The sequence below is a fragment of the Acinetobacter sp. YH12046 genome (assembly GCF_013419905.1).
GTDB lineage: Bacteria > Pseudomonadota > Gammaproteobacteria > Pseudomonadales > Moraxellaceae > Acinetobacter.
On sequence record NZ_VOZF01000001.1, the window covers coordinates 115344 to 230686 of the forward strand.

101 protein-coding genes and 9 tRNA genes (2 of these 110 cut by a window edge) are annotated in these 115343 nt (G+C 43.8%); 39 read left to right on the top strand and 71 right to left on the bottom strand.

What is annotated here, in order from left to right; translation table 11 throughout:
• The 3 genes from FTU03_RS00510 to FTU03_RS00520 all read left to right on the top strand — a co-directional run.
• Positions 1 to 1157: the 3' portion of an AarF/ABC1/UbiB kinase family protein gene (locus tag FTU03_RS00510; protein ID WP_179991979.1), read on the top strand. The gene continues 463 nt to the left of window position 1, outside the view; the window shows 1157 of its 1620 coding nt (coding positions 464-1620); its start codon lies beyond the left edge, outside the window; it ends in the stop codon at positions 1155 to 1157.
• Between the two features lie 158 nt (positions 1158 to 1315).
• Positions 1316 to 2392 (top strand): patatin-like phospholipase family protein, encoded by a 1077-nt coding sequence (locus FTU03_RS00515; protein WP_179991978.1) that lies wholly within the window; start codon positions 1316 to 1318, stop codon positions 2390 to 2392.
• A 61-nt stretch (positions 2393 to 2453) separates the two neighbouring features.
• Positions 2454 to 2771, top strand: coding sequence for a hypothetical protein (locus FTU03_RS00520; protein WP_004781714.1), 318 nt, complete (start codon positions 2454 to 2456; stop codon positions 2769 to 2771).
• A gap of 36 nt (positions 2772 to 2807) precedes the next feature.
• Here the strand turns inward: FTU03_RS00520 and FTU03_RS00525 are convergent, their stop codons facing one another.
• A complete protein-coding gene (locus FTU03_RS00525) occupies positions 2808 to 4775 on the bottom strand; it encodes a DUF2075 domain-containing protein (protein WP_179991977.1) in 1968 nt (655 codons plus the stop codon).
• Positions 4776 to 4856: 81 nt separating this feature from the next.
• Positions 4857 to 7208 carry a Tex family protein gene (locus FTU03_RS00530; RefSeq protein ID WP_179991976.1) on the bottom strand — a complete coding sequence of 784 codons (2352 nt, stop codon included), beginning with the start codon at positions 7206 to 7208 and terminating at the stop codon, positions 4857 to 4859.
• A 335-nt stretch (positions 7209 to 7543) separates the two neighbouring features.
• Between FTU03_RS00530 and ompR the strand changes: the two genes are divergently transcribed.
• The 4 genes from ompR to FTU03_RS00550 all read left to right on the top strand — a co-directional run bounded on the left by ompR (position 7544) and on the right by FTU03_RS00550 (position 12641).
• A complete protein-coding gene (ompR, locus tag FTU03_RS00535) occupies positions 7544 to 8308 on the top strand; it encodes a two-component system response regulator OmpR (RefSeq protein ID WP_004781707.1) in 765 nt (254 codons plus the stop codon).
• 245 nt (positions 8309 to 8553) lie between these two features.
• A complete protein-coding gene (locus FTU03_RS00540; RefSeq protein WP_166134779.1) occupies positions 8554 to 10014 on the top strand; it encodes an ATP-binding protein in 1461 nt (486 codons plus the stop codon).
• A 205-nt stretch (positions 10015 to 10219) separates the two neighbouring features.
• The gene (locus FTU03_RS00545) at positions 10220 to 11737 is read left to right on the top strand and encodes an acetyl-CoA hydrolase/transferase family protein (protein ID WP_159123434.1); all 1518 of its coding nucleotides are present in this window, start codon (positions 10220 to 10222) and stop codon (positions 11735 to 11737) included.
• A gap of 208 nt (positions 11738 to 11945) precedes the next feature.
• Entirely contained in the window at positions 11946 to 12641 is a 696-nt protein-coding gene (locus tag FTU03_RS00550) for a DsbA family oxidoreductase (RefSeq protein ID WP_179991975.1), read from the top strand.
• A 56-nt stretch (positions 12642 to 12697) separates the two neighbouring features.
• Here the strand turns inward: FTU03_RS00550 and FTU03_RS00555 are convergent, their stop codons facing one another.
• Positions 12698 to 12898, bottom strand: coding sequence for a dodecin family protein (locus tag FTU03_RS00555; RefSeq protein WP_179991974.1), 201 nt, complete (start codon positions 12896 to 12898; stop codon positions 12698 to 12700).
• Positions 12899 to 13316: 418 nt separating this feature from the next.
• Here FTU03_RS00555 and FTU03_RS00560 point away from each other — a divergent pair, with 418 nt between their 5' ends.
• The 4 genes from FTU03_RS00560 to FTU03_RS00575 all read left to right on the top strand — a co-directional run bounded on the left by FTU03_RS00560 (position 13317) and on the right by FTU03_RS00575 (position 16564).
• Positions 13317 to 13484: a hypothetical protein gene (locus FTU03_RS00560; RefSeq protein ID WP_166134776.1), complete on the top strand. Its 168-nt coding sequence runs from the start codon at positions 13317 to 13319 to the stop codon at positions 13482 to 13484.
• 256 nt (positions 13485 to 13740) lie between these two features.
• Positions 13741 to 13920, top strand: a complete 180-nt coding sequence (locus FTU03_RS00565; RefSeq protein WP_004781696.1) for a hypothetical protein — start codon at positions 13741 to 13743, stop codon at positions 13918 to 13920.
• A 9-nt stretch (positions 13921 to 13929) separates the two neighbouring features.
• On the top strand, positions 13930 to 15348 hold the full coding sequence (locus tag FTU03_RS00570) for a hypothetical protein (RefSeq protein ID WP_179991973.1): 1419 nt from the start codon (positions 13930 to 13932) through the stop codon (positions 15346 to 15348).
• A gap of 94 nt (positions 15349 to 15442) precedes the next feature.
• Positions 15443 to 16564: a hypothetical protein gene (locus FTU03_RS00575; protein WP_179991972.1), complete on the top strand. Its 1122-nt coding sequence runs from the start codon at positions 15443 to 15445 to the stop codon at positions 16562 to 16564.
• A gap of 70 nt (positions 16565 to 16634) precedes the next feature.
• Here the strand turns inward: FTU03_RS00575 and FTU03_RS00580 are convergent, their stop codons facing one another.
• The 6 genes from FTU03_RS00580 to FTU03_RS00605 all read right to left on the bottom strand — a co-directional run bounded on the left by FTU03_RS00580 (position 16635) and on the right by FTU03_RS00605 (position 23016).
• A complete protein-coding gene (locus tag FTU03_RS00580; RefSeq protein ID WP_179991971.1) occupies positions 16635 to 16907 on the bottom strand; it encodes a hypothetical protein in 273 nt (90 codons plus the stop codon).
• A gap of 198 nt (positions 16908 to 17105) precedes the next feature.
• On the bottom strand, positions 17106 to 19025 hold the full coding sequence (gene htpG, locus FTU03_RS00585; RefSeq protein ID WP_179991970.1) for a molecular chaperone HtpG: 1920 nt from the start codon (positions 19023 to 19025) through the stop codon (positions 17106 to 17108).
• Positions 19026 to 19179: 154 nt separating this feature from the next.
• Positions 19180 to 19524 carry a lysozyme inhibitor LprI family protein gene (locus FTU03_RS00590; RefSeq protein WP_034170983.1) on the bottom strand — a complete coding sequence of 115 codons (345 nt, stop codon included), beginning with the start codon at positions 19522 to 19524 and terminating at the stop codon, positions 19180 to 19182.
• 175 nt (positions 19525 to 19699) lie between these two features.
• Entirely contained in the window at positions 19700 to 20335 is a 636-nt protein-coding gene (locus tag FTU03_RS00595) for an OmpW family protein (RefSeq protein WP_034706934.1), read from the bottom strand.
• A gap of 333 nt (positions 20336 to 20668) precedes the next feature.
• Positions 20669 to 22036: a Na+/H+ antiporter family protein gene (locus FTU03_RS00600; protein WP_159123440.1), complete on the bottom strand. Its 1368-nt coding sequence runs from the start codon at positions 22034 to 22036 to the stop codon at positions 20669 to 20671.
• Positions 22037 to 22134: 98 nt separating this feature from the next.
• On the bottom strand, positions 22135 to 23016 hold the full coding sequence (locus FTU03_RS00605; RefSeq protein WP_179991969.1) for an alpha/beta fold hydrolase: 882 nt from the start codon (positions 23014 to 23016) through the stop codon (positions 22135 to 22137).
• Positions 23017 to 23133: 117 nt separating this feature from the next.
• On the opposite strand from FTU03_RS00605, the gene FTU03_RS00610 reads away from it, so the two are divergent.
• On the top strand, positions 23134 to 23628 hold the full coding sequence (locus FTU03_RS00610; RefSeq protein ID WP_159123442.1) for a DUF4442 domain-containing protein: 495 nt from the start codon (positions 23134 to 23136) through the stop codon (positions 23626 to 23628).
• A 68-nt stretch (positions 23629 to 23696) separates the two neighbouring features.
• On the opposite strand, the gene FTU03_RS00615 is transcribed toward FTU03_RS00610, so the two are convergent.
• The 3 genes from FTU03_RS00615 to rpoB form a co-directional block, all read right to left on the bottom strand.
• Positions 23697 to 24062, bottom strand: coding sequence for a DNA transfer protein p32 (locus FTU03_RS00615; RefSeq protein ID WP_034170980.1), 366 nt, complete (start codon positions 24060 to 24062; stop codon positions 23697 to 23699).
• 260 nt (positions 24063 to 24322) lie between these two features.
• Positions 24323 to 28522 (bottom strand): DNA-directed RNA polymerase subunit beta', encoded by a 4200-nt coding sequence (gene rpoC / locus FTU03_RS00620; RefSeq protein ID WP_004781676.1) that lies wholly within the window; start codon positions 28520 to 28522, stop codon positions 24323 to 24325.
• A 158-nt stretch (positions 28523 to 28680) separates the two neighbouring features.
• Positions 28681 to 32769 (bottom strand): DNA-directed RNA polymerase subunit beta, encoded by a 4089-nt coding sequence (gene rpoB / locus FTU03_RS00625; RefSeq protein ID WP_004781674.1) that lies wholly within the window; start codon positions 32767 to 32769, stop codon positions 28681 to 28683.
• Here rpoB and FTU03_RS00630 point away from each other — a divergent pair.
• Positions 32763 to 33014 carry a hypothetical protein gene (locus FTU03_RS00630; RefSeq protein ID WP_034170979.1) on the top strand — a complete coding sequence of 84 codons (252 nt, stop codon included), beginning with the start codon at positions 32763 to 32765 and terminating at the stop codon, positions 33012 to 33014. The two genes, rpoB and FTU03_RS00630, sit on opposite strands and share 7 nt — an antisense overlap.
• A gap of 63 nt (positions 33015 to 33077) precedes the next feature.
• Here the strand turns inward: FTU03_RS00630 and rplL are convergent, their stop codons facing one another.
• From rplL to FTU03_RS00760, 26 genes are all read right to left on the bottom strand, one after another.
• Entirely contained in the window at positions 33078 to 33446 is a 369-nt protein-coding gene (gene rplL, locus FTU03_RS00635) for a 50S ribosomal protein L7/L12 (protein ID WP_159123444.1), read from the bottom strand.
• 48 nt (positions 33447 to 33494) lie between these two features.
• A complete protein-coding gene (gene rplJ / locus FTU03_RS00640; RefSeq protein WP_004781671.1) occupies positions 33495 to 34001 on the bottom strand; it encodes a 50S ribosomal protein L10 in 507 nt (168 codons plus the stop codon).
• A gap of 306 nt (positions 34002 to 34307) precedes the next feature.
• On the bottom strand, positions 34308 to 35003 hold the full coding sequence (gene rplA / locus FTU03_RS00645) for a 50S ribosomal protein L1 (protein WP_004781669.1): 696 nt from the start codon (positions 35001 to 35003) through the stop codon (positions 34308 to 34310).
• A 3-nt stretch (positions 35004 to 35006) separates the two neighbouring features.
• On the bottom strand, positions 35007 to 35435 hold the full coding sequence (rplK, locus tag FTU03_RS00650) for a 50S ribosomal protein L11 (protein WP_004781668.1): 429 nt from the start codon (positions 35433 to 35435) through the stop codon (positions 35007 to 35009).
• Positions 35436 to 35552: 117 nt separating this feature from the next.
• Positions 35553 to 36086, bottom strand: coding sequence for a transcription termination/antitermination protein NusG (nusG, locus tag FTU03_RS00655; protein WP_005232530.1), 534 nt, complete (start codon positions 36084 to 36086; stop codon positions 35553 to 35555).
• Between the two features lie 7 nt (positions 36087 to 36093).
• The gene (secE, locus tag FTU03_RS00660) at positions 36094 to 36534 is read right to left on the bottom strand and encodes a preprotein translocase subunit SecE (protein WP_179991968.1); all 441 of its coding nucleotides are present in this window, start codon (positions 36532 to 36534) and stop codon (positions 36094 to 36096) included.
• A gap of 76 nt (positions 36535 to 36610) precedes the next feature.
• Positions 36611 to 36686 (bottom strand) — tRNA-Trp (locus FTU03_RS00665).
• A 46-nt stretch (positions 36687 to 36732) separates the two neighbouring features.
• Positions 36733 to 37923 carry an elongation factor Tu gene (tuf, locus tag FTU03_RS00670; RefSeq protein ID WP_179991967.1) on the bottom strand — a complete coding sequence of 397 codons (1191 nt, stop codon included), beginning with the start codon at positions 37921 to 37923 and terminating at the stop codon, positions 36733 to 36735.
• A 151-nt stretch (positions 37924 to 38074) separates the two neighbouring features.
• Positions 38075 to 38149 (bottom strand) — tRNA-Thr (locus FTU03_RS00675).
• 21 nt (positions 38150 to 38170) lie between these two features.
• Positions 38171 to 38246, bottom strand: a tRNA-Gly gene (locus FTU03_RS00680).
• Positions 38247 to 38282: 36 nt separating this feature from the next.
• Positions 38283 to 38366: transfer RNA gene (locus FTU03_RS00685), tRNA-Tyr, on the bottom strand.
• 55 nt (positions 38367 to 38421) lie between these two features.
• Positions 38422 to 38497, bottom strand: a tRNA-Thr gene (locus FTU03_RS00690).
• Positions 38498 to 38595: 98 nt separating this feature from the next.
• A complete protein-coding gene (gene trpE / locus FTU03_RS00695; protein WP_179991966.1) occupies positions 38596 to 40089 on the bottom strand; it encodes an anthranilate synthase component I in 1494 nt (497 codons plus the stop codon).
• 108 nt (positions 40090 to 40197) lie between these two features.
• The gene (gph, locus tag FTU03_RS00700; protein WP_179991965.1) at positions 40198 to 40866 is read right to left on the bottom strand and encodes a phosphoglycolate phosphatase; all 669 of its coding nucleotides are present in this window, start codon (positions 40864 to 40866) and stop codon (positions 40198 to 40200) included.
• A 78-nt stretch (positions 40867 to 40944) separates the two neighbouring features.
• Positions 40945 to 41604, bottom strand: coding sequence for an FHA domain-containing protein (locus FTU03_RS00705; RefSeq protein WP_179991964.1), 660 nt, complete (start codon positions 41602 to 41604; stop codon positions 40945 to 40947).
• 62 nt (positions 41605 to 41666) lie between these two features.
• Positions 41667 to 43922 carry a type II secretion system secretin GspD gene (gene gspD, locus FTU03_RS00710; protein ID WP_179991963.1) on the bottom strand — a complete coding sequence of 752 codons (2256 nt, stop codon included), beginning with the start codon at positions 43920 to 43922 and terminating at the stop codon, positions 41667 to 41669.
• Positions 43923 to 43960: 38 nt separating this feature from the next.
• Positions 43961 to 44818 carry a type II secretion system protein N gene (locus FTU03_RS00715; RefSeq protein ID WP_179991962.1) on the bottom strand — a complete coding sequence of 286 codons (858 nt, stop codon included), beginning with the start codon at positions 44816 to 44818 and terminating at the stop codon, positions 43961 to 43963.
• Positions 44818 to 45561, bottom strand: coding sequence for a type II secretion system protein N (gspN, locus tag FTU03_RS00720; RefSeq protein WP_179991961.1), 744 nt, complete (start codon positions 45559 to 45561; stop codon positions 44818 to 44820). Before gspN ends, FTU03_RS00715 begins: the two co-directional genes overlap by 1 nt.
• A 187-nt stretch (positions 45562 to 45748) precedes the next feature.
• Entirely contained in the window at positions 45749 to 46075 is a 327-nt protein-coding gene (locus tag FTU03_RS00725) for an H-NS family nucleoid-associated regulatory protein (protein WP_079281036.1), read from the bottom strand.
• Between the two features lie 154 nt (positions 46076 to 46229).
• A complete protein-coding gene (locus FTU03_RS00730) occupies positions 46230 to 46655 on the bottom strand; it encodes a thioesterase family protein (RefSeq protein WP_004781650.1) in 426 nt (141 codons plus the stop codon).
• A 7-nt stretch (positions 46656 to 46662) separates the two neighbouring features.
• Positions 46663 to 47856 carry a heme biosynthesis protein HemY gene (locus FTU03_RS00735; RefSeq protein ID WP_179991960.1) on the bottom strand — a complete coding sequence of 398 codons (1194 nt, stop codon included), beginning with the start codon at positions 47854 to 47856 and terminating at the stop codon, positions 46663 to 46665.
• A 6-nt stretch (positions 47857 to 47862) separates the two neighbouring features.
• Positions 47863 to 48702 (bottom strand): hypothetical protein, encoded by an 840-nt coding sequence (locus tag FTU03_RS00740; protein ID WP_179991959.1) that lies wholly within the window; start codon positions 48700 to 48702, stop codon positions 47863 to 47865.
• A gap of 7 nt (positions 48703 to 48709) precedes the next feature.
• Positions 48710 to 49477: a uroporphyrinogen-III synthase gene (locus FTU03_RS00745; protein ID WP_179991958.1), complete on the bottom strand. Its 768-nt coding sequence runs from the start codon at positions 49475 to 49477 to the stop codon at positions 48710 to 48712.
• Entirely contained in the window at positions 49477 to 50400 is a 924-nt protein-coding gene (gene hemC / locus FTU03_RS00750) for a hydroxymethylbilane synthase (RefSeq protein WP_179991957.1), read from the bottom strand. The genes FTU03_RS00745 and hemC overlap by 1 nt, the downstream gene beginning before the upstream one ends.
• Before the next feature lie 114 nt (positions 50401 to 50514).
• Complete coding sequence (locus FTU03_RS00755; RefSeq protein WP_005232557.1) at positions 50515 to 51255, bottom strand: LytTR family DNA-binding domain-containing protein; 741 nt, start codon at positions 51253 to 51255, stop codon at positions 50515 to 50517.
• 69 nt (positions 51256 to 51324) lie between these two features.
• On the bottom strand, positions 51325 to 52479 hold the full coding sequence (locus tag FTU03_RS00760; protein ID WP_179991956.1) for a sensor histidine kinase: 1155 nt from the start codon (positions 52477 to 52479) through the stop codon (positions 51325 to 51327).
• Between FTU03_RS00760 and argH the strand changes: the two genes are divergently transcribed.
• On the top strand, positions 52470 to 53900 hold the full coding sequence (gene argH / locus FTU03_RS00765) for an argininosuccinate lyase (RefSeq protein WP_051065353.1): 1431 nt from the start codon (positions 52470 to 52472) through the stop codon (positions 53898 to 53900). The two genes, FTU03_RS00760 and argH, sit on opposite strands and share 10 nt — an antisense overlap.
• Before the next feature lie 29 nt (positions 53901 to 53929).
• On the top strand, positions 53930 to 54205 hold the full coding sequence (locus FTU03_RS00770; RefSeq protein ID WP_004781637.1) for an oxidative damage protection protein: 276 nt from the start codon (positions 53930 to 53932) through the stop codon (positions 54203 to 54205).
• A gap of 953 nt (positions 54206 to 55158) precedes the next feature.
• Here the strand turns inward: FTU03_RS00770 and pgsA are convergent.
• From pgsA to uvrC, 3 genes are all read right to left on the bottom strand, one after another.
• On the bottom strand, positions 55159 to 55746 hold the full coding sequence (gene pgsA, locus FTU03_RS00775; RefSeq protein ID WP_004781631.1) for a CDP-diacylglycerol--glycerol-3-phosphate 3-phosphatidyltransferase: 588 nt from the start codon (positions 55744 to 55746) through the stop codon (positions 55159 to 55161).
• A gap of 107 nt (positions 55747 to 55853) precedes the next feature.
• A complete protein-coding gene (locus FTU03_RS00780; RefSeq protein WP_179991955.1) occupies positions 55854 to 56648 on the bottom strand; it encodes a thioesterase family protein in 795 nt (264 codons plus the stop codon).
• Positions 56649 to 56766: 118 nt separating this feature from the next.
• Complete coding sequence (gene uvrC / locus FTU03_RS00785) at positions 56767 to 58566, bottom strand: excinuclease ABC subunit UvrC (RefSeq protein WP_179991954.1); 1800 nt, start codon at positions 58564 to 58566, stop codon at positions 56767 to 56769.
• A gap of 224 nt (positions 58567 to 58790) precedes the next feature.
• On the opposite strand from uvrC, the gene FTU03_RS00790 reads away from it, so the two are divergent.
• Positions 58791 to 59855 (top strand): AAA family ATPase, encoded by a 1065-nt coding sequence (locus FTU03_RS00790; RefSeq protein ID WP_179991953.1) that lies wholly within the window; start codon positions 58791 to 58793, stop codon positions 59853 to 59855.
• Here the strand turns inward: FTU03_RS00790 and FTU03_RS00795 are convergent.
• Both FTU03_RS00795 and lpxO read right to left on the bottom strand, forming a co-directional pair.
• Positions 59852 to 60268, bottom strand: coding sequence for a PH domain-containing protein (locus FTU03_RS00795; RefSeq protein WP_179991994.1), 417 nt, complete (start codon positions 60266 to 60268; stop codon positions 59852 to 59854). The genes FTU03_RS00790 and FTU03_RS00795 overlap by 4 nt on opposite strands.
• 108 nt (positions 60269 to 60376) lie before the next feature.
• Positions 60377 to 61294 (bottom strand): lipid A hydroxylase LpxO, encoded by a 918-nt coding sequence (gene lpxO, locus FTU03_RS00800; RefSeq protein ID WP_166136817.1) that lies wholly within the window; start codon positions 61292 to 61294, stop codon positions 60377 to 60379.
• Positions 61295 to 61783: 489 nt separating this feature from the next.
• On the opposite strand from lpxO, the gene fadB reads away from it, so the two are divergent.
• The 4 genes from fadB (at position 61784) to FTU03_RS00820 (ending at position 66793) form a co-directional block, all read left to right on the top strand.
• Positions 61784 to 63934, top strand: coding sequence for a fatty acid oxidation complex subunit alpha FadB (gene fadB, locus FTU03_RS00805; protein ID WP_159123725.1), 2151 nt, complete (start codon positions 61784 to 61786; stop codon positions 63932 to 63934).
• 12 nt (positions 63935 to 63946) lie between these two features.
• Positions 63947 to 65119 carry an acetyl-CoA C-acyltransferase FadA gene (gene fadA / locus FTU03_RS00810; protein ID WP_179991952.1) on the top strand — a complete coding sequence of 391 codons (1173 nt, stop codon included), beginning with the start codon at positions 63947 to 63949 and terminating at the stop codon, positions 65117 to 65119.
• Between the two features lie 136 nt (positions 65120 to 65255).
• Positions 65256 to 66080, top strand: coding sequence for a hypothetical protein (locus tag FTU03_RS00815; RefSeq protein ID WP_166136827.1), 825 nt, complete (start codon positions 65256 to 65258; stop codon positions 66078 to 66080).
• A 173-nt stretch (positions 66081 to 66253) separates the two neighbouring features.
• Positions 66254 to 66793: a hypothetical protein gene (locus FTU03_RS00820; RefSeq protein WP_179991951.1), complete on the top strand. Its 540-nt coding sequence runs from the start codon at positions 66254 to 66256 to the stop codon at positions 66791 to 66793.
• Between the two features lie 104 nt (positions 66794 to 66897).
• Here the strand turns inward: FTU03_RS00820 and tehB are convergent, their stop codons facing one another.
• The 7 genes from tehB to FTU03_RS00855 form a co-directional block, all read right to left on the bottom strand.
• Entirely contained in the window at positions 66898 to 67761 is an 864-nt protein-coding gene (gene tehB, locus FTU03_RS00825; protein WP_179991950.1) for an SAM-dependent methyltransferase TehB, read from the bottom strand.
• A gap of 189 nt (positions 67762 to 67950) precedes the next feature.
• Positions 67951 to 68700 carry a hypothetical protein gene (locus FTU03_RS00830; protein ID WP_159123719.1) on the bottom strand — a complete coding sequence of 250 codons (750 nt, stop codon included), beginning with the start codon at positions 68698 to 68700 and terminating at the stop codon, positions 67951 to 67953.
• A gap of 242 nt (positions 68701 to 68942) precedes the next feature.
• Positions 68943 to 69443, bottom strand: coding sequence for a hypothetical protein (locus tag FTU03_RS00835; RefSeq protein WP_166136836.1), 501 nt, complete (start codon positions 69441 to 69443; stop codon positions 68943 to 68945).
• A 228-nt stretch (positions 69444 to 69671) separates the two neighbouring features.
• A complete protein-coding gene (locus FTU03_RS00840; protein ID WP_179991949.1) occupies positions 69672 to 70193 on the bottom strand; it encodes a hypothetical protein in 522 nt (173 codons plus the stop codon).
• A 204-nt stretch (positions 70194 to 70397) separates the two neighbouring features.
• Positions 70398 to 70473: transfer RNA gene (locus FTU03_RS00845), tRNA-Phe, on the bottom strand.
• 136 nt (positions 70474 to 70609) lie between these two features.
• Positions 70610 to 70685: transfer RNA gene (locus FTU03_RS00850), tRNA-Phe, on the bottom strand.
• A gap of 202 nt (positions 70686 to 70887) precedes the next feature.
• Positions 70888 to 71265, bottom strand: coding sequence for a GNAT family N-acetyltransferase (locus tag FTU03_RS00855; protein WP_004781604.1), 378 nt, complete (start codon positions 71263 to 71265; stop codon positions 70888 to 70890).
• A gap of 96 nt (positions 71266 to 71361) precedes the next feature.
• On the opposite strand from FTU03_RS00855, the gene hisB reads away from it, so the two are divergent.
• The 5 genes from hisB to FTU03_RS00880 all read left to right on the top strand — a co-directional run bounded on the left by hisB (position 71362) and on the right by FTU03_RS00880 (position 75341).
• Positions 71362 to 71955, top strand: coding sequence for an imidazoleglycerol-phosphate dehydratase HisB (gene hisB, locus FTU03_RS00860; RefSeq protein WP_005232589.1), 594 nt, complete (start codon positions 71362 to 71364; stop codon positions 71953 to 71955).
• Positions 71955 to 72572 (top strand): imidazole glycerol phosphate synthase subunit HisH, encoded by a 618-nt coding sequence (gene hisH, locus FTU03_RS00865; RefSeq protein WP_004781601.1) that lies wholly within the window; start codon positions 71955 to 71957, stop codon positions 72570 to 72572. The genes hisB and hisH overlap by 1 nt, the downstream gene beginning before the upstream one ends.
• A 151-nt stretch (positions 72573 to 72723) precedes the next feature.
• Entirely contained in the window at positions 72724 to 73386 is a 663-nt protein-coding gene (locus tag FTU03_RS00870) for a 3'-5' exonuclease (RefSeq protein WP_179991948.1), read from the top strand.
• A 222-nt stretch (positions 73387 to 73608) separates the two neighbouring features.
• Positions 73609 to 74343 (top strand): 1-(5-phosphoribosyl)-5-[(5-phosphoribosylamino)methylideneamino]imidazole-4-carboxamide isomerase, encoded by a 735-nt coding sequence (gene hisA, locus FTU03_RS00875; protein WP_005232592.1) that lies wholly within the window; start codon positions 73609 to 73611, stop codon positions 74341 to 74343.
• A gap of 68 nt (positions 74344 to 74411) precedes the next feature.
• Positions 74412 to 75341: a DMT family transporter gene (locus FTU03_RS00880; protein ID WP_179991947.1), complete on the top strand. Its 930-nt coding sequence runs from the start codon at positions 74412 to 74414 to the stop codon at positions 75339 to 75341.
• Between the two features lie 66 nt (positions 75342 to 75407).
• Here the strand turns inward: FTU03_RS00880 and FTU03_RS00885 are convergent, their stop codons facing one another.
• The 3 genes from FTU03_RS00885 to FTU03_RS00895 are packed head-to-tail and all read right to left on the bottom strand — an operon-like array spanning position 75408 to position 77424.
• Positions 75408 to 75803 (bottom strand): hypothetical protein, encoded by a 396-nt coding sequence (locus FTU03_RS00885; RefSeq protein ID WP_004781593.1) that lies wholly within the window; start codon positions 75801 to 75803, stop codon positions 75408 to 75410.
• A gap of 20 nt (positions 75804 to 75823) precedes the next feature.
• The gene (locus FTU03_RS00890; protein ID WP_179991946.1) at positions 75824 to 76450 is read right to left on the bottom strand and encodes a DUF1294 domain-containing protein; all 627 of its coding nucleotides are present in this window, start codon (positions 76448 to 76450) and stop codon (positions 75824 to 75826) included.
• Positions 76451 to 76476: 26 nt separating this feature from the next.
• A complete protein-coding gene (locus tag FTU03_RS00895) occupies positions 76477 to 77424 on the bottom strand; it encodes a homoserine kinase (protein WP_034170208.1) in 948 nt (315 codons plus the stop codon).
• 113 nt (positions 77425 to 77537) lie between these two features.
• Between FTU03_RS00895 and hisF the strand changes: the two genes are divergently transcribed.
• Complete coding sequence (gene hisF / locus FTU03_RS00900) at positions 77538 to 78296, top strand: imidazole glycerol phosphate synthase subunit HisF (protein ID WP_004781588.1); 759 nt, start codon at positions 77538 to 77540, stop codon at positions 78294 to 78296.
• A 338-nt stretch (positions 78297 to 78634) separates the two neighbouring features.
• Here hisF and FTU03_RS00905 read toward each other — a convergent pair whose 3' ends face one another.
• On the bottom strand, positions 78635 to 79228 hold the full coding sequence (locus FTU03_RS00905; RefSeq protein ID WP_179991945.1) for a hypothetical protein: 594 nt from the start codon (positions 79226 to 79228) through the stop codon (positions 78635 to 78637).
• Positions 79229 to 79336: 108 nt separating this feature from the next.
• Here FTU03_RS00905 and FTU03_RS00910 point away from each other — a divergent pair, with 108 nt between their 5' ends.
• The gene (locus tag FTU03_RS00910) at positions 79337 to 80407 is read left to right on the top strand and encodes an AraC family transcriptional regulator (RefSeq protein ID WP_179991944.1); all 1071 of its coding nucleotides are present in this window, start codon (positions 79337 to 79339) and stop codon (positions 80405 to 80407) included.
• A gap of 73 nt (positions 80408 to 80480) precedes the next feature.
• Here FTU03_RS00910 and FTU03_RS00915 read toward each other — a convergent pair whose 3' ends face one another.
• Positions 80481 to 80726 carry a hypothetical protein gene (locus FTU03_RS00915; RefSeq protein WP_004781584.1) on the bottom strand — a complete coding sequence of 82 codons (246 nt, stop codon included), beginning with the start codon at positions 80724 to 80726 and terminating at the stop codon, positions 80481 to 80483.
• Positions 80727 to 80811: 85 nt separating this feature from the next.
• Entirely contained in the window at positions 80812 to 81909 is a 1098-nt protein-coding gene (locus FTU03_RS00920) for a DNA/RNA non-specific endonuclease (protein ID WP_179991943.1), read from the bottom strand.
• Positions 81910 to 82175: 266 nt separating this feature from the next.
• Between FTU03_RS00920 and FTU03_RS00925 the strand changes: the two genes are divergently transcribed.
• Positions 82176 to 82733 carry a hypothetical protein gene (locus FTU03_RS00925; RefSeq protein ID WP_179991942.1) on the top strand — a complete coding sequence of 186 codons (558 nt, stop codon included), beginning with the start codon at positions 82176 to 82178 and terminating at the stop codon, positions 82731 to 82733.
• 68 nt (positions 82734 to 82801) lie between these two features.
• On the opposite strand, the gene FTU03_RS00930 is transcribed toward FTU03_RS00925, so the two are convergent.
• On the bottom strand, positions 82802 to 84682 hold the full coding sequence (locus FTU03_RS00930) for a potassium transporter Kup (protein WP_005232606.1): 1881 nt from the start codon (positions 84680 to 84682) through the stop codon (positions 82802 to 82804).
• A 121-nt stretch (positions 84683 to 84803) separates the two neighbouring features.
• On the opposite strand from FTU03_RS00930, the gene FTU03_RS00935 reads away from it, so the two are divergent.
• The 5 genes from FTU03_RS00935 (at position 84804) to FTU03_RS00955 (ending at position 87942) form a co-directional block, all read left to right on the top strand.
• A tRNA-Ser gene (locus tag FTU03_RS00935) sits at positions 84804 to 84894 on the top strand.
• A gap of 346 nt (positions 84895 to 85240) precedes the next feature.
• Entirely contained in the window at positions 85241 to 86377 is a 1137-nt protein-coding gene (locus FTU03_RS00940) for a J domain-containing protein (protein WP_179991941.1), read from the top strand.
• Positions 86378 to 86794: 417 nt separating this feature from the next.
• Complete coding sequence (locus tag FTU03_RS00945) at positions 86795 to 86995, top strand: hypothetical protein (RefSeq protein ID WP_004781578.1); 201 nt, start codon at positions 86795 to 86797, stop codon at positions 86993 to 86995.
• Positions 86996 to 87433: 438 nt separating this feature from the next.
• Entirely contained in the window at positions 87434 to 87661 is a 228-nt protein-coding gene (locus FTU03_RS00950) for a hypothetical protein (RefSeq protein WP_004781576.1), read from the top strand.
• Positions 87662 to 87866: 205 nt separating this feature from the next.
• Positions 87867 to 87942 (top strand) — tRNA-Thr (locus FTU03_RS00955).
• 75 nt (positions 87943 to 88017) lie between these two features.
• On the opposite strand, the gene FTU03_RS00960 is transcribed toward FTU03_RS00955, so the two are convergent.
• The 5 genes from FTU03_RS00960 to FTU03_RS00980 all read right to left on the bottom strand — a co-directional run bounded on the left by FTU03_RS00960 (position 88018) and on the right by FTU03_RS00980 (position 93065).
• Positions 88018 to 88857 carry a cyclopropane-fatty-acyl-phospholipid synthase family protein gene (locus FTU03_RS00960; protein WP_179991993.1) on the bottom strand — a complete coding sequence of 280 codons (840 nt, stop codon included), beginning with the start codon at positions 88855 to 88857 and terminating at the stop codon, positions 88018 to 88020.
• A 3-nt stretch (positions 88858 to 88860) separates the two neighbouring features.
• A complete protein-coding gene (locus FTU03_RS00965; RefSeq protein WP_125279600.1) occupies positions 88861 to 90168 on the bottom strand; it encodes an FAD-dependent oxidoreductase in 1308 nt (435 codons plus the stop codon).
• Positions 90169 to 90581: 413 nt separating this feature from the next.
• Entirely contained in the window at positions 90582 to 91460 is an 879-nt protein-coding gene (locus tag FTU03_RS00970) for a pirin family protein (protein WP_179991940.1), read from the bottom strand.
• A gap of 245 nt (positions 91461 to 91705) precedes the next feature.
• Positions 91706 to 92269, bottom strand: coding sequence for an alkyl hydroperoxide reductase subunit C (ahpC, locus tag FTU03_RS00975; RefSeq protein WP_005232609.1), 564 nt, complete (start codon positions 92267 to 92269; stop codon positions 91706 to 91708).
• 151 nt (positions 92270 to 92420) lie between these two features.
• The gene (locus tag FTU03_RS00980) at positions 92421 to 93065 is read right to left on the bottom strand and encodes a TetR/AcrR family transcriptional regulator (protein WP_179991939.1); all 645 of its coding nucleotides are present in this window, start codon (positions 93063 to 93065) and stop codon (positions 92421 to 92423) included.
• A gap of 137 nt (positions 93066 to 93202) precedes the next feature.
• Here FTU03_RS00980 and FTU03_RS00985 point away from each other — a divergent pair, with 137 nt between their 5' ends.
• Positions 93203 to 93667, top strand: coding sequence for a hotdog fold domain-containing protein (locus FTU03_RS00985; RefSeq protein WP_179991938.1), 465 nt, complete (start codon positions 93203 to 93205; stop codon positions 93665 to 93667).
• Between the two features lie 69 nt (positions 93668 to 93736).
• Here FTU03_RS00985 and ssb read toward each other — a convergent pair whose 3' ends face one another.
• The 3 genes from ssb to FTU03_RS01000 all read right to left on the bottom strand — a co-directional run bounded on the left by ssb (position 93737) and on the right by FTU03_RS01000 (position 96983).
• A complete protein-coding gene (gene ssb / locus FTU03_RS00990; protein ID WP_004781559.1) occupies positions 93737 to 94321 on the bottom strand; it encodes a single-stranded DNA-binding protein in 585 nt (194 codons plus the stop codon).
• Positions 94322 to 94372: 51 nt separating this feature from the next.
• Complete coding sequence (locus tag FTU03_RS00995) at positions 94373 to 95737, bottom strand: MFS transporter (protein WP_034170221.1); 1365 nt, start codon at positions 95735 to 95737, stop codon at positions 94373 to 94375.
• A gap of 154 nt (positions 95738 to 95891) precedes the next feature.
• Complete coding sequence (locus FTU03_RS01000) at positions 95892 to 96983, bottom strand: DUF475 domain-containing protein (RefSeq protein ID WP_004781554.1); 1092 nt, start codon at positions 96981 to 96983, stop codon at positions 95892 to 95894.
• A 222-nt stretch (positions 96984 to 97205) separates the two neighbouring features.
• Between FTU03_RS01000 and tenA the strand changes: the two genes are divergently transcribed.
• The gene (tenA, locus tag FTU03_RS01005; RefSeq protein WP_179991937.1) at positions 97206 to 97877 is read left to right on the top strand and encodes a thiaminase II; all 672 of its coding nucleotides are present in this window, start codon (positions 97206 to 97208) and stop codon (positions 97875 to 97877) included.
• A gap of 290 nt (positions 97878 to 98167) precedes the next feature.
• Positions 98168 to 100999: an excinuclease ABC subunit UvrA gene (gene uvrA / locus FTU03_RS01010; RefSeq protein WP_179991936.1), complete on the top strand. Its 2832-nt coding sequence runs from the start codon at positions 98168 to 98170 to the stop codon at positions 100997 to 100999.
• A gap of 75 nt (positions 101000 to 101074) precedes the next feature.
• Here the strand turns inward: uvrA and FTU03_RS01015 are convergent, their stop codons facing one another.
• Both FTU03_RS01015 and FTU03_RS01020 read right to left on the bottom strand, forming a co-directional pair.
• Positions 101075 to 101542, bottom strand: coding sequence for an HIT family protein (locus FTU03_RS01015; RefSeq protein ID WP_166139514.1), 468 nt, complete (start codon positions 101540 to 101542; stop codon positions 101075 to 101077).
• Positions 101543 to 101668: 126 nt separating this feature from the next.
• Complete coding sequence (locus FTU03_RS01020) at positions 101669 to 103378, bottom strand: GGDEF domain-containing protein (RefSeq protein ID WP_179991935.1); 1710 nt, start codon at positions 103376 to 103378, stop codon at positions 101669 to 101671.
• Positions 103379 to 104519: 1141 nt separating this feature from the next.
• Between FTU03_RS01020 and omp33-36 the strand changes: the two genes are divergently transcribed.
• On the top strand, positions 104520 to 105416 hold the full coding sequence (gene omp33-36 / locus FTU03_RS01025; protein WP_005232638.1) for a porin Omp33-36: 897 nt from the start codon (positions 104520 to 104522) through the stop codon (positions 105414 to 105416).
• Between the two features lie 64 nt (positions 105417 to 105480).
• Here the strand turns inward: omp33-36 and FTU03_RS01030 are convergent, their stop codons facing one another.
• The 4 genes from FTU03_RS01030 to FTU03_RS01045 all read right to left on the bottom strand — a co-directional run bounded on the left by FTU03_RS01030 (position 105481) and on the right by FTU03_RS01045 (position 110622).
• A complete protein-coding gene (locus tag FTU03_RS01030) occupies positions 105481 to 107445 on the bottom strand; it encodes a choline BCCT transporter BetT (RefSeq protein WP_166139507.1) in 1965 nt (654 codons plus the stop codon).
• Between the two features lie 179 nt (positions 107446 to 107624).
• Entirely contained in the window at positions 107625 to 108341 is a 717-nt protein-coding gene (locus tag FTU03_RS01035; protein ID WP_159123809.1) for an ion channel, read from the bottom strand.
• Positions 108342 to 108572: 231 nt separating this feature from the next.
• Positions 108573 to 110288, bottom strand: coding sequence for a cation acetate symporter (locus tag FTU03_RS01040; protein ID WP_159123808.1), 1716 nt, complete (start codon positions 110286 to 110288; stop codon positions 108573 to 108575).
• A gap of 1 nt (position 110289) precedes the next feature.
• Entirely contained in the window at positions 110290 to 110622 is a 333-nt protein-coding gene (locus tag FTU03_RS01045) for a DUF485 domain-containing protein (RefSeq protein ID WP_004781535.1), read from the bottom strand.
• Between the two features lie 182 nt (positions 110623 to 110804).
• Here FTU03_RS01045 and FTU03_RS01050 point away from each other — a divergent pair, with 182 nt between their 5' ends.
• Both FTU03_RS01050 and FTU03_RS01055 read left to right on the top strand, forming a co-directional pair.
• Entirely contained in the window at positions 110805 to 114296 is a 3492-nt protein-coding gene (locus FTU03_RS01050; protein ID WP_159123807.1) for a PAS domain-containing hybrid sensor histidine kinase/response regulator, read from the top strand.
• A gap of 417 nt (positions 114297 to 114713) precedes the next feature.
• Positions 114714 to 115343, top strand: partial view of a hypothetical protein gene (locus tag FTU03_RS01055; RefSeq protein ID WP_179991934.1) — the 5' portion only. The gene runs 138 nt beyond the window's last position; the window shows 630 of its 768 coding nt (coding positions 1-630); its start codon is at positions 114714 to 114716; the stop codon falls past the right edge of the window.

A 115343-nucleotide genomic window follows, 5' to 3' on the forward strand; every position in this document is an offset into this window, starting at 1 on the left:
GTCCGAATATTCGACAGCAGATCTTGCAGGATTTTGAAATTCTAAGCTGGCTGGGTGATTTTCTGGAAAAACGTCTGGAAGCAGCGCGTGCCCTACACTTGTCTGAAATTATTCAGGACTATCGCCAGATCATTCTGAATGAGCTGGACCTGACGCTGGAAGCGGACAATACCCGCCGTATGCGTCATTACTTCACTGGCTCCAGCATGATGTATGTGCCTGAAGTTTATATGGACAGTAAGGACGTGCTGGTAGCAGAACGGATTACCGGTGTTCCGATTTCAGATATTGCCACCTTTGATGAACTGGGTATGGACCGTGCTGATCTGGCACGTAAAGGTTTAACTATCTTCTTTACTCAGGTCTTCCGCGACAACTTCTTCCATGCGGACATGCATCCAGGCAATGTCTTTGTCGAAACTATCAATCCGGCCAATCCGCGCTTTATTGCGCTGGACTGCGCGATTATGGGAGAGCTGTCCAAGCATGACCAGATGACCGTAGCACGTATGCTGCTGGCGGTCATGAACAGTGACTTCATGCAGCTGATTCAGATTGTGCATCAGGCCGGCTGGATTCCACCGGGTACCGATCAGGACGCGCTAGCACGCGAAATGAGTCGTACCGTGGGTCCAATGGTCTCCAAGCCGATGCATGAACTGGATTTTGCCGGGATTCTGATTCAGGTCATGGACATCGCCCGTCGTTTCCATCTGGAAATCCCGCCACAACTGATGTTATTACTGAAAACGCTGGTTCATGTAGAAGGTCTGGGAACAGACTTGTATCCTGAACTGGATATCTGGAGTCTGGCGAAACCCATCCTCACCGATTGGGTCAAAGCCCAGATGAATCCGCAAAAGAATATCAAGGAACTCGGACAAAAAATCCCGGATCTGCTTTTGGGCGCGCAGGACCTACCGACCTTGATGATCGACAGCCTGAACGGTCTGAAAAACCAGTCCGCCTGGCATGCCAAGCAGCTCAATGAATTGCAAAGCATGCGCCTGCAAATGGAACATCAGCAAAAGCGTAGCTGGATTTTTGGCAGCATCATGGCTATCCTGCTTTCAATTGCGATCATTTCACCATGGTTTGTGTCAGTGATTCTGATCGTACTGGCAAGCGTACTCGCAGTCTGGCGGATTGCAAAATAACTGAAATAACCTGCTTAAAAGACCTGACATTGTTCAGGTTTTTTTATTTTTCTCCTCCCCTATGACTGCAAAGTCACCTTAGGGTACATCTTGCCATTGGGCTCTGTGACCAGATGCTTAAAATATGTCCTCATTGGTCAAATATGGGTTGAACCTTTATGCAGATTTTACAAAAACATGCACCTGCTCTGAAAATCCGCGCTGGGCATCAGGCTCGTGAGCTGATTCTGAAAGAAGGCTTACAACCCGAACACATTGATATCGTGCCGGGTGCCGCAGGTGGACCCAAAGGCATCGGCATTCAAGGACTGGATCAGGCTATTTTTGGCGAGTTTTTCCCACGTGCTCCTCAGCGTAGAACCTTAGTCGGTTCATCTATTGGTAGCTGGCGTTTTGCCAGTGTCGCGGCATGGGGAGCCAAAGCAGGCACTGAACGTCTTGCCGACTTGTATACCCATCTGTACTTTCACAAGAAAATGACCCGTAAGGAGGTCAGTGACGTTTGTCGTGGCATGCTGCTGGATCTGGTACAAGGCAAAGAAACCGATCTGGTGAATCATCCAGATTATCATCTGACGGTATTATCGATCAAAGCCCAGCACATTTTTCAGAGTGACAAGGCGCTCCCCCTACTCGCCTCTGTAGCCGGCATCGTTGGAACTACCGCTGTGGCACGTAAACACAGCCGCCATTTTATGCAACGTGTGATCAGCCAACCGAATGCAGGTGAACAGTTTAAAATTGCCGATGATGGATTTACTACACACTATCATGCTTTGACTGAGCAAAGTGTTTTGTCCTGGCTGATGGCCTCTGCCTCTATTCCGGGCGTGATGGCAGCAGTCAATAATATTCCGGATGCACCGCAAGGTTATTATCGCGATGGCGGTCTGATTGACTATCATATTGACCTGCCTTTCCAGAGCAAAGGCATCGTGCTGTATCCGCATTTTACTGACAGCATTACTCCCGGCTGGTTCGATAAACTGTTTAAACGCACGGCACGCCCGGAAAATCAGGCACGAACTTTGCTAATTTCACCCTCTCAGGAATATTTGCAAAGTTTGCCTTTGGGTCGTTTACCGGATCGTAAAGACTTCACTTTGAAAGGTTTGGATCAAGCTCAGCGGATTCAGCTCTGGAAGCAATGTATTGCTGAAAGTCAGCGCCTGGGAGATGAATTTCTGGAACTGGTCGAGAAGCAGAATTTTGCCGATGTGATGCAAAGCCTGTAATGGGCGCGGTCTGCTCGAATTGTTTGTATAATTACCTTAATTTTTTGAACTGTTGAGATTTATGCAGAAATTTTTAGTGATCCTGCAATATGCATGTATAGCCTTTGGACTTTATCTGATTTATAGCGTTAGCATGTCGCTGTATACCCAGCAGTTTGAGCTGATGGAACTGGTGGCAGATATTGGCACCATTCTGATCTGTCTGGATTTGGGTGTGTTCTTATATACCAGTAAAGGCAAACAAGGCATCACCATGGAAGAGTATGCCAAACAGCTGGAACAACCACCGTCTAAACTGGTTTATGTGACACGTAAACTGGGACATCTGGGTATTTTATTGATTATTACCAGCTGGATTGTTCCGATTATTAATAGTTAATCCAAAATAAAAAACCTCCCGATTGGGAGGCTTTTTTTAAATTTCTTTGAGATGACAGGCTTTTAAAAATTGATATGTTGAATCATACAATTCACTCGGTCTGGTCCAATCATTATCATCTACATTCGGTAGGTAAATCACCACTCCTTGACGCGCACGAGTCAACAAAACACGATAAGTATTCAGTAGATATTTTTGCTTTTCCATCTGATTGATGTTCTGCCATTTTGTTCCTTTAAATGCTTGATAACACCAACCATCCTTAAAGTAAAAATTAATATCCCACGCAACACAGCAGTAATCTAATTCTAATCCTTGAACATCAAATTCTGTGGCGACATCTTCTAAGTAATATGAAGAACGTACATCAATTGTAGAATTCAAAAACCAATCAGATGGTGTGATTTTATTTTTAACATCAATCCCCTCTGCTTTGAGTCTTCTTGCGCCTGAGCTCGCAACCATGCCGTAACGCTCTGTCCCTTTAGCTTGTTGTTTTAGCCACGACTTGGCTCTTTCCAAGTTCCTTGTTAAAACAATTGGATAGGATTCTATAACTTGGCTATAAATATGTTGTGCTTTCGTCGCATCCCCATCTAAAATTGCTTGGACAAGTTCAGCAACTCTTTCACTTCTAAACGACCTTACTGATACCGCCAAATGTAAATCAGGTTCTTTATTACCATGCTGAATTAAATGATGCTTTCGGCTTTGATCTTGTATATAGACACGATCCTCTAAAATTTTCTCAGAATAATAAATCTGCCATTCAGGATAATGCTGTTGTAAAGCATCTAACCATTCGATAACCCCTGCTTCTCCAGTGTTAATCTCTTGACCGCTACCGATCAAACAAATAATCACACACCAATCCGTGTGCCGATCCATTACCTCAATCAAAAATTGTGGTTCAGATTTATCAAAGTTCTGAATTCCCTTTTTTTGCTTCATAAAGTTAGAAACTTGTTCTTTGCGCCAAGCTCTTTGTGCCTCATCAAATACCACCACCTTTTCAATAGGAGCTTCTAATGACCTTAAGTACTCATCTCGAAAGTGATGGATATTTTGAATAAAAGCTTTTGCTTTTCTTTCAGCACTTGATCTGGTTTCAAGTTGACCTTCAGTTTTTGCTGTTTCAACTGTTTGTCGAATCAGTGCTTCCTTTAGCACATCAACAAGTGGGCCATTGCCCGAGAGAAAAACTGAATGTTCTGATTCATCTTTTTTTAGTCGCTGGTTAGCAATATTCAGCCCTGCTAATGTTTTTCCAGCACCCGGTACTCCTGTAAGAAAACAAATTGCCTTATGTCGTTTTTCTTTTGTTGTTTCAATAATATGTTCAATACGTGCTGAAGTTATTTTTAAATTAATCGCCCCTGCATCACTTCTGGAAATATCTTCAACTTGATGTCCTTGATAAAGTGCTTTCGCTGCTTCAATGATTGTGGGTGTCGGTCTATAGCTGGCTTGATTCCACTCTTGGACATTAATCTCCGCATCCTCATTATAATGCGCAAGAACCTGTAGAATCATTTGGTTTAAATTGTACTGATGACAACAAATGGGCGCTCCAAGATCATCTACATCCTCCCAAATGATCTCTTCTGTATCCGCTTCAGTAGCTACAAGAATTGGAATAATTTTTTTATCATGACTTTGTGAATGAAAATTCTTTAAATCCAAGCAATAATCAATCACCTGATTTTTTGCAGTTGTAGAGTAAAAACTTTCCCCAACCTTAAACTCAATAACAAAGATTAAATTACGAATAATCAGAATATTATCAGCACGCTTCCCCATTCGAGGAATGCTGTACTCAAAGTAAAGATGACCCTTTGCTATACCAACTAAATTTGCTTTTAAAATATCTATTTGTGCTAACCAAGCATTTTTCTGTAAATCTTCAAGTGCAAATTCATGATGCTGTGCCAAATTACCTAAGATTAAGTCATTTGAGCTAGATAAAAAATCTTGGATGGAACTTTGATAATAACTTCTTAGCATTTTTAGATTCTTTGAGATTTTTTAATATTGTCGATACGAAAAACCTCCCTTTTGGGAGGTTTTTCGTTTAGAGCCTAAAGATTATTTCGAACCTTTAATCCCGGCTTGAAGTAATAGTGCTCCTAAACCACCAATTTTATTTTCTTGTGGTTTAGCCGCTTGAGGTTTCTTGCCATGCGGGCGGTCACCTTGCGGACGCGCATGCTGTGGACGTTTGCCTTGTGGCTTGCGCTCACCACGTTGCTCATTGTCACGACGTGGTTGACGTGGCGCTTTCACTGGTGCTTCCGAACCTTCAGGACGCATCGACAGATTGACACGGTTACGTTCAACATCGACGTTCAGTACACGAACTTGTACGATTTGACCTGGTTTTACCACTTTATGCGGATCAGCCACAAATTCATTGGCTAATTCAGAAATATGTACCAAACCATCCTGATGTACACCAACATCCACGAAAGCACCGAAGTTAGTCACATTGGTGACTACGCCTTCCAGCTGCATGCCTTCAGTCAATTGAGCCACTTCAGTAATATCATCACGGAATTTTGCGGTACGGAATTCTGGACGCGGGTCACGACCCGGTTTTTCCAGTTCAGCCAATACGTCTTGAATCGTCGGCAGACCGAATTTATCATCGACAAACTCTTCAGCATTCACCTGACGAATGATTTCAGTATTGCCAATAATGTCTTTGACCGTGGTTGCTTTCGCTTCAACAATTTTGCTGACCAAAGCATATGATTCAGGGTGTACTGCAGAAGCATCTAGTGGCTCGGAGCCATCTAGAATACGCAAGAAGCCCGCAGCCTGTTCAAAAGTACGTTCGCCTAGACGTGGCACTTTTTTCAACGACTGACGGTTATCAAAACGGCCATTTTCCTTACGGAAATCGACAATTTGCTGTGCAATCGATTTGTTCAGACCCGCGATATAACCCAAAATCGCAGAAGATGCCGTGTTGACATCGACACCCACCGAGTTCACACAGTCTTCTACGACTGCTTCAAGCGTTTTCGCCAGACCGGTCTGGTTCACATCATGTTGGTACTGACCCACACCAATCGATTTCGGATCAATTTTTACCAGTTCCGCCAATGGATCCTGTAAACGACGTGCAATTGAAACCGCACCACGAATCGACACATCTAGCTCTGGAAGCTCTTGAGAGGCCAATTCAGAAGCAGAATAAACCGATGCACCCGCTTCAGACACAGAAACGCGGGTCAGTTTTAGATCGCTATTCGTAGCCATCATTTCAGCAACCAACGCTTCTGTTTCACGGCTTGCAGTACCATTACCAATCGCGATCAGGTCAACATTGAACTCACGGCATAAACGCGCCAGCTCAGCCAATGAACCTTCTTTATCATCTTTGGGTGCAAATGGATAAATCGTGCTGTGAGCAAGCACATCGCCAGACTCATTCACCACCGCCAGTTTCACACCGGTACGGATACCCGGGTCAACACCCAGTGTGGTACGTGCGCCTGCAGGTGCAGACAGCAGTAAATGACGCAAGTTTTCAGCGAATACGTTCATCGCTTCTGCTTCAGCCGCCAGACGTTTTTCAGTCAGCAATGAATGTTCGATACTTGGGCGAACTTTACCCAACCAAAACAGTTTGGCAGTCTGCTTCAAGAAGTCCTGACGGGCTTGCGGTTGAATCGCGTCTAGATTGTATTCAGTTTCAATACGCGCTAATGGGGCAGCATCTTCACCATCTACTTTTAAGCCCAGTACATTTTCCTGACGGCCACGCAGCATCGCCAATAAACGATGTGAAGGCACTTTATTTAGGCTTTCAGAGAAATCGAAATAATCACGGAATTTTTTGCCCACTTCTTTTTTCTCTTCGCTAGCGACCAGACTTTTCAGCACGGCAGTTTTAGCAAACATTGCTTTAAGTTCAGTGGTCAACGCAATATTCTGTGCCCAGTCATCAATCAGGATGTGCTGGATCGCATCGAGCTGGCTTTCCTGATCTGGATAATCTTCATGGCTAAAGCCCGCTAAAGCTTCTGCTGGATCCACGGCTTCAGTAAAGATTTTTTCTGCAATCGGACCTAAACCGGCTTCTTTGGCTTTAAACGATTTGCTGGTACGTTTTGGACGGTATGGTGCGTAAATTTCTTCTAGGGCATTTTTAGTTTCTGCCGCATTCACCCGTGCCAATAAATCATCAGATAATTTATTTTGTTCTTTTAGTGATTCGATCACCTTTTCACGGCGTTCATACAAATCACGCAAATACGATAAACGTGTATCGAGCTGGCGTAGTTGCGTATCGTCTAAGCCCTGCGTTACTTCTTTACGGTAACGTGCAATGAAAGGAACGCTGGCACCCTCATCAATCAGTTTGATGGCAGCTTCTACTTGATTTGGACGTACGGCAAGTTCTTTTGCCAACTGCTGAACTAAGTCAGTCATCGTGTTTGATCCCACAAGGATAAGTACTAAATGGCATGATTATAAAGACCAGGTCTATAAAATCCACCATTGTTTTTATTAATTTATATAAGCTTTAGATAACCGTATACGATCGTTTTCCAGTTTTTCCACTAAAGTTTGCATGAACTTTGCATTTTATTCTTGTTCCAGGACGATTTTTTTCGCATATAGATGTATATATTTGGTATCTATGTCTTGATTTTAACTGCAATATTTGATGCTTTAGAGCATAGTCAATAATAGTAATGAATCGTATACTCAAAGCATATTTCATTTTTTGTTTATGACGACAATAAAGAATAAAGGAGCACCTCATGAGTTTAGTGGTACCTGCTGAAAAACCCGATGCTGTACATACCGAAACCGACCGGGTCGAGCGCATCCTGGTTGTCGATGATGATGTGCGTCTGCGTACCCTGTTACAACGTTTCCTTGAAGATAAAGGCTTCGTCGTTAAAACTGCGCACGATGCTACCCAGATGGATCGACTATTACAGCGGGAACTGTTTTCTCTAATTGTGCTCGATTTTATGCTGCCTGTAGAAGATGGCCTCAGTATCTGTCGTCGCCTACGCCAGTCGAATATTGATATTCCAATCATTATGCTCACCGCACGTGGTAGCGATTCAGATCGTATTGCAGGTCTGGAAGCGGGAGCCGATGATTACCTGCCTAAACCATTTAATCCAAATGAATTGCTGGCACGTATTCGTGCAGTTTTGCGTCGTCAAGTCCGTGAAGTTCCAGGTGCTCCTAGCCAGCAAATGGAAGTGGTATCCTTTGGCCCATGGTCACTGGATCTGTCGACACGTACCCTGACTCGTGAAGGACAGGTCGTCACCTTAACTACCGGTGAATTCGCCGTATTGAAAGCCTTAGTCCAACATCCACGTGAACCTTTAACTCGTGACAAGCTGATGAATCTGGCGCGTGGTCGTGAATGGGGTGCGATGGAACGTTCAATTGACGTTCAGGTATCACGTCTACGTCGCCTGATTGAAGAAAACCCGGCTCGTGCACGTTATATTCAAACGGTTTGGGGTGTCGGTTATGTGTTTGTTCCAGATGGTGCTGAATAAAAGAAATATTAAGGGATAAAGATCACTTTCATCTCTTGTCCCTAAACGCCATTCGCTGCTGTCTGAGCCAAACCATTATTGCAGGCTCAAATGGAAATGCGCGAGTTCAGCGAATGGCAAAGTTTTTTGGTTACTTTTTTCAAAAAAAGTAACATAACAAGTTCCTTCTTCTAGAAGATAAAAGCGGTAAGAATCCATCGCGGAAATATCTCTATAAAATTTAAAGACGCCTACAGGATGCTGGTGTGAAACTCGACCCCATCGACCCACAAAAATTTACCGATTTTGTCAGCTACTCAGAAAAAAAACGTACCCCTTGGGAACGCTTTCTGGACAAAATCAAACCGCGCTCTGCAGCAATGCGAACCACTGTACTGGTGGTCTTTGTGGTCTGTTTCAGCCTGTTCATGTCAATCTGGTTTTTCTGGCGCACACTTTATTTACCTGAAATTCAGCAACATGCACGTTATTTGGCTATGGAGCTGGAAATTCTCAATAATCCGGACCTGCGTCTTTATCATAAAGAACAGGAAGTCGATATTGATACCTGGCTCAAAAACCGGATCGGAATCGAATATGTCACCAATCCGGCTGAATATCCGAATGTAAAAGACAAGGTCATTGCCGAATTCTTTACTAACCAGATTGAAACCAAACTGGCCAAAGAATTAAGAATCGAACAGGCAACCGTTTATTTCCAGTTCAAGCCAAGTCCACGCATCTGGATTCAAACTCCAGAAATGAATGGCAACTGGGTACGTGAGCCTCTTAAAACCTATGCCAACTATAGTCCTGAACTGATTCTAGGCTGGCTGTTGGGTACGCCACTCATTGCTGGCATTATTATCCTGACCCTGGTGCGTCAGCTAAACCGTCCTTTACGCCGCTTGCAGAATGCAGCAAACAGCTATAGTAAAAATGGTTCCGCCCCTTATCTGGATACCAATCATGGTCCGCTGGAAATCCGTCAGGTGAATCATGCCTTTAACCAGATGATTTATACCCTGGATCAAACTGAACGTGATCGTCGAATCATGCTCGCAGGGATTTCACATGACCTGCGTACACCGTTGACCCGTATCCGTCTGAGCGCAGAAATGATGCCAGATGAAGACTTTCTCAAGGAGGGTCTGATTTATGACGTCGAGGATATGGATGCGATTTTAAATCAGTTCATTTCCTATATGCGGGATGGCTCCGATGAAGAACTGCAAGAAACCAATGTCAATGTGCTGTTGCAGGAACTGGTCAAGCAGTTTAAGCCACTTGATATTCGCTTTACACCTCAAGAGATACCGCTGGTTGAGGTACGCAGCATGTCGCTGAAACGCCTGATTGGTAACCTGATCAACAACTCAAAACGCTATGGTGCCGAACCGATCGAGCTGGCTGCCTATGTGCAGGACCATAAACTGATGATCAGTGTGGCCGATCATGGTGAAGGGATTCCAGAAGACCAGATTGAAGCACTGATGCAACCCTTTGTTCGTGGAAATTCTGCGCGTACCGTACAAGGCAGTGGTCTGGGTCTGGCAATTGTCAAGCGTATTGTTGATATTCACTCAGGTGAGCTGCATATCCAGAATCGGCCTGAAGGCGGTCTGGAAGCCATTATCGCCTTACCCCTGAAAACAGCAGATTCCGAGGCACCCGCTGCCCCAACCACCTTAGATAAAATTCGTCAAACGCTCACTGATCACTTCTAGTAAGTGATCATAAAAGCAACAAACGACTTTTTAGTATTTCTATATAATTCATTTTAATTTTTAATAATTCAATCATTTAAAAAACATCATTTTTCATTATACCTACATTTAGCTAAAAAATTAGACCTTAGCCTAACACCTATGCAAAATACATTTTTTGATCGGTACAATCCGTATCATTATTTAAGAATTTATGAGAGTTGAAATGTCTTTAGATCGTATCCGTTTAGCCTCCCTACACAACAAAGTCATCAGCCCTGAACAAGCTGCTGAATTCATCGAAGATGGTATGACTGTGGGTATGAGTGGCTTTACTCGCGCTGGTGAAGCGAAGGCGGTTCCTTTAGCTTTGGTACAACGCGCAAAAGCAAATCCACTGAAAATCACGTTGATCACAGGTGCATCACTCGGTAACGATTTGGACAAGCAACTCACTGAAGCAGGCGTATTGGCACGTCGTTTACCCTTCCAGGTAGATAGCACTTTACGTAAAGCGATCAACAAAGGCGAAGTGATGTTCATCGATCAGCATTTGTCTGAAACCGTTGAACAGATGCGTAACCAACAGTTAAAAAAACCTGATGTAGCGGTGATTGAAGCAGTTGCGATCACTGAAGATGGCGGCATCATTCCAACAACTTCTGTAGGTAACTCTGCAAGTTTTGCAATTTTTGCCGAGAAAGTGATTGTTGAAATCAACACGAATTTAAGTCCTGCATTTGAAGGCTTGCACGACATCTACATCCCGACTTACCGTCCAACACGTCAAGCAATTCCATTGACTCAAGTGGATGAGCGTATCGGTACACATGCAATCAATATTGATCCTTCAAAAATCGTGGGTATCGTATTCAACAATGAATTGCATGACTCTCCATCAACTGTAACTGCACCAGATGATGAGACTCAATCAATTGCTAACCACTTGATCGCTTTCTTTGAAAAAGAAGTAGCTGAAGAGCGTTTACCGAAAAACCTTGGCCCTCTTCAAGCAGGGATCGGTTCCATTGCAAACGCCGTATTGACGGGTCTGAAAGATTCAAACTTCGAAGACTTGATCATGTACTCAGAAGTACTACAAGACTGTACCTTTGAATTGATCGATGCCGGTAAAATGAAGTTTGCTTCAGGTTCTTCTATTACACTTTCTGCTAAATATGGCGAAAAAGTATTTAACAACCTTGAGCACTACAAAGACAAACTTGTATTACGTCCACAGGAAATTTCAAACCATCCTGAACTGGTACGCCGTTTAGGTATTATCGGCATCAACACTGCACTTGAGTTTGATATTTACGGTAACGTGAACTCAACTCACGTATGTGGTACCAAAATGATGAACGGTATTGGTGGTTCAGGTGACTTCGCGCGTAATGCCCACTTGGCGATCTTCGTAACCAAATCAATCGCGAAAGGTGGCGACATCTCTTCTGTAGTGCCGTTTGCTTCACATATCGACCATGCAGAACACGATGTTGATATCCTTGTGACTGAACAAGGTCTTGCAGATCTTCGTGGTTTGGCTCCGCGTGAGCGTGCACGTGCGATCATCGACAACTGTGCCCACCCAATGTACCGAGATGCATTGAATGACTACTTCGACCGTGCATGTGCAAAAGGTGGCCATACACCTCACCTGCTTCGTGAAGCATTGTCTTGGCACTCTAACTTTGAAGAAAATGGTCATATGCTTGCAGTAGAAGCTGCAGTCAAAACTGCTTAATTGACCGCTTCAGAAAACGCCCCACGGGGCGTTTTTTTATGGGAAAAATAATAAATAAACAAAGACAAATCTATCCATAAGAATCTGATCAGCTTAACTTCTTAAATATTTTGAATGATTAAAAAACTGCACTTAGTCTGGATGCAGGGCTTTAAATTCCAGTTCTTCACCCTCATACTTCTAACAAGACAAAGATTAGAGACATGACATGCGCGTAGATATTTGGTCAGATGTGGTCTGCCCTTTTTGCTATATTGGTAAAAAACGGCTGGAAGCTGCTGCAAAGGAAAGCGGAATTGAACTTGAAGTCCATTGGCATAGTTTTCAGCTAGATCCTGAAGCGCCAGTCCGTCAGGAAGTTTCCAACTCTGAGCGTTTGGCACAAAAATATGGCCGTTCAGTGGCAGAAGTTGAAGACATGCAGCGCAATATCGCAGCCATGGCCAAACAGGAAGGCATTGAATTTAACTGGGAAGGTGCCAACTCTGGCAATACCTTGAATGCGCATCGCATCATTCACCTGGCACAAAGCAAAGGCTTGGGCAATGAAGCTCAGGAAGCTTTTTTCTACAGCTATATGACGCAAGGCCTGCCAATTGGTGAACGTGAAACGCTGGAAGATGTCGCGGCGCGTATTGGCCTGAACCCGGTTGAAGTAGATGATTTACTCGACTCGGATGAATTTGCGGATTTTGTTAAGTTTGACCAGGAAGTAGCGCATGACCAGCTCAAAGTTACCGGTGTTCCGTTCTTTGTATTTGATCAACGCATTGCTTTGGCGGGTGCTCAGCCGAAGGAAGTTTTCTTGCAAGTTCTTGAAAAAGCTTTAGAGGAACCACAACAACAGCCAGCAGCTGATCAGTGTTCTACAGATGCTTGTGATGTTCCGGCAAAGCCTGAGTAAAAACTAAATCAAAAAATCCCCATTTAAGATGGGGATTTTTTTATGAATGATGTGAATTATTCAACCAGAAAACTGATCTTTAGATTGACACGATATTCGGTAATTTTATTGTCATTAATCACGACTTTCTGTTCATTGATCCAGGCACCTTGAACATTTTTGATCGTCTCTGTGACTTTTGCGATGCCACTTTGAATTGCATCCTCAAAGCTTTTACTACTGCTTGAATTGACTTCTACCACTTTTGCAATTGCCATGATTCAACACTCACTCTGTGAAGATAGAAGCATTCATCTTAGTCGATTTAAATTTCTCTACAGCTCCTAGCAAACAAGTAATAGCAAAAACTTACAGGGAATGAACAAATACTGATCTGCCCTTACTGCTTTAAAAAAAATTTAAATCTGGATCTCTAGTTTTAAATAATCAACAAATAAATGTTTGCTTAAAAGCTTCTAAAACATCTAGAAAATGTATAAAAAACAATCCAAAACCATCTAGAGCAAATATTCTAATATATTGTTTTATAGAGTATTTTATCTAAATTTAGTTGCTTTTCTTGCCGATTTGATCATTTTTTATTAATTGCCATTTGATATTATTTTTCACGTGATTTAGGACTAACTTTTTTTCTTGTTCAAGCTCTTGAACACCCAGATATCAAAAGGTCATGTTATGAAAACTGTTAAATTTTTATGCGCAGCAACTGTGATGGCTTTTTCTCTACAAGCTTCAGCACAAATGGCTCAAGTGGTTTATCTTCCAGATTTCCCTGTGAGCAAAGCTCCAGTTAAAACTGTAGCTACAGATACTGCAACTGCAGAAACTGAAAAAGCGGCTTAAGTCTTTAAGCGAAATCTCCCAGCAGGCTGAATTATTCAGCCTGTTTTTATTTCAGGGCTCCAAAAATCTAACTTGTTCTTCTGTTTAGCGAGTATTAAGAATCTCATTATTTTTTATTTTATTTTGATTTCGTTCACTTTTTATTCAAAAACAACTACCAAATTCGCTTAAAAAATACTCAAAATAATCAAGTATTTTGTCGATCAGATGCTTATAATCAGAACCTGATCTTTTATGGATTTCAGACTTTCTTGTTATGAACCAGCTTCAAGCATTAATACAGGGAAAAATTTCTCCGCAGGCAATTTCTGTGGATTTTTTGATTGAAATGGCTGAGCGTTATCCAGATCCCAACTCTACCGAATATAAACTGGTAGAACTTGCGGTCAATATGATCATGGCCAAGTCACTGGATAAAGCACTCAAATATATCTAGAGAGCTAAAATGAATGCTTTAGAAAAAGCAAAGTTAATTAAAGAATTAAATGAATTGGGGCAGCAACTAGAACATAAATCCCTCAGTTTATATGAAGCCGCCCGAACCAAAAAACGGCTCCAGGATATTTTTCATCTCTGTGATGAACCTGTTTTTAAAAATCAGATTTTAAGTTTTAAATCCCGTGTCCAGCCTGAGCTGGCAGCACATCAGTTTGCGGCGAGCACCGAGTTTCATCACTGTTATCGCGGTTATTTTAAGAATCCTGTCCAGCTGCAACAGGCACTCACTGCACATTCAGAAACAGGCTGGGCCTTTTTGCATCAGCCACAACAAGGCTGGCAAATCTGGCTGGGTCCTGTAGAGCAAACTGATTTTTTACATAGTGAATGGGATGAATTAGCAAATTGCCATCACTGGCTTTTGCAGCAACAGCAACAAGACGCATATTTTCCTCTCGATCCCCAACTGGATATTCCGGCTTTATCTGTTCAGGATGCCGAATTCAATACGCTTACCCTAGAAATCGCGCGTTATCATCAGGGCAGTTTGCAGATCCAGACCAAGATCACTGTACCTCAATTGTCTAAAACAATTAAACCTGATTTAGACAGAGCAACTAGCGAAACAGAAGAAGCTAAAACAGCTGAGCTGTCTATAGAAATAGACAACACGGATAGTTCATCCTCTATTTTGATAATAGATGAAAATATTAATTTTCCTGAATCTATACAGCTAGGTAAATTCTCTGCCCTGCTGCATCCCTTAGAACATGCTGGAGCGACTATACGGCGTCTCTGTGCCCTAGAATTACAACCGACTGTCTCCCAACCGGCCGATCTGGAAATAGCGCTATATTATGCCGAGGAAGAGCACTGGCAGGCACGTCCTGTTTATCTCTCCATGCAGACCGATCAGCAAGGGCAAGGTCTGAAATATCTGATGCTCTTAGGCGCACCGAGCCTCTTGCAGGCCAATTCCTGTATCCAGCACTGGGGCACGCAACATGGACGGCGTTGTATAGAGATAAAATCCATATCATGGGCAGCTTTAGGTGCCTGTCTTGATCAGATAGATCTTTTCAGTGAAATATATCTGCAACAAGCCGAAACGGTCTGGATGCCTGAGGAAAGCTATGCCTATATTCCGGCTCGGTGTATTCATCAAAAGAAATTTATCAATTTTGAGGAAGCGCCCGCTGATTTTTCTACTCCAATTTTATTGCTACAGGAACATCAGAAAATTCGGGTGATTCATGGAGAACGTCGCCTGGCATTGTCCAATCAGGAAATCGCTTATCCTTATTTAATGCTCAAACGTGATAAGGATTTGAATTGGCAAAAAATTCATCAAATTGTTTTAGGATTGTCACAGCCGGTACGGGTTTTAGATCTTTATATGGCAATTCAGGCACAAATCATTAAATAATTGATGTAGTTATGTAGTTTATCCTTGCTTTTTTTCCTTATTTTTTAGAAAACTAGCGCAGTAAATAAAATACGATAAGAGCAAGAATCAACTCATGCGAATAAACCAAATTACTCGAATCTTATTGCTATCACTTGGCGTGGGATTAAGTAGTAGCCCAGTTTGGGCAGAAGCATCTCCTACAGAACCTGCAGAAACAGAACAGCCTACAGGTACAGGTACAGGTACAGGTACAGGTATTTTAGATCAGATTCCACGCTTGATCGATGCCACGCCTACGATTTTACCTGAACAGTCAGATGAAGCGATGGTGCCCACCACCGAAGAAACAGAAGATAAATCTTGGGCCGACAAAAAGCAGAAAAGAATCCGTGAATGGGCAGACCGCACCGCACATAAGATTGATAACTGGTTTGGCCAGACCAACCCGGATGAGCCAGCGACTGCGACCTTGCGAATTATCCTGGATAATAGCTGGGACAAATATGAAAACTATGAAATCAAGCCGAGGATTCGAGGAAAAATCAAGCTTCCCACCTTGGAACAAAAGTTAAGTCTGGTCTTTGGTGATGACAGTCTGGATAACGAACTGGACACCAATGTCGCGATTACCAATGAAAATCCTGGCAATTCCCGGGATAAAAATCTGGATATTCGCCGTACCCGCGAAAACAACAGCTCACTTGCACTCCGCTGGTCAGAATTTTCAAATGGCCTACCTTTCGACAGCGATCTGGATCTGGGGGTACGTTCTGGGGATGATATCTATGTACGAGCCAAAATCAGTAAAGACTGGGCGATGCAGAATGATTTCTCTTTTCATGCTGAACAGATTTATCGCTATGGATTGCAGAGCGAAAACTATTTGCGAACTAACCTGGAACTGATTCATGCCCGTCCCAATGAGGCCTTTTTTTCCAATCAGTTAAATCTGACCTATGCAGATGAGCAAGAAGACGATCTGACTTGGGACAACTATACCTTCAGACAGCATCAATTTTTCCAGGGCAACCGCTTTAACTATGGCATCTATACGGGCGGCTATCTGGATGATAAAGATTTACGCTTAAATCGCTGGGGACCTTATATGTCCTGGAGACAGCCTTTCTTACGTGAATGGTTCTTTGTGCAAGGCGACCTGAACTATCTGAATGATGACCGACTGGACCGAAGCCATTATCTGGGTGCGATGGTACGTCTTGAGGCCATTTTCTAAATTTGAACAAATCCGAAACTATAAAAGCCCATAAAATATGGGCTTTTTAATGTCTGAATCCAATAAGTTTTTATTGGCGGTGCTCAACCGTTGTAAAGGCAATTCGATCACTACGAATCACACGTTTTTGCTGCAAAGAAGGCTGTTCCATCTGTGGCATATTCCATACTGCGCGGTCGGTACGCTGCATTCGTTTTACTTTTGGCGCTTCTTTTTTCATGGGTGCCTGAAAACTAATACGATCGCTACGAGTCACTTTTTTGGACTCAGTATCGGCCATTGTGGCTGCGCTCATTGACATCAGAATGACTGTACTCAGACTCATCATCAGTGATTTTTTCATGGGAGAATTCTCTAAACTTAATAATCGTTATTATAAATTAATATATAAAATATTATCTATTTTTCAGATTTAAAACTTAAAGGTATTTTTTTATTCTGGCTATCGTTTTTTTAAATTATTAAAAGAAAATTAAAGTTTTAATAGCTAATTTCAGAACATAAAAAATCCCTCCGTAGAGGGATTTTTGAAATATAAAAATTAACCCAACAATAGGCTGTTAATACGTTTTACATACTCAGCCGGATTTTCTGGTAGACCACCTTCTGCAATCATCGCCTGATCAAAGATAACATTGGCCAGATCATCAAACTGGGCAGAACCTTCCAGTTTTTTCACCAGTGGATGTTCCGGGTTGATCTCCAGAATCGGCTTCACATCAGGTACAGGCTGACCTGCATCTTTCAGCATACGGATCAGTTGTGGAGAAAGCTCCCCTTCCCCTGTGACCAGACACGCTGGAGAGTCGACCAGACGAGTTGTTACACGCACCTCTTTCGTTTTATCTTTCAGAGAATCAGTCAACTTTTCAACCACAGGTTTGAACTGTTCAGCAGCAGCTTCGAGTGCTTTCTTCTCTTCCGCATCTTGCAGATCACCTAGATCGACTGCACCCTTAGATACGTTTTGCAATGGCGTACCATCAAACTCATGCACGAAGTTCATTGCCCATTCATCGACGCGCTCTGACATCAGCAATACTTCAATGCCTTTTTTCTTGAATACTTCCAGTTGCGGTGAGTTTTTCGCAGCATTCAGGCTTTCAGCGGTAATGTAGTAAATCGCTTTCTGGCCTTCTTTCATGCGTGCTTTATAGTCTGCCAATGAAGTGCTCACCTCATCATTGGTCGAAGTTGCATAGCGCAGCAGTTTCAAGATACGTTCGCGGTTACCGAAATCTTCACCCAGACCTTCTTTCAGCACCGCACCAAATTCGCGGTAGAAAGTTTTGAAGTTTTCCTGATCTTTTTCATCTTCAGATTTTGCCAGATTATCCAAAGTGGTCAGAATACGGCGAGTGTTACCTTCACGGATGGTTTTCACATCACGGCTTTCCTGCAGCAATTCACGGCTCACATTTAATGGCAGATCGGCACTGTCTACCACGCCCTGTACAAAGCGCAGATAGTTTGGAATCAGGTTATCCGCATCATCCATAATGAAGACACGTTTCACATAGAGTTTGATGCCGGCCTTGGCTTCACGAGTGAAAATATCCTGTGGCGCTTTGCTTGGGATATAAAGCAGTTGGGTATATTCAGTACTACCTTCAACACGGTTATGCGCCCAAGCCAATGGTGCAGCAAAATCATGGGTTAGGTTTTTATAGAATTCGGTATATTGCTCTTCAGTAATCTCAGATTTATTCCGAGTCCACAGTGCGCTGGCCGAGTTAATCGCTTCCCACTCATCGGTCTTCACATATTGACCGCCTTTTGGTGTTTCACCTTCAGCAGCTTCTTCTTCCTGACAGACTTCTTTTTGCATCTGGATTGGCAGGCTGATGTGATCTGAGTATTTATTGATGATCTGTTTGACTTTATAGCTTTGCAGATAATCCAGTGCATCTTCACGCAGATGCAGGATAATATCGGTACCACGACCTTCTTTAGTGATCTGTTCAACTTCGAATTCACCAGTACCGCCACTGATCCAGCGCACCCCTTCTGAGGTATCCGTACCGGCACGACGTGATTCTACAGTAATCTTATCAGCCACAATAAAGCCTGAGTAGAAACCGACACCAAACTGGCCAATCAGCTGCGCATCAGCTTTCTGATCACCCGTCAGTTTTGACATAAAGTCTTTGGTCCCTGATTTGGCAATCGTCCCCAGATTTTCAATGGCTTCTTGCTGACTTAAACCGATCCCGTTATCTGAAATGGTAATAGTTTTATTTTCTGGATCGAGGCTGACACGAACGCGAAGGTCAGGATCATTTTCATAATATTCAGGATGGTTGATCCCTTCAAAACGTAATTTGTCACACGCATCTGAAGCATTAGAAATTAATTCACGCAGGAAAATTTCAGGATTTGAATAAAGCGAATGGGTCACGAGGTGCAGTAACTGCGCTACCTCAGCCTGGAAACTGTGTTTTTGTACGCTTAAATCGCTCATGAATCACTCCTATTATTTTAGATACAGATGTTAACTGCTGCCTATATGAATGGAGTGAGTTCAATAATTTTCAATAGCCTCAAAATAATTTTTTCGCAAAAAATATTTTTATGGCTTTCATTTTTATCAGTTTAATTGATGGGATGGACAAGACTTAATAAGGCCCCATTTTATAGATACGATCAAAATGCAGATCCAGCTGCTGCTGACGCATGTTATAGACCTGACTCAAGCAGGATACGGATTCCTGGCAACGGTCACGAAACTGCAGCCATTTCACCTGATCGCGTTGAATCACCGAACGTGTTCCCATCGGCACCATACGGCGCAAGATGTTATAGCTGGTACTCATTTTGACATCAGCATCATTCAGCAAACGATGTTCACAAATTGTTTTCTCAGTCGCGGTTGTCGCTTTCTGACAATTAAAACTGGCAGCATAACTCTGTGAAATAAACAGCGTGCTGAAGATCAAAAGACTCTTCGACAAAAAACTCATGCTTTGATCTTCCTTATTATTAAGTCGTATTCAATTAATATTTACTTTATTCGTTTTAATATATTTGAGTATTGCCAATCTGCTCAATTTCAATACGTTATAAATCGTTGTTATTTTGAAAAAAAGCCCCATGCAGGATGAGGCTTTTGGAAAAAATGAACCAAAAAATTGGAGCTTAGAATTTATAGCTATAACCGATCGTATAAACCCAAGGATCGATTCCAAATTCACCTAAATTAATTTTTGTCCCATCAGCAGTCTTTGCTTCCAGATCTGTATCTAAGTCTGCATAACGTGCATCAACAAATACACCCCAGTTTTTTGCATCCGCTGGCTGGAAGTTAAAGCCGACTTGGCCAGCTACCCCATAAGCAACATCTGCATCAAGCTTTGCTACACCTAATGCGTCTTTTGCAGTTTGGCTAAATTCTTCATCCCATGGAATGAATACTGTAGCACCTACACCGATATATGGAGTAAAGCGGCTTGAATTTTTAAAATTATATTTGGCTGTAATCGTTGGTGGTAGATGTTTTAATGATGCAATTTTCACATCACCCGCCATCTCAACATCATGTTTAAATGGGGTAGCCAATAATAATTCGGCTGAAATATTGTCATTGAAGAAATATTCGACTGAAGGAGTAAAATTGAGTTCGCTACTTGCTTTAGCATCTTCAACTACACCAGGAATCAGGTCAGTTTCCTGAGTAGGCGCTAATACAGAAGCCCCCACTTTCACTTGCCATTGCCCTGCCATCGCAGATGCTGAAAGACCCATTAATGCAATTAGAGCTACTTGCTTTAACATTTTAAAATACCCCCAAGGGAAGAATAATTATTAAGAAAATATTTCTTAATTAATAATAAACACGGCTTAAATTAATATGCAATAGAGATTATAAAACTAATTTTTATTTATTATTTAAGTATATGTAATTATTAAATATTTATTTTAAATTGACTATATTGGTTGGCTTTAAATACCCAGTAAATTAATCAGATTAAAATAATAATATTCAGAGTAAAATAATCAGGTTTATATTAATTTTTTATTTAAATATATATTTTAAATACATCTTATAGTTTATTTTAAATCTAGGCAAATCTGCTCCGATTTATATCAGAGCAGATTAAAATGAACTTACAGAACCATGGCTGCAATCCAGCCAAAAATGATAAGCGGAATATTAAAATGAATGAAGGTTGGAACCACACTATCCTTCATATGGTCATGCTGACCATCCATATTCAGACCGGATGTTGGGCCTAAAGTTGAATCTGATGCTGGAGAACCGGCATCGCCCAAAGCAGCCGCAGTCCCAATGATCGCAATAGTTGCTGCAGGACTAAAACCAAATTGAATACAGAGCGGTACATAAATAATCGCCAGAATCGGAATGGTAGAGAATGATGAACCGATACCCAGAGTAATCAGCAGACCAATCAACAACATTAAAAAGGCGGCAAGTGCCTGGCTATTACCAATCCAGTCAACCGACGCTTCAACCAGCGCAGGAACCTGTCCTGTTGCCTCAATCACGGCAGCAAAACCTTGCGCGGCAATCATGATAAAGCCAACCAGGGCCATCATACGCATACCGGTGATGATCACATCATCTGCTTCTTTCCATTTAAAGATTCCGGCACAACTCAAGATTGCGACACCGACCAGACCGGCAAGAATCATGGAATCTGAATAGAGCTGTACCACAAGAGTTGCAATCACCGCGATCGCTGCCATCCAGATGGTCAGTTTGGCAATTTGCGGTTTCGCTGATTTTTGTTCTACACCCAGTTCAGCAGAGATACTTTGCTGCTGTTCCACATGGATATCTTTATAGAGACGCGGCTTACGGTAGCTGATAAACATGGCCACCAGCAAACCCACGAACATACCTGAGACCGGAATCGCCATCGCAGCGGGAATCTGGTCATAAGTAATCTCAAAGCCATAAGGTTTACCAAAGGTATTGATGTTATGGCCCAGAATATCATTCAGGAAGATGGCACCAAAACCGACTGGAACCAGCATATATGTTCCCACCAGACCAAAGGTCAGCAGACAGGCCACCAAACGGCGATCCAGCTTCAGATGGTTAAATACCAGCAATAATGGTGGAATCAGAACCGGAATAAAGGCAATGTGTACCGGAATCACGTTTTGTGAGAAAACGGCAGCCAATGCGACGGTACAGAAGATCAGATATTTAACCTTGTTCTGTGCCTTTTCTGATGCCTCACCTTTTAAGGTGGTAATCATTTTATAGGCCAGCAAGTCAGGCAAACCGGAACGTGCCAAGGCCAAAGCAAAAGCACCCAAGATGCCATAAGCCAAGGCAATTTTAGCGCCGCCGCCCAGACCATTGTTAAATGCATCTAAAGTTCCCTGGAGGCCAAGACCTGCCAGCAAACCACCCGTAACAGCACCAATGACCAGGGCAAAAACCACAGGTACACGTGCCAATGAGAGTCCAAACATGACTCCAATAGCAGCAAGAATTGCGAACATAATGAATTGGGAATGAGAGAAAACGGCTATTTTATCAGAAAATCCGGATAAAAATTCTTCCACTTATCCCTTGCCGAGTCACGTTCCCAATCTCCGTATCAGATGGTCGCTGTTAATTTCTGCTGAATAAAATTATGAATCAGATGAGCCACCTGTTCCGGCTTGCTTAGGATAGCCCAGTGATTGGCATTCAGTTCTACCCGGGAAAAATCTTCCACCCATTTTGGCATTTCATCAATCAGATCCGGGCCAACAAACTGGTCCTTTTTGAGCACAATTGCCTGTACCGGACAGATCGCAAAACGCTGTCTAGGTCGAGATAAACGTGGTAGAAAGTTCGCCCGATACAGATTGACGCCATATTTGCCGTCTTTGACAATATTCTGGTTTAGCGGCAGATTATCCTGCTGTTCCAGCTGACTGATCATTTTGCCCCAACGTTCTGCATTAAAGAAATTCCATGCTGTAGGTGCTATAAAAGGCAGCTGGAATACCGCGATATACCAAGACTTGGTCATCTGTTTAAAAAACTTGGCCTTATACTGTTTAAACTGTTCACGCATCCAGAAAGCAGCATGATCCAGACATGGACCTGACATGGTGCTAAAAGACAAAATCCGGCCTTTAAATTTAGGTTCGGTGACTGCTTCCCAAGCCTGGATTGACCCCCAGTCATGAGCCGCAAGGTGGAAAGCTCGTCCTGGCAAGACCTGATCGACCACTTGCTCTAAATCTGCACACAGACGTTCCAGACGATAATCCCGAATTTTCTTGGGAACGCTGGAGTCTCCTGCTCCGCGCACATCATAGGTCACCACAAAATAATCCTGAACGAGGTGAGAAATTACCGCTTCCCAAACATCCTGATGGTCAGGATAACCATGAACCAGCACCAAAGCCGGTCGCTCAGGCTCACCCCAGGTTTTCACATAGAGACGTTGATGATCGCTGGTATCTACCCACTGGCTATGTCTTTGCATAGATGTATCCTTATTCGCTGATTGACTCTTTTATTGTTGAAATAGGCACGATTTATCAATGCCAGCTTATTTTTGTTGTTCTAGTATGCATACAAGACCAGAAAAAAGAATATCCGCATGAGCCTATTACGAAAAATTCAGCAACTGCCTTTATTATCCAAATTTATCCTGAATCGCTATGCCCCTTATCGTGGAGCAGGCATTGTCATTGATGAAATGGACTTTGCCAATTATCACGTTCGCGTGAAAATGCCACTGACTCGCAAGAATCAGAATATTGTGGGAGTACATTTTGGTGGCAGCCTGTATTCCATGGTCGACCCTTTTTATATGTTATTGCTGATGCATCATCTTGGTCCGAAATACATTGTTTGGGATAAAAGCTCTACCATTCAGTTTCTGGCGCCAGGACGCGGAACAGTCTATGCTGACATCCGGATTTCCAAGCAGGAAGTACAAACAGTAAAAGAACTGGCAGCTAACCATAGTCCGGTTTATCGCCAGTATCAGCTTAATATTTATGATGATTCCGGTGTGCGTATCGCTGAGGTACAAAAAACCGTTTATATCCGCCTTAAACAGAGCAAAGGCAAGCCTCGAGAGGCTAAATAACAAAATATGAATAAACTAAAAGCGCCATGGAGGCGCTTTTAAATCGATCTGGAAGATAGTTCTGTCGATTAACGACGACGGTTATTCTGTTCGATCGCTGCACCAGCACCACCACCGATGGCACCACCAATTGCAGCCCCACCTGTACCGCCAAAGATGCTTTTACCCACTGCAGAACCTACAGCACCACCGACACCACTATAGGTCGCATTACGGTTTGAACCACCTTGAGCTTTACTACCGACTGCTGCACCGGCACCACCGCCAACTGCTGCACCAACACCACCACCTACTCTGTTACCTACACCACCACCCACTGCACCACCGAGCGCAGCTGCGCCAATACGCTGATCTTTAGCAGACATATTTTCACAGCCTGCCAACATAAAAGTGGAGATAGTTGCAACAGCCATTACGCTCATTAACTTTTTCATGATCTTGGCCTTCCTTCGTGCTTTGACTTAAGATTAACCTGATTTTAAGGAGCGATTCATAACAAGATGTTAAATCTTGAAACCCTCATGATTTATTTTGTAAAGAGCGCATGAAAGATCATGTTTTATTGATGATTTCTCCATATTTAGGACAAGTAACCACCAGATAATCTGATCTTTTCTAGCGATATAAATATGAATAATTTTAGGAAATAAAAAAGCCACCCGAAGGTGGCTTTTTAAAATGATTTAGCGGCTAATTACAGACCGTTAAATTCATCGCTGAATGCTTGGCTCAACGCCTGGTCTACATCAGAGAAGTCATTGTGCAATTCAAATTCTGCAGCTTCTGCTTCCTGACGACGACGCTCTAAGTGATAAGCCAGGCCTGTACCCGCTGGGATCAGACGACCTACAACTACGTTTTCTTTCAGACCGCGTAAATCATCTTCTTTACCTGTTACAGCCGCTTCAGTTAACACACGAGTGGTTTCCTGGAACGATGCAGCAGAGATGAACGAGTCAGTAGAAAGCGACGCTTTGGTAATACCCATCAATTGACGTTCAAACTTCGCAGGGAACTTGTTCTGCGCAAGAACAGCTTGGTTCTCTTGCATCACACGGATGTAATCCACTTGTTCACCTTTGATAAAGCTTGTATCGCCACCGTCAGTGATGTCCACTTTACGCAGCATTTGACGTACGATCACTTCAATATGCTTGTCGTTGATTTTTACACCTTGCAGACGGTAAACGTCCTGAACTTCGTTCACGATGTAGTTAGTCAACGCCACTTCACCTTTCAAACGTAAGATGTCATGCGGGTTCTGTGGACCATCAGAAATAGTTTCACCACGGTTCACATGTTCGCCTTCGAACACGTTAATGGTACGCCATTTCGGAATCAGCTCTTCGTAGATCTCAGAACCATCATCCGGAGTAATCACCAGACGGTTTTTACCTTTGGTCTCTTTACCGAAACTTACAACACCTGAAACTTCTGCAAGGATTGCATGTTCTTTCGGTTTACGCGCTTCGAACAAGTCAGCAACACGTGGCAGACCACCGGTAATATCACGAGTACGTGAAGATTCTTGTGGTACACGACCAATTACGTCACCCACACCAATTGTTTCGCCATCACGGACAGAAAGAATGGTGTTTTGTGGCAAGAAGTAGAACTGTTCACCGCCGTCTACTGTGTCAAGCACAACAGCTGGACGTAAATCTTTACCAGAAGCAGGACGTGCTGTTACAGGCAAAATTTCAACAGTGGTCATACCAGTTGCATCATCAGTTTTCGATGTTGCAGTTACACCATCAGCAATCTGGCTGAAGCGAACTTTACCAGCTACTTCTGTAACCAGTGGATGTGTATGCGGATCCCAAGTCGCTACGATACCGCCTGCTTCTACAGCTTCACCATCTTTCAGCAAGATAGACGCACCATATGGCAGTTTGTAACGTTCACGTTCACGGCCTAAGTCATCTGCAATACCGATTTCACCTGAACGTGAAGTTGATACCAAGTGACCTTTGGCATGTTGTACAGTTTTTACGTTATGGAAACGTACAGTACCTTTATTACGAACTTGTACGCTGTTTGCAGCAGAAGTTCGGCTCGCAGCACCACCTACGTGGAAGGTACGCATGGTTAACTGTGTACCCGGCTCACCAATTGACTGAGCAGCCATAACACCCACAGATTCACCTGGGTTTACCAAGTGACCGCGTGCAAGGTCACGACCGTAACATTTCGCACAAACACCGAAAGTAGATTCACAAGATACGACTGAACGTACTTTAACTTCATCGACACCTTGCTCTTCCAGGTAGTTTGCAAGTTTTTCATCGATCAATGTGTTACGCGGCAGAATAACTTCTTCAGTACCCGCACGTTTCACATCTTCAGCAACTACACGACCCAGTACTCGAGTACCCAGGTTCTCGATCACGTCGCCGCCTTGAATGAACGGAGTCATGACAAGACCAGACAACGTACCACAATCCGGCTCAGTGATAACCAAGTCTTGCGCAACGTCTACCAAACGACGAGTCAGGTAACCAGAGTTCGCTGTTTTCAGTGCTGTATCGGCCAAACCTTTACGCGCACCGTGTGTTGAAATGAAGTACTGAAGTACGGTCAGACCTTCACGGAAGTTCGCTTTAATTGGTGTCTCAATGATCGAACCATCCGGTTTCGCCATCAGACCACGCATACCAGCCAACTGACGAATCTGAGCTGCGGAACCACGGGCACCAGAGTCAGACATCATGTAGATGCTGTTGAATGATTTCTGTTTCTCGTCTTCACCCTGTTTGTTCTTAACAGTTGTGAATGACAAGTTGTCCATCATCGCTTTCGCTACCTGGTCGTTAGTACGCGCCCAGATATCGACCACTTTGTTATAACGTTCGCCGGCAGTTACGAAACCTTGTTCGAACTGTTGTTCAATTTCACGAACTTCAGCTTCGGCTTTCCCGATAATCGCTTGTTTTTGTGGTGGAATGACCATGTCTTCCATACCTACAGAAACACCAGAACGAGTCGCTTGACGGAAGCCAAGGTACATCAATTGGTCAGCGAAGATAACAGTGTCTTTCAGACCCAGTTTACGGTAGCAAGAGTTGATTAACTTAGAGATGTTCTTTTTAGTCATCTCAACGTTAATTTGCTGGAAGTCCATACCTTCAGGCACAACTTCCCAAAGCAGACAGCGACCAGGAGTTGTATCTACGATAATCGTTTGCTGTTCACGTTCGCCGTTTTCGTTGATCACGGTTTGGTGTACACGTGCTTTCACGCGAGCGTGCATATCTACCTGACCAGTCGCAAGCGCACGGTTCACTTCGTCAGTATCCGCGAACACCATGCCTTCACCTTTGGCATTTACTGCATCACGAGTGATGTAGTAAAGACCCAAGACAACGTCCTGAGACGGTACGATGATTGGCTCACCGTTCGCTGGAGACAGAATGTTGTTAGTCGACATCATTAACGCACGAGCTTCTAACTGAGCTTCAAGTGTTAATGGTACGTGTACCGCCATTTGGTCACCGTCGAAGTCGGCGTTGAACGCAGCACATACGAGTGGGTGAAGACGGATCGCTTTACCTTCAATCAGAATAGGTTCAAATGCTTGAAGACCTAGACGGTGAAGGGTCGGCGCACGGTTCAACATTACTGGATGCTGACGAATCACAGAGGCAAGAACATCCCAAACTTCTGGAGTTTCACGTTCAACCATTTTCTTCGCAGCTTTAATGGTTGTTGCTTGACCAGATGCTTGCAGCTTCGCAAAGATGAATGGCTTGAACAGTTCAAGCGCCATTTTCTTAGGAAGACCACATTGGTGTAAACGCAGGCTTGGACCTACGGTAATTACCGAACGACCAGAGTAATCGACACGTTTACCCAACAAGTTCTGACGGAAACGACCTTGTTTACCTTTGATCATATCTGCCAAAGATTTAAGCGGACGTTTGTTCGAACCTGTAATTGCACGACCACGACGACCGTTATCCAGCAATGCATCTACAGATTCTTGCAACATACGTTTTTCGTTACGTACGATGATATCTGGAGCCGCAAGGTCAAGAAGACGTTTTAAACGGTTGTTACGGTTGATCACACGACGGTAAAGGTCGTTCAGGTCAGAAGTCGCGAAACGACCACCTTCAAGTGGTACAAGCGGACGAAGATCTGGTGGAAGTACAGGAAGTACGTTCATCACCATCCATTCTGGCTTGTTGTTCGAATCGTTGAATGCTTCCATCAATTTCAGACGTTTAGAGGCTTTTTTAAGCTTAGTTTCTGAAGTTGTATTTGGAATTTCTTCACGAAGACGCGCAATTTCAGCTTCAAGATCGATATCTTTAAGCAAGTCTTGAACCGCTTCTGCACCCATTTTCGCAGTGAATTCATCACCGTGTTCTTCTAACGCATTGAAGTATTCTTCATCGTTCAGAAGTTGGTATTTCTCAAATGGAGTCATACCTGGGTCAGTTACAACATAAGATTCGAAATACAATACGCGTTCGATATCACGTAGCGTCATATCTAATAAAAGACCAATACGGCTAGGCAGTGATTTCAGGAACCAGATGTGTGCAACTGGAGAAGCCAGTTCGATGTGACCCATACGCTCACGACGAACTTTCGCAGTTGTTACTTCAACGCCACATTTTTCACAAATGACGCCTTTGTATTTCATACGCTTGTATTTACCACACAAACATTCGTAATCTTTTACTGGACCAAAGATTTTGGCACAGAACAAACCGTCACGCTCAGGCTTGAACGTACGGTAGTTAATGGTTTCTGGCTTTTTAACTTCACCATGAGACCACGACTTAATCATTTCTGGTGACGCAAGACCAATACGGATGCGATCAAACTCTACAGGAGCATGACCGTCGGAATCCGTCTTTTTGCGCATGATATCGAGCAAGTCTTTCAATTTTTTTCTCCGTGTGTCGAGGAGATTTTCACTTCCCGACTGGGTCACAAATATTGTTTTTTACTGAAATTCGGGAATCTCAAGAATCCCCCTAAATCCCCCTTTATAAAGGGGGGACTTTCTCCCCTCTTTCTTAAAGAGGGGTCGGGGGAGATTTCTTAGTCACCATTTTTCAGTTCAATGTTGATACCTAAAGAACGGATCTCTTTGGTCAATACGTTGAACGATTCAGGCATACCTGGGTCCATATAATGGTTACCATCTACAATGTTCTTATAGATACGGGTACGGCCTTCAACGTCATCCGACTTCACAGTAAGCATTTCTTGAAGCGTATATGCTGCACCGTATGCTTCCAGTGCCCAGACTTCCATCTCACCGAAACGCTGACCACCGAATTGTGCTTTACCACCCAGCGGCTGTTGCGTTACTAGAGAGTAAGAACCAGTAGAACGCGCATGCATCTTGTCGTCAACCAAGTGGTTTAGTTTCAGCATGTACATGTAACCTACAGTTACAGGACGGTCGAAACGTTCACCAGTACGGCCATCATACAATACAGTTTGACCCGTACGTGACAAGCCAGCAAGCTCAAGTAATTCTTTGATCTGACCTTCTTCAGCACCATCAAATACTGGAGTTGCCAGAGGAACACCTTTACGCAAGTTACCAGACAGTTTCAAGATTTCTTCATCAGTCAGGCTGTCAAGATCTTCTTGCTGACCGCCAACCTTATTATAAATCTTGTCTAGGAAATCACGCAGTTCAAGAACTGTACGCTGTTCTTTCAGCATCTTATCGATTTGATCGCCAAGACCTTTAGCAGCCATACCCAAGTGAGTTTCCAGAATCTGACCGACGTTCATACGTGATGGTACACCGAGCGGGTTCAGTACGATATCTACTGGTACACCATTGGCATCGTGCGGCATGTCTTCAACAGGCAGGATGTTAGAAACTACACCCTTGTTACCGTGACGACCCGCCATCTTATCACCAGGCTGGATACGACGTTTAACGGCCAGGTAAACCTTAACAACTTTCAATACGCCAGTTGTCAGTTCGTCACCTGTAGAAAGTTTGCGTTTTTTCTCAGCAAATTTCTCATCAATTTCAAGGCTCTTCTCTTTTAAGAACACTTGAATTTGAGTTAAACGTTCAGCAATTGCTTCATCACTTGGTTGGATATCAAGCAGATCAACCAGCTCTAAACCAGATAACAATTCTTCAGACAGTTTGTCACCGCGTTTAGTAGTACCGCCACCGTTAGATTCCTGACCTTTCAACAGACGGACAATACGTTCGCGTGCTGCTTCTTCGAAGATTTTGTATTCTTCTTTCAAGTCTTTACGGTAAGCATCCAGCTGAGCTTTTTCAATTGCCTGAGCACGTTCGTCTTTCTCAAGACCGTCACGTGTAAACACTTGAACGTCGATCACAGTACCTTTAGTACCCGATGGAACACGTAAAGAAGAGTCTTTTACGTCAGCCGCTTTTTCACCGAAGATTGCACGAAGCAGTTTTTCTTCAGGAGTTAACTGAGTTTCACCTTTAGGCGTTACTTTACCTACCAGGATGTCACCCGCGGTCACTTCAGCACCGATGTAAACGATACCTGACTCGTCCAGTTTAGAAAGCGCTGCTTCACCCACGTTCGGGATATCGGCAGTAATTTCTTCAGCACCCAGTTTGGTATCACGTGCAACACATGAAAGTTCCTGGATGTGAATAGACGTTAAACGGTCTTCTTGAAGAACACGCTCAGATAACAAGATCGAGTCTTCGTAGTTGTAACCGTTCCAAGTCATGAACGCTACACGCATGTTTTGACCCAATGCTAGCTCACCACCATCAGTTGATGGACCGTCAGCCAGAACGTCGCCACGACCTACTTTATCGCCCAGGTTCACAAGAACTTTCTGGTTGATACAAGTGTTCTGGTTAGAACGTGTGTATTTGATCAGGTTATAGATATCTACACCTGCTTCGCCCGCAACCATTTCGTCTTCGTTGACACGAATTACAACACGCGAAGCGTCAACAAATTCAATACGACCACCACGTTTCGCGATTACACATACACCAGAGTCATGTGCTACGTTCGCTTCCATACCGGTACCAACCAGTGGTTTGTCAGCGATTAACGTAGGAACAGCCTGACGTTGCATGTTCGAACCCATCAATGCACGGTTGGCGTCATCGTGCTCAAGGAACGGAATCAGTGATGCTGCTACAGATACAACCTGTTGAGCAGATACGTCCATATGCGTCACTTTTTCAGGAGGCATACGTACGAATTCACCTTGGTGACGTACAGAAACGAATTCTTCAGACAGGTTGCCGTCTTTATCTACTGCAGAGTCGGCCTGTGCAATCACAGTACCTACTTCTTCAATCGCAGACAGGTATTCAACGTCATCAGTTACGCGGCCATCAACCACTTTACGGTATGGAGTTTCCAGGAAACCGAAGTTGTTACATTTGGCGTAAACAGACAGAGAGTTGATCAAACCAATGTTTGGACCCTCAGGAGTCTCAATTGGACATACACGACCATAGTGAGTTTGATGTACGTCACGTACTTCGAAGCCCGCACGTTCACGAGTCAAACCACCAGGCCCAAGTGCTGATACACGACGTTTGTGGGTAATTTCAGATAACGGGTTGTTTTGGTCCATGAACTGAGACAACTGGCTTGAACCAAAGAATTCTTTGATTGCAGCAGCCACTGGCTTCGCATTGATCAGGTCTTGCGGAGACAGATTATCAGTTTCAGCTTGAGACAAACGTTCTTTAACAGCACGTTCTACACGAACCAGACCGACACGGAATTGGTTCTCAGTCATTTCACCCACAGAACGAACACGACGGTTACCCAAGTGGTCGATATCGTCGACTTCACCTTTACCGTTACGGATTTCTACTAATGTTTTTAATACATCAGTGATATCTTCATTCGAGAGAATGCCTTCAACTTCGCGTGACTTCTGATCAGTACCCACTTCGTAAGGACGACCCAAACGACGGTTGAACTTCATACGGCCGACTGGAGACAGATCATAACGCTCAGAAGAGAAGAACAGGTTGTTGAACAGGTTCTCAGCAGCTTCTTTTGTTGGTGGCTCACCTGGACGCATGACTTTGTAGATTTCTACAAGTGCTTCATCACGGCTTACTGTGGTATCAGCACGTAATGTATCCGCAATGAATGGACCACGGTCGATATCGTTAGTGAACAGGATGTTGAACTGTTTCACGCCGCCTTCTGCAATTTTCACCATAATTTCATGGCTTAGAACAGTATTGGCTGCAATCACATCACCATCTTTCAGTGGGATGTCTTCAGCAGTGATACGTTCGTACAGGTATTCATCAGGAACAGAAAGCTTCTCAAGACCAGATGCTTCCATTTGACGTACATGACGTGCGTTAATACGTTTACCTTGTTCAACAATGACTTTGCCGTCTTTGTCAGCAATGTCGAACTGTGCCATTTCGCCGCGCAGGCGCTCTGGAACAAGGTCAATCTGGTAGCTACCCATGTCCAGATACACAGGTACTTTCTCGTAGAACATGTCGAGAATTTGTTCGTTGGCATAACCCAGCGCACGAAGCACCACAGTCGCAAGCAATTTACGACGACGGTCAATACGTACGTAGACCAGGTCTTTGGCATCGAATTCAAAGTCTAACCATGAACCACGGTAAGGAATGATACGAGCTGAATAAAGGACTTTACCGCTTGAGTGAGTTTTGCCTTTATCGTGGTCAAAGAATACGCCCGGTGAACGGTGCAATTGCGATACGATTACACGCTCGGTACCGTTAATGACGAAAGTACCGTTGTCTGTCATAAGCGGCATTTCGCCCATGTAGACTTCTTGTTCACGTACGTCTTTGATTGATTTAGTTTCGCGATCTTTCAGGATCAAACGAATTTTTACGCGCATTGGTGCTGCATAAGTTGAGCCACGAAGGATACATTCGCGTACATCAAACTCAGGCTTACCAAGACTATACTCAACGAATTCTAAAGCAGCATTGCCAGAATAACTTTCAATAGGAAAAACTGAACGAAATGCGGCTTGGAGACCGATATCTTCGCGGTTTTTTGGTGATTTGCCATCTTGTAAGAATGTTCTGTACGAGTCGACTTGAATCGCGAGCAGGTACGGAGCATCCATGACGCTAGGCAATTTACCAAAATTCTTACGGATCCGTTTCTTTTCGGTATATGAGTATGCCATCTGGAGTCCTCGGAAAGTGTAAACCAAGCCCGCCTGCAGAACGGGCTCAGAAGGAATTACGCTGGCCGATATGGCCACCACTCTTTACAAATGCTGCAATTTTTAGTGGTATTAAAACGCTTAACAATATTTTTTTAATGAAAAATATTGGTAAGCGTTTGTTCATTATGTTTATTTTTAATTTGTATGAATTTTATATCATGCAAACAAAAATCGAGCCGATTATTGTAACGCAAAAAGGCTGATGACCCAAGAGCCATCAGCCAATTTTTGGAGCCGATTATAAAAAAACCGGCTCCTTTAAGAAATTACTTAAGAGTAACTGTAGCACCAGCTTCTTCAAGTTTTTTCTTAAGCTCTTCGCCTTCTTCTTTAGAAACGCCTTCTTTAAGAACTGTAGGTGCGCCTTCAACCATGTCTTTAGCTTCTTTCAAGCCAAGACCAGTAGCTTCACGAACTGCTTTAATTACAGCAACTTTGTTACCACCGAAAGAAGTCAACTCAACGTTGAATTCTGATTGTTCTTCAGCAGCAGCAGCAGCGCCAGGAGCAGCAGCAACAGCAACAGCAGCAGCAGATACGTTGAATTTCTCTTCGAAAGCAGAGATTAGTTCAACAAGTTCAAGAACAGTTTTTTCTGCAACTGCGTTTAGGATTTCTTCGTTAGTTAAAGCCATGAGAATAACTCCAAATGGAAATTGAATGGTGTGGAAATAAATTTAAGCTTATGCAGCTTCTGACTCGTTTTTCTCTTTGAGCGCAGTAATAAGGCGACCCAATTTCGAAATAGGAGCTTGAAGAACGTTTGCAAGCATAGTAAGCGCTTTTTCTTGGTTCGGAAGGTTCGCGATTACGCTAACTTCAGCACCTTCGTAAACTTTGCCATCAAATGCAGCAGCTTTAAGTTCGAATGCTTTGTTAGTTTTTGCGAATTCTTCGAACAAGCGTGCAGCTGCACCCATGTCGTCTTCAGAAGTCGAGAAAGCTAAGATTGTTGGGCCAACAAGGCTGTCGTTCAAGATATTGAATTGAGTATCTTGAAGAGCGCGTTTAGCCAGAGTGTTACGCACGATACGTGTTTTAACACCTAGTTTACGAGCTTCAACACGAAGAGCAGTTAATTGCTCAACTGTTAAACCTTGGTAGTCAGCAACAACAGCGGCAAATGCAGTAGAAGCAATTTCACTTACTTCAGCTACGATCTGTTTTTTGCCTTCAATAAGAAGAGCCATTGTAAAACCTCCTAACGGTGATTTATGTGCCTGATCACAAGCACACTCCCAATTCGTGAATTCATCTCTGAAATCACACGCGGAGGATGAACAAATCACACCACCGCGTCTACGCAGGCTGGAGTATTAAGAGGAAAGCATAAAACTCCCCTCGCCTGAGGTCTTTGACGCTGATAAATTTACATTTATCAATTCAAAGTCTGCCTAAGTTCGCAAGTAGTCCGAAACCGGTTTCTTCTTGCGTAAGTTTTAAAGCAGTGCTTTAAAACTTACTCAGGGCTTTAAAATTCTGTATAAGTTTATAACTTATTTAGAAACGTTTGCTACATCAACGATCAGACCAGGACCCATAGTAGAGCTTAGAGTGATCTTTTGAATGTAAACACCTTTAGAAGTAGCAGGTTTTGCTTTCTTAAGGTCAGCTACAAGAGCTTCAACGTTTTGACGAACAGCTTCAGCAGAGAAACCTACTTGACCGATCGCAGCGTGGATAATACCTGCTTTGTCTACACGGTAACGCGCTTGACCAGCTTTTGCATTTTTAACTGCAGTTGCTACGTCAGGAGTTACAGTACCTACTTTAGGGTTTGGCATTAAGCCACGTGGACCAAGAATCGTACCCAGTTTACCAACAACGCGCATTGCATCAGGAGCAGCAATCACTACGTCGAAGTCAAGGTTTCCGCCTTGGATGCTTTCAGCAAGATCGTCGAAACCAACAACGTCTGCACCAGCTTCTTTCGCAGCTTCAGCAGCAGCGCCTTGAGCAAATACAGCTACGCGTACAGTTTTACCAGTACCTGCAGGAAGAGTAGTCGCGCCACGAACAACCTGATCAGATTTACGAGGGTCAACACCCAGGTTTACAGCGATGTCCAAAGATTCTTTGAATTTCGCAGCTGGAAGGCTAGTAAGAACTTCTACAGCTTCTTCTAAAGTGTAAACTTTCTGTGCTTCTACAGCAGCAGCAATGGCTTTTTGACGTTTAGTTAACTTTGCCATGTCTTATAGCTCCACTTCCAAGCCCATAGAACGTGCAGAACCAGCGATGGTACGTACACGCGCGTCTAAATCAGCACCAGTTAAGTCTGGTTCTTTAGTAGTCGCGATTTCTTCCAATTGAGCACGAGTCAACTTACCAACTTTAGTTTTGTTAGGTACAGAAGAACCCTTTTGGATACCAGCAGCTTTCTTAAGAAGAACAGCAGCAGGTGGAGTTTTCATGATGAATGTGAACGACTTGTCGTTGTACACAGTGATCACGACTGGAATTGGTAGACCAGCTTCAACTTTTTGTGTAGCAGCATTGAATTCTTTACAGAATGCCATGATGTTAACACCACGTTGACCTAGTGCAGGACCAATCGGTGGAGATGGATTCGCTTTACCAGCTGGAACTTGCAGCTTGATATAGCCGTCAATCTTCTTAGCCATTTCAAATTACCTCTGGGTGCAAACGCCGTTAGGCTCCCCAATGATTTCAAGTAACGATACCGTTACAACAACAATGCCTGATTTGCACGCAAATCAGGCGTTTTCAACCCGAACAAATTAAACTGTTTTTTCGACTTGGCGAAATTCCAGTTCAACCTGAGTTGGTCGGTTAAATACGTTAATCGTCAGCGTTAAGCGTGACTTGTCGTAAAGCACTTCTTCCACCACACCTTTAAAGTCAGTGAATGGACCGTCAATTACGAGTAATTCTTCGCCTGGTTCAAACATGGTCTTAGGACGCGGTGCTTCACCAGTATTGCGTACACGTGCAAGGATTGCATCAGCTTCTTTTTGCGTAATTGGAGCCGGTTTTTCAGCCGTACCACCAATAAAACCAAGCACTTTTGGACACTCTTTCACGATGTGCCAAGTGTCATCGTTCATTTCCATTTCGACTAATACATAGCCAGGAAAGAACTTACGCTCTGATTTACGCTTCTTGCCATCCTTCATTTCTACCACTTCTTCGGTAGGAACAAGGACTTCACCAAAGCTATCGGCAACAGCGCTACGCTGGATTCGATCATTAAGCGAACGCATCACTTGTTTTTCATAACCTGAATAGGCATGAATAATGTACCAACGTTTCATAGCTCTCTTACCCGATAATAAACTTCATTAACCAGCCTAAAACATAGTCAAAGCACCATAGAACAATGGCTGCAATTACTACAACAGCAAGGACTTGCCAAGATGTGGTCACAGTCTCTTGTTTGGTAGGCCAGGTCACTCGACGTAACTCGATTCGTGCATCCTTAAGAAGACGAACAAAGCCTTTGCCTTGATGGGTGGCGTATAATAAACCGAATGCCACAACGATACAAGCCAAAATTACCCCAACGCGCACCCAAATATCATTCGCAGGCGCCCAGTATGCAGGTAAATATTGGTTTACCATCATAGCACCGACCAATAAAATCAAGGCGATAACCCATAGAACAATGTCTAATGGAGAACCAGAACTTACATCTACAGCAGGATTATTTCTTTGAGGAATTGCCGCTTCGCTTAATGCGTCGCGTGATTTATCATTCGACATTTTTGTACTCGTCGTAGGTTTCGCGACTTATTATATGACCAGTTTTGCCGACATCAAGCGTCTTTTGAAAAAAACTTGGCAGGCCAGGAGGGACTCGAACCCCCAACATTCGGTTTTGGAGACCGACGCTCTACCAATTGAACTACTGGCCTGTAGATAAACTGGAGCCGAAACTCCAGCTTATTTTCTATTCTATGATTATGCAGTTACTTTAGCAACTACACCAGCACCAACTGTACGACCACCCTCACGGATCGCAAAACGTAGACCTGGGTCCATTGCGATTGGGTGGATCAGTTCTACTGACATTTCTACGTTGTCACCAGGCATAACCATTTCAACGCCTTCTTTCAAAGAAATCGCGCCAGTTACGTCAGTTGTACGGAAGTAGAACTGTGGACGGTAACCGTTAAGGAATGGAGTGTGACGACCACCTTCGTCTTTAGAAAGTACGTATACTTCTGCATCGAATTTAGTGTGCGGTTTGATAGAACCTGGTTTAGCAAGTACTTGACCACGTTGTACGTCTTCACGTTTAGTACCACGAAGCAAGATACCACAGTTCTCACCAGCACGGCCTTCGTCAAGAAGTTTACGGAACATTTCAACGCCAGTTACAGTAGTTTTAACTGTATCTTTGATACCCACGATTTCAACTTCTTCACCAACTTTGATGACACCAGTTTCAACACGGCCAGTTACAACTGTACCACGACCAGAAATTGAGAATACATCTTCGATTGGCATCAAGAATGCTTGGTCGATTGCACGTTCTGGTTCTGGGATGTAAGAGTCAAGCGCTTCAACAAGAGCTACAACAGCATCTTCACCGTATTGACCAGCCTCACCGTTAAGTGCAGCAAGTGCTGAACCACGGATTACAGGAGTGTCATCACCTGGGAAGTCGTAAGTAGAAAGAAGTTCACGAACTTCCATTTCTACTAATTCAAGAAGTTCTTCGTCGTCTACAAGGTCGCATTTGTTCAAGAATACAACGATGTAAGGTACACCTACCTGACGAGAAAGCAGGATGTGTTCACGAGTTTGTGGCATTGGACCGTCAGTCGCAGCACATACAAGGATCGCGCCGTCCATCTGAGCAGCACCAGTAATCATGTTTTTAACATAATCGGCGTGGCCCGGGCAGTCTACGTGAGCGTAGTGACGAGTTGGAGAATCGTATTCTACGTGTGAAGTATTAATTGTAATACCACGTGCTTTTTCTTCTGGTGCAGAGTCGATTGCAGCGTAGTCTTTCGCTTCACCACCGAATTTTTTCGCACATACAGTTGCAATCGCAGCTGTTAAAGTTGTTTTACCATGGTCAACGTGACCGATTGTGCCCACGTTAACGTGTGGCTTATTACGTTCAAACTTAGCCTTAGCCATGTTAATCTTCCTCGTTTACGTCGAACACAATTCTGAGTAAAACCCAGCTCCGACATATCGTTTAAAAAAAACCAAACACCAAATACTTGAAAAGCAGACTAAATAGCCTGCTTTTGAAATATTTTTGCAACCACGTTGCCAAACTGTAATCTGGAGCTCTTATCGAGATTTGAACTCGAGACCTCTCCCTTACCAAGGGAGTGCTCTACCACTGAGCTATAAGAGCAAATATTAGCACTTCAAACAATGGAGCGGGAGACGAGAATCGAACTCGCGACATGCAGCTTGGAAGGCTGCCGCTCTACCAACTGAGCTACTCCCGCACGATGTTGGTACTTACCACTTTGAAGTCTTAAAATTGGTGGTGAGGGAAGGATTCGAACCTTCGAAACTTTCGTAGCGGAGTTACAGTCCGCCCCCTTTGACCGCTCGGGAACCTCACCATTTTTACACTTACATCAGTGTCGTTCTTTACTTCGCACTCCAAACTCTCTAAGATGGTGCCGGCACACGGATTCGAACTGTGGACCTACTGATTACAAGTCAGTTGCTCTACCAACTGAGCTATGCCGGCGTTTCTTAGTGTTTCGTACGTTTCGTATCGGAACGGTGTGCAGTTTAGCAAAACTCAGAATCCATGCAAGTGTTTTTTTCAAAAAAAACGCCAAAAACTCACAAAATCAATCCGTTTGATGATAATTCAACCGCTTTGATCACTGCACGAGCTTTTATTTGGGTTTCATTCCATTCTGACTCAGGATTTGAGTCCGCAACCAGCCCTGCTCCAGCCTGAACATAGACCTTATTTTCACGAATCACGCAGGTACGAATGGCAATCGACATGTCCATTTCACCATGCCAGCCTAAATAACCAACAGCGCCGCCAAAAATTCCGCGTTTCACTGGCTCAACTTCGTCAATAATTTCCATGGCACGAATTTTTGGCGCACCAGAAAGTGTTCCCGCAGGGAAAGTTGCCTTAAAAACATCCAGTGCATCGACATCATCACGCACTTCACCTTGTACATTCGACACAATGTGCATCACATGCGAGTAACGTTCGATCACCATTTGATCAGTGACTTGTACTTTACCGATTTTGGATACTCGACCGACATCATTTCGGCCCAGGTCAATCAGCATTAAGTGCTCGGCAATTTCTTTTTCATCAGACAGTAAATCTTTTTCCAGTGCCAGATCTTCTTCTTTGGTCTTGCCACGTGGACGCGTACCCGCCAGTGGACGAACAGTCGCAATGCCATTTTCCAGACGAGAAAGAATTTCCGGTGAAGAACCCACAATATGGAACGGCGTATTATTTTCTAGGGTCTGCCCTTGCACGAGGAACAGGTAAGGTGATGGATTAAGATGACGTAATGCGCGATAGACCTGTAAAGGCTCACCATCGAAATCAGAAACCATACGATGACCCGGCACGACCTGCATCACATCTCCGGCACGAATGTACTCTTTTACCTTTTCAATAGAGGCAATAAAGTTGTCATGTCCAGTTAAAGACTCAAAGTGCGGTGCTGTATGTTTTTCTGCTTTCAGGCTCACTGGTGTTGCCAGAATATTTTCCAGCTCATCCAGCTGCTGCTGCGCTTTCTCATAAGCTGCCTGATCCGCTGCATCGGCATGGACAATCAGGAACAGGGTATCTTTCAGATTATCGAATACGATGACGGTTTTGGACAGCATCATCCAGATATCTGGCAAGCCTACCGGATCAGCTTCAGGCACATTTTTTAGCTTAGGTTCGATATAACGTACTGAGTCATAACCAAAGTAACCGACAAGACCACCGGTAAAGCTTGGTAAGGCTGGAAGTTCTGCCTGGGTCGGTACTTTAAACTGTGCCTGAAAGTCACGGATATACTGGAATGGATCGGCACAGTGCTGTTTTTCAATAGAGCCATCTGGATGCTGAACAGTCAGTTCACCCGCATTACAGGAGAATACAGTCGATTCACCCAGGCCGATAATTGAATAGCGCGCCCAGTTTTCTCCCCCTTCCACAGATTCGAACAGATAAGCCTGTTGGTGCTGTTTTAGACGGGCAAAGATAGATAAAGGAGTATCAGTATCAGCCAGGCGCTGGCGGTATACAGGAATCAAGTTGTAGCCTTGAGATGCAAGTTGCTGGAATTGAGCTGAAGTTGTCATTCGGTTTTTCTCTTTAAATTAGGGTTACTCAGTATGGAAATGGAATTGGACTGAGCGACGCCATCGAAAAACCTTACAACTATTCATCTTATTTCCTTCGTACCCTATTTAAGCAAGCAACTCACGTAGATCATCGACAATTTCTTGAGGATCACAGTCTGCTATATTTTCACCATGATTATAGCCATAGCTGACTACAATACAATCTATACCCGCACGGCGCGCAGCTTCGATGTCATTGACTGAGTCCCCGATCATCAGTACCTGCTCTTTGGTCACGCCATAATGCTCCACACAATGCAACAACTGACGCGGATCTGGCTTACGCTCGGTAAAGCGATCACCACCAATCGTGTCATCAAAGTATTGCGCCATTTCCAGAATATCCAGAATACTGCGTGCCGGTTCTTCTGGTTTATTGGTCACACAGATCAGTTTTTTATCGTTAGCCTTACCCCATTCCAGAAACTCGATAATTCCGTCAAATGGCTTGGTATCTACACAAGGATCGGCATTATAAATTTCCAGGAACGTCGCAAGTAATTCCTGATGCTGGGCAGGTAATACTTCTCCCACCAAATGCTGGAGTACGCTTTCACAGAACTTGGACGTTCCTTTACCGATCCACACCCGTACCTGCTCCTCAGTCACCAGGGGTAGCTGCAAGACATTCAGGCTCATATTCATGGCTCGATACAGATCATGGGCTGAATCCACCAAGGTACCATCCAGATCGAATAAAATCAGCTTACGTTGTTCCAATTGTGCAATTGACATCCTGCCCCTCATTTTCTTTATTTGCAGCCATAAAAAAGGCATGCGTGATGCATGCCTCGATTGTAACCAATCATGGGCTTATTTAAACAACACCCAGGCGATAATCGCCAAAATAATCAGAACGATTAGTGAAATCAGTCCAATAGATGCATTTTTCTGTGCTTCTTTTTCCTGCTCTACACGAGAAACAGGCTGTTCCACCGGAATCGGTGCGGGTTCTGGCTTAACCGAGCTCAGGTCTACCCCTTCAGCAATAGGCGCAGGTTTTGGAATACCGACATTGGTCGGCATACCATCACGGGTCAAGTTGACTGAAGCATCACGCTCTTTCAATTCTGGAATGCCCTGCTCATTCATCTGCTGGGCAGGAGTTTTCTCAACCGTTTCGATTTCTTCAACCACTTGCTCTGCTGTTTCTTCAACTTCTGGCGCCACTTCAACAGGCGCTACAGGTTCAAGAACCAGAAATTTCAAGGTGGCAAACTGGACTACATCGTCTTGTTTTAATCGCGTTTCCTGCTCAATACGCAAGTCATTCACGAAAGTGCCATTAGATGAGCCTAGATCCTGTACCCATAGTGCATCGTTTTTCAGCAGAAAAGCAGCATGCTTACGCGAGATTTCCGCAGCCTGCAGCACAATATCAGCCGCCTGATGACGCCCTACCAGCATGTCACGGTCGATTGCTATTTCCTGTCCGGTCAAGTCATCGGTAATTGCCTGTATTTTCCAAGTCATGAAATCTACTTCTCTATTCTCTTTGACACTATCATAACATGCTGTATGCAAATGCGAATGGTCTAGCTTTTTGGTCTAAGTGTGGTTGTTGTAACGGTATTTCTACTTTTTTCAACCTGCTGGACTGGCTGCTGTACCACTTGTCGCTGAATCCTTGGCTCAATTGCCACTGGTGTAGCCACTGCTGCGGCTGACGGCGTTGACGCTGGCGCACTCGGAACATTCTGGTAGGACGAATTCGTCAGTGGTGTCTTGGAAACTGGAATACGCTGCTGATACACATCTTCAACACTTTCCGGTAGCTTGGCAAAATTACCGTCTGAATCGAGTGCCAATTGCAGGCTATAGAGTTGACCATAACGTTGTTGGGCCAGTTTACGTACTTCATTTTTATCCCCCACAATCGTTGGATGGATAAAGATCAATAAGTTACGTTTCTGATTAGACTTACCTTCAGCGCGGAATAAGCGCCCTATACCCGGAATCGCTCCCAGACCTGGAACAGCCTGACGTCCATACGTAGTATTATCCGAGATTAAGCCACCGAGTACGATGGTTTGCCCATGTTCAGCCAGAATCGAAGTTTTAATTGCACGCTTGCTGGTCACCAAATCCTGTGCTTGTCCACGATCTCGATTGACCGCAGAGACTTCCTGTTCAACTTCCAGACGTACCGTACCATCTTCACCAATGTGCGGTACAACTTTTAAGGTCACCCCAACATCTTTACGCTCAATGGTGGTATAAGGATTAGCCACGCCTGAGCCACTGGTCGAAACCGAACCGGTCACAAAGGGTACATTCTCACCCACGACAATATAGGCTTCTTCATTATCCATGGTCACAATCGACGGCGTAGATAATAGGTTAGACTTGGTGGTTTCTTTTAAGGCCTGAATCATCGCACCATACAGGCGACGTGAACCATCACTGCCTTCCTGAAAATCTCCAATCACAATGGAACTACCCGCACCCACAGTACTTGCAGCACCTAAGCCACCACCTGCGAGATAGCCCGCCGCAATATTTCTCAGACTAGTACCAAACTTATCGAAGTTAATTAAGCCAATTCCGCTGCTGATATCCCCCAAAGCCCATTGCACACCCAGCTGGTCCGCATCTGTCCCTTCTACTTCAATAATTGCAGCTTCAATCAGAACCTGTTGACGGCGCACATCCAACTGATCAATCGCAGATTCAATTTCACGCATCAGTTGCGGGTCTGCTTTAACCACCAGAGAATTCTGCGTGGCATCCGCAATAATACTGACGCCATTGGCATTAAAGCTGCTAATCCCGCCCTGCTCGGTTTTCATGCCTGTATTTAACTGAATGTTGGATGCGGTTGAGCTGTTTGAGTTAGTAGTACTGTTGTTATTCAGGTTATTAGTCGAATTATAAGAAGACGAGCTGGAAGAAGAATTATCCAAACCAGTATTGACTGCCTGCCCTGTCACTAACCCCTGCAAAATTTCCGAAAGATTCTTGGCACTGGCATATTTCAAACGGAAGACTTTTAAGCCCCCCAGACGGTCTGCTGCAGGCACATCCAGTGTTTCAATAATCTGACGAATGCGCTTGCGTGTCGCTGGATCCCCTTTAATCAGAATACGGTTGGTACGCACATCTGCCATGACCCGTACCCGTGAACCACGCAGATCTTTAGCTGCACCTGTCGCTGCCATTGAATCAATCAGCTCGATCATTTCTTCGGCCTGACTGGATTGCAGGCTAATGGCTTCAATATCATTCTGGCCCGTGCCATCCAGATTACGGATGATGGTTTCCAGCTGATAGATATTAGTGGCTCGGTCCGACACAATCAGTGCATTGGTACCTGGAACGGCAGCCAAATGGGCAAACTGTGGCATCAACGGACGCAGGGCTGGAATCAGGTCATTCGGATTGGTATTTTCCAGCCAGATCACGCGAGTGACAATCTGGTCACCAGTCGCACGATGACGTGCATCATAGGGAATCCCGGAGCTTTTGACATTGCTGTCTGGAACCAGCTTGATGGTATTTCCTGAAGGAATGGCCACTACACCATTGACATTCAAGACCCCTAAAAACAGGTCATAAACTTCGTTTTTATTCAGTGGCTTGTTGGAAATGACCGTGACATTACCTCGAACCCGAGGATCTACCGCAAAATTTTTACCGGTAATATCCGCCACTTCATTAATGAAGGCGGTTAAGTCTGCATCCCGGAGATTGATTTTCCAGGTTTGCGCATAACTTGCCGTACTGACCATAGCAACCAATGGTGCGGCCACACAGAATGCCCATGCTGATCGATTATTATTAAATAAAGCCATAAACTTTTGTGTTTCCTAACCCTATGCGTGATGACACATCACTTCAAATCCTGTTGTATGGTCATCACCTGATCACCACGTTTTATTTCTAGTTTGACCTGACCTTCACGTCGAGCCTGTTCCAGTAATTGTGCTTCGGTTTGTCCCTGTGACAGGGTCTGACCATTCAAAGACAAAATCCGGTCTCCCGGTCTTAATCCCAAGCGATTACGCAGTGCAGCCGGTGTCCGTGAAGTGACTTCATAACCACCCTCTGCTGCACTTACCCCCATATTCTGTAAGTACTGGTCCTTATTTTCCTGCATCTGCTGGATAGCCCGATTGATTTCACTCTGCGGTGAAGGTTGTTCGGGCATACCACTTTCCGTATGTATCGGAGGCATCGAATTTGAAGATGCTGCTGAGGTATCCGGCACGATTGGCTGGTTTAAACCATTTTCCAGCCCTTTAAACAGGATTTCTTGGGTAGCACCGCTTGATTTACGCAAAATCACCCGGTTCCAATACACTTCAGCCAGTGTAAAACCGCTATTCCCCAATACTTCTCCGACCCGATAACGGTCAGACTGGTCATTAATTTTCAAGACTGCTGAAGAGTTATAGCTTGGGCTCGCCACCACAACCCCCTGCAAGACAATATTGGCAGTTTCAGCAGTGTTCGCTGCGTAAGTATTTTCCTGAAATAGTGAAAAGGCACTTATATTTGGCACTTGAGCCTGTTGTGACCCCAGTTCTACCTGATCAATCTGCATCGCTTGTGGCGGAGCCACCAGAAGCCAGAATAAGGCGGCCAATTTCCAGCATAAATACAGAATCAGCAGAAACAATAAAATCGGAGCAACACGTTCTGTCTGTTTCAGATCAATATTTTTAAAATAATCGAGTGGGCTTGCCATCAGTTGAAGCCCCCCATTAAAGGCTGACGGGTACTAATCACGTAAGTATCCAATCCAGCTTTACCCGTATAAGAAGGAGCATTCAATAGAAAACGCTGTGTCAGCTGAATATCCAGCATCAAGCTTGGATCCAGTTTAATATTCAACATACGTTGATCACGATTGTCGCGTACGTCCAACAGCAGCTGCCCATTCTCATCGGATAACTGACCACTTAGAACCGGTACATTCATACGCTCCTGACGCTGGGCAAACGTGTAAATCAGTTCACCACCACTCCATTGCATCTGACCGTCTACATGACTAAAGCCTTGCTCTTTTTTATATTTAAAATCGAGTTCTTTAAACTGAATCGGGTTGGTAGGCCATTGCCAGTCGGCAATCTTCTTTAAAGTTTCAGGTGCAAGCTGTCCCTCAAGGTTTTTGACGGTTAAAGTTTTATTCAGACCATAGCCCATCACACCCGAAAACTGGGTATTACCGCTATGCAGATCAATATTTGCACCTAATCTCAGCAACAACAGGTCCAAAGGACGAACCTGCCAGTTCAGACTTCCCCGAAGATTACCTTTTTTCCAGTCCGCACTTCCCTGCCAGATATTCCCGCTTACATTATGTAAAACCTGATTATTTTTATAAAATTTTGAAATTAACCAAGCTGCAGGAACTTGCAGAATCACAAAGACAAAAAAGGCTAGAATTGCAAATATCCACCATTTTAATGTTTTCGGCTTATTGCTCATCCCGCCACGACCAACCTATCCAATCGAAACCCCTAAATTTATAGTTTTGTCATTTTATAATCACATTATGCACACTTTTTCTCTGACGCCAATTCATAGGCATAAAAAAACCAAGCAGGATGTGCTTGGCTGATCAATCACAGGCCGTATGCATAACAGCCTGATGATGAATAATGCGGCAGAAGGATTAGATCACGAAATCTTCCAGTTTTGCGCCTTTCTCTAATTCAGCAACTAACCAGCGTGGCTGTTTACCGCGACCAGTCCAGGTGTCTTCCGGATTGCTTTTACTGCGATAACGTGGCTCTACAGACTTACGTGCAGTTTTTTTACGTTTAGAAGCACCAAATTCAAGAAGCTGTTCAATCGTTAAGCCTACTTTGTCGGCAATATCCAATACCTGATGATAAGCATCTTCAATTTCCTGATCTTTTTTCAAAGCAATTAAAGACTCAGCTTCTGCTTGTAAACGTTTTAACTCTTCAACTGATAAATTTGTAATGTCTGGCATCATGTTCTCCAATAAATAGCATTATTTCTTTTAATAAATAACGAACCCATCATATTTATATTAAGTGTAATATTCAATATAAAATTTTAAATGTATAACAATAAACTTAAGGGCCATTACAAAATTAATCATTAAATTAGAGATAAAAACTCTAATATTAAATTTCATGTTGTACAGTTAATTCTAGCGATTTTATTTTTTCTCGAATATGTTCAGGTATTTCAGTTTTCTGCATATTTTTATTTAAACATACAATTACTGCTTCTGAAGTGGCCACGATACTTTGCTGCTGTTCACTCCATAATAAATAATGCATTCTGACTGCACTATTCCGAATTTCATCAATTCGTGCCGCCACTTTTAATTGATCTGGATAAACCACAGGTTTTAAATAACGGCATTGATTTGAAGCCACTACTGTTAAAATATCTTCATCAAAAATATTTAATTTACCCAAATAAGCCAAACGGGCACTTTCTATATAACGGTAATACATGGCATTATTAACATGCCCAAACGCATCCATGTCTCCCCATGCAACAGTTTGCGAATAAATTACCGGATATTGTTGTAATTCTGACATTATTTCCTCAAATTCTGATTTCGATAAAATTAACATTCGATTCAAATACGGCATTTAACTGCTGTATTAAATCATCTCTTCCCTGTAATACAGATTTAATTCTCAAATAGCTCATGCGGATGTCATCTGGATAGAGATCCAGCAATTGCTGAGCTTCTTCTACCCGGCCAGTCGCCTGTAGAATATGCCATTTGGCAAAACTTAATATTGGCAGTGCAGTATATTTTGCATCCCAAACTGAGATCTGCTGCTCAATATCTGCATAATCTGGAAATTGCTTTAATAACTGCTGCTGGAACCATAAATAAAATACGTCCTGATTAAATTGGAGTTCCAGTAAATGTTTAGCAAGGCTTTCATGCTCAACACTCATTTCCGGCATTCTAAATAATAGTTTCAACCATAATAGCTTGACTTCATAGTCACGATTAAATATGTCTTGTTTTAAATCCAGATAACGTTGTTTTAAATACTCTAAATCATCTTCAGTAGCCTGGTCATAAGCTATTAATAATTGCTGCAGCCATATTTTTTTTACTTCTTGGTCTAAATGCCCATATTTGGTTGAACGTAAATATAACCAGGGAAACTGTAAGGCAAATTGCCCCCATAAAGCATTTAAACGCTGCTCATAAGCGGTTTTGACTCGTCTTAACCAGGGAGATAACTCATGCTGATTTAAAAATTCTAGGTGAGTTAATGCCTGCTGACCATCCTGCTGCGATAAATAGATTTCAATCCGCTGTAATTCTGCCAGTTCAAATGCCATGGGATTGGACTGATTTAAACTACTCAATGCTTCGCTATATTGTTGCTGTCCCCAGGATAATCGGGCATCAATAATATGCTTGAGCAATCCTGACTGATTAAAAGACTGCTGGATAAAATCCCGTTGATCTTGTGCAGCATTTAATAACCAAACTACGGCTAACTGCTCATAAGGATGCAAGCGGGCAAAGCTGAATACCGTTTCATGTTTACGCTGTTTAAAGCTGAGATAACGCTTGGTCGCATACCACAGCATATGCATCAGAAAGCTGATTACGATAAGCAAGCCCACCAGGAACCAGAAAGTGGTCTGGATTTGTAGTCCGCGCCAATACAGATAGACATAGCCCGCACCATAACCATAGCTCAGTACGCTCAAGATCGCTAAGCCCAGCAAACCAACCAGTAAATAAGCAAGTAAAATCTGTTTCATAAGCAATTAACCGATCAGGGTACGCGTATTGAGCTGAGGAGTAGGCGTCTGAGGTGCTATCTTAATTTGCTCCAGTCGTTGAATCCATTGTTTGCTTTGCGCATCCGGAAGTTGAGCCAATACCTCGATCACACTTTTCAGGGCTTGCTGGAAAGCTACCTGCTGTCCTTGCTGCACATTATTTTCTGCAATCAGTAAACGCAGCTGAGCTTCTTTTAAGACCAGATTACGCTGCATTAAGACTGCACTCGGTTTCTCGACTGATTCAATCTGAATCCAGCGCTGCCAAAATGAGCTTTGGGCTGTAACGCGGTGCTGATGCTGCACCTGGATTTCCTTTTCCATCTCAATATCAATCTGTTGCAGTAATTCTTTTAATTTATTCTGTTGTACTAAACGATTGTTGATGAACTGCTTAAGGACTTCCCGATCCTTGTCAATCGCCTGATTCAGGCTACCCAGAAGAGCAGGTGCCAGTTCTAGATGTGCAAGCTGATTGGATAATTGGTTCAACTTTTCCATCGCCATTGCATATTGTTGCTGCTGCAAGGCAAACTCAACCAGATCCAGATATTGCTCAACTAAAGGTAGATCATCCTGCAAGTTAGCCCTAGGAGTATCCTGAACTGTCCCCTTGTTCGGTGTTTCAGGGTTTGCTGCTTGGCCCGTAGCAACCTGACGTTTTAAGGCCACCAGCTGATCATTCAGATTGGCATTCTGCTGTTGCAGCTGCTTCAAATTCTGGGTCAATTCAGTCTGTGCTGAATTTAAGCCAAACAGGTCATAGCTCAGCTTGGCAATCCACGCCAAGCTCAAGATGAAAAAAACAATAAATAATTTTTTCATGCGTTTCCTAGTACATCAGTAGCTGCTGCAAAATCGTCGATCCGCTTAAGTCCTCTAACTGAGCGAATTGAAAACCAGCCTGATGTTGCTGTTGATATTCCCCAAGCATGGCAGCCAAACGCGGCCCCAAAACCAAATACAATGCCCGATTGATGAGATGCGGATACGGCTGCATCAAGGCTAGCCAGTTAAGCCAGCTCGCTTCACTGCTGACCAAGACTGCATAACGGGGATTAGCTTCAAGGCTCGTCAAATGTTTAGCTAATATCTCGGAAGTCACTGGCGGACACTGACGATCATATAAAATGAAATTCAATATATGAATTTGCTGATCCTTTAAATGCTGCATCATAAACTGACGCCCACCTTCACCTCGCCAAAAGGCGACAGTTGATCCGGTAGCTAACTGCTGTAGCACAGGCAATTGCAGCATCCCTTCCGAAGTCTCCACATCAGGCACATAACTCTGGATACCGTAGCTTGCTAAAGCCTGCTCGGTAGCTTTACCTACAGCGACCCACTGGACACTTCCAAGATCATTCAATGATAGACCTGCCTGCTGCAAATATTGCATGCCCATCTGGGCAGCGGTCGGACTCACTACGACAATCAGTTTTGCTTGGGGTAGTTGTCTAAATAAACTGGCCAGCTCATCCGTATAAGGCTGCTGTACCAGTTCTAGCAAGGGCAACTCTATCACCGGAATCTGCGCTGTCTGTAGGGCTTGCGTTAAATTTGCAGCACGATCACTCGGACGGGTATTAATGAACAACATTATTTTGAATAAAGGGCTTTCAGTAACTCGCCTGCGCCCTGATCTAGCAGATCTTTAGCCAGCTGCACGCCCAATTGTTCTGCATCTGCCATGTTTCCGCTCTGCTGTGCACGTAGCAAAGTTGCGCCATCTACGCTACCGACCCGGCCTTCAATCGAAATAATACCTTCGTTTAAAGTAGCATAGCCCGCAATTGGCACCTGACAACCACCTTCCAGATAGGCATTAAAGGCACGTTCGGCACGGACACACGCATCAGTTTCTGCATGTAATAGAGGCTGTATTAAATCTAATACTGCTTGATCTCTACTCCGGCATTCCAGGCCCAATGCACCCTGCCCTACTGCGGGCAAACTTACTTCAGGCGCAATACTATGACGAATACGATCTGCAAGGCCCAAGCGTTTTAAACCGGCACTGGCCAAGATAATTGCATCGTACTGACCTGCATCCAGCTTGGATAAGCGTGTACCCACATTACCGCGTAAATCGATAATCTCAAGGTCTGGACGCTGTTTTAAAATCTGGGTTTTACGGCGCAAGCTCGAAGTTCCAACTTTGGCACCTTGAGGTAATTCGTCAAAACTGGCATAAGTATTTGAGACAAAAGCATCCAGTGGATCTTCACGTTCACAGATGACTGCCAAAGATAAGCCTTCAGGCAAAGCCATCGGTACATCTTTCATTGAATGGACGGCCAGATCGGCACGACCATCTAGTAAGGCTGCTTCTAATTCTTTTACAAATAAGCCCTTACCACCAATTTTTGCCAATGGCGTATCGAGAATTTTATCGCCCTGTGTAACAAAAGTGACTAACTCGACCTGAAGTCCAGCATGCAGGTCCTGTAAGCGTGCACGGATATGTTCCGCCTGCCAGAGCGCAAGTGGACTTTGTCGAGTAGCAATTTTTAGGGTCTTCATAAATTTCAATAAACAGTCAATGAGAACAATAGTCTAAACTTAACCTGCTCACTTGAAAATGCAAGCGAATTTATACAAGTTTCAATACTGGTCCAGACGAACTCATTGATCCGTTTAGAGTTTCTGAATCCGTTCCCGCAAGAATGGCAAATGACGCCGGCTGACCGCCAGACGCTCTTCCAGTTCACGACAACGCACCTGATACTGGCCGGAACTCACCACTTCCAAGCCTTCCAGATAGTGAACCGAAACCAGTGCATTACGGTGAATCCTGATGAACTGATGTCCAAACTCCTGTTCCAACTCCTTCAGGGTTTCATCAATCAGGACACTGCCGTTTTTATGGCGTACGGTCACATATTTTTGATCCGCCAGAAAATAATAGATATTTTCAACTGGCACCAATTCGACCCCGCGATAGGTCTTTGCCGCAATTTGATGGCGGCTGATATTGATTTCTTCCATATTTTCTTTTTGTTTTAGTTGGCTCATTTGAGCTTGGGTAAGTTTAATTAGATGCTCTAAAACCTGTGCCAATTCCTGTTGCATCACCGGTTTAAGCAGGTAGCCGTCTGCATTAGACTTGAATGCATCCAGCGCGTGTTGGTCATAGGCCGTACAAAAGACAATAGCCGGCATCGGGTCGAGCTGACGCAAATGCTGCGCACAGGTCAAACCATCCATTTCAGGCATTTGAATATCTAATAAGATGACATCAGGTTCATGCTGGTGAGCCAGATCAATTGCTTGACGACCATGCGTAGCTGTTGCAACCACATCATGCCCCAGTTGAGAGACTAAACGTGATAGTCGCTCGACAGCCAAAGGCTCATCGTCACAAATCAGGACGTCCATTTCTCCTCCTTAATCCAGTCAACATTATTCATTTGATTATAAGTTAACTGTGATTTCCTTGATTTCTTTTTATTTATAGCGATATTGCACAACCGTGGTAAACACCCCTCCACCGGCGAAAGTCTGAAACGTCATCGTAGGTCCGTAATAAGCTTCCAGACGCTGTCTGACATTTTCAATTGCAATACCATGTCCCTTTTTTAATGTTTTATTATCCTGCGTATAGGGGTTTGTTATGATGATATTAATTTGATTTTGCAAGATTTCAATCAATATGCTTATGGTACTCTTTGTCAAAATTTTTTCAACTCCATGGAAAATACTATTTTCCACTAGGGGTTGTAAAGTCAATAATGGAATTTGGACTTGTGAGTATAAGTCTTTGTTTTCTAATTTCCATTCGACCTGCAAACGCTCTCCCAGACGAATCTGTTCAATCTCCAGATAGCGCTGGCAGAGTTCAATTTCTTCCTGCAACTTGACCAGCTTCAATTCCTGAAAACTGGCCCGAAAAAGACGGGACAAATTCAGCAACATTTGTTCGGCTTTGTCCGGGTCAATACTGATCAGGCTGATCACGCTATTCAAACTATTAAATAGAAAATGCGGATGAATCCTGGCTTGCATGGCCTGAATCCGTGCATTTAATTCACTGTGCTGCTGCTGTGCCCATTGTTCACGCAAATACAGATAGCGAAAACAGAACATGCCTAACAGGATACCAAAACTCAGATGTAGACCGACCTGATTCATCACGACTGCTAGACTCAATCCTTGAAAATTCAAATTACTGCCAAAATAAGTCAGCACATTCAGGCTGGTCGTAGTCACCAAAACAATCGCCTGTAATAGCAGAAATCCGCAGATTAATGCCAGCTTAATCCCCATGCGCTGAAAATGCTGATGAAAAAGCTCGACTAACGCTGCAAAACATAACAATACCCAGTTGATATACAGCATATATTGAAGTAGATCTGCCAGATTAAGCGCCTGCCAAGACTGTGCTTTTGCCAAGGCTAAGATCATGGCCAGCACATTGCCGCCAATAAACATTTCCAGCAAATAGTGCAGCTTGCCGATCTGGCTAAAAAAATAGGAGCTTTGCGCTGATCTAGTCGGAGATGTAAAAGATTGATCGACTTGGACTTCGGCAACGGGCTTTGAATTTGTTATACTCTTTTTCGTTCTACTGCTTTTAATCTGATTGAGCCGACATGACCACATCTTCTAATTCCTCAAATCCATCACAAGCCCAGACTTCGGGTATGTGGGGCGGTCGTTTCTCTGAAGCGACTGATGCTTTTGTTGCTGAATTTACAGCATCTGTTCAATTTGACCAACGTTTTTATAAACAAGACATTGCAGGCTCGATTGCACATGCAACCATGCTGGCAAAAGTTGGCGTACTGACCGAACAGGAACGTGATGACATTATCGAAGGTCTGACTGCCATTAAAGCAGATATTGAAGCAGGTAACTTCGAATGGCGCATTGACCTTGAAGATGTGCATATGAACATTGAGTCGCGCCTGACTCAGCGTATCGGCATCACCGGTAAAAAATTGCATACGGGCCGTAGCCGTAATGACCAGGTTGCCACAGATATCCGTCTGTATGTCCGTGATGAAATTGATGCCATCCTGGAATTACTGAAAAAATTGCAAAAAGGCATCCTGGGTCTGGCAGCGAAAAATACCAATACCATCATGCCAGGTTTTACCCATCTGCAAACTGCACAGCCAGTGACTTTTGGTCATCACTTAATGGCTTGGTTTGAAATGCTGGTACGTGACTCTGAGCGTCTGATTGATTGCCGTAAACGTGTTAACCGTATGCCACTCGGTTCTGCTGCTCTGGCAGGTACGACTTACCCGATTGACCGTGCTTATACCGCTGAGCTTCTAGGTTTTGAAGCTGTTGCTGAAAACTCACTTGATGCTGTTTCTGACCGTGATTTCGGTATTGAATTCAATGCTGCGGCATCTTTAATTATGATGCACCTGTCACGTATGTCTGAAGAAATGATCCTATGGACATCGGCTCAGTTCAAGTTCGTAAATATTCCAGACCGTTTCTGTACTGGTTCATCTATTATGCCGCAGAAGAAAAACCCGGATGTACCTGAACTGATCCGTGGTAAAACTGGCCGTGTATATGGTGATCTGATGAGCTTGTTGACCCTAATGAAAGGTCAACCGCTTGCTTACAACAAAGATAACCAGGAAGACAAAGAACCATTATTTGATGCGATCGATACCGTCCGTGGTTCATTAATGGCATTTGCGGATATGATTCCTGCGCTTGTACCAAACATCGAAATTATGCGTGAAGCAGCACTTCGTGGCTTCTCAACGGCCACTGACCTGGCAGATTATCTGGTAAAAAATGGCGTAGCATTCCGTGATGCACACGAAATTGTGGGTAAAGCGGTAGCTCTGGGTGTACAGGAAGGTAAAGACCTGTCTGAACTGACACTTGAGCAACTGCAACAGTTCTCTGATCTGATTCAAGCAGATGTATTTGAAAAAGCTCTGACTTTAGAAGCATCTGTGAATGCACGTAATCACATCGGTGGCACTGCACCTGCACAGGTTGAAGCTGCGATCGAACGTGCGCATGCTCGCCTAGAGAAACTTTACGCTTAATTGCTTTCGCTTTAAATTGGAGTATTGATATGTCTCGACAAGTTTTTTGCCGTAAGTATCAACAAGAAATGGAAGGTTTAGACTTTGCACCATTCCCGGGTGCAAAGGGTCAGGAACTGTTTGATACGATATCTAAACAGGCTTGGCAAGAATGGCTGAAACACCAGACCACGCTGATCAATGAAAAGCGTTTAAACGTGTTTGAACCGGATGCGAAAAAGTTCCTTGAAGAGCAACGCGAGAAGTTCTTTAACAATGATGAATCATTGGAAAAAGCTGAAGGTCTAAAGCCTGAAGAAAAATAAGGCGCTGCCTTATTTTTCTTCAAGACAAGCACCGAAGGTGCGCGTAGGTCAACATTTGAAAAGCTCCATAAACGGGGCTTTTCTTATATCAAAAGCACTGCTCCGCCACGCCGCAAGACAAGCGAAGCGCGTAGTTTCAAATGTCAAAAAGGAGCCTGAAAAGGCTCTTTTTTTTATGAATACTGCAAGAGCTAAACTGCGTTTTAACTAAGCAAGACAAGCGCATAATTTTACTTGTCAAAAAGGAAATCTATGAAAGATTCCCCTTTTAGTTTAAAGCCCTACTCTTTTTGTTTTTTACACAAGACAAGCAGCTATAAGTTCATAGAATAAAAAAACTCCTTACATGGAAATTTTTTTATCTAAGCTCAAGCTTTTCTCTTACGTAAATTAAGCGAAAGGTATCACTTCGAATGCTATAAAAAAGTAACCTATAAAAAGAATTCCCTTTTTAATTTGAAAATTACTTCTTCATCAGATCATGAGTTAAATACCTGACAAGAGACTCCTCGGATATTCTTTTTCTATAGATACTCTATTTCTCTTAAAAGCACTCTAAAAACTATTTTAACTTTCATGAAATCGAAAATTATTGACCTAAAAAACAGGCTCAAAACCTGTCATTTTCCTACCGTGTTTTTTAAATTTAAGCAGCCATTATCTTACTGAAAAGCAATCAGATTTGTATCAAAATAATCAATTGTAAATTCTGTATACATTGCTCTCACAAAACACAACATTCAGCTACAAGAAACCACATGATTTTGTGGAAGGTGCTCCCTATAATAACCAGCAAGAAGATGAGATATCTTTGAATAACTATAATAATAACTGAGAAATACCCCCGATTTCATCCCAGTTCTTCCCCCAAAGGCTGGGTATTTTTTTGCCTGCTATTTTTATATTTCCTATTTCAGCTATAAAAAAAAGCCCCTTTAAGGAGCTTTTATTGATTAAGGCTGTTTCAGATATGGCCAGGCTGCTTTTAGATAAATAAACATTGACCATAAGGTCAGTACCACAGCTGTATATAGCAAAGCATAAGCCAGCATTTCTAGCGGTGGCCAGTTCAGCAGGAAAACCGTAATTGCGATCATCTGGAACGCGGTTTTGTATTTACCCACTGTCGACACCGCCACACTGGTACGCGCACCGAGTTCAGCCATCCATTCACGTAAAGCTGAAACTGTAATTTCCCGTGAAATAATCACAATCGCTGCAAAAGCCATCGAGATCGAAGGTTGCCATTGCACTAAGACAATAAGCGCAGCAGCGACCATCAACTTGTCTGCAACTGGATCCAAAAAACGACCAAAAGCAGACGTCTGATTCAGAGTACGCGCCAGATAACCATCAAACCAGTCAGTGACTGCAGCCACTACAAAAATTGTCGTTAAGATAATATGCCGCGTCACATCAGGACTGGTTTCATTAAATCCCATTGCCGGTGGCCAATATGCGACCAATAAAAAAACCGGAATCAGGATAATACGAGCCAAGGTCAAGATATTTGGAATATTCAGGATACGACCTGTAGTCATAGACACCGCCAATTGTTCCCCTCATGTACGATGAAAATGCACACTTTTTTCGAGGTTTAATCCATCATTAATACGCTTCACTTTATACGAATTGACTTGAAGTGTCACTAGGCAAACACCGTCACTGTCTGTCTGGCCATCGCAATCAGCCGATTTTCTGCATCCCACAGATAGGCATGTTCTGTTGAATAACCGTCAGCCGCATGGTCTGTAATCACTTTATATTTAAACCAATCATGTAGCTGATGCTGCACTGGATGCACATAGGTTACAGTCCAGGTCAGGCTGCTCGCTGGGGCCAGTGTCTGAAACATCGGTAACACCCCAGGTGGCCAGATGTCAAAAATGGCCATCAGGTCAGCTAACTGAAATTCACGGTCAGAATGTTGATCTGGATGGAAGCGGCACCAGCCTTCAAAATCAGGACGTACACTTGAACTGCACGGCAGATTCAAATCCGCCCATCTGAGTTCAAAATGATCAAAACACTTTGGAAGCTTGAACTGTGCAGGAATCTGGAACAGGGTTTCAGGAGGAGCATAATCCGGAGCCTGGATTTCCTGATGTACCTGAATGCTAGAATCGCGCGCTACGCCGAAACTGGCAATCAGAATGCTCTGAACAGCCTCATCCTGCCATAGACGCACTTCGATGGTAGTGACCGATTTGCCTTCACGCAGAATTTCCGCAGTTAGGCGTGCTTTGCCTTCCTGTACCGGGCCAACAAAAGTCACACTGGTACTCAGCAAACGTTTAGTAGGATCATTGATTATTACCACGGCTTTTTGCATCATGACTGCAGCTGCAAGTCCACCGTAGATGGTTCTTCCTTGTCCCCAGCCTGGCGGCATTTCAATCCATTCTTGCTGCGCAATTTGTGCGTACAGTGCTTGCAACGACATATCGATCCTTCAACTTTGTCTGATGAACCGATATATTGCTGGAAAAATCTATGAATAGAAATGACCTTTGACTCGAAGGTCAATGTGCATTTTTGCACTTGTAATTGATATAAAACAATTACTCATGCAGAACTTTATAAATCATCCGGGCCATCACAGAACCCAGACCTGGCACCAGTTGCAGGTCTTTTTCTGAAGCTTTAAGCACACCCTGAATCCCACCAAAATGGGTCAATAAATCACGACGGCGCTTCGGCCCTAATCCTGGGATCACTTCCAATACGGATGAACCCCGTTTTTTATCGCGTTTGGCCCGATGGCGGGTAATGGCAAAACGGTGAGCTTCATCACGTACCTGCTGGATCAGATGCAGGGCCTTATGATCTTCTGGAAGCTGGATCTTGCTGCCATCGGTAAAATGCAGGGTTTCCAGACCCGGCTTACGCCCTTCGCCTTTAGACACACCGACCATAAAGGCATCCAGCCCAAGTTCCTGCATGACTTCCATCGCCATATGCAATTGCCCTTTACCACCGTCAATCAGCAGCAAATCTGGCAGCATGGCTTTTTTATAACGACGGGTTAAGGCCTGACGCATCGCGGCATAGTCATCACCCGCCTGAATATCATTGATAGAAAACTGGCGATAATCGCGTTTGCGCGCGCCTCCACTATCAAAGACTACGCAAGAAGCAACCGTATCTTCACCCATGGTATGCGAGATATCGAAACACTCAATCCGATCTACCGGCCGTCCTACGACCTCCTCTAACTGATGGAAACGTTCATTCAGCTCAAAGTGATTGGCCAGCTTGCCCTGAATGGCATGTTGCACATTCATCTGTGCAAGTTCCAGCCATTCGGCACGGGTTTCCCGAACTTTGGATTTGATCTGAATTTTCTTGTCAAAATGTTGAGAAAGTGCGGCTTCCAGCTCCTTCCGATCTGGCATTTCAATATTTACGATCAGTTCAGAAGGAATTTCATCGGCAACCTGGAAGTAGAAGTTGGCAATAAAATCCGAGAGCATTTGTCCCAGATCGTCACTCAGCATATCCGGAAAATAGCCTTTACCGCCGAGCATCTTGCCATTACGCACATGCATGATCTGCACACAAGTTACTCCTGCCTGGTAGGCAATCGCCAGAATATCTGCCTCACCTTTGACTTTATAAATCGCCTGCTGGGCCTGTACATCACGCAGTAATGCCATCCGGTCACGATAAAATACCGCCTTTTCAAATTCCAGATTTTCTGCGGCTGCTTCCATCTTGGCAATCAGTTCCTGATTCAACTCTTTGGTATCGCCTTGCAGGAAGCGAATCGAATTATTGATATCTTCCTGATAATCCTCAGGTGAAATCAGGCCGACACAAGGGCCGGAACAGCGCTTGATCTGATATTGCAAACAAGGTCGAGTACGATTGGCAAAGAAACCATTCTCACAGGAACGTACATTGAATAATTTTTGCAGAATAACCAAAGTATCGCGGGCATTGTAAGCACTCGGATAAGGTCCAAAGAACTTGCCGACCTGATGTTTGCCCTTGCCACGACCGCTGGCAATCCGCGGATAGGGCTTGTCTGCAGAGACAAAAATATAGACATAGGATTTGTCATCACGCAGCATGATGTTATACGGTGGACGATGCAGCTTGATCAGGTTTTGCTCTAGCAATAAAGCTTCAGTTTCTGAACGCACCACCAAGGTCTGAATGTCATAAATCCGTGCCACCAAAGCTTGAGTCTTGGGATGATCAAGGGTTTTGACAAAATAACTAGATACCCGATTTTTCAGGTTCTTGGCTTTTCCCACATATAAGAGTTCGCCATCTTTGCCATACATCCGGTAGACCCCGGGTAAGGTGGTCATATTGGCCAAGATTTTTTCAATATGAGGGCGTGCGTTCTCGTTCACCTAAAACCTATTTTTCACCTGCAATATGCAGATATATGTGATGTTTAATGTGTCATTTTCAAGCGATGACACAAAATTCACCCGAACTGTCATCGAAAGTGAAACAGGTTATGCCCAGACCGCCGTATTTATAAGCAACCCAATATGGTCTGATTGCTAAAAGCTATAAGTCGCCTGAACTAACTTTGCTATGCTCGACAGGTTCAATCTCGAGATGATCCAAGATGACAAGTTCCCAATCCGGTATTCATGTTGTGCAACCTGCCACTTCTAGCCATAGCCAGTCTGAGCGTGACCGTTTAATTGGGAAACCGCGTTTTCATTTTGAACCTCTGGCTGTGATGCAGTTGCTACGGGAACGGATCATCGGTCAGGATGCCGCCTTAAATGAAATTGAAAAAATGCTGCATGTGGTCAAGGCTGACTTTTCCAGTCCTGAACATCCGCTTTCGGTTACCTTAATGCTTGGCCCGACCGGTGTCGGCAAAACCGAGACCGTGCATCTGATTGCCGAAGCAATTTATGGCCGTCCTGATGCTTTCTGCCGGATTGATATGAATACTTTGGCGCAGGAACATTATGCAGCTGCCCTGACTGGCGCGCCTCCGGGTTATGTGGGCTCTAAAGAAGGCCATAGCCTGTTTGATGAAACCGCTATTGCCGGAAGCCATACCCGTCCCGGCATCATGCTGTTTGATGAACTGGAAAAAGCCAGTACTGAAGTGATTCGTGGTCTGATGAATGTACTGGATACTGGTCGACTGACGTTGACTGCTGGTACCAAAACCATCGATTTTCGTAATTGCATGATTTTTATGACCAGTAATGTCGGTGCACAAGCCGCGCAACAATATCTGGAAAAGCTCAGCTATCTGCCGCAAAAAATGCAGCAACTATGTCTGAAAAAAGTACCGACCCAGCAGATTATTGAAAAAGTCATGCAGCGCAAGTTCGATCCTGAATTTTTAAACCGGATTGACCGTACCTTGCACTATCAGGCTGTCCAAAATGATGCCCTGCCACGACTGGTTGAGATTGAGCTGGATAAATTAAATCAACGTCTGCAACATCAGAAACGACAGATTCACCTCACTGATGCAGCCAAGGCCCATTTTTTTCAGGGTCATGACATCCGTTATGGCGCCCGTCATCTGGGCCGAAAAATACGGACTGAACTGGAACCGATCTTAGCGATTTATTTCCTGAACCATCCAGAACAACTGCAACTCCATCTGGACTGCATTAATGGTCAATTGCTAGTTCAGCCTCAAGCCTCCGATTCCAATTAAACTGTTTGATGTGCTTGAATCGCCTGAATCAATGCATCCGGGTCTTTAGGTGAAATCAGGATATATTTTTGCTGATCTGCCAATGTATAGCTGACTTTTAAACGCTTGAAAGACAAAGCAGGTGCAATTTCTGAATGATCTGTAGGCTGGATATTCTGAATTGAGCTGAGCGGAATTTGCCAGGTCAGCCATAGGCTTTTAATGGTCAATTGCCCATCCTGGACGATATAACGGGTACTCCAGACCGGCCACCAGACCAAGAGGATTGTGAGTATATAGACTGCGGTATGCACCGGATATTGAGCCATCGTCCCTTTGGCCTGCATGGTCAGTAATAATTGCAATAACAAACCACTCATACAGATCAAAAATGCCAGCAGCCACCAGTCTTTTTTGGAACGAAATACACGCATCATCTTCCCCCTATTTTGTTTTATCTTACACAAAATCAGAATGATGTGGTGAATCTCTGCAAGTAATAAAAAACGCCCATGTGGGCGCTTTATTTTTTATGTTGCAGCTTAGGCAAACAGATAAGGACGAATAAAGATCAGGAAGAAAATACCCAGCATCAGGAACCATTTCAGGAAATAGTACAGCTGGCGGTTCTGTGCTTTTAAAGCTTTGGCTTTTACCCGGAGTTGATAGACATAACCAAAGACTTTGTTTAAGCCACCAGTCTGATCCCCAACCTCATTCGGTGAACTGGCTGCTGTCATCACTTTTTTACCAAACCAGTGATTGAAGCGTTCCATCCAGCGGGTTTTTAAAGGTCGCTCGACATCAGCAAAGAAAATGATCCGGTTCTGGTCAGTCTTGTTTTCGGCATAATGAATATAGGTTTCATCAAATACCACGCTCTCGCCGTCGCGCCAGGAATAACGCTGACCATCGACATCGATAAAGCAGCGGTCATCATTCGGGGTCATTAAGCCCAAGTGATAACGCAATGAACCGGCATAAGGGTCACGATGACGGACCAAACGGCTATCGGGTGCCAGCTCGGTAAACATGGCCGCTTTAATGGTAGGCAAAGTTTTGAGCAAGGCGGTAGTTTTTGGGCAGAGTTCTGCTGCAGAGGGATGCGCCGAGTCATACCATTTTAAATAGAAGCGTTTCCAGCCAGTCTTAAAAAATGAGTTAAACCCCAGGTCATCATATTTGCTCGAAGCCTTGATCCCGCCTTTCTGATAGAGTGCCTGTGCTTCGTCACGAATCATTTCCCAGTTTTCATCCAGCACTTTTAGGTCTTTAAAATGCTGCGTATCGATATAAGGCTGATTCGGTACGCGTGAAAAGGCGTACATCAGAAAATTGATCGGTGCAAACAGGGTCGAATGGTCAAAAAACTGGCGATAAAAAGAATGCCGAACTGTGCCACGTCGCTGAATATATAACGCTGAGATGACAAAGATGGCCAAAATAATCCACTTAAGCATATCAATACCCAAAAAATCCTAGCCCTAAAAAAGAACGGGGAAAAATAAAAAAGTCACATCTGGGCCGCATTATAACAAAGCTGCTTTTGCTCTCCCTACCCGCTTGTAGAACACAGCGTTGCATACATTTTCTTACATCCGTATCGAATAATTTGAATCTCAATTGACTATTTTGACCAAAACACCACACAGCAAACATTCCCTATCTGGTCAATTTACGTTATAAAAACAGCGCGACAGCAATAAAAAAGTGAAATTAAAACAATAACTTCATTACACTGCGATAACGGTTCACTGTATTCCGGACATGACAACACCTTGATTGAGCGATGAAAATTGATGACCCTTGCGTCACGGCTTGATACAACTTGTGTTGTTCTTTTTGGATATAGTTATCGTAAGATTAGCGAAGTAAAAAAGTGCGCGGGAAATGCGCGCTTGCTTCACAACATCAACTTAGAAGTCCTCCAAAATAAAGGAGATCAGGGCATGATCCACGCTGGCAATGCCATTACCGTCCAAATGCTTGAGGACGGAATTGCAGAATTCCGCTTTGACTTACAAGGTGAGTCGGTTAACAAATTCAACCGTGCAACGATTGAAGATTTCAAGGCTGCGATTGACGCAGTTTCCGCTGCTGACATTCAGGGTTTAATCGTGACTTCAGGCAAGTCTACATTTATTGTAGGTGCTGACATTACTGAATTCGGCGATAACTTTGCTCAAGGCGAACAGGCAATTGTTGACTGGGCACTACCAGTTCATGAAATTTTTAACAGCTTCGAAGACCTGGACATTCCTAAAGTTGCCGCGATTAACGGTATGGCACTAGGTGGCGGTTTCGAGATGTGCTTAGTCTGTGACTACCGTGTGATGTCAGAACAGGCGCAAGTCGGCCTGCCTGAAATCAAACTTGGTATCTTCCCTGGTTTCGGTGGTACGGTTCGTTTAAGCCGTCTGATCGGTATCGACAATGCAGTTGAATGGATGGCCATGGCTACTCCGAAAAAACCGGCTGCTGCACTGAAAGATGGTGCTGTTGATGCGGTTGTGGCTGCAGACAAACTGAAAGATGCTGCGATTGACCTGTTGAAACAGGCAATTCACGGTCGTTTAGACTGGCAAACAAAACGCCAGGAAAAACTGGATCCAATCAAGCTGAACATGCTTGAGCAAATGATGGCGTTCAATACGGCGAAAGGTGCGGTTCTTGCAAAAGCAAACCCTGCTCAATACCCAGCGCCAAAACTATTGCTTGATTCCCTTCAGGCAGGTGCAAGCTTACACCGCGATGAAGCGTTAAAAGTTGAAGCTCAAGGCTTTGCGAAAGCTGCGGTAACTCCACAAGCAGGTGCGTTAATCGGTCTGTTCCTGAACGACCAGGTGGTGAAGAAAACTTCTAAGAAATATGAACAAGGTGCACATCCAGTGAACCAGGCTGCCGTTCTAGGCGCAGGGATCATGGGTGGTGGTATTGCTTACCAGGCGGCAAGCAAAGGCACTCCAATCATCATGAAAGACATCGGTAACCAGCAACTTGCACTGGGTATGTCTGAAGCAAACAAACTGCTGACCAAGCAGGTTGAACGCAAGAAGATGAAGCCGGCGCAAATGGGTGAAACCCTTGCTCGCATCCGTCCTACTTTAAGCTATGACGAGTTTAAAGAAGTGGATATCGTGATCGAAGCGGTAACCGAAAACCCGAAAGTGAAAGGCATCGTACTGAAAGAAACTGAATCTAAAGTACGTGAAAACACGATCATTGCGTCAAACACCTCTACGATTTCAATCACGCGTCTGGCTGAAAATCTGGAACGTCCAGAGAACTTCGTGGGTATGCACTTCTTTAACCCGGTACACATGATGCCATTGGTGGAAGTGATTCGTGGTGAGAAGACTTCTGCTGAAGCGATTGCAACGACTGTTGTTCTTGCTCAGAAAATGGGTAAAACACCAATCGTAGTGAATGACTGCCCGGGCTTCCTGGTAAACCGCGTACTGTTCCCTTACTTCGGTGCATTTGACCTGTTACTGAAAGATGGTGCTGACTTCCAGCAAATCGACAAAGTGATGGAAAAATTCGGCTGGCCTATGGGCCCTGCTTACCTGATGGACGTGGTCGGTATCGATACTGGCGTTCACGGTGCAGAAGTCATGGCTGAAGGCTTCCCGGATCGTATGAAACCTGATTTCAAAGGTTCAATCCAAGTGATGTACGAAAACAACCGTCTGGGTCAAAAGAATGATGTTGGTTTCTACAAATACGAACTTGACCGTAAAGGCAAAAAAGCCAAAGTGGTTGATCCAACTGCATACGAGCTTGTGGCATCTGTTGCAACTGCTGAAAAACGTGAATTTGATCCTCAAGAGATCATTGACCGTATGATGCTGGCTTTCTGTAACGAAACTGTTCGTTGCCTGGAAGACAACATTGTTGCAACTCCGGCTGAAGCAGATATGGCGATGATCATGGGTGTAGGCTTCCCTCCATTCCGTGGTGGTCCATGCCGTTATATCGACCAAACTGGTGTAGCTGAGTATGTTGCACTTTGCGACAAATACGCGCACTTAGGTAAGGCTTATGAAGCGCCGCAATCATTGCGCGACATGGCTGCTAACAACAAAAAATTCTACGGTTAAGGAGTGACGTGAATGGCTACTTTAAATCCACGTGACGTTGTGATTGTTGATGGCGTACGTACTGCCATGGGCAAATCGAAAAACGGTATGTTCCGCAATGTACGTGCCGACAGCATGTCAGCTGAACTTATCCGTGCGTTGATGATTCGTAACGAATTCGACCCGAATGAAGTCGAAGATGTGATCTGGGGCTGTGTGAACCAGACTCTGGAACAAGGGATGAACATTGCGCGTAACATCGCATTGTTAGCTGACCTTCCTAAGACTGTTGCAGGTCAAACGGTTAACCGTCTGTGTGGTTCTTCTATGCAGGCAATCCACACTGCGGCTGCACAGATTGCGACTAACCAGGGTGATATCTTCATCATCGGTGGTGTAGAGCATATGGGCCACGTAGGTATGATGCACGGCATCGACCTGAACCCTGCTGCATCTAAGCACTACGCAAAAGCATCAAATATGATGGGCCTGACTGCTGAAATGCTAGGTCGCATGAACGGCATTACTCGTGAAGAACAGGATGCGTTTGGTGTTGAATCTCACCGCCGTGCCTGGGCTGCGACTGAAAATGGTCTGTTCCAGAACGAGATCGTAGGCATTGAAGGTCATAATGCTGACGGTTATAAAGTTCTGTGCGATATCGATGAAGTGATCCGTCCGGATGCCAACATCGAAACTTTCCGTGCTTTACGTCCAGTATTTGACCCTAAAGGCGGGACAGTGACTGCTGCAACATCTTCAGCATTGTCTGACGGTGCATCTGCAATGCTGTTAATGTCTGCTGAACGTGCTCAAGCGCTTGGTTTGAAACCACGTGCTGTGATTCGCTCTATGGCGGTTGCAGGTTGTGACGCTGCGATCATGGGTTATGGCCCTGTTCCAGCAACTCAAAAAGCATTGAAACGTGCTGGTCTGACCATTGAAGATATGCAAACTGTTGAGTTAAACGAAGCTTTTGCTGCACAAGGTCTGTCTGTTCTTAAAGGCTTAGGCATTTATGACAAGCAAGACATCGTGAACCATAACGGTGGCGCGATTGCGTTGGGTCACCCGCTTGGTTGTTCTGGCGCGCGTATCACGACGACATTGCTAAACGTAATGGAGCAACAAGATACGCAAATCGGTCTTGCGACGATGTGTATCGGCCTAGGTCAAGGTATTGCAACAGTGATCGAACGTGTTTAATTCTTAAATAATTCGAGACAGAAAACCCCGCTTATTGCGGGGTTTCTTTATTGCGAACTATCATTCAAAGTTTTGTAAAATACACATAGCCTTATTTATGATAAAGTTGAATATTAAATATAAATTTAAAATAATTATGAAAAAATATTTAGCATTTACAGTTCTGAGTCTAAGCTTGGTAGGATGTGCCAGCACACCAAAAGCACCACAATCTGATTACTTTGCAAGAATTCAAAAAGAATTTAAAACCCAACCTGTGGCTATCTTGACAGATGCCTGCCTACTACGTAAAGAACTTGGTGACAGTCATATTTTACTGGATCAATCTAATCGTACTGCCGAAGCAATATCTCAATCATTGGTAAAACAGTTAAACCAGAATGCGGTTCAAGTGACCAAAACCTTCCAGCCAACACATTGCGGTTTCTTTGAAAAGCGTACCATTCAGACTTATAAAAAACGTAATACTTTAGAGTCGCAACCTGAATATTTAGGCACTTATCCTGTTTTGGCAGCCAACCAACCTGCAATTACTGATCTGGATGGTGCAAGTATCCAACTGCTGCTTCAAAAGAGTTTTAAAGCCAGCCATGGGCGTTATGCGTTAAGCAATAACTATCAACCTGTAGATATTGATATTACAGATCGCCTAACTGACCATCTCAAGCCTGTGTTAGGCACATCTAAGGTTCTGGTCATCCAGGTCTTAGGACAACAGCCTTCTTTAGGAAAACGGATTGGTAATATTGCCGGCACAGCTGCTTTCGCAGTTTTAACAATGGGTGTAGTTGTAGCAGATGATCCAGTACCTACAGAAGGCCAATACTATGTACTTTCTTATGTTGATTTGGATAAGAAACAAATTTTATGGTCTAAGCATCAAAAATTCGATGGAAAACTTTATCAGACCGGCCCAGTTAGCGTAACGACACCAAATATGCTAAAACCTTTGGGTCTTTAAAATAGAAATAAATAAAAAACCCTGTTTAATAACAGGGTTTTTTATTTAAAAGAATGTTATCCCTTTGTAAATTTAGTTGAATATTCAACCAATAAAAACTTATCCATCAGCCACTTATATTTGACAGGCGTATCATAACCCCACATTTCTCTCCTTTATTTATGGGGTTATGCATGAAAATGCTTAAAACACTTCTAGCAACTGCAATCGTTGCAACTTCAGCTTCTGCTATGGCTTCTGCAACAGTTTCTCCTGTTGCTGCAATGAAAGAACAAGCAAAAACTGTTGCCGCTCAAACTGCTCAACAAGCAACTGCGCCTGCACAAGCAAAAGTAGCGACTGCGACTGTTAAAGCACAAGACTCTGCTGCCAAAGCTACTGCTGAGAAACAAGCGGCTGTCGCTAAAGTAGAAGCAACTCAACAACAAGCTGCTCAAACTAAAGAAGCAGCAAAAACTGAAGCGGCTCAAAAAGTAGAAGCTGCAAAAGCTGCACCTGCAGATATGAAAAAAGTAGCGGATTCTAAAGTAGAAGCCGTGAAAACTGATGCAGCTGTAAAAACTGCTGAAGTAAAAGAAGCAACTGTAGCAAAAGCTGAAGAAGTAAAAGCTGCAGCAGCTCAACCAGCAGAAGCAGTAAAAGCAGCACCTGCCGAAGCAGCTGTAAAAGCCGAGAAAAAAGGCTGGTTCTCTTGGTTTAAAAAATCTGCTTAAGATATTTTAAATCCATAAAAAAAGATGTCCGAGTGACATCTTTTTTTTGTTTTTTGGCTCTTTCAGATTTAAAGTCAAAAATATAAAGACCTATAAATCTCTTATTAGACCTTTCGGGCTAGCATGGTCGCAAAATGCTGCTTGATCCGGTTGCCCTGCTCATCTACTCGGTGTAATTCACCGACATTTTCATTATATTTCACCAGATTCCAGCCTTCATAATAGGCACTAAGCTGTCCCGGCTTAAAACTAAACGGAAAGTCTGGCTGTACCGGAATATCATCGGTATCCATCGCACAGACAATCAGGTTATAACCGCCCGGCACTGTCGCCTGCTGCATCTGTGCAATAAGTGGTGGAATGGTATCGGCCTGCAGGAACATCATCACCACTGTACAGCAAATGAAGTCATATTGACCCTGAATACTGGGGTCAAGATTTAAATCCCGTTGCTGAACCTGAATATTCCCGATTTCTTCATTCTGAATGATCTGTCTTAAGGTCTGTAGACTATTTTCATTCACATCCCAGGCGTCGACTTCAAAACTGTTCTGACTCAAATACAACGAATTGCGGCCTGAACCACAACCGACATCCAGCGCACGACCACCCTTTAAATACGGCATAGCTGCCAGAATTTCCGAATGGGTCGGGCTTAGCTGATATTTCTTGTTAAAGTAATCCTCAGGTTTGCAGTAAAAACGCAGCTGACATTCTGCATCTTCACTGGCAGAAATAATCTTATGCCATGCCTGTGGCTCAATGAACGGTGGTTGCTGCTCTGGCGTAAATACATGTTCAGACTGTATATGACCTGACGGATCCAGCATGGCAAAATGCAGCTCACCTTTGAGCACAGTCAGCTTTGCCCAAGTGCCTGCTTTGGTATTGTGTGGCTGCTTGAACCCTTGTGGGATAGCTTGCTGCATCCAGACCGGAAATTCTTTATAACATTTCAATTGTTGCATAAAAGATTGTGCTCCCTATTCTCGCTTTCCGTCTGCAAGCATGCTTCTGGATATTCATTTTTCTTAAGCATAGCTGGTTCTCTTACCAATGAGAACTGGCACATCTTTGATGTAAGCAATGCAACAAGACTAATTCTGACAGAAAAACATCATGTCATTTAGAGATAAGAAATCATAAGATCCTTATACTTAGAGTTTGTTCTCTGCCTCTTTAAGTGCCTGCTGATCCACTTGAGTCATTTGCTGATTGAGCTGCACTATTTCCTGATACAGCTTATTGAATTGCTTTAAGGGTGCATCTTCATAGAACATAAAGGTCTGGTTTTTCTTTTCCCATTTATTGTTTTTCAGCACCAGAAATAGCTGGTCTGCTTTGGCCAGACTCTGTTTTTCAATTTCAAAAATTGCATGGGCATTATCCTGCTGCTGATTGGCTTTCAGATTATCTGCCAGCTGCTGACGATAGCGGTTTTTAATGTCCAGCTGTTTCACCTGCTCTAACTGCTGGGTTGCCCGCTGTTGAATTGTCTGTTCATAACCATCGACAATTTCATGCACACGCTTCAGCATGGCTTCGGTTTCTTTATAGTCTTGGGCTTGATCTTTGGCTAAACGGTCAATGTCCAGAAAACGATCCCAGTCCGCTGCTTTGAGGTCACGTAAATACTGATTGCGAGCCTCGGCACGATCACGCATCTGACCCAGAATAAATTGGGCCATCACGGCATAATCCCCATCCAGACGATCATCTTCCAGATCAATCTGAATCGGTTTAGACCAATCCTGTGCCTGTTGCAAAATAGATCCAGTTTTTTCTTCCAGTACCGTTTCATATTCTTGCAAATCGGCCTGCTGTTTCTGCTCTACAGAATTTTGATAAAATAACCAGATCAAAATTGCCAGTACCACTCCAGCGATAATCATAAAAACACGGGGCATCTACACGCTCCAGGTCTGTCATCCAGATCTTGTTGATTTTTTACACTATGCTTATTTTTCCAGCATAATTCAAGACATAGAGCTTTTCACATTTGTGAACGTGCTTCCTCAATACTGAAAAAATGAATCCAGTAAAAAGCCTGAAGAAAGGAAATAAGTTTTTAACCCACCCTTTCTTCATGACGTGATCTGGCTATACCGAAACTGACTGACCTGATCAGCCTGGCCCATCGGATTGTGTGCTAGCGTGAACCAAAAGGCAGACTGAGCTCAAGCCGATTCGGATCAAACTGTTCCCGGACGATCTGGACATTGGTTGCATTCCGGTCAATACCGAAAGGTTGCAAAATCACATAGATTCCGTTTCTTGGATCTGAGGACTGCAAGCCTTGCGCTACTGCCAGTACATATTCCCGGAACACAGTAGGCAGACTGTCCAGATCTGGATTAGGCGCTGCTGCCCCCATGTCAATATTTGCAACGACATCACCATCGACACTATAAGCCTGGATATCGCGTTCAATTTTCATCAGGCGCATCTGCAAAGCCTTACGCTGGCTGGCACCTTCCTGATAAGGCGTGATTTCAGTTACAGCCCGCATTTCAGGCTCTGCCATGACAGTTAAGGTGGGAAGTACCGTTGCTTCAGAATGAGCAGGAGCTGCATGACTCAGTACAGGGAGAGTAAAAGCAGTACAGGTCAGCATCAGGCCCAAGCTTTGAATGGATTTTAGGAGATTCATCTTATTACCCCTCGGTTGGAAAAGGGAAAGCGTCAGATTAAATCTTACAAGTAATACAGCTTCTTATTGTTAAGTTTGATAAACGGTCAATCGAATCCATTACACCCTCATAAAGCCAACCAGCAAATCAGGAGCAAAGCTCCTAAAAAATATGAATTATTCAGAAGTTAGATTTAAAAAAGCAAAAATCCCCAATATGGGGATTGATTTGCATTACTGGCTCATCCTTTAAGGAGATCTTGGAAATTGCGCTACAGGAGATGGATTGTTGTAGTTTTCTAATAAGCCCAGATTCACCTTGTCCAGATTAATCTGTAGTTGAAGACCGCGTCCTGGTTGCAAGCTGCTGCTACGATCGATCCCGACATTCTCCAGCAGTGTATATAGCCCCTGGGTTGGATCACCAGATTGTAAGCCCTGGGCAATGGTCATCACATACTGTTGCAGTGCAGGTGACAGTAAACTCAAATCTGGAGCTTGAGTCGGCTTAATATCGAGGTTTGCCAGCACATTTGGATTGACCATAAAATTTTCTGCATCCTTAGTTCCCCGGATTACCTGATGCTGCAAGGCAAGACGATTGGCTTCATTCTCAATAAACGGGACATAGCCAGTCTCATTACTCATTTCAGGTTCAGCCATAATGGTCATCGTCGGTAAGGTAAGTACCGGTTTCTGTTCTTCTGCATGTACTGCTATGCTCAATGTACCTAACAGAATCCCAAATAAAGATGTTTTTAGACTATTCATGGGCTTTCCCCCTACTTCAAATTTCACAACCTGAGTGCCTTTATCGGTTGCTAAAGTCTGTATTTAATTATCTATTAGATTACCTTGATTATTTTGAGAACTCATTCCTGCTCAGATGAATGGCAAAACAAGTTAATTCTTAGGCTGAATCAAAAATCACAGGCGAAAAAAAACCTCAAACATTGTTTGAGGTTTTTTCGAATATGGTGGCGAGACCCAGGATCGAACTGGGGACACACGGATTTTCAATCCGTTGCTCTACCAACTGAGCTATCACGCCGATGCGGTGTATTAAGCCGTATCTAGACACATTAGTCAATCGAAATTATGAAAAAAAAGATTGAGTGTCTGAATTTTGGCCTAAAAAAAATCCCTGATGGGATCAGGGATTGAAAACTTTAAAATCGTTTTGAATATGGTGGCGAGACCCAGGATCGAACTGGGGACACACGGATTTTCAATCCGTTGCTCTACCAACTGAGCTATCACGCCGATGTCGCGTATTAAACAGTTTCAGCTCTTAATCGTCAAGTACATAACGTATAAAAATCATCAAATGTTTACTTTTCCATCGATTTACATGCTTATACAGCAATATTTTCACTATTCTCAGCAAATACCTGACTAATAAAACAAATTGAATCCGGTATTTACAAAAAAAGCAGCCCGAAGGCTGCTTGGAATTTATCTGTATCTAAATTTTTTCAAGATTTGCCAGACAACGGTGAATGGCTCCGCATCCCGGTACGAATGCTTTTACTCCTTTTTCCTCTTCCATACGGCATGCCTCACTCACCAGCCTTTCTGCAACCCCGCGTCCACGGTTGGCCGGATGCACCACAATATTTTCCAGGGTTCGGCTTTCGCCTTGTCCCGTGCACCAGATGGCGCCGATGATTTTGGTGTTAAATTCTGCGGTATAAAGTAAGGTATACTGTGCAAGGTTTTGCTCTAGATGTTCAATGGCATCTGCCCCATCACTAAATTCAGGGCTAGTGTCATACAGTCGCTCAAGCTGGCTGCGCACTTCGTCGTTTTCTAGAGAAGTATAAGCATGTACGGTAATAGGCATTGATAAACCCTCCTGAGCAATCTAATATGCGGTGACGTCGTCACGGCGAAAATATTTTCTACATCAATCATTTTGACGTATTTGAGGAACGTGTCTATGACAGATCGTATCAGTGAAGTGGTAAGAAATACCAACGAAACCAAAATTCGAGTTCGTTTGAACCTCGATGGTACTGGTCAAGGCACTTTAAACACTGGTATTCCATTTTTAGATCATATGATTGATCAAATCAAGCGACATGGTCTGTTTGATATTGATATTCATTGTGATGGAGATCTGGAAATTGATGACCATCATACCGTAGAAGACTGTGGTATTACCTTAGGTCAAGCGTTCGCTCAGGCTTTGGGTGATAAAAAGGGCCTACGCCGTTATGGACACTTCTATGCGCCGCTTGATGAATCTTTAAGCCGTGTCGTGGTGGATCTGTCTGGCCGTCCGGGTCTGTTTATGGACATTCCATTTACCCGCGCCATGATTGGCCGTTTTGATGTAGACCTATTCTCTGAGTTCTTCCAGGGCTTTGTCAACCACTCGCTGATGACTGTACACATTGATAACCTGAAAGGTAAAAACAGTCACCACCAGATCGAAAGTGTATTTAAGGCGTTTGCCCGTGCACTGCGTATGGCATGTGAAGTTGATCCACGTGCTGCGAATACTGTTGCTTCAACCAAAGGTACCTTGTAATGACCCGTATTGCCCTTCTTGACTATGGCATGGGAAACCTACACTCAGCAGCCAAAGCACTTGAACACGTCGGTGCAACGGTAGATGTAACCAATGATCCAAAACTGATCGCCCAAGCCGACAAAATCGTTTTTCCGGGTGTAGGTGCAATGCGTGACTGTATGCAAGGCATGCATGAAGCTGGAATTGATGAAGTCGTACGTAATGCCGTGTTCAACAAACCGGTATTGGCCATCTGTGTCGGTATGCAGGCCCTGATGCAACGTTCCGAAGAAAATGGCGGTGCGGATGCACTGGGCATTTTTGCCGGTGAAGTCAAACACTTCCCGGAAATGGCAGGTTTAAAAGTACCGCATATGGGCTGGAACCAGGTACATCAGGCCGATCCAAGCCATCCAATGTGGAAAGACATTGCTCAGGATGCACGTTTCTATTTCGTGCACAGTTACTATGTGGAACCACAAGATCCAAGCATCGTGGCAGCGACCTGTAACTATGGTATTGATTTCTGTACTGCCCTGCATAAAGACAACCTGTTTGCGACCCAGTTCCATCCGGAAAAGAGCCATACTGCAGGCCTTCAATTGCTAAAAAACTTTGTGGATTGGAATATCTAATCCAATACATTCAAAAAGCTCGCATCATGCGGGCTTTTTTATGGGCTACAGCTTAAAATTTTATTTTTGAAAAATAATTCACATCCAAGCTTCCTTCTCTAAGGTATGCTCTATTCAACCTGAATATTCATCAATGGAAGATGCTTTAATCATGGATACCCAACTTAATGATATTCTGCCGAGTAAAGAGGCAATAGCGACTTTTCCACCTTTTCAAAATATCGCGCCTGAAAATATTGTGGTGATTAACAGCATTCAGCAATGTGAAGCTCTACGCGAAGAACTTGGGCAGATCGCAGTCTTTGGTCTGGATACTGAGTCTAAACCGACCTTCAAGGTTGGTGAAGTGTCCACTGGTCCGCATCTGATTCAGCTGGCCACTCTGGAAAAGGCCTACCTGTTTCAGATGAATGCTGCCATTTGGGATTTTCTGAAACCGATTTTTGCCAATCGAGACCAGATTAAAGTTGGTTTTGGCCTGAAAAATGATGCGCATCTTTTCCGTAAAAGAGGCATTGAGCTGAACAGTGTCATTGAACTGTCAAAGTGCTTTGGTGCGTTCGGCATTAAAAATCCTCTTGGATTAAAAAATGCGATGGCTTTGCTATTTCAGGTGAATTTTCCTAAATCGAAACGGGTTACGACATCGAACTGGGCGAAAAAACATCTCAGTCAGGCACAGATTGAATATGCGGCTGCAGATGCCTATGCACCTTTACTGGTTTTTGAAGAATTGCTGCACCGTGGCTTGGGCCCCAAGGAAGTTCCCAATACTTCACTAAAATTGAAAATTCGCCCGCATTCAAAAATTTGAACGAACAAAAGATAAGTTTTCTAATGAAATATCATTTTGATATCAGACTCCATCAGGAGTATTGCAAAGAATAAAAAAATTGAAGAATAAAATCCTGTCACTCCAGCATATCTTCAGACAGGTTTTCTTTTTTCATACCGTTTAAGAGTTAGAAATTTCGACTTTATTTGCTAAGATGAACTCACTGAAATTCATTCTAAAGATTGAGCAAGGAGCGAAAGCATGCTGATCATCCCTGCAATTGACCTGAAAGATGGCAAATGTGTCCGTTTAAAACAAGGTCGTATGGAAGACGATACCGTATTTTCTGACGATCCAGTGGCAACAGCACAGCATTGGGTAAATGAAGGCGCTCGCCGCTTGCATTTAGTAGATTTAAATGGTGCTTTCGCAGGTACACCGATTCATAAGCCAGTGGTAGAAGCCATTGCCAAATCACAGCCAGAATTGCCTATCCAGATTGGTGGCGGGATCCGCTCGCTGGAAACCATTGAGCATTATCTGGAAGCAGGCGTATCTTTTGTGATTATTGGTACAAAAGCAGTGCAAAATCCTGAATTTGTAGAAGAAGCATGCAAAAAATTTGCAGGCCACATTATTGTGGGTATCGATGCCATGAACGGCATGGTAGCAACTGATGGCTGGGCGAATGTGACTGATGTAAAAGCGACTGATCTGGCAAAACGTTTTGCGGATGCAGGCGTGTCTAGTATTGTTTATACCGATATTGCCCGTGATGGCATGATGCAGGGTGTCAACATTGAGCAAACTGTACATCTGGCACAATATTCAGGTCTGCCTGTAATTGCTTCAGGTGGTGTAACCAATATGGATGACGTGCGTAACCTGAAAGATCAGCCTGGCATTTTAGGTGCGATTACCGGTCGTGCGATCTATGAAGGCACTTTAAATCTACGTGAAGCACAATTATTGCTGGATGAACAAGAAGCGCTATAATAGCGTCTGCTGAAAAAGAGGTCTGTGGACCTCTTTTTTTATTGTTCAATTTTTTGATCCTCTCTCCCATGTCGACATCTGTTTCCCAAACATCCTCTACCTGGAGGACGAAAGTTCCTCAACTTGCTCTGATCCTGATTACGATTATCTGGGGTGGCAGTTTTATCACCGTACAATATGGTCTGAATTTTAGTAGTCCGGTGATCTTTGTCGGATTACGTTTTGCAGCAGCGGCAATTGCCGTAACTCTGCTGTCGCTGAAGCACTTGAAAGGCATGACGCTTAAAGAAGTGGCAGCGGGTGCCATCATTGGGGCTGTGATTGCGATCGGTTATGGAACACAAACGGTGGGCTTGCAAACGATTAGTAGCAGTGAATCGGCCTTTTTGACTGCGCTATATGTTCCCTTAGTGCCTCTAATGCTGTGGCTGCTATTTCGTAAGAAACCACATTTTATGACCTGGGTCGGTGCCCTGTTTGCCTTTCTTGGCTTGGTCTTTTTAACCGGTAATGGCTTTGGTGCCATTCAGCTGAATTTTGGTCAGGCTTTGACTTTGCTCGGCTCGATTGCCATTGCGCTTGAGATTATTTTTATCAGTCATTTTGCTCCGAAGGTGAATACTCGGCGTGTCACCGTGCTACAACTCATTTTTGCCTCGTTATTTTGTTTTCTGATGGCACCGATGCTGGGTGAATCACAGTTACCTGACTTCCATTGGCATCTGGCAGGTATTTTGGTCGGTCTCGGTATTGCCAGTGCCTGTATTCAGCTAGTGATGAACTGGGCGCAGGAAATGGTAGATCCTTCTCAAGCTGCGATCATTTATGCCGGTGAACCGATCTGGGCAAGTTTATTTGGACGTATGGCGGGAGAACGTTTGCCTGCGCTGGCACTTCTAGGCGGATTGATGGTGGTACTTGGGGTGATTGCCAGCGAATGGAAACCAAAGTTTTTCAGAAAAGAAAAAATAGAAGAATTGAAGGAAGATCTTTCCTAAGGTCATGAGCTCCCCCTCTTAGAAAAGGGGGGAGTTTTTTATCTAGAGAAATAAATATAGCTAATCTTATTTGGTATACATCGGTCGATTGTCATTCAGACGCATAATGCCGCGAATCGCGCGATAGACAATCCAGATCCAGGAAACAAAGACCACAACCAGACAGAAAGTGGATGCACCAAAAGCAACCCCTGCAAACAGGTCCGGATCTTCATGGGTAAAGAACAGGAATAGGAACGGCACAAAGGCTACAATATTCCAGAATAGATACCACCAGAAACTGCGGATTTGCCAGGTAAAGTGGCTTTCAAAAATCGAGCCTCGTACATCCGAGCGCTTCACATAGTTAATAATCAGTGCAATCACTGCCAGCAAGCCACCACTAAAAATGGCCACGATATATAAGATATAAAGAATCAGGGTTAGCGTGCGATTTGAGTCTTTATCAATTGAATAGTTCATCTACGCTCCTGTGGTTGTTTCTAGATATTCAGGCTGTTAAAGGGAGAAATCAGCCATATAATCAAAATGATGTTAAAAGCTATAGTACAAAAATAAATTTGCCGGAAGGGTTGTTTTTGTGTTTTATGACGTAATTTTTGCTGTGCCAGCCAGGCTGCCGGCCACCCTCCTAGAAATGCCACCAGATGCAGGGTATTTTCTGGAATACGGCGATTGCCCAGTTGTGCCGCTTCCTTATCCTGGGCATATAGCCAGTAACTGAGGACATTCATCAGGCTCACCAGTAACAGGACCATTCCACTCAACAAGCCAGCTAAACTGAGTCCCGCCAGTACCAAAATATAGGCAACAGAGGCAATTTGCATCGGTTGCAGTTTTTCTTGCTGATTTCGGCCTGATATTTTAGTTTTTACTTTTGCCGTTTTGGTTTGTGATGCTTTCAGGTACATAACCTGCTGGGCACGATAACGGCCCTGCTCGTCCAGAATCACCAGATAATCTAGCGCACAACCAACAATTGGCCGTGGACCGGGACGGGCAAAATCCTTGATATGCAAAAACACGCGATCTTTGGCCGGATCATTGGGCTGAATAAAGCCATAGCCTTTGTCATCAAACCATTCTACCAAACGTCCCTGATCGCGCATTTTGCCTGTTCCTGTTTATTTTTAATTTAAGCTGTCACAAATTTTAAACGTTCAATCAGCATGTTACGCATCTCTTCCGGATTTTTTTGCAGAATATCTTCACCGGTGCGGCCTTCAGCAGCATTTTTCTGTGCCACCTGTAAACGCATCATCCAGAAACGGCCCGCAGCCATTGCCAGGTAAAGCTCCAGACATGATTTTTCATCCTCAGTCAATGGACGCACAGTTTCATAGGCTTTTAAAAAGGCATTGGCCTTTTCTTCATTTAAAGTAACTTCCGGATAATTGGTACAGAAGTCATTTAAAGTAATTGCAATATCAAACAGGAATTCATCTTTATTCAGCTCGTAAAAGTCCAGAATACCTTTCAGTTGGTCACCCTCAAACAGGGTATTGTCACGGAACAGATCCGAATGGATAAAGCCACGTGGACGATCCGGATATACTGCGGTTAAAGCTTCATACAGGCCCAGAAGTTTACCCAGTAAGACTTTATCTGCTGCGTTCAGACTCGGTTTAATTTCCTGTGCTACGTTATACCAGTAGGCATGGTCACGGACAAAGGCGCGCTCAAGTTTAAAATCTTTCAGTGCGACATGCATTTTGGCCTGAGCAATGGCAATCGCTTCCGCCTGCGCAACGGTAGATGGCATCGGATGCTCGCCCATCATGCGTGGTGCAATTTGTGCCGGCTTATTTTTTAGCGTATGAATGGCTTTGCCTGAATGGGATAAAGGCACCGGTACGGCCAGACCTGCCTGCCCCAGATGCTGCAAGACCGGCACCAGTTCTCCGGCGGCCTGTTCATCCATATCTTCAAAAACGGTCAGCACATATTGCTGGTTTTCACAGACCAGAAAATAGTTTGTATTCTGGATACCTCCTTGAATGGGAATCAGATCAATCACCTCAAGTCCATAAGGTGCTGCGAAATCCTGAACTTCCTTTAAAGTCAAAGTGGTATAAACCGACATAGAAAACCTGCGAAAAAACTTACATATTTTTGCTAGAATACCGTTTCCATCTACCAAGGTGTAGCGCTTGCGTGGGTGAGTTTCATAATCGGCTGTAATAATTGGAAAAATTTATGCTAGCTAAACGTATTATTCCTTGTCTGGACGTCGACAACGGTCGCGTAGTCAAGGGTGTTCAGTTCCTTGATATTCGTGATGCGGGTGACCCGGTAGAAGTGGCACGCCGTTATAATGAACAAGGTGCCGATGAAATTACTTTCCTTGATATTACCGCTACACATCATGGACGCGACACCACTTACCGTACCGTTGAGCGTATGGCTGAATCTGTATTCGTACCGCTTACCGTAGGCGGCGGCGTGCGTAAAGTCGAAGATATTCGTCTACTATTAAATGCAGGTGCGGATAAAGTCAGCATCAACTCGGCAGCAGTCTTCAACCCTGAGTTTGTACAGGAAGCCTCACAGCGTTTTGGTGCGCAATGTATCGTAGTAGCGATTGATGCCAAAAAAACTGGCGAGAATAAATGGGAAATCTTTACCCACGGCGGACGCAAACCGACTGGTATTGATGCACTGGAATGGGCAGAGAAAATGGCCAGCTATGGCGCAGGTGAACTGTTAATTACTTCCATGGATGCCGATGGCACCAAAGCAGGTTATGACATTCCCCTCATGCGCGCCATCAATGACCGCGTCACTGTGCCAACGATTGCTTCAGGTGGCGTAGGCAACTTGCAGCATCTGGCTGACGGGATTATCCATGGTGGTGCCGATGCAGTACTTGCCGCCTCTATTTTCCACTTTGGCCAGCATACCATTCCTGAGGCCAAGGCTTATCTAGCTGCTCAAGGTATTGAAATGCGTCTTTAAACGACAGCCTTCAAATGAAAAAGAGCGTGAATATCACGCTCTTTTTTTATGTATTATTCTTAGAAATCATTTAAATTCTGGACAAAAAAAAGGAGTCTTGCGACTCCCTATAAAAACCAAGAAGAACTACAGCACTTGGTATCTTTGACATTTACAATATAACTCAATCTGTATGCAGGTTGATAAGACTTTCAATCATCAACAGACGCAAATATAGGTGAAATCCTGAGCGCAATATTGACAATATATGCAGAATTTATTGACAAATCACGACAGGGTTAACCAAAGTGAGAAATGGTTAACATTTTATGTGGCAGATTACTCGAATTTTAAGTTATTTAATCACGATCTTTAGCCCATTTAGCCGGGAAATAACGCTGGGTTAAGTGGGTTAAGCGCATAGAGATCTGTTCCGGCAAGACAATACCAAGGGGATTTTTCTCCTGTAAATCTGCTGAGGAAATCACCCGGGTTCCCATTAAATAATCAAACCAGGGCTTGGTTACACACCAGTTGGCGTCTTGGTTACTATTCATATGGTGATCATAATGCCAGGGAATTTTTTTTCTGGCCCATTCTGGCTCCAGATGTGCCCGCCGATGCATATAAAAATAATTGCCTGCACTATACAGCGTGGCCAAAAACATACCTTTGGACAAGGGATAAAAAGCCAGCCCGAATACGCTTGCTGCGACGGCCAGTGAACCGATTTCATTGCGGATTCGCCAGTTTTTCAAACCTTCCACATAGGCATAATCAGAAAATCTGGTCTTGCGAACTTCACGATGATGTTCCCAATGTGAACGCATGCTGTCCGGCACTGGGCTATAACGCGTCTGCCCTGCTCGATGCGTACCATGCAGCACATATTTATGCGCAAACCATTCAAAGCCATTGGCTACGACCAGTCCTGCTAGAAAGCCTTTCCACATGATCTTTTCCTCCCTGTTTGTTTACACTATAGGTCAAACAAAGGGCTAGATATTGACCGATAATTTCAATATCATTGACAAAAAACGACAGAACAAAAGAATTAAAAAATGCACGTTCCCCAAGATTATGTCGGTTCGGTATATGGTGGTTTAGGACATTTGCTTTTGGACTATTACCAGCTCAAACAACTGGACATCCCCAAGAAATTATTTGCGATCCAGAACCTGGAGCGTTTTGATTATATTCTCTGGCGCGATCTGCTCAGCCAGCTGGACCAGGAGTTGCAGCGGCCGGCACTCGGCCTGGAAATCGCGCAACTGGTGCAGGCCAAACATCTGGGTATTATTGGCTATCTGGCATTATCCAGTGAAACGCTGGGCGAAGCCTTTATGCGTTATCATGACTATCATCGCCTGATCTATGATGGCAGTCCTTTACAGGTCAGTCTGGATCGAGATTACCTGTCCATTTCCTGGAGCGAGATTCCGTTTAAAGTGAGTACGCAACTCACAGACGAGATTGCTATCGCGCTCATGACTGAATTTATTCGCTCAAGCATTCTGGAGCAGCATCAACTGCATCTGCATGAAGTCCATTTTCAGCATCCGGTCAATAAAAATATTGCGGTCTATGAACAGTATTTCCGCTGCAAGGTCCGTTTTGGACAGGCCAGAAACCAGGTATTGATTCCTGTGAGTGAAATGTCTACGCCTTTAAAGAAAGGCGATCAGACCTTACAGAAATTACTGATGCAACAGGCAGAAGCGGTGCTGGAAAAACTCCCGAACTCCACCCAGATTGATCAACGCTTGCAACAGGCGATTCTGGTGGGTCTGCAGAAAAATATGTTCCAGATTGAACATATCGCCAAACAGATGAATTTTTCTGTACGTCAGCTACAACGTTACCTGCAAAAACAGGGCCAGACCTATCAGCAGCGTATGCAGGAAATCCGCTGCATGATGGCCATGCAATATCTGAAAGATCCTCATCTGAGTCTGCAGGAAATCAGCATGCTGCTTGGCTATTCTGAGCAGAGCGCATTTCAGCGTGCCTTCAAGCAGTGGACGGCTCAGACCCCACAACAATGGCGCTCAGAATACCTGGAAACCCAGGTGCAGGAAAAATTTCTGGACTATCCTGCTACTGCAGAGATTAATGTCCCATATCAGATTTAAAAATTTGAATAAAATAAAAAAGCTCCTCATTAAAGAAGCTTTTTTCTAGCCGGAATAGTGATTTAAGAAATTTCTATAAAAATGGATTTTCAATTTCATCTGCATCATTGCGTTCAATTTTTTCTGGCAGATCCGGTGTTTCTTCGAGTTGCTGCACAATATCATTTAACAGTGCCTGCAAAACTTTGGCCGCCTTGAGACCAGCCTGGTCTTTAGTAATTTGCAGATTGCCATACAGACTGACACAGTCCAGATCATTCTCAACTGTCAGATCATGAATCGCATGCGATTCGGTTCCATTTTCAAATGCTTTAAACATTAATTTCTACTCTGTTTTATTATTTTTACTCACCTGTCTTCAGCATGCTACCTGAAGCCTGCTTTTTACAGCAAGCTCCTTTTCACTATTTCAGCAGCTGTAGGATGTATTGCAGTAAGGCCTCAATCAGCTGTTTAACAATCGTGTCCTGGGTATCATGATCGATCCCGTTCTTATTAACTGATGAGCTGGTATTGCTTGTACTGGCCGAACTTGAAGCCGACGGTTTGAACTCACGCTGCAGTTTTTCCAGATCTTCTTTTGGCACGTCTTCAGCACACTGGCTTTCTGCATCCCAATTCGAATAGGCAATTTTCTGGTTGGCCTTCACGGCATTTGCAGTTAACGGCAGATGATAGGTATTACGTTTCTGTTCTTCAGTTAACTGAGGAAATAGGTTAATGCCAAGTTGCTCTTCCAGATAGCAGACACTGACAATGCGAACCTTGAGCGAATTATCATTAGGTGCATAGTAGGCACCAATGGCACCAGTTTTCGGCATGTAGATCGCTTTATACACGGCAGTTGGTACAATTACACCCTTGCCAATAGTTTTCAGCTTTTTGGCAGCAAAGACTGGCCCGGTCACTACATACACGTCCTGCTTCTGCTTGGTCACAATTGCTCGGGTCGCTTCTTCCAGCTCGCGCCAGACCTGCTGATTGTTCTTTGGTGCCTGCGGGACCATATTGGCCAGCGAGAAACTGTCAGACTGTGCAGCATTATTTGGCATATCTGCATTTGGTGCCATATGGCCACGGTCATAGCCTGAACCACGATAGTCAGCCAAAGTCGCGCGATGAGCAGCACTCAGTCGTGTTTCTTCATGGAAATTGTCTTCACGTGGAATTTTCTGGCTCAGACGCTTCGGTGTTAAGGCCTCCGCCACCCATAGTGGCGTTTTGGATACCCCAGAATAACCCACATTAAAGCCATTAAAACACAGTGAATAACTGTCTTTTTTCAGGCTGTCTTTCATTAAGTAAGGCGGGATGTCCCGGTAAAACTGTTCCAGACAGCTCGAATTCGATGTAGAAGGCAGAGAAATCCACTGACTGATTTTTTCCTGGCCAAACGCAATCGCAAAACTCCCGGAAGCGACCATTGCCAAGATCACTTTCACGCTATTTTCATTAAAAAACTGAAAAACTGAATTCTTCGACTTACGCTGCTTCTTTGCCATGCTACACGTGCTTTTAAGATCAAAATCGGGGGTTTTGCGAGCTTAACAAGCCATGTATATGAAGTATATCTTACCCTCTTTATTTGCCTAATAATTACACAATCTACCCCTATATTCTTAAATCTTGTAACAAAGTGTCGTTTTTTTAGTGAGCTTTCAGCGCGGTTTTTTAACCTTTAAGTAGCTTTGATTGTGACCTCGTCTTGAGTGTGCAAAGCTATTTGACTACTCAAATTACGTACAATTATTAGCAATGGAGTTAATTTATGAATTCCAAACTATCTAAGTTATTAGGTCTCGGAATATTTACAAGTGTGATCAGTGCCGGCGCATTCGCTGAGCCTCCTGTACAAGCGGGTGAAACACTTGAAAGCTTATCTAAAGCTAAAATTAGTACCACTGTAAATGGTCAGCAAGCCTCACTGGAAAGCCTGGTGAACTCTGGACAGATCCGTCTGGTAAACCAGCCAATGTCTGCACCTGCTCAGCCAGGCCAGCAGCCACAACAATCAATGCCAAATCAGCCAATGCCAACACCAGGCATGCCTGATGCACCTGTTGCACAACCAGAAATGCCGGATACCAATCCAGCTCCAGCCAATCTTGAGTCTGAACCAGCAGCCCCTGCTACAGAACAGGAAATGACTATGGGTGAAGCTGTAGAGCAATCAGCTCTTGAAGAACAGCAAGCTGCTGCACCTGAAGCGGCTGCGATGACTGAGCAAACTGAAATTGCAGTAGAAGCTGAAGCTGATCCTGCGGTAGATGCACCTTTAAACGCCGCCCCTGAAATGCCGGTTGAGACAGAAGCAACAGAACAATAATTTGTTATAAAGCTTTCTAAATTTCTCTCCCCTAAAAAAACCAGAGCCTAGCTCTGGTTTTTCTATTTTTACATCTCGATCTGGCTACCCAGTTCAACCACCCGGTTGGTCGGGATCTGGTAGAAGTCGCTGACCGGACTGGTATTACGCTGCATGGAAACAAACAGTTTTTCCCGCCAGGGTGCCATTCCCTCTCCCACCGTATGCATAATCCGTTCCCGGGAGATAAAGAAACTGATCTGCATCAGGTCATATTCAAAGCCCCATTCTGCATACGCATGTTGCAATGCTTCCGGGATATTTGGCTGATCCTTAAACCCGTAATACATCGTGACTCGATAAAAATGTTCACTGAGTTTTTCCAGTTTGATGCGTTCTTCATCGCCTACAAAAGGAATATCCCGGGTAATAACCGTCACTAGAATATTGCGCTCATGTAGCACCTTGTTGTGCTTGATATTGTGCAACATCGCATGCGGCACAATGGTCGGAGTTCCGGTCAGGAAAATCGCTTCACCCGGCACAAACTTGGTGCCTCCCCCAATTGAGATACTCTTAATAAACAGGTCAATTGGTAGCGCATCTTTTTCCAGACGGTTCAAGACCAGTGCACGACCATCTTTCCAGGTCATCAGAATCGTAAATAATGCCGCCCCGAGCAGGATCGGCACCCAGCCACCTGATGCAATTTTTAAAGAAGTTGAGGCTACAAAAACCAGATCCAGCATCAGGAATGGTGTGGCAAATAACACTACTTTCCAGATTGGCCAGCGCCAGAAACCATAAGCCAGAATGCTGATTAAAATGGTACCACACAGCATAGTCATGGTGACTGCGACCCCATAAGCACTCGCTAAGCGGGCGCTATTTTCAAAGAGTAAAATCAGAATCACTACGGAAATAAACAGCATCCAGTTAATGAAGGGCAGATAAATCTGGCCACGCTCTTCGGCTGAGGTATGTTTTACGCTCAGACGCGGTAAATAGCGCAGTTGAATGGCCTGATTCACCATGGAGAATACCCCGGTAATGACCGCCTGTGAAGCAATCACAGCAGCTGCTGTTGCCAGACCAATCATTGGATATAAGCCCCATTCCGGAAGCAGCATATAGAAAGGATTTTCCAGTGCTTCAGGACGGCGCAGCAACAACGCGCCCTGCCCAGCATAATTCAGTAACAAACAGGGTAACACAATAATAAACCAGGCCAGACGAATCGGCAGACGACCAAAATGCCCCATATCGGCATAAATGGCTTCACCTCCGGTCATGGTCAGAATTACGGCCCCCATGGTCAAGAAGGCTACAAAAGGCTGATCGACCACAAAATGATAGGCCCAGTATGGATTCACCATGGCCAGTACTGTCGGGGTCTGGATAATACTCCACAAACCGAAACCACCAATTGACAGGAACCACAGTAAAGTCAACGGACCAAAAAATTTGCCCATGGTTCCAGTGCCATGACGTTGTACCAGAAAGAGTCCCGCAATAATCCCGATCGATAAAGGCTCTAACCATTGATTAAACACAGGTGTGGCAATACTCAGCCCTTCAATTGCAGATAATACGGAAATCGCCGGGGTAATGATCCCGTCACCAAAAAACAGCGATGCCCCAATAAAGCCGAGCGCAATCAGGTAAATTTTCTTGTCATCAGAAATACGTGTGGTTCGCAAGTTGAGAGCCAGCAAGGACATGATCCCGCCCTCACCGTTGTTATCGGCACGCATGATAATGGTGACGTATTTGAAGCTCACCGTCAGCATGATGCACCAGAAGATCAAGGACAAAATGCCCAACACCGAAGCTTCACTAATGGCAAGGTGCGACGTCAGAAAACATTGGCGTAGTGCATACAATGGACTGGTTCCAATATCTCCAAAAACAACCCCAAGCGCAGCCAGCGTAATTACCGGGAGAGCTGCTTTCTGTGCAGTGCTTTGCATATATCGTCTTCGTTTTTAACAAGCATTTTTGCGAATCATAACACTGCGCTCAAAGTTTTTCCGCAAATCAATTGTTTCAAGCTTGGCAGAGTGGCTTTTTTTCTATATCATCCACGGCCATGGTGAGGTGTCCGAGTGGCTGAAGGAGCACGCCTGGAAAGTGTGTATACGTTTATAGCGTATCGAGGGTTCGAATCCCTCTCTCACCGCCAAATTTTATACTCATGCAATCGTATGCAGTCCTAAAAGGTTTAAATCTAAAAGGTTTAGGCCTTTTTTATTATCTAATACACTCCATAGCATAACAGTAGAATACCCGCACTTTTGCGGGTATATTTGCGGGTATCAGCCTTCATTCTCTAAGGAATGGACGACAAAAATGTCATAGTCATTCAAATTTATACCCGCTTGAACTGTTCTTGCGTGTGATTATGATCAGTTTTGAAACGAGGGAGATAGTGAAGGCTTTACCGAAGCTGGATATTTGAATATTAAGTTTTAAGGCATTAGAGGGGGTCTAATGCCTTAATTAAAATTAATTTATGAAAGAAATAATTTATGAATTTATATGAAATATTGCATATTTCTCAAGATGCACCAGAAGAAATTATTAAGCTTGCATATAAAGGGTTGGCTCAAAAATATCATCCAGATCGATATAAAGGTAATGATGCAAATGAAATAATGATTAAAATTAGAGAAGCATATGAAACTTTAATCGATCCAATTAAACGTAAAAATTATGATCAATTTCTTACAGAACAAGCCCGACGTAAGCAGCAACAAGAAGAATATATTAAGAAGAAGGAACAAGAAGAGTTTATGCGAGCTCAAAGAGCAGCTTTTGAACAGCAAAATAAAACCAACTCCACTAACGGCTCAAAAGACAACAGCCAAGAAGCTGATTCTAAAAGTTTCAAAATGAATATCTCCATTGATGTCCCAAATAGCTTTTCTATTTTCTCCCCTTTTATAAAATTTAAAAATTGGATAATTTCAAAGAAAAAAGTTTTCATACAAATAGGTAGTACTTGTATTGCATTAGCTTTGATTTTCATAATTGTAATTGTAGCAAACTCATATATGCAGAGTTTATCGGATAAATCCGATGTAGAAGCAATTCTAGCTGCTGAAGAGGCAAGAGAGGCTGCTGAAGAAGCTGAAGCAGCAGCAGATGCCGCTGCGGTAGAGGCGACAGGAATTGAAGAAGATTACAGCCTAGCTGATTCAGAGTTAATGAATGATAGTGAAGAAGTTTATGCAGAAAGTGATGAAGCCAATACAGTTACTGATGAAAGAGCGATGTCCACATACGAAACTGGACTATTATATTACTTACAACCTAATCCTGCAGAAATTAAGACATCGTCCAAACAAGTGTATGATACTTTTAAAGAAAGTGGAATTATAGGAATTAAAGATCTTATCTCGAATTGCTATATTACATTTCAAAAATCAAAAAAATGTTTGTATTTAGACTTGGCTGGAAAATATATTAATGATTCAGGAGCAGATGCTGGACTTCCAGCAGATGAATTCTTTGAGAATGAAGCTATTATAGAAAGAATGAATAATAATTTTTATATTCCTAATAAAGTTGGAGCAGATTTAGCTACGCCTCATGCTGAACAAATAGCTCATCAAACCTATGAAACAATAGAAAAAATTATATCTGATGAAATGGCAGAAATGTAGTGTAATATGATCAGCGTTGATCAATTAAGCTTTTGGGACTAAAGAGTAATCATGTATCTAATTATAATTTCCCCAACCTAATTGATCAAAAAACTCAATTATTATTTTGTTTGAGGGTATTTTTGTGGGAAAATAGTCAATAATATTTATAACATTCAAATACTTAATTATAAAACCTAGCTTCCTCACTCTCACCGCCAAAATTCATTATCATGTAGCCACATGATGTCTTAGAAGGTGCATTAGAAGGCTTAATCCTAAAGGATTTAAGCCTTTTTTTTTGCCGAAATTATTAGGGAATGGATTAAAAATAAAAGAATAACTATACAAGTTACATAAATGATGCCGGATGGCTGTTGAATGACACTGAGGAATATTCGAGCATGATCCTATCTTGGTAAAAAATGATGGATCGCTATGAAAGATGATGAAAAACCCCTAAATTTTGATGATGATAACGAGCCTCTGGATTTCGAAGATGAAGAGTTCACTGACGATAAAAAAGAGGATGAAATGTACAACCCGATCACCAAAGATGGATCAAGTGTAGATCCTGCGGATGATGGCACACGTCATCTTCGTCCTGAAGATGGTGATCCGCTAGAAGTCGAGCCTTAAGCCCTAGCCCAATTTTATATTGGGCTTTTTTTATAGTCTAAAACCTTAAAAGTGAGCATCTTGGACAGATGAATTGAAAAAGGATAATTCATTTTACTGGTTATTTTTGAGATGAGTATTGCTTGCCTTTTCTTTTGATAGATTTAAAGATGTAAGGATATAGGCTGGGATATATTGAAATAAATTCTCTGGATAAAACCATGATATATCCATTTTTATTACTTTCTTAACTTTATGTTCTTCTTTTAGTTTATTTATATGATGGAGACAAAAACTGGCATAAAAATAGCTTAATTTCATTGTCATCATCGCTATGTTATGGTGGAATCAAAACAGGATAAAAGGAGAATAAAAACCTAAAGATAGAAAACGTTATTGCTTGAGTCTTCCTTATTTGGGTTAGAAAAAAGTGGAAACACTGCTATTCGGAGAGTGGACATGAATAACAGCGCAAACTACATGAAACAGATAAAAAATGCCAAACGCGGTGGTTATACCCCGACCATTGCCAAAGACGTCAACAAACATAAGATTCAAAAAGCCCTAAAATTAATTGAACAGTGGAGAAGTCTTGCTCAAGAACTCAAACCTCAAATGCAGTTTGATATGGCCTTTACTTTAGAGGAATGCGCACAAGACCTGGATCGGATACTCAAAAGCAGATAATTCCCTTTTAACTCACTCATAATAGATTTTAAATATCAACCCCTTATCCTTGCCCATATCACTGATATGGGCAATTTCATGATTTAAATGTAGATGCCTGAGTGAAGATGATTCAATGATCAGCAATAAAAAATTGGTTATAAGATTGAACGGTTATTTTTTGGCTTGCGCCCTTAAGAAAAATCTGTAAAATGCACTCCACAACGCCGGCATAGCTCAGTTGGTAGAGCAACTGACTTGTAATCAGTAGGTCCACAGTTCGAATCCGTGTGCCGGCACCATTTTCTTAGCCTCGCTTTTTAGTGAGGCTTTGATGTTTCTGGACTTGGTATTTTTATCTAGCTTGTCTCTAGTCTTCAGATCGCCTGCGCTGTCACCTGTACATATCGCACGATCCCATCCTGATATAACTTCCGACAAAGCTTTGCCGTCATCTGAAGTTTAAACTGATCCAGTCTTTTGCCTTTCTGTTTCAAGTCCTTTGAATTTAAATTCTGCGTTACATAATCAGCAAAACCTGAAAATACCGCTTCGGACAGATCTTCAATCTGAATATTCTTAAATTCAAAATTTTCCAGACAATGATAAAGCTCATTTTTCAACATCAGGTTTTTTAAATTGACATCGGCGGATTTCAGCAGAAACTGATATTTACGCTTTTGCAGCGCATTCAAGCTGTTCCATTTTTCAGACAAGATCAGATGATGAAAGCCAATCCGTGCATTGGTGTTCAAAACACTGCGTACCTGATCTAGAAGTTCGGGAACGGAACTATGATAGGCAGCATCCAGACATAGCACCACATCAAAGCGCTGGGAAAAATGCATGTCTTTTAAACGCAGGAAAGAAGCCGGATAGATGGCATTGAGATCAGGTAAATGTTGCTGAATATTCGCCACACAAGCAGGCTGAAGTTCTACACCGGCCAGATATTGCACCTGATAGTGTTGCTGCCAGTGCAACAGGCTGGCACCCTGGCCACAGCCCAGATCCAGCAATTTATCCTTTGAATTTAAACCGACCATTTCTGCCAAATGGTCGGCCAAAGTTTGACAGGCAGCTACATAATCCTGCTGCCCTGCCCACCAATAACCCAGATTGCTCCAGGGCAACTGTGACTGATCTCCCAGCAACGATGCATCAATTGCATATTTGTGTTGAGGAAGACGCTGACAAAGTGCCTGAAACCATTGCATCAATCAATAACCGAGTTGGGGTGCTACCTCGATCTTAGGTTTAAGTCCTTCAAATGGCAACGGTGCTCCCATAATTGCAGCAATTTTCATGGCAGAAGTCACTGCAGATTCCAAGATTGGTAAACCGTCCGATGACCACGAACCGCAGTAGAAGACTTTACGGTTCATTTCCAGATGACGATGCTGTAATTCTTTATTGAGAGCGATAGTATTGGCATCCACTACCGCACGGGTCAAGGTCACTGAGGAAATCACTTTTTTCGGATCAATCTCAGTCACAGGACGCCAGGTCTGGAATACCGGTGATTTACCCACCAGACTCGGTTCAACCGCATTCAGCCAAACCGTAAATTGCTGACGGGTAAATTTGCGATCCATCATATAGCTGAGTACAGCCCAGTCCTTACGCTTTGGTGGCATCACGCTGCTATCGCGGTGAATGACCAATTCACCCTGTTCAAATTTGAATTTCTTTAACAGCTCGATATCACGGCCAAACTGTTCATGATCCAGGAATTCATCAATATGATTGGTTGGTGTCGCAACCACCACGCGATCAAAGGTTTTCGACAGACCAGCTGCATTTTCTACCAGTACTTTGTCGCCCTGCTCTTTTACCGAAACGATCGGCGCACCACTTTCAATGTGAATGCCTTCAATCAGCTTGTCTACCAAAGCCGGAGTACCGCCCTGCATACGTAATAAGGCATCACCATCCGTTAGCTGACGCAGGAAAATCAATAAAGGTTTGGCTGGCCATTCACCAATGGTTTTTGGATTACAGGTACAGATGGTATACAGCACCGGCATCACCGCACCATGCCAGAACACTTCTTCAATCTCATTGCGATTGATAAATTCTGCCAGGCTGATGTCCTGATTTTTGGATTTAAAGAATTTTGCCAAGGCTGTTTTGAGTTGCAGCAAACCTTTAACCAGACGCCAGCCATATTGCTGGATGCCTTTGCGGTTATTGATAATCGGAATATTACCGATCCGGCTACGTGATGTGGTTAGCCAGGTTTCTACCCGGTCTTCAAACAGCCAGCTACAGGCCATATAGGTACGTACCGGGTAAGTTTTAATGCCCAGATGAGTCGCCAGACTTAAGGTATTTTTCCACAGATAAGGATTCATCACACGTAAAGGTGCGTCAATGAGGCCTCCTTCAAATTCGAGACTATGACTGTCCATGCCGCGACCTTGAAGCGCTTCAAAAATAGTAATGCGATGTCCTGCGTCCTGAAGAATTCTGGCAGTAGCCAGTCCAGCCATGCCACTACCAATTACTGCGATATCCAATCTGATCATCCGTCATTGAAAAACTAAAAGAAATTATGAACCATGCTTTCAGCAAATAGGTTATTAAAATCTTCCAGAATACTTTTTTTTCGTAAGTCTAGGTTAACGCAACTTTACAAATAAATTACATTTTTTGAATAGCAAAAAACGTCTTTATATAGAGTGACTTAAACCGCCATTATATTTAAATATTTAAAAATAAATCTTTAAAAAACAAATGATTTAATTAACCGATTTTTTAATCATCGGTTTACAAAGACCGCAAAACACTCTATAATATGCAGCACAAGAAAGAGATAAATTCATAGAGATAAACAAAATGAATTTATCCCAGAAACTCGTAAAAACGACAAGAAATTCCAGCGCATTAGAAAAAAAGCCTCTGCTTGTGCAGAGGCTTCTTTGTTTTAAGACTGACTGTATTATTCGGCCTGTACCGCGATTTCACCAAATTTACCCTGATTAAAATCTTGAAATGCCTGAATAATTTCTTCCTTGGTATTCATCACAAATGGGCCATAGCCTTGAATAGGTTCATTCAGCGGCTCACCGGTCAAGAGCAGAAATTTAGTGTCCTGATAGGCCTGTAGCTGAATTTCAGGATCATCATCGCGCGCAAACATGACAATAGAGCTATCCAGGACTTTTTGACTGCCATTTACCATCTGCTCACCCGCCAGTACAACCAGCAAAGCATTATGTCCGGTAGGCACATGCAACGTAGTTTCATACTTCGCTTTTAGCTCGCCGTCCCAGACATTTACCGGACTAAAGGTATGTGCTGGCCCATGATGGCCTCCGAACTCTCCGGCAATCACCCGAATATGTCCTGCGCCTTCATCCATTTCAATCCGTGGAATCTCAGCTGCAGTAATGGCCTGATAACGTGGCGCGGTCATTTTGTCTTTAGCTGGCAAATTGACCCAGAGTTGAACCATTTCAAACAGGCCACCCTTTTGAGCAAAATTTGGGGAATGAAATTCTTCATGCACTACACCTGCGCCTGCGGTCATCCACTGCACATCACCGGTCTGTATCGTACCGCCACCGCCACTGGAGTCCTGGTGGGTCACTGCACCCTGATAAGCCAAGGTTACAGTTTCAAAACCACGATGCGGATGCGAACCTACACCATGCTGCTCAGTAGTCGATGCAAAATGATACGGCGCTGCATAGTCCAGCAGTAGAAATGGACTAATGGCCTGCCCCAGACGATCATAAGAAAACAGGTTTTTCACCGGGAAGCCGTCACCGACCCAGTGCATGTTTTGATTACGGTAGACACCAATGACTTTTTTCATCTTTTACTCCTATATACAATAGGATGAACATGCAGCCATTGTATGCTTTATCAGCAGTCATCAATACCGTACTTCTAGAATGCAGTATTTCAAATATAAGACGATTCGACTCTTAGATTTCTGTGTAGCTACTTATAACTTTAGCTTTGCTATAAGACGTTAATTTAAGTAGTCATGAGCAGTAGATAATAAAAAACCCAGCGCTGAGGGCTGGGTTTTTTCAATTTCGATAAAGTGTTATCGAATTAGATTTTACCGACCAGGTCAATTGAAGGAGCAAGAGTCGCTTCACCTTCTTTCCATTTTGCAGGACATACTTCACCTGGGTGAGCGTGTACATATTGAGCCGCTTTTACTTTACGAAGCAGTTCTTGTGCGTCACGACCGATACCGCCCGCGTTGATTTCAACGATCTGGATTTTACCGTCTGGATCGATCACGAAAGTACCACGGTCCGCCAGACCATCAGCTTCAATCAGAACTTCAAAGTTTTTCGCCAAAGTCCAGGTTGGATCGCCAATCATTGGATACTGGATTTTACCAATTACGTCAGACGTGTCATGCCAAGCTTTATGCGTAAAGTGCGTGTCTGTAGATACTGAGTAGATTTCTACGCCCAGTTTCTGGAATTCAGCATACTGATCAGCAAGATCGCCTAATTCTGTTGGACAAACAAATGTGAAGTCAGCAGGATAGAAGAATACTACAGACCATTTGCCTTTCATGTCTTGCTCAGACACTTCAATAAATTGGCCATTGTGGTAAGCAGTTGCGTTGAATGGCTTAACTTCAGTATTGATTAAACTCATAAGTCTATTCCTATCTATTCGTGAAAGTGTGTGTTCATTTGATGTAGTTAAGAATACGCAAAAACCACCAATAGGTAAAACCGTAACTTTTCATAAAAACTATCGGTTTTTTAGATTTATAATTCCTTTTATTTTTATCTTTCTGATTTGTTTAATCGATTTTGGTGGATTCACTTTCTTGAAAATGCTGTATAGATTTCCAGGTCGATTTTGCCAGGGCTGCTGTATAGTGTTTAGGGGAGGTTTGAACTCGACCAGATAACCAGCTCCGGCAATAACTTTCAGTGGGTCCAATGATCAGTGACATCAGCAGTTCTAAGGGAATAGCTTGTAATTGACTGATATCTGCCTGCTGAGCTAGCCATTGTTTTAATTCCTGATTGCGCTGCTGATTCGACTGCTGCAATTCCTCTTTGAAGTCACTATTTTGAACTGTATGATGCGCGGCATAAAGAAAGCGGGCAAAATCAGGATATGCTACAACCCAATCTATATAACTCTGAATAACCGCCTGTATACCTCGTTCAATACCCTGAACTTGTGACAAAGCCTGCAAACGCTGCTCCGACTGATCTGTAAGTGCTGCAATATATAGTGCTGCAATGATCCCTTCCTTGTTTTTAAAATGATGGTAGATCGCCCCGATACTGGTATCGGCCTGATCACGAATCATTTCAATCGTAGTCGCAGCAATGCCTGTACACAGAAATTCTGTCAATGCGCATTCCAGAATCTGACGTTTGAGTAAAGCCCGTCTTCCCTTAAAAATCCTTTCCAGCAATTCCATGTTTTGCATCTTTAATATTAAATCCTCTCTATTTTTAAAAGCAGGCTGGCAGCCTGACGTCTGTTTTTTGTCAGATGCGCCAATACAGAATAATATTCTGTATGAGAATATTATTCTGATTAAAAATAATATACAGGAAGTTATAGATGAGCCAAGCCCTAAACATCTGGAAAAGCCTAGAAAATAAGCCAGCCGGTAAATATCTTTTTTCTAAATTACTTTGTCTAAAAGCACCCTATTTCGGCAGTATTTCTCCACTATTTGAAGATTTAAAGCCTGGATATTGTGCAGTGGGCATCAAGAAACATCGTGCCGTGCTGAATCATTTAGGCACTGTACATGCGATTGCCATGTGTAACATGGCTGAACTGGCAGGCGGCACCATGACCGATGCAACCGTTTCGAAAACTCATCGCTGGATTCCCAAGGGTATGCAGGTCGAATATGTCAAAAAAGCCACCACTGACCTAGTTGCGATTGCGACACCCGCCGAGCCTAACTTTATATGGAACGAAGGCAGCGATTATCTGGTCAATGTAGAAATTAAAGATACTACAGAAGAAGTCGTGTTTCGGGCAGTGATCACCATGTGGGTGTCCGTGAAAAAATAGAAGAACCCAGATATGAAAAACCCGCCAAATGGCGGGTTTTGATGATGATTTGCCTTTCTAATGTCGGGATTAGAACGGAAGATCATCATCCAGATCGGCTGCAGGTGCTGCTACTGGAGCAGGTGCAGATTTCGGCGCATAACCACCCTGGTTATTTTGGTTATTGTTGCCATAACCACCGCCCTGATTATTGTTAAAACCGCCTTGCTGAGGCGCTGAGCCATAACCACCTTGAGGATTATTGCCATAACCGCCACCCTGGTTATTGTTATTAAAACGTGGCTGGTTAAAACCGTTATCGCCTTGCTCGCCTTGTGGACGACCAGAATCCAGCATTTGCATTTGCTCACCACGGATTTCCGTTGTGTAGCGTTCTTGACCGCTTTGATCTGTCCATTGACGGGTACGTAATGAACCTTCGATATAAACTTTAGAACCTTTGCGCAGATATTGCTGTGCAATTTCACCTAAACGGTTATGCAGCACAATACGGTGCCATTCGGTTTGCTCTTTACGTTCGCCCGTATTTTTATCAGTCCATGAATCGCTGGTTGCGATAGAGAATTGAGTGAGAGAACCACCATTTGGGAAAGTTTTGGTCTCAGGATCTCGACCTAAAGTACCAACTAAAATGACCTTATTAACACCACGCATCAGACGTACACTTCCTATTTATTTCTATATTTTACTTTATAAGAGTTATGTTTAAATGGCTACCTCTTTACCTAACAAGTGCGTTAATTGTTGTCGCGAAACATCATCAACCTGCTGTTTATCGACCTTTACAAAGGCGACTTGCTGTTCAGACATGACCACAACCTCTTCAATACCACGAATCGCCAAAAGTTGAGAAGTCCATTCATCTGTTTGTTTACTCTCTGGCAGACGAAGCACGAGCGATGAAAGATAGCGTGGTTGAGCCAACCCAAAACTCATGAGCAGCCAAATTATAGCAATTGCCGATAAAATACTCCAACCGAGCGAAGTGTTGTTGAGTAACAACAATTGTCCACCAATGATCCCGCCAAAGAATGCGCCCAGGAACTGACTACTGGCATTCACGCCCATCGCAGTGGCTTTGGATTGAATCGGGGCTGCTTTGGATAGCCAGGAGGGCAGTAAGGCTTCCATGACATTAAAAGCAATAAAGAATAATCCCAATCCACCGATCAGCACATATTTAGACTCAAAACCAAAAATCATGATCAGCAGACCCAGGATAATACCGCCAATCGCTGTCAGGAAAATGCTGCGCATCTTGCGGTATTTTTCTGCCAGTACAATGCTCGGAAAAGCAAAGAATAGACTGACGACCAGCAGCGGCAGATAAACCCAACCATGGCTCGATAATGGCAGTTCAGCAACTTCAATCAGTTGCGATGGCACATAAATAAACATCGCTGTAAGTAGCAAATGCAGGGTAAATACTGAAATATGCAGACGGTTCAGATCCCCCATTTTCAGGACCTGTTTCAGCTGCTCCAGATAACCTTGCTGAAAATTTTTATGATGACGGGTAACTTTAGGAACCATCAATAGCATCGCAATCGCAGCCAGTCCCATCACTGTGGTCACCCAGAACAGACCAGAAATGCCGACCAGTCCTGTCACCCACGGCCCCATGGTAAAGGCCACCACAAAGGACAGGCCGATACTCATGCCCATCACCGCCATGGCTTTCATGCGGTTTTCTTCACGGGTCACATCAGCCAATAAGGCCATTACCACTGCTGAAACTGCCCCACCACCGGCAATCGCACGACCAATGATCACGCCATAAATGGTGTCAGACATTGCAGCAATCGCACCACCTAGAGCGAATAGTAACAAGCCTAAAACCACCAGTGGCTTACGGCTATAACGGTCCGCAATCAGGCTAAACGGAATCTGTAAAATGGCCTGTGTCAGGCCATAAATACCCACCGCCAGACCAATGAGTGCAGGCGTAGCATATTCATATGACTGCCCTGCTACAGAGAATACAGGGATGATCATAAACAACCCCAGCATGCGCAGTGCGAAAATACTGCTCAGGGCAAAGGTCGAGCGACGTTCTAAGGCATTCATCATAAAGTCTGGCGATCGAGTTAGTTAATCTTGATGTGCAGATTATAGGCCATTCCGCTCAAAGGAATGCATGAATTTTATTTGAAATAAAGATGAGGACTATCTGAAAAATAAAAAAGCGTAGCCGGAGCCACGCTTCTGTTCAGTGATCACAGGACTATTTGCCTGCTTTTAATAACTGACGCTTGGTATATTGAATCGAAGCAATGACTGCCCAGATAATGAAAGCCACACCGATCAGACCGGTCACTACTTCAGGAATATGTACACCGGTACTGCTTGCCAGCATGATAAATGCCAGAGCACCAATCGCATAGTGCGCGCCATGTTCCAAATAGATATAGGCATCCAGCGTGCCTTTATCGACCAGGTAAATGGTCATCGAACGCACAAACATCGCACCGATGGCCAAGCCCAACATGATGATCACCACGTCAGACGTAATCGCAAAGGCACCGATTACACCGTCAAAACTGAAAGAGGCGTCCAGCACTTCTAAGTACAGAAAGCCACCAAAGCCGGCTTTCACCACGCCAGTCGGTACGCCTTCAGCATCATGACGAACGGCGTTGCCCTCTTCGTCTACTTCCGGTTCCCCACCTAACATATGGCTTAGGACCTGTACCCCGATATAAATCACGATCCCCCAGATCCCCGCCAGAATAACATCCAGACGTTTCGCTTCTTCGACCTGGAAATCCATGATCAACAAAGCAATCAGGGTAATAAAGACTGACATCGCCGGAACGTTTGCCAGATGTGCCAGACGGCGTTCCAGCATGCGGAACCAGTGGGTATCTTTTTCTTCATCCAGGAAGAAGTTCAAGAATACCAGCATCAGGAAAGCACCACCAAAGGCAGAAATCTCGGCATGATGTGCCATCAGTTTGGCCGAATATTCTTTCGGTGCATTTAAGGCGAGCTGCACCACTTCCATAAAGCCCATATCCGCAGTCACGGCCACAATGACCACCGGGAAAATCAGGCGCATCCCGAAAACTGCAACCAGGATCCCGACCGTCAGGAAAATCATTTTCCAGAAATGATCCCAACCGCGCAGGACGGATGCATTGACAACCGCGTTATCAAACGACAACGACACTTCCATAATCGCCAGAATAGCGGTGATGGTTAGTGCTGTGAACATGGTTTGCAGGCCCGCTTCCGGACCATGGGTAAATCCCCAATAAGCAGACAAACCAAGGCACACGATCGAAAATACGATTGAGAAACCAAAATGTTTCAACATATATATCGACCTTAGATAAATTTCATTAAATGCATTTCTTTAAACGTAGAGAAATACTAAGACTAAAAGTTGTCCCAATTATGAAACTTTTGCCGCATAAACCAAAGCACTTCCTGAACCATTTTTAGGTATTTTCTGCTTTCCAGATTTGCTGATCTTTTAAACAGATTCATCTTTGCTATAGTGCTGGATGTTTTGACTTCAACTGCTAAGGATTTCAGTATGAGTTTCTCTCAAGACGTATGGCAACGTAATCTTGGACTTTATCAAAAGACATTGGCGCTGCCTTTTAACCAGCAACTGGCGCAGGGAACATTAAGCCGTGAAGCTTTTAGTCATTATGTAATTCAGGATGCGCATTATTTACTGGCCTATGGTCGTGCGCTGGCGGTCTGTGCAGCCAAAGCTTTTGAAGCAGATGACGTGATCCAGTTTAGTGAAGCAGCTAAAACTGCCATTGTGGTCGAACGTAGCCTGCATGATGGCTTTATGCAGGATTTTGGCATCAGCAAAACCCAATTCGAAAATACACCTTTGACTCTGGCCTGCCATCACTACACCTCTTATTTACAGGCAACGGCTTGGGCGGAAAGTTATCCGGTAGTTCTGGCTGCCCTCTTGCCATGTTTCTGGATCTATGCGGAAGTGGGTAAGGATATTGTCGATAAGGCAGCGCCGAATAATCCTTATCAGGCCTGGATTGATACCTACGCCGGTGAAGATTTTCATACAGCGGTACGCAATGTAATTGCCACTGTGGATCGGGTGGCAGCGCGGGTCGATGCTGATACTCTGGAAAAAATGCATCAGGCCTATACCCATGCAGCACGTCTGGAATGGTTGTTCTGGGACAGTGCTTATGAACAGCGCCAGTGGCCAGGTCTGGATGATTAATTTTAGTTTCTATTAACTGAGTCCTGTTTAATACAGGGCTTTTTTATTTTATAAAAACTATAAATGATGGAAAGTGAAGCTAATTTTATTGCATTATACAGTATGACATTTCATCCATTAGACGTTTTGAAGAAAGCAAATTCACTCCACGTTTTTACTCAGTTGCTTTAGTACTGATCTTTTGACCAATATCCGACACAACTTGACGTTTAAAATACTTTTATTTGCACTTGAACATTTTTCATTCGGTATCATATAAAGGTTTTTGATGAATTTTCTAGGATCATTGCATGAGCCAAAGTCACATCCGTATTCGAGGTGCACGTACCCATAACCTGAAAAATGTGAACCTTGATATTCCACGCGACAAGTTTGTGGTGATTACGGGACTGTCTGGTTCAGGTAAGTCCTCATTGGCATTCGATACGTTATATGCGGAAGGTCAACGTCGTTATGTAGAATCTTTGTCTGCCTATGCGCGTCAATTCCTTTCGCAAATGGAAAAGCCGGAAGTTGATTCGATTGAGGGTTTAAGCCCAGCCATTGCTATCGAACAGAAATCGACTAGCCATAACCCGCGTTCGACTGTAGGTACCATTACCGAAATCTATGACTATTTACGTCTGCTCTATGCACGCGTAGGTACACCTTACTGTCCGGAACACGACCTGCCTATGGTGGCACAGACCGTAACTGAAATGGTCGATGCGGTTAAAGAACTGGAAGAAGGTACTGCACTGTTATTGCTAGCGCCTGTCGTGCGTGAACGTAAGGGTGAGTACACAGCGCTATTTGAACAACTGCAAAGCCAAGGCTTTGTGCGTGCGCGTGTCGATGGCGAGATCATGGAAATTGATCCGCCACCTGAGTTGGACAAAAAGAAAAAACATACTATTGAAGTCGTGGTTGACCGCTTTAAGGTGCGTGATGATCTCGGTAACCGGATTGCAGAAAGTTTTGAAACTGCGCTGCGTCTCGGTGGAGATATTGCGATTTTGTCCTGGATGAAAGGTGAAAATGATGATCGCGTATTTTCTGCCAAACACTCCTGTCCGGAATGTGACCGCGCTGTGGCAGAACTGGAGCCACGCCTGTTTTCATTTAACAATCCCTTTGGTGCCTGCCCGGTCTGTGATGGTCTGGGTACCCGCAGCCATTTCAGTGCGGACAAACTGATTCCCAATCAGGAAGTCAGCATCAGCCAAGGTGCGATTCGTGGCTGGGATCGTCAGCGTCCGTATTATTATGGCATGCTGCAAAAAGTAGCCGAGCATTTCGGTTTTTCTCTAGAAACGCCTTGGAATGAACTGGATGCCAACACCAAGAAGAAATTCCTTTACGGTACCGGCAAAGAAAAAATTGACCTGAGCTATATTGATGAACGTGGTCGTCGTCATAACCGGGTGATGCCATTTGAAGGTATCTTGCCGCATCTGGAACGCCGTTACCGCGAAACTGAAAGCAATTATGTGCGTGATGATCTGGCGCAGTATCTATCCAATGCCGCTTGTGATGCTTGTGATGGTTCACGTCTGAATGAAATCTCACGTAATGTGAAAATTCTGGACAAGACCATTGCCGACGTTACTCGCATGTCGATTGGCGATGCCGAGAGCTATTATCAAGGTATTAATCTGGAAGGTGCGCGTGGTGAAATTGCGGACAAGATTTTTAAGGAAATCCGTGAGCGTCTGCATTTCCTAGTATCTGTCGGTCTGAACTATTTGAGCCTGTCCCGTTCTGCTGAAACCCTGTCTGGTGGTGAAGCACAGCGTATCCGTCTGGCCTCACAAATTGGTGCCGGCCTCATGGGTGTGATGTATGTACTGGATGAGCCTTCGATTGGTCTGCATCAGCGTGATAATGATCGCCTGTTACAAACCCTGATTCGTTTACGTGACCTCGGTAATACTGTTTTAGTGGTCGAACATGATGAAGATGCAATTCGTGCTGCAGACCATATTATTGATATTGGTCCGGGTGCCGGTGTGCATGGTGGCCATGTGATTGCAGAAGGTACCTATCAGGAACTCGCTGAAAATAAAGATTCCCTGACTGGTAAATATCTGTCTGGCAAACTGAAAATTGAAGTGCCGAAAAAACGGGTTCAGCCACCGAAACCGGAAGAACAGATCAAATTGATGGGTGCTGCCGGGCATAACCTGAAGAAAGTCGATATGACCATTCCATTGGGAATTATGACTTGTGTTACCGGTGTTTCAGGTTCTGGTAAATCTACGTTGATTAACCGGACTCTGTTGCCACTGGCAGCGACTCAGCTGAATGGTGCAACCACGCTGACTGCCGAGAAGTTTGACTCAATTGATGGTCTGCAATTTCTGGATAAAGTGGTTGATATTGACCAGAGCCCGATTGGCCGTACGCCACGTTCGAACCCAGCAACTTATACCGGTTTGTTTACTCCAATTCGTGAACTGTTTTCACAGACTCCGGAAGCCAAAGCGCGTGGTTATACCGCTGGCCGTTTCTCGTTTAACGTGAAAGGCGGACGCTGTGAGGCCTGTGAAGGTGATGGCATGATTAAGGTAGCGATGCACTTTCTGCCGGATATGTATGTGCCGTGTGACGCCTGTCATGGCAAGCGTTATAACCGTGAAACGCTGGAAGTGAACTACAAAGGCAAGAATATTTCTGATGTATTACAGATGACTGTTGAAGATGCCATGCATTTCTTTGATGCGATTCCAGTGATTCATCGTCGTCTGGAAACCTTGCATCAGGTTGGTCTGGGCTATATCCGTTTAGGTCAGTCAGCGACGACCCTTTCTGGTGGTGAAGCACAACGGGTAAAACTGGCACGTGAGCTGGCCAAACGGGATACCGGTAAAACCCTGTATGTCCTGGATGAGCCAACCACTGGTCTGCATTTCCATGATATTGCCAAGCTGCTGGACATCCTGCATGAGCTACGCAATAAAGGGAATACCATTGTGGTGATTGAACATAACTTGGATGTGATCAAGACTGCAGACTGGGTGGTAGACCTTGGGCCTGAAGGTGGTGCGGGTGGCGGTATGATTATCGCGGAAGGTACTCCGGAAGATGTTGTGAAAGTTAAGGCTTCACATACAGGGAAATTCTTAAAGCCGTTATTGAAGTAATTTTATTCTCTCCAATCCTCCTTTGAAAAAGGAGAGAGTGCCCCTCTTTGAAAAAGAGGGGGCTTTTATTTTTGACTATGCGATTGAGCGAATATTTTCAGCCAATTGTGCCAGCGCTTGATCATCCGCCCTTCGAGCATCATGCGATGAAATATAGCCCTCATAAGCATCAAAATACTTATCGACTGAAGAATTAATTGGCTGCCATTTTTCATGGGTATTTTTAGTCTGATGCATTGGAAATAGCTTGGCATGCACATGATCGACACCAAATCCCTCGAACACCATTGCTGTTCGGCCAACGTCATCAAAATAACGATCCAATTTTAGGGCTACCTGCTTGGTATATAAAACCAGATTTGTCAGCACCTGGTCACTCAGTTCAAAGGCATAGCTGGAATAATGCTGTTTTGGAATCACTACGCTTGCGCCCAATGTATTGGGAAATATAGTAAGAAACGCCATAAAATCATCATTTTCATCGATTAAATGACATGGCAATTCCCCTTTTACCATTTGACAGAAAATACAATTTTTACTCATTTTAAGATCCCCTAAATTTTTATATTTTTTAAAAACTTCAATGAAATTTACTTTATTTTTTAACAATATAAATTATAAAATTATGACTCTTCAGACTGTTTAGCTTAAAAAATTCAGTTAAGTGGTTTAAACCTCAGCCACCACATTACGTCCTTTCGCTTTGGCCTTAAATAACGCCTCATCGGCCTGTTCCAGTAAAGCAATCCATGACTCTGCACCAATCGCTACCCCAATACTCACCGATACATGAATATCTTCATCAGCTGCGGTCAGAATAGAATGTTCAGCGACTTCGGTCCGGATTTTATTCGCCAGCATGAAAGCATGCTGCATCTCGATATTTTCAATCAGGACCAGAAACTCATCACCGCCATAGCGAACCAGCAGATCCGAAGCTCGAACATTGGCTTTTAAGCGTTCTGCAACCAGCTGAATAACCTGATCACCAATAATATGCCCATATTGATCATTGACCTGTTTGAAGTGATCAATATCAATAATCATCAGGCAGGTTCGCTTAAACTGGGTCGGATGCACTTCCATAAAACGGATATATTCATCGAGCGCAAAACGGTTAGCCAGTCCTGTCAGGGAATCGGAATGGGCAATATTTTTCAGTCGAAATTCTAATGCTTCACGCTCTTGCAGCATGTGCTGCAGTTTTTGAATTGCTGTAAATAAGGATTCAGTAGGCCGGTCTATTTTTAGTTTTGATTGGGCTTGCTTCCGTTCAGACCCAGTGGACAAATCAAATAAAATTTTACGTGCCCGAATTAAAGGAATAAAGATGCGTTTACGCGCAAAAATCATGGTCAAAATTGCCGTAATCAGGGAAATTCCAGATAAGGCCACCGTCCAGATCAAATGATTCAGACTATGGCGCATTTCCTTAATAGCCACATCTTTGGTGTATTGCAGTAAATAGTTCTGCAAATCAATCACTGTTGTAAATTTATCTACAATAGCTTCAGTCAGCTGGGTTCCAGTTAAATAATAAGGGCGCTGCTGGCGGCTATCTTCAATCAGTCGCTCCACAATCGGTAAACCTTGCTGAATAAATTCAGTTCCGACCCGTTGATGTAAACGAATAAACTCATCAGTTTTGTCCTGAACAGGCTGTAGCGTATCAATGATATCCCAGAGGTAGCGTACCTGATGCTGGACTTGTAAGGAACGGGTAATGTTTTGCTCTGGAATGTGGGTTCCAAATGTCACATGTGCCATGACATTTGACGCTACCCGACCCGATTGATCCCTGAGATCAGATAAAAACAGGATTTCACTCATGTAATTACCCAAACGGGCAGATGGCGTAGCAGAGGCAATCACTACTCCTTTCAGAATTTTACGGCTGCTATCCCAGGCAGTAAACATGGCGAGAATAGCCTGATCCATTTCCTGTGCAGTACGTTCCGGGCGAGGTATTTGAGTATAGAGATCGACCTGCTGACGTCCATTCTGCAAGCTCGGTTTCAATTCAGATAAAAGTTGCTGGCTTAGGTGATTAAAACCAACCTGATCAAGTGCCTGAGCCGTAATTTGCATCTGTTGATCGACTTCCTGACGGTAATCGCTTAACTCCTGCTGATGTTTGGCAAATTCCTCAACCGAGCTAGACATTACTTTGTTGGCAGGTGCCCGTTCCCGGGAGATTTTATTGGCGAGATCGGTGACCTGTTGTAAGGCATAAAGCTGCTGATAGGTTTGTTTTGATTTTAAATAATGTTGACTACTATCAATAATTAAGGGAATACAAATACACAATAAACATAAAATAATGATCGACATCGACCAGTACAGATGTTTGCTGATTTTCTCAGAGCGCAAAGTATTCATCTTGATTTTTAGTCCTTCACATGAATCAAGGACTCCCCATTTAATAGTAGATAGATTATACAAATAAACGCCTACTCATCATCAATATTTCTTCCCAATTGCTTTGATTTTCAGAAGGTTTTTCTTATGTTCTTAAAGGTTTTAACTCTTTATATTTTCAGGATTTTTCATCTGTTATCACTAAAATATAAATAGGAATGAAAATTTCATAATTTAAAATATAAGAAAATTAAAAAACTCGCTTTCTGAACTATTTACACGTGCAACAATTAGGTGCATAATGCACTGCATTAGGGCGAGTTAAATTATTCCTCAGCAGATTTTTTGATTTACCCGCAAATTTTGGCGAAAAAACCTCAATTTTATATAGAAATTGAGGTTTTTTTTTGCAACTTTATAGAACGAAGCAATTTTTAAATTGAAATAATGCACCATTAAGGTGCACTTAAGAATCATCTTTGACGGCTTTCTATACTAGTTTTTCTAATCTTCTTTTATGAACTAATCCGTAGACTGATGCTTCTAAAAAATTCTGGCAAAAAAAAGCCCAACCTTGGGGAAAGCTGGGCCGATAAAAACAAAAATATGTGGAGAATCAGTCAAATTATCATGTAAAAACATGAACTCTAACCTGATTTTTTTATTATCAGTCAATTTGGTAACAATGTAAAGCACATTAATTTACTAGGATTTATGACATATCACAATTTATAGACAAAACAGTGAAATACATCACATTATAACCCTGATTTTGTCGCTAAACCGATCAATTCTTTCATAAATTTGCTTTATATTACAGTTTTTACGCCTCTCTTAAATTCAGTGTAATAAACATGATTATTTTCATGATAAATAAATTGGTTTTTTGAATTAAAATCCACTATTCAACTTAATTAAACAATCAAAAAATCCTTTATTAATTCATTTTCCTGATTAGATGTAACAATTTATTTAGTATACAACATTGTTATTTAAGCTTTTTTCTAAAATAACTAAATTTTCTAATTAAAAGACTATTAAACAAAATCAATACAATGATTTTGTACAAAAAAATAGCGATTTCGAATTGGATTGACTTAATAAATTGTCACAATACAATACGTTCCTGTTGTACATCTTTTGTAACAAAATGGTAAATATCATGAAAAAACTCGGTTTAGCCACTGCTTTATTATTAGCCATGACCGGTGCTCAAGCATATCAATTCGAAGTTCAAGGTCAATCAGAGTTCATCGACAACACTGTAAATGACAAAGATTTCACTGGTGCTGTTCAAGGTACTTACTACTTCAAAGATGTAGACGCTTCTAAAGGCCCTTTAGCTGAAGCTGCTTTCATCAACCAGGCATCTAACGTTTCTGCTGCTTATACATATGGCGAATATGATGTAGATGCTGATGATAGAGACCAGACTTCTCATACTTTCGGTGTGAAAGGTGAAGCTTACATCCCAACTAAAGTTGTTCCTGCTTATGCAAGCGCTTCTTATAGCCATACAATTACTGATGGTAAAGGTGGCCAAAATGATGACAATGGCGACCGTTATGCATTAGAAGTAGGTGTACTCCCTATTCCTAACTTCCTGGTAGCTGTAGGTTACACAAGCGTTGCAGACCAAACTTCTTATGACGCTTTCAATATGTTCAACAACGGCGTTGCTAAAGCTGCTCTTGAGTCTCGCACAATCGATGAAGACCAAGATGCAATCACTGCTCGTACTAAATATGTAGGCGCAATTGACGGCACTAACATGTCACTTGGCTTCGAAAGCGGCTTGGTTTATGGTGAAGATACTGCTTACAACCTAGGTACTACTTTGTACATCAACCCTAAATTAAGCGTTGGTGCATCTTATATGGAATCTAGCTACGCTAACTCTCCAGACAAAGCTTGGGGCGCAAACGTAAACTACTTCATCACTCCAGCAGTTGCTGTAGGTGCTAGTTATGTGAACTCAAACTACGAAGCAAATCTTGCTCAAAATGCTGTAGTTCGTGATACACAAACTGTAGGCTTAAATGCTAAATTCCGTTTCTAATTTCTGAATTAGTGACTGAATAAAAAAAGGACGCATCAGCGTCCTTTTTTATTGGATCAAATATTTATTCTGGAGAACGGACCAGACTTAAAAAGTGCAGATGACGTTCATATTGGTCAATGATGTCCTGGATTAAATCTTCCTGAGTCCATTCCATCACATCATAATTTTGCCCCCCTTCCCTTAAAAAGACTTCTGCCTGATAAGATTGCGGAGAATCTGCATCCGGCATAAAGCTCGGTGCTAAAGTCTGGGTAGCAATGACCTGATAAATAAAGTTCATTTCATTCTGATGATCGACACGTAACTCGATCCCATCTTCCAGTTTAAAGATTTTCACCTGGATGTGACGACGTTTCAGTTCAACCTGAAAACTGTTAAAAGCTTTGCTGACCATCGTATCAATATAATCACGTACTTCATCATGCGTATGCGGATAATGCATAATTAAACCGAGTCGCTGTTGCCAGCTACGCGGGTTCTGAATGGCCCGCGGGGTAATACGTGCAGCTTGTAGCGCATGCATTTTCGTTACATCCAGATGCAGGGCCTTAATCAGTCCCCAGCAAATCAGCAGCATAATAAATGTAAACGGCAAGGCACTCATAATCGTAGCCGACTGCAAGGCTTCCAGCCCACCTGCCAGTAACAGAATGATGGCCAATAAAGCCATTAACACGGTCCAGAACAGACGCTGCCAAGTCGGTGAATTCTCGGTTTTCGCCGTGAGATAATCCGTGACTAATGATCCAGAATCTGCTGAAGTGACAAAGAACAGGATAACCAATACCGTAGCAATAATACTGGTGACTGAATTAAATGGCAGATTACCTAAAAATTCGAACAGCGCTACAGAGGAGTCACGTTGTACTGCCTCAAGCAGATTAGTATTGGCTTCATGCATGATACTGAATAATGCAGCATTGCCCATAAAGCCCATCCAGATCAGGGTAAATCCGGTAGGAATCAGTAGAACCCCAACAATGAACTCACGGATACTGCGGCCTTCGGATACTCTGGCAATAAACATCCCGACAAATGGTGACCAGGAAATCCACCAGGCCCAATACATAATGGTCCAGCCACCAATCCAGCCACTAGGCTGATAGGCATACAGATTGAAGGTCATACTGAACAGGTTTGCAACATACTGTCCAGAATTCTGGATAGTGGTCTGCAGAAGATAGATACTTGGACCGGTAACAAAAACAAAGATGAGTAACAGTAAAGCAAGCAGCAGATTCAGTTCAGCCAGGCGTTTGATGCCCTTATCCAAACCAAAAAATACGGACATTGATGCCATTACAGTGACGGCAATAATCAAAATGACCTGAGTACTGGGGGTCTGCTCAACTCCAAATAGGTAATTCAGACCCGAATTAATCTGAGTCACCCCAAAACCTAAAGTTGTCGCAACCCCAAATACTGTCCCTAAGGTGGCAAAAGTATCTACCCCGTCTCCGATTGGGCCATGAATCCGGTTACCGATCAGTGGATATAAGGCGGAGCGAACTTTTAAAGGCAGATTATGTCGATACGCAAAATAGGCCAATGACAGACCCACAATGGTGTAAATCGCCCAGGCATGCAGGCCCCAGTGGAAGAAAGTCACGCGAATAGCTTGCTGCGCGGCCAGTACAGTTTCCGGTTCACCAGCAGGCGGTGTGACATAGTGCATAACCGGTTCGGCAACACCGAAAAACATCAGGCCAATTCCCATACCTGCGGTAAACAGCATGGCAAACCAGGATGCCTGGCTGTATTTTGGCTGACTATGGTCGGGCCCGAGTTTGATTTTCCCCATATCAGACAGGGCAATATAAATCAGGACAATCAGGAAGATCGCCACGGAGAGGACATAAAACCAGCTAAATGAAGTGGTAATCCACGCATTCATTTGCTTGGTCAACAGGTCGAATGAATCAGGTGCCAGTATTACCAGTCCCAAAAAAATGGCGATAATCACCACTGTACTAATAAAGACATTCGGATTGATATTGGCAAACCAGGATGAAGGTTTGGAAGGCATAGATCCCCCATTTTTTTAATAGATTGGATGCCGGGAGGCTTGAATCATTATTGATAAGTAAAAACATTCTGATCGAGAGAATTACGATCAAAGATACGTTTTGGACCTTAAGATTTTAAAATATTCAGGAAAATAAAGCCGTTAAGTTACTGTAACCAAGCTATGCAGCTCTGTACGTTCTATTCCTCAGGCTTTCTATGCTTATGTTGTATATGAGTCTGTTTAGGAAGATGGGAAATATACTGTAAGGCAATCAGACGGGAAACAATCAAGGCCAGATACATTACCCCGACAAACATTTGGATAATGGCAAGCATCCGTGCGACCGGGCTGACCGGCATCACATCAGATAATCCTGTAGCAGACTGCACACTAAAACTCAGAAAGAGCAGATCCAGCCACGGCTGATAAGCTTTTAGATCTGGGTCCGAAAAGCTGTAAGGTACCCATAACTGGCAAATGCTATAGAGAAAAGCAAAGCCCCAAGCCAGCAATGTGAAAACTGCTCCCGCTGCAAATAGTTCGTCTTTGGTCAGATAACGGTCATGAAACATATAACGTAACAGGCCATACGCTGCACTGAAGTAGGCACTGGCTTCAAACAGATGCGCGACGATCATGATCCAGGTATAGCGCAGCCCCAACACAATTAATGACGAAAAGAAGATGGCCCCTGCGACAAAGATGAGTCCCAGAATGGTAAACATCGGAGTCTGACGAATTACCTTGGCAATCACCAGCAAGACCACCACTCCCAGCATCCATGTACCCGCGCGATAAGAAACGCTGTCATAACTCAGCATCGACAGAATCAGAATCAGTAACTGCAGGCATAGCAGCCAGGCAGAAGGCAGATACTTAAAATGGGTCCAGAATCGTAGCAGGGAGTGCTTCATGAGATTTGTCTTGATGTCCTGTCGAGCATCATTATTGTTATCGCTGGCTTAACATAGCATGATCTGTCGAATGGATAGAAACAGGATTGTATAAAAATCATTGAAATCTCAGTTAAAAATAGCTGTATTTAATTTTAGATAAACTATCCCAAAGTATTTCATTGGGTAGCTCAGGTATTTTATCGCTATAAAAAAAGCCCCCATCAGGAGGCTTTTTTAGGACATCAGATCTTAGTGATCAGATGCACCTGAGATTCCAATACCTGTTTGTGAGCGAACAAACTGTGCATCGAAAGCTTTGCGTTCTGCTTGTGCTTTCACTGAGCGGTCTGTGATGGAGAAGAACCAGCAGCAGAAGAAAGACAGTGGCATTGCAAATAATGCAGGACCATTAAATGGAACGACTGGTGTATCTGAAATCGCGAAAGTATCTACCCAAACTGCTTTAGACAGTATGATCAGTACTACTGCAGTCACCAAACCAACCACGCCACCAATGACAGCACCACGTGTGGTCAGGCCTTTCCAGAACATAGACAGAACCAATACCGGGAAGTTGGCACATGCGGCTACCGAGAATGCCAGACCCACCATGAAGGCAACGTTTTGCTTCTCGAACAGGATTCCCAGAATCATCGCAAAGATAGCAAGACCAAGAGTTGCAATTTTAGACATGCGCAGTTCAGATTCAGGTGTAGTACGGCCTTTCTTGAATACGTTTGCATACAAGTCATGTGAAATTGCTGAAGCACCTGACAAGGTCAAACCTGCAACTACCGCAAGAATGGTTGCGAATGCCACTGCAGAAATGAAGCCCATGAACAGGTCACCACCCACAGCATCTGCCAGGTGAACCGCGGCCATGTTGTTACCGCCCACCAGCTCTAGCTTGCCTGTGATTGCCATTTTTGCAATGTCTAGGAACTGCGGGTTGTTCGCTACGTATAGAATCGCACCGAAACCGATAATGAAGGTTAACAGGTAGAAGTAACCGATAAAGCCTGTTGCAACCACCACTGATTTACGTGCTTCTTTGGCATCTTTTACTGTAAAGAAACGCATCAGGATATGTGGCAGACCTGCTGTACCAAACATCAGCGCCAGACCAAGAGAAATCGCATCGACCGGATTCGAAGCGAGATTACCCGGACCCATAATCTTGGTTGCATCTGCAAGGCTCAAGTCATGTACTTTAGAGTAAACCTGAATCGATTGTTCAAACATATTGGTAAAGCTGAAACCTACGCCCTTCATTACCATGAAAGCCATAAATGTCGCACCAGACAACAGCATTACTGCTTTAATGATCTGTACCCAAGTGGTCGCTAGCATGCCACCGAAGATTACGTAAGCCATCATCAACAGGCCAACAATCACCACAGCAATATTGTAGTTCAGACCGAAGAGTAACTTGATCAACTGACCTGCACCTACCATCTGTGCGATCAGGTAAAACGCCACCACAACCAGTGAACTTAATGCAGCTAGAGTACGCACCGGTTTTTCTTCCAGACGGAACGACACTACATCAGACAGGTTAAATTTACCCAGGTTACGCAAACGTTCTGCCACCAGGAATAAAACGATTGGCCAACCCACCATAAAGCCTAGTGAGTACAGCAATCCGTCAAAACCGGACAGGAATACCATCGCGGAAATACCGAGGAAAGATGCTGCAGACATGAAGTCACCAGCAATGGCCAGACCGTTCTGGAAGCCAGAAATCCCGCCGCCGGCAGTATAGAAATCATTAGTATTTGTGGTTTGTTTGGCAGCCCATTTGGTAATAAATAAGGTTGCTCCAACGAAAATCACAAACATGATAATCGCGTGCCAGTTGGTCGCTTGCTGCTCCGCAGCACCCAGATCTGGTCCAGCAAATGCCATTGCCGAGCTGAGCAAGGTCAGCGCTGCAGCAGCAAGCGCTTGATATGAAATCCCTTTCATCTTAGTGTTGCCCCTTTTCTTTTGTAATCGCTTCCACTTCCTGAATTGCTTCTCTGTTCAGCTGATCAAGTTTGTTATTGGCAATGTAGGAATACACCCAGCACAATATAAAAGACAAAATAATGATACCGATACCTAGAGGTACACCCCAGGTCGTTACACCGCCAGAAATTGAAGACAATAGAAATTCTTTGTTGTAGCCAACAAGCAACATGAAACCGACATAGACAAATAGCATGATGCCGGTTAAGGTCCAGCTCAGCGTACTTTTTCTACGTACCATTTCTTTGAATTTGGGATTCTGTAGAATTCTTTCTACTTGAGCCTCATCCATAGTTACACTCCTGTAGCCCCACCATGGGCTTACTATTTTTTAATTCGAATTATCACTGTTGCAAAATAACAACATTTAGAATGACTTGTAATTTAGACTTTGGTCGTTAAAAAATGATCAATTTAAACTGCTGAGTGCATGATGCGGTATCATAGCGTCATGCACAGTACACATCAGGCTATATGAACAGTTGGCTCATCATAGGGGTGCTCGCCCTCTATATCACTTTACTCTTTACTTGCGCTTTCTATGGGGAAAAACATGCCAGCCGGCTGAGTACCCGTGGCCGCATGCTATTGTTTAGTTTAACTTTAGGCGTCTACTGTTCTTCCTGGACATTTTATGGCGCGACCGGTGCTGCGGTTCGTGAAGGAATTATTTTCCTGCCGATCTATCTTGGTCCCCTGCTCTTTGTCGCGATTGGTTACGATATCTGGCGCCGTCTGGGACGGGTACGCCAGCATCATGCGATTTCCTCTATCGCCGACTTCGTCGCTGCACGTTATGGTAAGAGTGGGCCTCTGGCTTCGCTGGTCACCATTCTGGCGGTGATTGCCATCATTCCCTATCTGGCTTTGCAGTTACGTGCAATTGCCTTGAGTGCGGCGGTCATTCTGGAACCTTCAGCCGGGATTGCCAGTACCACCAATAGCGTACTGTTCCTGACTGGCGTCCTGGCGATTCTGGCGATGATTTTCGGTACCCGGCAGATTGCCAACACCGAACAGCATGGCGGTCTGATGCTGGCTGTCGCCTTTGAGTCTTTTGTTAAGTTATTTGCCTTGCTGGCCGTAGCCTGTTTCTTCATTTTTGAAGCACCAGAAAATCTGCCTCAGATCAGTAGCGATATTCAGTCAACCTTCCATGATGTACAGCTGTTTGGCGTACCGGAAAGTTTCTGGGTACAGACCCTGTTGGCTGCACTGGCGATTATCTGCTTGCCACGTCAATTCCACGTAGCAGTGGTTGAATTACGGGATGAAAAACATATCCGTGGTGCACGTCGCTGGTTTGCCATTTATCTGATTCTGACCACACTGGCAATTATCCCGATTGCCAGCTGGGCACTGCATGCGGCTCCCCAATATTTAGCGATTCCAGATGTCGCGGTACTGTCTTTACCGCTTAGCTATAATCAGGACTGGCTGACCTTATTGGCCTTCTTAGGCGGTTTCTCGGCTTCGACTGGTATGTTACTGGTGTCTTCAGTCGCCCTGTCGATCATGCTGAGTAATGACCTGATCATGCCAGCGCTCTGGCGGTTAAACCTGATCTCACGGCATGACAAGCGTTTACCACTGGTACTGAAATTTACCCGCCGGATCTGTATCCTAGCCGTGATGTTGATGGGCTTTCTGTTCTTCAACTTTTTTAATGATATTGACCAGCTCTCAGTCTTTGGTCTGCTGGCCTTTAGTGCCGTGGCACAATTCGCCCCTGCCCTGATTGGTGGTCTGTATTGGCGTGGCGGGAGTAAGCAAGGTGTATATGCTGGCCTGCTGACCGGTTTCGCTTTATGGTCGTATACCCTGCTATTACCAACGATTTTGCGCAGCCTGCCAGAAGCCTATCAGCAGTTCAGCCAGAGTTTTCTGGAACAGGGTCCTTTGGGCTGGAACTGGTTACGTCCTGAAGCCCTGATCGGTTTCGAATCTTTTGATCCTTTAACGCATGGTGTGGTCTGGGCACTAGGTCTGAACACATTCCTATATATCTGGGTTTCCCGGATGTTCCGTCCAAGTGTGGCTGAACAGATTCAGGCGGAAAGTTTCTTCTACTATGAAACCAAGCCGCTTCCTTCTCAAAGTCCATCTACTGATGTCAGCTACTCGCATCAGGATGTCGCCCGTTTAAAAGTTGGTGACCTGATTACGCTGGCCAAGCGCATTACCGGTGAAGGTCCAACCATGCAGGCCTTCCAGCAGTTCTGTGCTCAAAATAGTGTGGAACTGAATGAAAATAGCAGTGCCAATGGCATGTGGTGGCGTTTTACTGAGCAGTATCTGGCCGGTACCATTGGTGCAGCCTCGGCACGTACCCTGCTGACTACCGCGATGGTGAATAATGGCCTGGCCCTCGGTCAGGTGGCGAATATTCTGGATCAGGCCTCACAATGGCAGCGTTTTAACCAGAACCTGATCATGACCATGATCGACCATATGACCCAAGGGGTGAGTGTGGTTGATGAAAATATGTGTCTGGTCGCCTGGAACAACCAATACCTGAAACTGTTCGACTATCCAAAAGATATTGTTTATGTCGGCTGTCCAATCGCTGACCTAATCCGTTATAACGCTGAACGCGGTGAATGTGGTCCGGGCTCGGTCGAAGAACATGTGCGTAAACGGATTCACTGGATGCAGGTCGGCAGTGCGCATGAATTTGAACGGATCCGTAAAGATGGCCGCGTGATTCAGATGCGGGGTAACCCAATTGAAGGCGGTGGTTTCGTGACGACCTTTGCCGATATTACTGCCTTCCGTGAAAATGAAGCATTACTGGAAGCCCGGGTTCAGGATCGTACCCAGCAGCTCGCTGATGCCCTGTCTGAACAGCAACTGGCGCGTGAACAAGCCGACAAAGCCAATATGTCCAAGAGCCGCTTTATTGCTGCCGCCAGTCATGACCTGTTACAGCCAATGCATGCTGCACGTCTGTTCAGTACGGCGCTGGAGCAAAGTGTACAAAGCGAAGAAGATCGCAAGACCCTGCAGCAACTGGATCGTGCCCTGCATGGGGCAGAAAGCATGCTCTCAGCGCTGCTGGATATTGCCCGACTGGAGGGCGGTACGATTCAGCCGAAACGCCAGGCTTATCCACTGCATGATTTATTAAGTGATCTGGAACTGCAATTCAAATCCATTGCGGCACAACGTGGCATCAAACTGCGAGTGCATGATGCCCAGTTCTGGATTGACACCGATCCACAATGGATTCGCCGGATTATCCAGAACTTTGTCAGCAATGCCCTACGTTATACCGCCAAAGGTAAGGTCGTGGTCGGTGTACTGCGTTCTAGCAACCGGCCAAATCATATCCGGATCGGGGTTTGGGATACCGGTCCCGGTATTGCTGAAGAACAGCGCATCAAGCTGTTCCAGGAATTCGAGCGTTGTGGCCATACTTCGCCTTGGGGTGAACAGGGTCTGGGGCTTGGCCTCGCCATCGTGCAACGTATGACTGGTCTATTGGATTATCCAGTTCATGTTTCTTCCGAGCTGGGCAAAGGTTCCTGCTTCATGATTGAAGTGCCACTGACCGCAGCACCGAAAGTCGTTGCCGCCCCTGTTCAGGCTGTGCCGTTGAAGTCCAAGGCCTTTAAGATTCTATGTCTGGACAATGATGAAACCATTCTGGAAGGTATGTCGACCTTATTAACCAAATGGGGTTATCAGGTCTTTAAAGCCACCGAACCAGAACAGGCAGCCGAAATGATCCAGCAGGAAAATATTCAGGTCTGGCTGGTGGATCAGCATTTAAATCAGGACAAGATCGGTCTGGACTTTATTCTGGAACATCGCAGCAGTGATATTCCGGTGGCATTGATTACCGCAGATTCTGATCCGGAACTGCCACAGCGCCTGAAGGATTTAAATATTGTCCTGCTGAAAAAACCGTTAAAGCCTGCTTCACTCCGTTCCTGGTTATCCGGTCTGAAAATCTCGGGTAGCTAGAACTTTTTATTTTCATCTCAATGCCCATTTTAATGATTTAAAGTGGGCATTTTTTATATCAAACAAATACCTTTCTTTACCTGACTGGCAAAAAAATCAGGCCAATGTGCTAAAAGCACCAAATTTCACATAATTCCTGCTGATAAATTGCTCAAAATTATCATTTCAGCATTCTCTATGGCAAAAGCCACCAATTCTATTAATATACATATGTACACCTAGTTACAATTATTTAAGTTGTTGTTTTAAATTAATTTTTAATCCTATTTTATGGCAGATAGAACTTTGGTCGTATTTTTAATACAACAGGCTTAGCTCTAAAAATAGACAATATAAGAAACGATCAGTTTCCATCTGACAATGCCTAAATCCTTTTGGCAGCTGGTCTATTTGCACTGCTAGATAGGAGTTATAAAAATGAAACTCGATGAATCAATTGCTCAGCTTCCCGCACAGACTCAGCAATTCCATCGCCAATATGGTGCTAATGCCTTATTACCCAGCATCGACTGGACGCAAATGTTTAAATACAGCAAACTCGACGATACCCAGATTCAGGCGCTCGAAACTCTGTATCAGCATGCAGTTCCTTTAGCCCTGCAAGTTTTTGATGAACTGCATTTTGATGTCTTTGAACCTTATGCCTACAAACCGCAAGGTTTAGGCTTATTTGAACGTCTGGCTGAACAGGAAAACAAGCTGATTGAATCTCTGGAAGCGGAAGCCGAAGATTTGCCAGCAAAAACCCGCCATCAGATCTGGAGTATGCTGCTGCGTGGTGGTGCCGTACTGGTCTTTAAAGCGTGGCTCGGCAAAGTGAAAAATGAAGAAGATTGCCTGGATACCACCCAGTTTGATGAACTCTCTGACTTGCTCTTTATCAAAACCTGCCCGCATGAACTGGCAGAGCACCTACAGGTCGATCCGAATAGCACAGACGAGCATGTATTCCTGATGTATGAAGATGAAGTTTATCTGGACCGTTTTAACAGTCTGGAAACTGCTGCCCTGTTTGTAGACTTAGGTGTGTATGATGCGACTTTCCTG

Excerpts from the sequence above, each read along its gene's own strand:
- FTU03_RS00605 (WP_179991969.1), bottom strand. The coding sequence starts at position 23,016 with ATGCAAAGACATAGCCAGTGGGTAGATACCAGCGATCATCAACGTCTC.
- rplA (WP_004781669.1), bottom strand. The coding sequence starts at position 35,003 with ATGGCAAAGTTAACTAAACGTCAAAAAGCCATTGCTGCTGCTGTAGAA.
- FTU03_RS00885 (WP_004781593.1), bottom strand. The coding sequence starts at position 75,803 with ATGAACTATTCAATTGATAAAGACTCAAATCGCACGCTAACCCTGATT.
- FTU03_RS00910 (WP_179991944.1), top strand. The coding sequence starts at position 79,337 with ATGCACGTTCCCCAAGATTATGTCGGTTCGGTATATGGTGGTTTAGGA.
- FTU03_RS01030 (WP_166139507.1), bottom strand. The coding sequence starts at position 107,445 with ATGCCTTCCAAACCTTCATCCTGGTTTGCCAATATCAATCCGAATGTC.
- FTU03_RS00995 (WP_034170221.1), bottom strand. The coding sequence starts at position 95,737 with ATGATGAATGCCTTAGAACGTCGCTCGACCTTTGCCCTGAGCAGTATT.
- FTU03_RS01050 (WP_159123807.1), top strand. The coding sequence starts at position 110,805 with ATGAACAGTTGGCTCATCATAGGGGTGCTCGCCCTCTATATCACTTTA.
- FTU03_RS00890 (WP_179991946.1), bottom strand. The coding sequence starts at position 76,450 with ATGCGCGATCAGGGACGTTTGGTAGAATGGTTTGATGACAAAGGCTAT.
- secE (WP_179991968.1), bottom strand. The coding sequence starts at position 36,534 with ATGTCGAATGATAAATCACGCGACGCATTAAGCGAAGCGGCAATTCCT.
- FTU03_RS00945 (WP_004781578.1), top strand. The coding sequence starts at position 86,795 with ATGAAAGATGATGAAAAACCCCTAAATTTTGATGATGATAACGAGCCT.
- FTU03_RS00970 (WP_179991940.1), bottom strand. The coding sequence starts at position 91,460 with ATGAAAAAAGTCATTGGTGTCTACCGTAATCAAAACATGCACTGGGTC.
- FTU03_RS00530 (WP_179991976.1), bottom strand. The coding sequence starts at position 7,208 with ATGACTGACTTAGTTCAGCAGTTGGCAAAAGAACTTGCCGTACGTCCA.
- htpG (WP_179991970.1), bottom strand. The coding sequence starts at position 19,025 with ATGAGCGATTTAAGCGTACAAAAACACAGTTTCCAGGCTGAGGTAGCG.
- FTU03_RS00730 (WP_004781650.1), bottom strand. The coding sequence starts at position 46,655 with ATGTCAGAATTACAACAATATCCGGTAATTTATTCGCAAACTGTTGCA.
- FTU03_RS00930 (WP_005232606.1), bottom strand. The coding sequence starts at position 84,682 with ATGCAAAGCACTGCACAGAAAGCAGCTCTCCCGGTAATTACGCTGGCT.
- fadB (WP_159123725.1), top strand. The coding sequence starts at position 61,784 with ATGATCCACGCTGGCAATGCCATTACCGTCCAAATGCTTGAGGACGGA.
- FTU03_RS00545 (WP_159123434.1), top strand. The coding sequence starts at position 10,220 with ATGTCTTTAGATCGTATCCGTTTAGCCTCCCTACACAACAAAGTCATC.
- gspD (WP_179991963.1), bottom strand. The coding sequence starts at position 43,922 with ATGGCTTTATTTAATAATAATCGATCAGCATGGGCATTCTGTGTGGCC.
- FTU03_RS00565 (WP_004781696.1), top strand. The coding sequence starts at position 13,741 with ATGAACCAGCTTCAAGCATTAATACAGGGAAAAATTTCTCCGCAGGCA.
- FTU03_RS00820 (WP_179991951.1), top strand. The coding sequence starts at position 66,254 with ATGAAAATGCTTAAAACACTTCTAGCAACTGCAATCGTTGCAACTTCA.
- FTU03_RS00610 (WP_159123442.1), top strand. The coding sequence starts at position 23,134 with ATGAGCCTATTACGAAAAATTCAGCAACTGCCTTTATTATCCAAATTT.
- FTU03_RS00960 (WP_179991993.1), bottom strand. The coding sequence starts at position 88,857 with ATGCAATGGTTTCAGGCACTTTGTCAGCGTCTTCCTCAACACAAATAT.
- FTU03_RS00790 (WP_179991953.1), top strand. The coding sequence starts at position 58,791 with ATGACAAGTTCCCAATCCGGTATTCATGTTGTGCAACCTGCCACTTCT.
- FTU03_RS00915 (WP_004781584.1), bottom strand. The coding sequence starts at position 80,726 with ATGTTTAAAGCATTTGAAAATGGAACCGAATCGCATGCGATTCATGAT.
- FTU03_RS00555 (WP_179991974.1), bottom strand. The coding sequence starts at position 12,898 with ATGGCAATTGCAAAAGTGGTAGAAGTCAATTCAAGCAGTAGTAAAAGC.
- FTU03_RS00925 (WP_179991942.1), top strand. The coding sequence starts at position 82,176 with ATGAATTCCAAACTATCTAAGTTATTAGGTCTCGGAATATTTACAAGT.
- FTU03_RS00965 (WP_125279600.1), bottom strand. The coding sequence starts at position 90,168 with ATGATCAGATTGGATATCGCAGTAATTGGTAGTGGCATGGCTGGACTG.
- uvrA (WP_179991936.1), top strand. The coding sequence starts at position 98,168 with ATGAGCCAAAGTCACATCCGTATTCGAGGTGCACGTACCCATAACCTG.
- tuf (WP_179991967.1), bottom strand. The coding sequence starts at position 37,923 with ATGGCTAAGGCTAAGTTTGAACGTAATAAGCCACACGTTAACGTGGGC.
- hemC (WP_179991957.1), bottom strand. The coding sequence starts at position 50,400 with ATGAAGACCCTAAAAATTGCTACTCGACAAAGTCCACTTGCGCTCTGG.
- FTU03_RS00835 (WP_166136836.1), bottom strand. The coding sequence starts at position 69,443 with ATGAATCTCCTAAAATCCATTCAAAGCTTGGGCCTGATGCTGACCTGT.
- trpE (WP_179991966.1), bottom strand. The coding sequence starts at position 40,089 with ATGACAACTTCAGCTCAATTCCAGCAACTTGCATCTCAAGGCTACAAC.
- FTU03_RS01045 (WP_004781535.1), bottom strand. The coding sequence starts at position 110,622 with ATGGATGAGGCTCAAGTAGAAAGAATTCTACAGAATCCCAAATTCAAA.
- ahpC (WP_005232609.1), bottom strand. The coding sequence starts at position 92,269 with ATGAGTTTAATCAATACTGAAGTTAAGCCATTCAACGCAACTGCTTAC.
- FTU03_RS00515 (WP_179991978.1), top strand. The coding sequence starts at position 1,316 with ATGCAGATTTTACAAAAACATGCACCTGCTCTGAAAATCCGCGCTGGG.
- tenA (WP_179991937.1), top strand. The coding sequence starts at position 97,206 with ATGAGTTTCTCTCAAGACGTATGGCAACGTAATCTTGGACTTTATCAA.
- tehB (WP_179991950.1), bottom strand. The coding sequence starts at position 67,761 with ATGCAACAATTGAAATGTTATAAAGAATTTCCGGTCTGGATGCAGCAA.
- rpoB (WP_004781674.1), bottom strand. The coding sequence starts at position 32,769 with ATGGCATACTCATATACCGAAAAGAAACGGATCCGTAAGAATTTTGGT.
- hisF (WP_004781588.1), top strand. The coding sequence starts at position 77,538 with ATGCTAGCTAAACGTATTATTCCTTGTCTGGACGTCGACAACGGTCGC.
- FTU03_RS00950 (WP_004781576.1), top strand. The coding sequence starts at position 87,434 with ATGAATAACAGCGCAAACTACATGAAACAGATAAAAAATGCCAAACGC.
- FTU03_RS00985 (WP_179991938.1), top strand. The coding sequence starts at position 93,203 with ATGAGCCAAGCCCTAAACATCTGGAAAAGCCTAGAAAATAAGCCAGCC.
- FTU03_RS00580 (WP_179991971.1), bottom strand. The coding sequence starts at position 16,907 with ATGAAAAAATCACTGATGATGAGTCTGAGTACAGTCATTCTGATGTCA.
- FTU03_RS00760 (WP_179991956.1), bottom strand. The coding sequence starts at position 52,479 with ATGTGGTCATGTCGGCTCAATCAGATTAAAAGCAGTAGAACGAAAAAG.
- FTU03_RS00600 (WP_159123440.1), bottom strand. The coding sequence starts at position 22,036 with ATGTTCGCAATTCTTGCTGCTATTGGAGTCATGTTTGGACTCTCATTG.
- FTU03_RS00725 (WP_079281036.1), bottom strand. The coding sequence starts at position 46,075 with ATGATGCCAGACATTACAAATTTATCAGTTGAAGAGTTAAAACGTTTA.
- FTU03_RS00715 (WP_179991962.1), bottom strand. The coding sequence starts at position 44,818 with ATGGCAAGCCCACTCGATTATTTTAAAAATATTGATCTGAAACAGACA.
- FTU03_RS00895 (WP_034170208.1), bottom strand. The coding sequence starts at position 77,424 with ATGTCGGTTTATACCACTTTGACTTTAAAGGAAGTTCAGGATTTCGCA.
- FTU03_RS00755 (WP_005232557.1), bottom strand. The coding sequence starts at position 51,255 with ATGGACGTCCTGATTTGTGACGATGAGCCTTTGGCTGTCGAGCGACTA.
- FTU03_RS00520 (WP_004781714.1), top strand. The coding sequence starts at position 2,454 with ATGCAGAAATTTTTAGTGATCCTGCAATATGCATGTATAGCCTTTGGA.
- lpxO (WP_166136817.1), bottom strand. The coding sequence starts at position 61,294 with ATGCTTAAGTGGATTATTTTGGCCATCTTTGTCATCTCAGCGTTATAT.
- rplL (WP_159123444.1), bottom strand. The coding sequence starts at position 33,446 with ATGGCTTTAACTAACGAAGAAATCCTAAACGCAGTTGCAGAAAAAACT.
- FTU03_RS00920 (WP_179991943.1), bottom strand. The coding sequence starts at position 81,909 with ATGGCAAAGAAGCAGCGTAAGTCGAAGAATTCAGTTTTTCAGTTTTTT.
- rplK (WP_004781668.1), bottom strand. The coding sequence starts at position 35,435 with ATGGCTAAGAAGATTGACGGCTATATCAAGCTGCAAGTTCCAGCTGGT.
- FTU03_RS00855 (WP_004781604.1), bottom strand. The coding sequence starts at position 71,265 with ATGCCTATTACCGTACATGCTTATACTTCTCTAGAAAACGACGAAGTG.
- FTU03_RS00940 (WP_179991941.1), top strand. The coding sequence starts at position 85,241 with ATGAATTTATATGAAATATTGCATATTTCTCAAGATGCACCAGAAGAA.
- FTU03_RS00550 (WP_179991975.1), top strand. The coding sequence starts at position 11,946 with ATGCGCGTAGATATTTGGTCAGATGTGGTCTGCCCTTTTTGCTATATT.
- FTU03_RS00735 (WP_179991960.1), bottom strand. The coding sequence starts at position 47,856 with ATGAAACAGATTTTACTTGCTTATTTACTGGTTGGTTTGCTGGGCTTA.
- FTU03_RS00840 (WP_179991949.1), bottom strand. The coding sequence starts at position 70,193 with ATGAATAGTCTAAAAACATCTTTATTTGGGATTCTGTTAGGTACATTG.
- FTU03_RS00870 (WP_179991948.1), top strand. The coding sequence starts at position 72,724 with ATGGATACCCAACTTAATGATATTCTGCCGAGTAAAGAGGCAATAGCG.
- FTU03_RS00905 (WP_179991945.1), bottom strand. The coding sequence starts at position 79,228 with ATGTGGAAAGGCTTTCTAGCAGGACTGGTCGTAGCCAATGGCTTTGAA.
- FTU03_RS00575 (WP_179991972.1), top strand. The coding sequence starts at position 15,443 with ATGCGAATAAACCAAATTACTCGAATCTTATTGCTATCACTTGGCGTG.
- FTU03_RS00630 (WP_034170979.1), top strand. The coding sequence starts at position 32,763 with ATGCCATCTGGAGTCCTCGGAAAGTGTAAACCAAGCCCGCCTGCAGAA.
- ompR (WP_004781707.1), top strand. The coding sequence starts at position 7,544 with ATGAGTTTAGTGGTACCTGCTGAAAAACCCGATGCTGTACATACCGAA.
- FTU03_RS01000 (WP_004781554.1), bottom strand. The coding sequence starts at position 96,983 with ATGTTGAAACATTTTGGTTTCTCAATCGTATTTTCGATCGTGTGCCTT.
- FTU03_RS00570 (WP_179991973.1), top strand. The coding sequence starts at position 13,930 with ATGAATGCTTTAGAAAAAGCAAAGTTAATTAAAGAATTAAATGAATTG.
- nusG (WP_005232530.1), bottom strand. The coding sequence starts at position 36,086 with ATGAAACGTTGGTACATTATTCATGCCTATTCAGGTTATGAAAAACAA.
- FTU03_RS00815 (WP_166136827.1), top strand. The coding sequence starts at position 65,256 with ATGAAAAAATATTTAGCATTTACAGTTCTGAGTCTAAGCTTGGTAGGA.
- FTU03_RS00830 (WP_159123719.1), bottom strand. The coding sequence starts at position 68,700 with ATGCCCCGTGTTTTTATGATTATCGCTGGAGTGGTACTGGCAATTTTG.
- FTU03_RS00525 (WP_179991977.1), bottom strand. The coding sequence starts at position 4,775 with ATGCTAAGAAGTTATTATCAAAGTTCCATCCAAGATTTTTTATCTAGC.
- FTU03_RS00615 (WP_034170980.1), bottom strand. The coding sequence starts at position 24,062 with ATGAAAAAGTTAATGAGCGTAATGGCTGTTGCAACTATCTCCACTTTT.
- omp33-36 (WP_005232638.1), top strand. The coding sequence starts at position 104,520 with ATGAAAAAACTCGGTTTAGCCACTGCTTTATTATTAGCCATGACCGGT.
- ssb (WP_004781559.1), bottom strand. The coding sequence starts at position 94,321 with ATGCGTGGTGTTAATAAGGTCATTTTAGTTGGTACTTTAGGTCGAGAT.
- fadA (WP_179991952.1), top strand. The coding sequence starts at position 63,947 with ATGGCTACTTTAAATCCACGTGACGTTGTGATTGTTGATGGCGTACGT.
- FTU03_RS00880 (WP_179991947.1), top strand. The coding sequence starts at position 74,412 with ATGTCGACATCTGTTTCCCAAACATCCTCTACCTGGAGGACGAAAGTT.
- gspN (WP_179991961.1), bottom strand. The coding sequence starts at position 45,561 with ATGAGCAATAAGCCGAAAACATTAAAATGGTGGATATTTGCAATTCTA.
- FTU03_RS00795 (WP_179991994.1), bottom strand. The coding sequence starts at position 60,268 with ATGCGTGTATTTCGTTCCAAAAAAGACTGGTGGCTGCTGGCATTTTTG.
- hisB (WP_005232589.1), top strand. The coding sequence starts at position 71,362 with ATGACAGATCGTATCAGTGAAGTGGTAAGAAATACCAACGAAACCAAA.
- gph (WP_179991965.1), bottom strand. The coding sequence starts at position 40,866 with ATGTCAATTGCACAATTGGAACAACGTAAGCTGATTTTATTCGATCTG.
- FTU03_RS01035 (WP_159123809.1), bottom strand. The coding sequence starts at position 108,341 with ATGAAGCACTCCCTGCTACGATTCTGGACCCATTTTAAGTATCTGCCT.
- pgsA (WP_004781631.1), bottom strand. The coding sequence starts at position 55,746 with ATGACTACAGGTCGTATCCTGAATATTCCAAATATCTTGACCTTGGCT.
- FTU03_RS00705 (WP_179991964.1), bottom strand. The coding sequence starts at position 41,604 with ATGACTTGGAAAATACAGGCAATTACCGATGACTTGACCGGACAGGAA.
- FTU03_RS00740 (WP_179991959.1), bottom strand. The coding sequence starts at position 48,702 with ATGAAAAAATTATTTATTGTTTTTTTCATCTTGAGCTTGGCGTGGATT.
- hisH (WP_004781601.1), top strand. The coding sequence starts at position 71,955 with ATGACCCGTATTGCCCTTCTTGACTATGGCATGGGAAACCTACACTCA.
- rplJ (WP_004781671.1), bottom strand. The coding sequence starts at position 34,001 with ATGGCTCTTCTTATTGAAGGCAAAAAACAGATCGTAGCTGAAGTAAGT.
- FTU03_RS00770 (WP_004781637.1), top strand. The coding sequence starts at position 53,930 with ATGTCTCGACAAGTTTTTTGCCGTAAGTATCAACAAGAAATGGAAGGT.
- argH (WP_051065353.1), top strand. The coding sequence starts at position 52,470 with ATGACCACATCTTCTAATTCCTCAAATCCATCACAAGCCCAGACTTCG.
- FTU03_RS00560 (WP_166134776.1), top strand. The coding sequence starts at position 13,317 with ATGAAAACTGTTAAATTTTTATGCGCAGCAACTGTGATGGCTTTTTCT.
- FTU03_RS00590 (WP_034170983.1), bottom strand. The coding sequence starts at position 19,524 with ATGAGTTTTTTGTCGAAGAGTCTTTTGATCTTCAGCACGCTGTTTATT.
- FTU03_RS01040 (WP_159123808.1), bottom strand. The coding sequence starts at position 110,288 with ATGAAAGGGATTTCATATCAAGCGCTTGCTGCTGCAGCGCTGACCTTG.
- hisA (WP_005232592.1), top strand. The coding sequence starts at position 73,609 with ATGCTGATCATCCCTGCAATTGACCTGAAAGATGGCAAATGTGTCCGT.
- FTU03_RS00980 (WP_179991939.1), bottom strand. The coding sequence starts at position 93,065 with ATGCAAAACATGGAATTGCTGGAAAGGATTTTTAAGGGAAGACGGGCT.
- FTU03_RS00780 (WP_179991955.1), bottom strand. The coding sequence starts at position 56,648 with ATGTCGTTGCAAGCACTGTACGCACAAATTGCGCAGCAAGAATGGATT.
- FTU03_RS01015 (WP_166139514.1), bottom strand. The coding sequence starts at position 101,542 with ATGAGTAAAAATTGTATTTTCTGTCAAATGGTAAAAGGGGAATTGCCA.
- FTU03_RS00745 (WP_179991958.1), bottom strand. The coding sequence starts at position 49,477 with ATGTTGTTCATTAATACCCGTCCGAGTGATCGTGCTGCAAATTTAACG.
- FTU03_RS00595 (WP_034706934.1), bottom strand. The coding sequence starts at position 20,335 with ATGTTAAAGCAAGTAGCTCTAATTGCATTAATGGGTCTTTCAGCATCT.
- FTU03_RS01020 (WP_179991935.1), bottom strand. The coding sequence starts at position 103,378 with ATGAATACTTTGCGCTCTGAGAAAATCAGCAAACATCTGTACTGGTCG.